Origin of the sequence: Sodalis sp. RH16, from assembly GCF_047324245.1 — a bacterium.
In the GTDB taxonomy this organism is placed as follows: Bacteria; Pseudomonadota; Gammaproteobacteria; order Enterobacterales; family Enterobacteriaceae; genus Acerihabitans; species Acerihabitans ligni.
Genome location: NZ_CP178737.1, coordinates 4,539,726 through 4,655,068, shown reverse-complemented (window position 1 = coordinate 4,655,068; position 115,343 = coordinate 4,539,726). Strand labels below are relative to the sequence as shown.

Annotated in this window: 90 protein-coding genes and 1 tRNA gene (2 of these 91 cut by a window edge); 31 read left to right on the top strand and 60 right to left on the bottom strand. The window is 57.4% G+C overall.

What is annotated here, in order from left to right:
* Positions 1-405, bottom strand: partial view of a TetR/AcrR family transcriptional regulator gene (locus ACL2XJ_RS21210; protein WP_132921674.1) — the 5' portion only. It extends 165 nt beyond the left edge of the window; 405 of the gene's 570 nt are visible here — the first part of the coding sequence; the start codon lies at positions 403-405; its stop codon lies off the left edge, out of view.
* A 79-nt stretch (positions 406-484) separates the two neighbouring features.
* Positions 485-1,492: a zinc-binding alcohol dehydrogenase family protein gene (locus tag ACL2XJ_RS21205; RefSeq protein ID WP_413724410.1), complete on the bottom strand. Its 1,008-nt coding sequence runs from the start codon at positions 1,490-1,492 to the stop codon at positions 485-487.
* Between the two features lie 290 nt (positions 1,493-1,782).
* On the opposite strand from ACL2XJ_RS21205, the gene ACL2XJ_RS21200 reads away from it, so the two are divergent.
* Entirely contained in the window at positions 1,783-2,457 is a 675-nt protein-coding gene (locus ACL2XJ_RS21200) for a GntR family transcriptional regulator (RefSeq protein WP_132921676.1), read from the top strand.
* Between the two features lie 7 nt (positions 2,458-2,464).
* Here the strand turns inward: ACL2XJ_RS21200 and ACL2XJ_RS21195 are convergent, their stop codons facing one another.
* The 8 genes from ACL2XJ_RS21195 to ACL2XJ_RS21160 all read right to left on the bottom strand — a co-directional run bounded on the left by ACL2XJ_RS21195 (position 2,465) and on the right by ACL2XJ_RS21160 (position 11,853).
* Positions 2,465-3,742 (bottom strand): aspartate aminotransferase family protein, encoded by a 1,278-nt coding sequence (locus ACL2XJ_RS21195; RefSeq protein WP_413724409.1) that lies wholly within the window; start codon positions 3,740-3,742, stop codon positions 2,465-2,467.
* 12 nt (positions 3,743-3,754) lie between these two features.
* Entirely contained in the window at positions 3,755-4,798 is a 1,044-nt protein-coding gene (locus tag ACL2XJ_RS21190) for a phosphotransferase (RefSeq protein ID WP_413724408.1), read from the bottom strand.
* Positions 4,799-4,851: 53 nt separating this feature from the next.
* Complete coding sequence (locus ACL2XJ_RS21185) at positions 4,852-5,583, bottom strand: SDR family NAD(P)-dependent oxidoreductase (protein WP_132921679.1); 732 nt, start codon at positions 5,581-5,583, stop codon at positions 4,852-4,854.
* A 40-nt stretch (positions 5,584-5,623) separates the two neighbouring features.
* Positions 5,624-6,448, bottom strand: a complete 825-nt coding sequence (locus tag ACL2XJ_RS21180; protein ID WP_132921680.1) for an ABC transporter permease — start codon at positions 6,446-6,448, stop codon at positions 5,624-5,626.
* Between the two features lie 14 nt (positions 6,449-6,462).
* Positions 6,463-7,737: an ABC transporter permease gene (locus tag ACL2XJ_RS21175; RefSeq protein WP_413726933.1), complete on the bottom strand. Its 1,275-nt coding sequence runs from the start codon at positions 7,735-7,737 to the stop codon at positions 6,463-6,465.
* A gap of 34 nt (positions 7,738-7,771) precedes the next feature.
* Positions 7,772-8,800 (bottom strand): ABC transporter substrate-binding protein, encoded by a 1,029-nt coding sequence (locus ACL2XJ_RS21170; RefSeq protein ID WP_413724407.1) that lies wholly within the window; start codon positions 8,798-8,800, stop codon positions 7,772-7,774.
* A gap of 300 nt (positions 8,801-9,100) precedes the next feature.
* Positions 9,101-10,561 carry an NAD-dependent succinate-semialdehyde dehydrogenase gene (locus ACL2XJ_RS21165; RefSeq protein ID WP_413724406.1) on the bottom strand — a complete coding sequence of 487 codons (1,461 nt, stop codon included), beginning with the start codon at positions 10,559-10,561 and terminating at the stop codon, positions 9,101-9,103.
* A 23-nt stretch (positions 10,562-10,584) separates the two neighbouring features.
* Positions 10,585-11,853, bottom strand: a complete 1,269-nt coding sequence (locus ACL2XJ_RS21160) for a 4-aminobutyrate--2-oxoglutarate transaminase (RefSeq protein ID WP_203521497.1) — start codon at positions 11,851-11,853, stop codon at positions 10,585-10,587.
* Between the two features lie 129 nt (positions 11,854-11,982).
* Between ACL2XJ_RS21160 and ACL2XJ_RS21155 the strand changes: the two genes are divergently transcribed.
* Complete coding sequence (locus tag ACL2XJ_RS21155) at positions 11,983-13,473, top strand: PLP-dependent aminotransferase family protein (protein ID WP_413724405.1); 1,491 nt, start codon at positions 11,983-11,985, stop codon at positions 13,471-13,473.
* A gap of 1,101 nt (positions 13,474-14,574) precedes the next feature.
* Positions 14,575-15,729, top strand: coding sequence for an ABC transporter ATP-binding protein (locus tag ACL2XJ_RS21150; RefSeq protein ID WP_413724404.1), 1,155 nt, complete (start codon positions 14,575-14,577; stop codon positions 15,727-15,729).
* A 255-nt stretch (positions 15,730-15,984) separates the two neighbouring features.
* Here ACL2XJ_RS21150 and ACL2XJ_RS21145 read toward each other — a convergent pair whose 3' ends face one another.
* Positions 15,985-16,239 (bottom strand): GlsB/YeaQ/YmgE family stress response membrane protein, encoded by a 255-nt coding sequence (locus ACL2XJ_RS21145; protein WP_413724403.1) that lies wholly within the window; start codon positions 16,237-16,239, stop codon positions 15,985-15,987.
* Positions 16,240-16,411: 172 nt separating this feature from the next.
* Positions 16,412-17,092: a metallophosphoesterase gene (locus ACL2XJ_RS21140; protein WP_413724402.1), complete on the bottom strand. Its 681-nt coding sequence runs from the start codon at positions 17,090-17,092 to the stop codon at positions 16,412-16,414.
* Between the two features lie 215 nt (positions 17,093-17,307).
* On the opposite strand from ACL2XJ_RS21140, the gene ACL2XJ_RS21135 reads away from it, so the two are divergent.
* Positions 17,308-18,165, top strand: coding sequence for a DMT family transporter (locus ACL2XJ_RS21135; protein WP_413724401.1), 858 nt, complete (start codon positions 17,308-17,310; stop codon positions 18,163-18,165).
* Positions 18,166-18,224: 59 nt separating this feature from the next.
* Here ACL2XJ_RS21135 and ACL2XJ_RS21130 read toward each other — a convergent pair whose 3' ends face one another.
* The 7 genes from ACL2XJ_RS21130 to ACL2XJ_RS21100 form a co-directional block, all read right to left on the bottom strand.
* Complete coding sequence (locus tag ACL2XJ_RS21130) at positions 18,225-19,310, bottom strand: iron-containing alcohol dehydrogenase family protein (RefSeq protein ID WP_413724400.1); 1,086 nt, start codon at positions 19,308-19,310, stop codon at positions 18,225-18,227.
* Positions 19,311-19,347: 37 nt separating this feature from the next.
* Positions 19,348-21,033 (bottom strand): urocanate hydratase, encoded by a 1,686-nt coding sequence (gene hutU, locus ACL2XJ_RS21125; protein ID WP_413724399.1) that lies wholly within the window; start codon positions 21,031-21,033, stop codon positions 19,348-19,350.
* Positions 21,034-21,274: 241 nt separating this feature from the next.
* Complete coding sequence (locus ACL2XJ_RS21120; protein ID WP_203521503.1) at positions 21,275-22,060, bottom strand: ABC transporter ATP-binding protein; 786 nt, start codon at positions 22,058-22,060, stop codon at positions 21,275-21,277.
* Positions 22,057-22,920 (bottom strand): ABC transporter permease, encoded by an 864-nt coding sequence (locus ACL2XJ_RS21115; protein ID WP_132921689.1) that lies wholly within the window; start codon positions 22,918-22,920, stop codon positions 22,057-22,059. The genes ACL2XJ_RS21120 and ACL2XJ_RS21115 overlap by 4 nt, the downstream gene beginning before the upstream one ends.
* 11 nt (positions 22,921-22,931) lie before the next feature.
* Entirely contained in the window at positions 22,932-23,909 is a 978-nt protein-coding gene (locus ACL2XJ_RS21110; RefSeq protein ID WP_413724398.1) for an ABC transporter substrate-binding protein, read from the bottom strand.
* A gap of 321 nt (positions 23,910-24,230) precedes the next feature.
* Complete coding sequence (locus ACL2XJ_RS21105; RefSeq protein WP_132921691.1) at positions 24,231-24,851, bottom strand: HutD family protein; 621 nt, start codon at positions 24,849-24,851, stop codon at positions 24,231-24,233.
* On the bottom strand, positions 24,848-26,221 hold the full coding sequence (locus ACL2XJ_RS21100; protein WP_413724397.1) for a formimidoylglutamate deiminase: 1,374 nt from the start codon (positions 26,219-26,221) through the stop codon (positions 24,848-24,850). Before ACL2XJ_RS21100 ends, ACL2XJ_RS21105 begins: the two co-directional genes overlap by 4 nt.
* 143 nt (positions 26,222-26,364) lie before the next feature.
* Here ACL2XJ_RS21100 and hutC point away from each other — a divergent pair, with 143 nt between their 5' ends.
* From hutC to hutG, 3 genes are read left to right on the top strand one after another with little or no spacing between them, the layout of a single operon-like run.
* Entirely contained in the window at positions 26,365-27,114 is a 750-nt protein-coding gene (hutC, locus tag ACL2XJ_RS21095) for a histidine utilization repressor (protein WP_132921693.1), read from the top strand.
* 30 nt (positions 27,115-27,144) lie between these two features.
* Positions 27,145-28,365 (top strand): imidazolonepropionase, encoded by a 1,221-nt coding sequence (hutI, locus tag ACL2XJ_RS21090; protein WP_413724396.1) that lies wholly within the window; start codon positions 27,145-27,147, stop codon positions 28,363-28,365.
* 44 nt (positions 28,366-28,409) lie between these two features.
* Complete coding sequence (gene hutG, locus ACL2XJ_RS21085; protein WP_132921695.1) at positions 28,410-29,210, top strand: N-formylglutamate deformylase; 801 nt, start codon at positions 28,410-28,412, stop codon at positions 29,208-29,210.
* Between the two features lie 424 nt (positions 29,211-29,634).
* Here hutG and ACL2XJ_RS21080 read toward each other — a convergent pair whose 3' ends face one another.
* The 5 genes from ACL2XJ_RS21080 to nifL all read right to left on the bottom strand — a co-directional run bounded on the left by ACL2XJ_RS21080 (position 29,635) and on the right by nifL (position 37,351).
* Positions 29,635-30,180 (bottom strand): nitrogen fixation protein NifQ, encoded by a 546-nt coding sequence (locus ACL2XJ_RS21080; RefSeq protein WP_413724395.1) that lies wholly within the window; start codon positions 30,178-30,180, stop codon positions 29,635-29,637.
* On the bottom strand, positions 30,180-31,589 hold the full coding sequence (gene nifB, locus ACL2XJ_RS21075; RefSeq protein WP_413724394.1) for a nitrogenase cofactor biosynthesis protein NifB: 1,410 nt from the start codon (positions 31,587-31,589) through the stop codon (positions 30,180-30,182). Before nifB ends, ACL2XJ_RS21080 begins: the two co-directional genes overlap by 1 nt.
* A gap of 274 nt (positions 31,590-31,863) precedes the next feature.
* Positions 31,864-33,819: an ArnT family glycosyltransferase gene (locus ACL2XJ_RS21070; protein WP_413724393.1), complete on the bottom strand. Its 1,956-nt coding sequence runs from the start codon at positions 33,817-33,819 to the stop codon at positions 31,864-31,866.
* A gap of 437 nt (positions 33,820-34,256) precedes the next feature.
* A complete protein-coding gene (nifA, locus tag ACL2XJ_RS21065; RefSeq protein ID WP_413724392.1) occupies positions 34,257-35,843 on the bottom strand; it encodes a nif-specific transcriptional activator NifA in 1,587 nt (528 codons plus the stop codon).
* A complete protein-coding gene (gene nifL / locus ACL2XJ_RS21060; protein WP_413724391.1) occupies positions 35,843-37,351 on the bottom strand; it encodes a nitrogen fixation negative regulator NifL in 1,509 nt (502 codons plus the stop codon). Before nifL ends, nifA begins: the two co-directional genes overlap by 1 nt.
* A 342-nt stretch (positions 37,352-37,693) precedes the next feature.
* Between nifL and rsxA the strand changes: the two genes are divergently transcribed.
* From rsxA to ACL2XJ_RS21000, 12 genes are all read left to right on the top strand, one after another.
* A complete protein-coding gene (rsxA, locus tag ACL2XJ_RS21055) occupies positions 37,694-38,272 on the top strand; it encodes an electron transport complex subunit RsxA (protein ID WP_413724390.1) in 579 nt (192 codons plus the stop codon).
* Positions 38,273-38,279: 7 nt separating this feature from the next.
* Positions 38,280-38,825, top strand: a complete 546-nt coding sequence (locus ACL2XJ_RS21050; RefSeq protein ID WP_132921702.1) for an RnfABCDGE type electron transport complex subunit B — start codon at positions 38,280-38,282, stop codon at positions 38,823-38,825.
* Positions 38,818-40,266: an electron transport complex subunit RsxC gene (gene rsxC / locus ACL2XJ_RS21045; protein ID WP_413724389.1), complete on the top strand. Its 1,449-nt coding sequence runs from the start codon at positions 38,818-38,820 to the stop codon at positions 40,264-40,266. Before ACL2XJ_RS21050 ends, rsxC begins: the two co-directional genes overlap by 8 nt.
* Entirely contained in the window at positions 40,260-41,237 is a 978-nt protein-coding gene (locus ACL2XJ_RS21040) for an RnfABCDGE type electron transport complex subunit D (RefSeq protein WP_132921704.1), read from the top strand. Before rsxC ends, ACL2XJ_RS21040 begins: the two co-directional genes overlap by 7 nt.
* Positions 41,234-41,890 carry an electron transport complex subunit RsxG gene (rsxG, locus tag ACL2XJ_RS21035; protein ID WP_243701405.1) on the top strand — a complete coding sequence of 219 codons (657 nt, stop codon included), beginning with the start codon at positions 41,234-41,236 and terminating at the stop codon, positions 41,888-41,890. The genes ACL2XJ_RS21040 and rsxG overlap by 4 nt, the downstream gene beginning before the upstream one ends.
* Positions 41,887-42,660 carry an electron transport complex subunit E gene (locus ACL2XJ_RS21030; RefSeq protein ID WP_413724388.1) on the top strand — a complete coding sequence of 258 codons (774 nt, stop codon included), beginning with the start codon at positions 41,887-41,889 and terminating at the stop codon, positions 42,658-42,660. The genes rsxG and ACL2XJ_RS21030 overlap by 4 nt, the downstream gene beginning before the upstream one ends.
* Complete coding sequence (locus tag ACL2XJ_RS21025; RefSeq protein WP_413724387.1) at positions 42,660-42,920, top strand: RnfH family protein; 261 nt, start codon at positions 42,660-42,662, stop codon at positions 42,918-42,920. Before ACL2XJ_RS21030 ends, ACL2XJ_RS21025 begins: the two co-directional genes overlap by 1 nt.
* A 115-nt stretch (positions 42,921-43,035) precedes the next feature.
* Positions 43,036-43,566 carry a flavodoxin gene (locus tag ACL2XJ_RS21020; RefSeq protein ID WP_132921706.1) on the top strand — a complete coding sequence of 177 codons (531 nt, stop codon included), beginning with the start codon at positions 43,036-43,038 and terminating at the stop codon, positions 43,564-43,566.
* Between the two features lie 403 nt (positions 43,567-43,969).
* Positions 43,970-44,578 (top strand): DUF1062 domain-containing protein, encoded by a 609-nt coding sequence (locus tag ACL2XJ_RS21015; RefSeq protein ID WP_413726932.1) that lies wholly within the window; start codon positions 43,970-43,972, stop codon positions 44,576-44,578.
* Positions 44,568-45,314, top strand: coding sequence for a thioesterase II family protein (locus ACL2XJ_RS21010; protein ID WP_413726931.1), 747 nt, complete (start codon positions 44,568-44,570; stop codon positions 45,312-45,314). The genes ACL2XJ_RS21015 and ACL2XJ_RS21010 overlap by 11 nt, the downstream gene beginning before the upstream one ends.
* 91 nt (positions 45,315-45,405) lie before the next feature.
* Positions 45,406-46,290, top strand: coding sequence for a tRNA-dihydrouridine synthase (locus ACL2XJ_RS21005; RefSeq protein WP_132921708.1), 885 nt, complete (start codon positions 45,406-45,408; stop codon positions 46,288-46,290).
* A 1-nt stretch (position 46,291) separates the two neighbouring features.
* Complete coding sequence (locus tag ACL2XJ_RS21000; RefSeq protein WP_132921709.1) at positions 46,292-47,056, top strand: creatininase family protein; 765 nt, start codon at positions 46,292-46,294, stop codon at positions 47,054-47,056.
* Between the two features lie 72 nt (positions 47,057-47,128).
* Here ACL2XJ_RS21000 and ACL2XJ_RS20995 read toward each other — a convergent pair whose 3' ends face one another.
* From ACL2XJ_RS20995 to ACL2XJ_RS20960, 8 genes are all read right to left on the bottom strand, one after another.
* Positions 47,129-48,646, bottom strand: a complete 1,518-nt coding sequence (locus ACL2XJ_RS20995) for an MFS transporter (protein WP_413724386.1) — start codon at positions 48,644-48,646, stop codon at positions 47,129-47,131.
* Positions 48,647-48,888: 242 nt separating this feature from the next.
* Entirely contained in the window at positions 48,889-50,742 is a 1,854-nt protein-coding gene (locus ACL2XJ_RS20990) for an aminotransferase class III-fold pyridoxal phosphate-dependent enzyme (protein WP_413724385.1), read from the bottom strand.
* A gap of 30 nt (positions 50,743-50,772) precedes the next feature.
* Positions 50,773-52,500, bottom strand: a complete 1,728-nt coding sequence (locus ACL2XJ_RS20985; RefSeq protein WP_413724384.1) for a beta-ketoacyl synthase N-terminal-like domain-containing protein — start codon at positions 52,498-52,500, stop codon at positions 50,773-50,775.
* Positions 52,497-56,660 (bottom strand): SDR family NAD(P)-dependent oxidoreductase, encoded by a 4,164-nt coding sequence (locus ACL2XJ_RS20980; protein WP_413724383.1) that lies wholly within the window; start codon positions 56,658-56,660, stop codon positions 52,497-52,499. Before ACL2XJ_RS20980 ends, ACL2XJ_RS20985 begins: the two co-directional genes overlap by 4 nt.
* Positions 56,661-56,673: 13 nt before the next feature.
* Positions 56,674-60,024: a non-ribosomal peptide synthetase gene (locus ACL2XJ_RS20975; RefSeq protein ID WP_413724382.1), complete on the bottom strand. Its 3,351-nt coding sequence runs from the start codon at positions 60,022-60,024 to the stop codon at positions 56,674-56,676.
* Positions 60,025-60,123: 99 nt separating this feature from the next.
* Positions 60,124-65,442, bottom strand: coding sequence for a type I polyketide synthase (locus tag ACL2XJ_RS20970; protein WP_413724381.1), 5,319 nt, complete (start codon positions 65,440-65,442; stop codon positions 60,124-60,126).
* Positions 65,435-71,053 (bottom strand): SDR family NAD(P)-dependent oxidoreductase, encoded by a 5,619-nt coding sequence (locus ACL2XJ_RS20965; protein ID WP_413724380.1) that lies wholly within the window; start codon positions 71,051-71,053, stop codon positions 65,435-65,437. Before ACL2XJ_RS20965 ends, ACL2XJ_RS20970 begins: the two co-directional genes overlap by 8 nt.
* A gap of 461 nt (positions 71,054-71,514) precedes the next feature.
* Entirely contained in the window at positions 71,515-72,813 is a 1,299-nt protein-coding gene (locus tag ACL2XJ_RS20960; protein WP_413724379.1) for a condensation domain-containing protein, read from the bottom strand.
* A 558-nt stretch (positions 72,814-73,371) separates the two neighbouring features.
* Here ACL2XJ_RS20960 and ACL2XJ_RS20955 point away from each other — a divergent pair.
* A complete protein-coding gene (locus tag ACL2XJ_RS20955) occupies positions 73,372-73,707 on the top strand; it encodes a hypothetical protein (RefSeq protein ID WP_132921717.1) in 336 nt (111 codons plus the stop codon).
* A 36-nt stretch (positions 73,708-73,743) separates the two neighbouring features.
* Here ACL2XJ_RS20955 and nifM read toward each other — a convergent pair whose 3' ends face one another.
* From nifM to nifE, 10 genes are all read right to left on the bottom strand, one after another.
* Positions 73,744-74,574, bottom strand: a complete 831-nt coding sequence (nifM, locus tag ACL2XJ_RS20950) for a nitrogen fixation protein NifM (RefSeq protein ID WP_413724378.1) — start codon at positions 74,572-74,574, stop codon at positions 73,744-73,746.
* A gap of 16 nt (positions 74,575-74,590) precedes the next feature.
* Positions 74,591-75,034 carry a nitrogen fixation protein NifZ gene (locus ACL2XJ_RS20945; RefSeq protein ID WP_132921719.1) on the bottom strand — a complete coding sequence of 148 codons (444 nt, stop codon included), beginning with the start codon at positions 75,032-75,034 and terminating at the stop codon, positions 74,591-74,593.
* Entirely contained in the window at positions 75,031-75,396 is a 366-nt protein-coding gene (locus tag ACL2XJ_RS20940) for a nitrogenase-stabilizing/protective protein NifW (RefSeq protein ID WP_413724377.1), read from the bottom strand. The genes ACL2XJ_RS20945 and ACL2XJ_RS20940 overlap by 4 nt, the downstream gene beginning before the upstream one ends.
* Position 75,397: 1 nt before the next feature.
* Positions 75,398-76,558, bottom strand: coding sequence for a homocitrate synthase (nifV, locus tag ACL2XJ_RS20935; RefSeq protein ID WP_413724376.1), 1,161 nt, complete (start codon positions 76,556-76,558; stop codon positions 75,398-75,400).
* 16 nt (positions 76,559-76,574) lie between these two features.
* Positions 76,575-77,786 (bottom strand): cysteine desulfurase NifS, encoded by a 1,212-nt coding sequence (nifS, locus tag ACL2XJ_RS20930; protein ID WP_413724375.1) that lies wholly within the window; start codon positions 77,784-77,786, stop codon positions 76,575-76,577.
* A gap of 9 nt (positions 77,787-77,795) precedes the next feature.
* Positions 77,796-78,647, bottom strand: coding sequence for a Fe-S cluster assembly protein NifU (gene nifU, locus ACL2XJ_RS20925; RefSeq protein ID WP_413724374.1), 852 nt, complete (start codon positions 78,645-78,647; stop codon positions 77,796-77,798).
* 15 nt (positions 78,648-78,662) lie between these two features.
* Complete coding sequence (locus ACL2XJ_RS20920) at positions 78,663-79,004, bottom strand: hypothetical protein (protein WP_413724373.1); 342 nt, start codon at positions 79,002-79,004, stop codon at positions 78,663-78,665.
* A 151-nt stretch (positions 79,005-79,155) separates the two neighbouring features.
* Positions 79,156-79,623: a NifB/NifX family molybdenum-iron cluster-binding protein gene (locus ACL2XJ_RS20915; RefSeq protein ID WP_132921725.1), complete on the bottom strand. Its 468-nt coding sequence runs from the start codon at positions 79,621-79,623 to the stop codon at positions 79,156-79,158.
* Entirely contained in the window at positions 79,620-80,999 is a 1,380-nt protein-coding gene (gene nifN, locus ACL2XJ_RS20910; RefSeq protein WP_413724372.1) for a nitrogenase iron-molybdenum cofactor biosynthesis protein NifN, read from the bottom strand. The genes ACL2XJ_RS20915 and nifN overlap by 4 nt, the downstream gene beginning before the upstream one ends.
* Before the next feature lie 18 nt (positions 81,000-81,017).
* Positions 81,018-82,391, bottom strand: a complete 1,374-nt coding sequence (gene nifE, locus ACL2XJ_RS20905) for a nitrogenase iron-molybdenum cofactor biosynthesis protein NifE (protein WP_132927749.1) — start codon at positions 82,389-82,391, stop codon at positions 81,018-81,020.
* Positions 82,392-82,704: 313 nt separating this feature from the next.
* Here nifE and ACL2XJ_RS20900 point away from each other — a divergent pair, with 313 nt between their 5' ends.
* Positions 82,705-84,834 (top strand): ankyrin repeat domain-containing protein, encoded by a 2,130-nt coding sequence (locus ACL2XJ_RS20900; RefSeq protein WP_413724371.1) that lies wholly within the window; start codon positions 82,705-82,707, stop codon positions 84,832-84,834.
* Positions 84,835-84,901: 67 nt separating this feature from the next.
* On the opposite strand, the gene ACL2XJ_RS20895 is transcribed toward ACL2XJ_RS20900, so the two are convergent.
* The 5 genes from ACL2XJ_RS20895 to nifH all read right to left on the bottom strand — a co-directional run bounded on the left by ACL2XJ_RS20895 (position 84,902) and on the right by nifH (position 89,911).
* Positions 84,902-85,579: a NifB/NifX family molybdenum-iron cluster-binding protein gene (locus ACL2XJ_RS20895; protein WP_413724370.1), complete on the bottom strand. Its 678-nt coding sequence runs from the start codon at positions 85,577-85,579 to the stop codon at positions 84,902-84,904.
* A 2-nt stretch (positions 85,580-85,581) separates the two neighbouring features.
* On the bottom strand, positions 85,582-85,818 hold the full coding sequence (gene nifT / locus ACL2XJ_RS20890) for a putative nitrogen fixation protein NifT (protein WP_132921728.1): 237 nt from the start codon (positions 85,816-85,818) through the stop codon (positions 85,582-85,584).
* A gap of 49 nt (positions 85,819-85,867) precedes the next feature.
* Positions 85,868-87,439: a nitrogenase molybdenum-iron protein subunit beta gene (gene nifK / locus ACL2XJ_RS20885; protein WP_413724369.1), complete on the bottom strand. Its 1,572-nt coding sequence runs from the start codon at positions 87,437-87,439 to the stop codon at positions 85,868-85,870.
* 58 nt (positions 87,440-87,497) lie between these two features.
* Positions 87,498-88,946 (bottom strand): nitrogenase molybdenum-iron protein alpha chain, encoded by a 1,449-nt coding sequence (gene nifD / locus ACL2XJ_RS20880; RefSeq protein ID WP_132921730.1) that lies wholly within the window; start codon positions 88,944-88,946, stop codon positions 87,498-87,500.
* 80 nt (positions 88,947-89,026) lie between these two features.
* The gene (gene nifH / locus ACL2XJ_RS20875) at positions 89,027-89,911 is read right to left on the bottom strand and encodes a nitrogenase iron protein (RefSeq protein ID WP_132921731.1); all 885 of its coding nucleotides are present in this window, start codon (positions 89,909-89,911) and stop codon (positions 89,027-89,029) included.
* Between the two features lie 440 nt (positions 89,912-90,351).
* On the opposite strand from nifH, the gene ACL2XJ_RS20870 reads away from it, so the two are divergent.
* Positions 90,352-90,427: transfer RNA gene (locus ACL2XJ_RS20870), tRNA-Asn, on the top strand.
* Positions 90,428-90,745: 318 nt separating this feature from the next.
* Complete coding sequence (locus tag ACL2XJ_RS20865) at positions 90,746-91,483, top strand: metallophosphoesterase (RefSeq protein WP_413724368.1); 738 nt, start codon at positions 90,746-90,748, stop codon at positions 91,481-91,483.
* A 336-nt stretch (positions 91,484-91,819) separates the two neighbouring features.
* Here ACL2XJ_RS20865 and ACL2XJ_RS20860 read toward each other — a convergent pair whose 3' ends face one another.
* From ACL2XJ_RS20860 to ACL2XJ_RS20845, 4 genes are all read right to left on the bottom strand, one after another.
* Positions 91,820-92,353, bottom strand: a complete 534-nt coding sequence (locus tag ACL2XJ_RS20860; protein ID WP_413724367.1) for an RES family NAD+ phosphorylase — start codon at positions 92,351-92,353, stop codon at positions 91,820-91,822.
* Positions 92,350-92,721 carry a hypothetical protein gene (locus ACL2XJ_RS20855; protein WP_413724366.1) on the bottom strand — a complete coding sequence of 124 codons (372 nt, stop codon included), beginning with the start codon at positions 92,719-92,721 and terminating at the stop codon, positions 92,350-92,352. Before ACL2XJ_RS20855 ends, ACL2XJ_RS20860 begins: the two co-directional genes overlap by 4 nt.
* A 232-nt stretch (positions 92,722-92,953) precedes the next feature.
* Complete coding sequence (locus ACL2XJ_RS20850) at positions 92,954-93,595, bottom strand: NADPH-dependent F420 reductase (RefSeq protein ID WP_413724365.1); 642 nt, start codon at positions 93,593-93,595, stop codon at positions 92,954-92,956.
* A gap of 72 nt (positions 93,596-93,667) precedes the next feature.
* On the bottom strand, positions 93,668-94,606 hold the full coding sequence (locus tag ACL2XJ_RS20845; protein ID WP_413724364.1) for an SDR family oxidoreductase: 939 nt from the start codon (positions 94,604-94,606) through the stop codon (positions 93,668-93,670).
* A 262-nt stretch (positions 94,607-94,868) separates the two neighbouring features.
* On the opposite strand from ACL2XJ_RS20845, the gene ACL2XJ_RS20840 reads away from it, so the two are divergent.
* Positions 94,869-95,342, top strand: a complete 474-nt coding sequence (locus ACL2XJ_RS20840) for a winged helix-turn-helix transcriptional regulator (RefSeq protein WP_203521542.1) — start codon at positions 94,869-94,871, stop codon at positions 95,340-95,342.
* 53 nt (positions 95,343-95,395) lie between these two features.
* Here the strand turns inward: ACL2XJ_RS20840 and ACL2XJ_RS20835 are convergent, their stop codons facing one another.
* A complete protein-coding gene (locus ACL2XJ_RS20835; RefSeq protein WP_413724363.1) occupies positions 95,396-96,289 on the bottom strand; it encodes a LysR family transcriptional regulator in 894 nt (297 codons plus the stop codon).
* 128 nt (positions 96,290-96,417) lie between these two features.
* On the opposite strand from ACL2XJ_RS20835, the gene ACL2XJ_RS20830 reads away from it, so the two are divergent.
* The 4 genes from ACL2XJ_RS20830 to ACL2XJ_RS20815 all read left to right on the top strand — a co-directional run bounded on the left by ACL2XJ_RS20830 (position 96,418) and on the right by ACL2XJ_RS20815 (position 99,470).
* Positions 96,418-96,957: a nuclear transport factor 2 family protein gene (locus tag ACL2XJ_RS20830; protein ID WP_413724362.1), complete on the top strand. Its 540-nt coding sequence runs from the start codon at positions 96,418-96,420 to the stop codon at positions 96,955-96,957.
* 24 nt (positions 96,958-96,981) lie between these two features.
* A complete protein-coding gene (locus tag ACL2XJ_RS20825; RefSeq protein ID WP_413724361.1) occupies positions 96,982-97,386 on the top strand; it encodes a nuclear transport factor 2 family protein in 405 nt (134 codons plus the stop codon).
* Between the two features lie 245 nt (positions 97,387-97,631).
* Positions 97,632-98,399, top strand: a complete 768-nt coding sequence (locus ACL2XJ_RS20820; protein WP_413724360.1) for a phytanoyl-CoA dioxygenase family protein — start codon at positions 97,632-97,634, stop codon at positions 98,397-98,399.
* A gap of 204 nt (positions 98,400-98,603) precedes the next feature.
* Entirely contained in the window at positions 98,604-99,470 is an 867-nt protein-coding gene (locus ACL2XJ_RS20815; RefSeq protein WP_413724359.1) for a helix-turn-helix transcriptional regulator, read from the top strand.
* Between the two features lie 50 nt (positions 99,471-99,520).
* On the opposite strand, the gene ACL2XJ_RS20810 is transcribed toward ACL2XJ_RS20815, so the two are convergent.
* Genes ACL2XJ_RS20810 through ACL2XJ_RS20800 form a run of 3 tightly spaced genes read right to left on the bottom strand, consistent with a single transcriptional unit; the run spans position 99,521 to position 103,035 of the window.
* Positions 99,521-99,865: a PTS fructose-like transporter subunit IIB gene (locus ACL2XJ_RS20810; RefSeq protein ID WP_203521556.1), complete on the bottom strand. Its 345-nt coding sequence runs from the start codon at positions 99,863-99,865 to the stop codon at positions 99,521-99,523.
* Between the two features lie 28 nt (positions 99,866-99,893).
* A complete protein-coding gene (locus tag ACL2XJ_RS20805; protein WP_413724358.1) occupies positions 99,894-100,772 on the bottom strand; it encodes a [formate-C-acetyltransferase]-activating enzyme in 879 nt (292 codons plus the stop codon).
* Entirely contained in the window at positions 100,738-103,035 is a 2,298-nt protein-coding gene (locus ACL2XJ_RS20800) for a formate C-acetyltransferase (protein ID WP_413724357.1), read from the bottom strand. The genes ACL2XJ_RS20805 and ACL2XJ_RS20800 overlap by 35 nt, the downstream gene beginning before the upstream one ends.
* 355 nt (positions 103,036-103,390) lie before the next feature.
* Here ACL2XJ_RS20800 and fsa point away from each other — a divergent pair, with 355 nt between their 5' ends.
* The gene (gene fsa, locus ACL2XJ_RS20795) at positions 103,391-104,053 is read left to right on the top strand and encodes a fructose-6-phosphate aldolase (protein ID WP_413724356.1); all 663 of its coding nucleotides are present in this window, start codon (positions 103,391-103,393) and stop codon (positions 104,051-104,053) included.
* Positions 104,054-104,076: 23 nt separating this feature from the next.
* Here fsa and ACL2XJ_RS20790 read toward each other — a convergent pair whose 3' ends face one another.
* Complete coding sequence (locus ACL2XJ_RS20790; RefSeq protein WP_132921745.1) at positions 104,077-104,928, bottom strand: PA4780 family RIO1-like protein kinase; 852 nt, start codon at positions 104,926-104,928, stop codon at positions 104,077-104,079.
* Positions 104,929-105,319: 391 nt separating this feature from the next.
* On the opposite strand from ACL2XJ_RS20790, the gene ACL2XJ_RS20785 reads away from it, so the two are divergent.
* A complete protein-coding gene (locus ACL2XJ_RS20785; RefSeq protein WP_413724355.1) occupies positions 105,320-106,228 on the top strand; it encodes an SDR family oxidoreductase in 909 nt (302 codons plus the stop codon).
* Positions 106,229-106,239: 11 nt separating this feature from the next.
* Here ACL2XJ_RS20785 and ACL2XJ_RS20780 read toward each other — a convergent pair whose 3' ends face one another.
* The gene (locus ACL2XJ_RS20780; RefSeq protein WP_132921747.1) at positions 106,240-107,694 is read right to left on the bottom strand and encodes a DASS family sodium-coupled anion symporter; all 1,455 of its coding nucleotides are present in this window, start codon (positions 107,692-107,694) and stop codon (positions 106,240-106,242) included.
* A gap of 567 nt (positions 107,695-108,261) precedes the next feature.
* Between ACL2XJ_RS20780 and ACL2XJ_RS20775 the strand changes: the two genes are divergently transcribed.
* Complete coding sequence (locus ACL2XJ_RS20775; RefSeq protein ID WP_413724354.1) at positions 108,262-109,416, top strand: cobalamin-independent methionine synthase II family protein; 1,155 nt, start codon at positions 108,262-108,264, stop codon at positions 109,414-109,416.
* Between the two features lie 388 nt (positions 109,417-109,804).
* On the opposite strand, the gene ACL2XJ_RS20770 is transcribed toward ACL2XJ_RS20775, so the two are convergent.
* The 3 genes from ACL2XJ_RS20770 to ACL2XJ_RS20760 form a co-directional block, all read right to left on the bottom strand.
* Complete coding sequence (locus ACL2XJ_RS20770; protein ID WP_132921749.1) at positions 109,805-110,827, bottom strand: LLM class flavin-dependent oxidoreductase; 1,023 nt, start codon at positions 110,825-110,827, stop codon at positions 109,805-109,807.
* A gap of 146 nt (positions 110,828-110,973) precedes the next feature.
* On the bottom strand, positions 110,974-111,540 hold the full coding sequence (locus ACL2XJ_RS20765) for a hypothetical protein (RefSeq protein WP_413724353.1): 567 nt from the start codon (positions 111,538-111,540) through the stop codon (positions 110,974-110,976).
* A gap of 193 nt (positions 111,541-111,733) precedes the next feature.
* Positions 111,734-115,343 carry the 3' portion of a hypothetical protein gene (locus ACL2XJ_RS20760; RefSeq protein ID WP_413724352.1) on the bottom strand. The gene runs 119 nt beyond the window's last position, so the window shows 3,610 of its 3,729 coding nt (coding positions 120-3,729); its start codon lies beyond the right edge, outside the window; the stop codon is at positions 111,734-111,736.

The following is a 115,343-nucleotide window of genomic DNA, read 5'->3' as shown; positions in this document are numbered from 1 at the left end:
GTGATGAATCACCAGGTTGATCTCGGCGAATCCCTCCATCGCCCGCTCGCGCGTCTTTTCGCCGACCCGATCGGATAAAGTCAGCAGCGCCATGCATTTGCGCTTATCCGGATGGTCTACCCCCCAGCCGATATAACGCCGCCATATATGAAGCGCCTTACTCCTGAGATCCTGACTATCCGGATACCCCGGCAACATGACCTCGCTTAATTCCGCTTTCAGCAGCAGATATAACGCATTAAGCAATTCATCTTTATTGCTGAAGTAATTGAACAGCGTACCTTCCGACACCCCGGCCCGGCGGGCGATTTTCGCCGTGGGCGCCCCCAGCCCTTGGGCGGCGAAAATGGCTATGGCAGACGCCAGGATGGCCTGGCGTTTGTCTTCACTTTTGGGTCTGGCCATGGAAATAATGCATCGGAGCTGTTAAATGAGTATTCACTCAATCATAACGCCCCCAGGCATTATGCGCAAGAACGGCGGGTTAAAAACCTTCCAGCACCAGTTTACCGCGGGATTTGCCGCTTTCGATCAGCGCATGGGCCCGCCGCAGGTTGGCGGCGTTAATCACGCCGAAGTGCTGGCCCAGGGTGGTTTTCAGCGTACCGTTATCCACCAGGGAGGAGATGCGCTCCAGCAAATGGTGTTGCTCTATCATATCGGCGGTCTGGAACGTGGAGCGGGTAAACATCAATTCCCAATGCAGCGACAGGCTTTTGGCCTTCAGCGGCATGGCGTCAAGGGTGGCGGGATCGTCTATCAGCGCCAGGCGTCCCTGGGGTGCGAGCGCCTCGATAAGCTGCGGGTAATAGCTGTCGGTGTGGGTCAGGCTGGCGACATGAGTCACGTTTTTTATACCCAGGGCATGTAATTGCTCAACCAGATTCCGGCTGTGATCGATAACATGATGGGCTCCCAAAGATGAGACCCATTCGCGGGTTTCCGGCCGGGATGCCGTACCGACGATGGTCATGGCGGTTAACTGCCGGGCCAGCTGCGTGAGGATGGAGCCTACCCCGCCGCCGGCGCCGATAATCAGCAGAATATCATTCTCGCCGCCCTTTTCCTTGACGCCCAGGCGTTCGAACAGCAGTTCCCCGGCGGTGACGGAAGTCAGCGGCAGCGCGGCGGCATCGGCAAACCCCAGGCTGGCGGGTTTATGCCCGGCAATGCGTTCGTCCACCAGGTGAAATTCGCTGTAGCACCCCGGACGGGTGATGGCGCCGGCATAGAAGACCTCGTCGCCCGGTTTGAACAAGGTGACCTGCGGGCCGACCTCAGTGACGACGCCGGCCACATCCCAGCCCAGCACCCGTGGTTCGGTCACCGCTGCCCTGGCCCTGACCTTGGTGTCCACCGGATTGACGGATATGGCTTTAACCGCCACCAGCAAATCCCGCGGACCCGGCGCGGGCTTCGGCAGGTCGGTGTCGAACAGGGAGCGCGGATCTTCAATCGGTAACCCTTTTTGGGTATAAACAATGGCTTTCATCGATGGTAATTCCCCGTATTATGGTGATTTAACCCGCCGCGGCGCAGGGATGAAACGCTCCGTTGCCAGAATGCCTTCGGGCACCGCGGCGGACTGATATTGGCATCCTAAGCCCTTTGAAGATAAATGAATATGGTTGTAACAGAGTAGCACTTGCTCTGTAAGAGTTAAAATCATCAGGCCGGATCCGGCGGCATGCAGGGGTATCCGGCTGTCTTTTGACGCATCATGTTGTATATTCGATGCACTGAAATTCTTTTGCCGTCCGCGGCGTTGATACAGGTGAGCAGGTGAGTTACCAACCAGGTCCTATTGAGCATTCCTATTTGGGTTCCAGCGTCTATGCCACGTTGCGTCAGGCATTGATCACCGGCCAGCTTAAGCCCGATGAACGTCTGCGCATCCGGGAATTGGCGTCCCAGGTGGGAACCAGCGTCACGCCGGTGCGGGATGCGATTTTGCAACTGGCAAAGGAGCAGGCGCTGGAGATGCGCACGCCTAAGGATATCCGGGTCCCTTCCCTGACCCAGGAGCAATATATGGAAATTCGCACCCTGCGGCTGGACCTGGAGGGATTAGGCGCCCAACGGGCGGCACAGCATATCTCTCCCGCCGTTTTGCAGCAATTGACCGTTAATATCCGCCGCAATATCCGCGCCATTACCGAAGAGGATCTGGCGAACGCGCTGCGTCTGAACAGCGAATTTCATTTACTGGTGGCCCACAGCGCCCAGATGCCGTTATTGAGCAGCTTTATCGATCGGCTGTGGATGCGCATCGGTCCGCTGATAGCCCAAGCCTATATGCAGATTTCGCCGCAGATGGCGGTGGGGCATCATCAGGAACTGCTGGCGGCGCTGCGCCGCCATGACTGCGCCGCCGCGGCGTCGGCCATCCGGCAGGATATTATGGACAGCCACGATACCCTGCTGGCGTTTATCGCCAGGGACCGTCCCGCGCTCTGAACGGCCATCAGGCATGGCACTGCGCCAGTACCCGATCCAACTGTTCAAGGAGCAGATCGGCATGCTCCGTTTGAAACACCAGCGGCGGCCGGATTTTGAGGATATTGGCCCGGGGACCGGTGGTGCTGGTCAAAATTCGGCGTCCGCGCAATAGGTTCACGACCTGGAAAGCCAGCTCCGACGCCGGTTCCCTGGTCTGCCGGTCGAGCACCAGCTCAACGCCGATAAACAATCCGTAGGCGCGAATGTCGCCGATGGCGGTATAGCGGGCCGCCAGCCGGCGAAGTCCCGCCGCCAGATAGTCTCCCACCCGGGCGGCGTTTTGCGCCAGCTTTTCCTCTCGAATAATCTTTAGCACCGCATGAGCGGCGCGGGCGGAGACCGGATTGCCGCCGAAGGTATTAAAATAGCGCTGGCTGCGTCCAAAGACATCGAACAGCGCCGGCCGTCCCACCAGCCCCGCCACCGGGTGGCCGTTGCCCATCGGCTTGCCCACGGTAACCATGTCCGGCGTGACGCCGTGGCGGGTAAAGCCCCACATGTCGTTACCGGTGCGGCCGAAGCCCGCTTGTACTTCATCGGCGATAAACAGGCCGCCGGCCTGGCGCACCAGCTCCGCCGCCTGGCGCAACTCTCCGGGAGGCGCGCAGAATATCCCGTCGCTGGAGAAAATGGTGTCCGCCAGCAAGGCCGCCGGCTTGATGCCCCGCTGCCGCATATCCCGCAGGGCTCCCGCCACGCTCTCGGCAAGGGAAATTCCCCGGCGATAGCTGTCCGGCGCATCGATCAGCACCGTCGACGGGCCGCGTATCGCGCCGTCCCCCAGCGCCGGAGAGACTTCCGCCACCGCGGCGGTCACGCCGTGATAAGCCCAGCGGGTCACCAGTACGCCGCTGCCGCCGGTGGCGAAGCGGGCGATGCGCAGGGCCAGGTCATTAGCCTCGCTGCCGCTGCAGGTCAGGGTGATATTCCCCAGCTCCGCGGGAAACTCCTGCAGAAAATCCTCGGCAAAGTCCACGATGGCGTCATTAAGATAGCGGGTGTGGGTATTCAGGCGGGCGCTTTGTTCGGCGATAGCCGCCACCACCGCCGGATGGCAATGACCTACCGACGCCACGTTATTATAAACATCCAGATAAGGCCGGTCCTGTTCGTCGTAAAGCCACATGCCCTCTGCCCGCACCACATGCAGCGGCTCCTGATAAAACAGGCGATAACCCGCCCCCAGCACCCTCTTTCGCCGGGCCAGCAGTTTTTGTGACGTTGTCACACTATCATTTTGCATCGCTTTACCTTTCTAAATAAAACGCGCCGCGCCCAGCCGGTCCGCAATCTCATCGGGGCCTAACAGCCATAATTTTTGCACACCGTCCCAAGCCCGCGCCCTATGTCGCAGGATATACGCGCGGTTTGCGGGATAGCGCCGCGCCCGCCACTGGGTGATGATAACCGACAGCGCCAAGCGGGAAGCGATAAGCATCGGCAGCAGTTGGATTTCTTCATCGGTCAGCGGCAAAACCTGGTGGTAACCGGCGACAAACGGCGGCATGCGGGCCAGGACATCGTCCGTATCGCTTACCTGATAGGCCAGGGCCGTGGCCAGTTCATTGACCAAGGGCGCATACAGCGCGTCGCCGAAATCGATAATCCCCGCCAGAACGGATGCGCTGGCGTCCAATAGGACATTGTGGGGATTAAAATCATTATGAATGACCTGATGGCGCACCATCCCCAGGCGTTGGGGCATCCGCTCCTCGAATTGATCCAGTATCTCCCCCAGCAGCCGGCGTTGCGCCGGTTCCTGTATTTCCGCCCAATAAGGCCGAACCCGGCCCGGCTCGCTGCTGTTCCATAACAGCGTCCGCCTGGCCGCCGGATGATGAAATCCCGCCAAGGCCAGATCGAGCGCGGCCAGACCCCGGCCAAGGGAACCCAGCGCCACAGGTGACGCCGTCACTTGATGCAGCGGCGTTCCCGGCAGCCAGGTCACCAGCCGGACCCGCAGCGGCCTTCCCTTCACCGAGCAGAACGGACCCTTTCCCCCGTGGGAGCGCTCTATCAGGTCCGGCACCGGCAGATGGGGATCGCGACCGGCCACATGCCGTAGTAGGGCTTCCTGAAAATCGCTCTCCGCCGGGCTTTCCGCCGGATTGATAAACTTCATCATCCAGCGCGGCCGATTTTCCGCCGTCAACAGAAAATTGGCGTCCCGCTCCCCCGCCAGCGGCGTGGCAACGGCGTCAAGCCCGTACAGCTCCCGCGCCGCCCGGCGCGCATCCCCGGGGTTAACCACCGGCGCATCGCTGGATAACAGGCCGGCATCGGCGGCCGGTTCAGACATGCCGTCCACCATTTTTCATTGCATCGACATCAGCGGCACCGGATGCACAGGATTCAGACATGCTGGCCGCCGTTCACCGGTATCTCCGCACCGTTGACATACGAGGCGGCCTGCGTGCACAGGAAATAGATAAGGGAAGCCACTTCATCGGGTTTGCCCAGACGCTGCAGCGGCACCTGGCGTTCAATAATATCCTGCGTGCCGGGGGAGAGAATGGAGGTATCGATTTCCCCCGGCGCAATGGCGTTGACGCGGATGCCGTGCCGGCCGAAATCGTAGGCCATCTCGCGGGTCAGGGCGGACAAGGCCGCCTTGGACGTGGCGTAGGCCACGCCGGCGAACGGATGGACCCGGGTGCCGGCAATGGAGGTCACGTTGATAATGCTGCCACGGGCGGCCTTCAGCTCGTCGAACAGTCCGTTGGCCAGCAGGGCGGTGGAAAAAAGATTCACGTTGAATACCTGCAGCCAGGTGGCGTAGGAGGTCTCGCGCACGCCGAGGCGCCCGCCGTCTTCCGCCTTGGGAGAAATGCCGGCATTATTCACCAGCGCGTCCAGGCGCCCTTCCAGCTTCTCCTTGAGCAGCGGCAGCGCCCCGTCGACGCCGGCGATGTCCTCCAGGTCCAGGTGGATGTGATTGAGCATTTTCTCCGCCCAGGGACACTCCTCCACCCAGCTTTGGCGGGATGCGGTAAAAATACGCCACCCCGCCGCGTGGAAATATTTGACGGTGGCGTGGCCTATTCCGCGGCTGGCCCCGGTCAATAACAATGTTTTCTGCTCCATTTACTCACCTCCACACGATACTTGATGCATCGATCTTACACTAACCGGCATTCCCACGGATACGGGACGACCGGCGGCGCAGCATTTCCATCACCAGCAGCAGTATCAGCGCGGCCCCCACCATTAATGACGCGGCAGCGGCAATGGTGGGATCGAGGTTTTCCCGGATACCGGCGAACATCTGAATAGGCAATGTCCGCTGGGAGGGGCTGGCCAGGAAGAGCGTGACCACCACTTCGTCAAACGAGGCGGCAAAGGCGAACAGCGCGCCGGAGAAGACCCCTGGGGCAATCAACGGCAAAGTCACGCGCCTGAACGCCTGCCAGGGCGGCGCGCCGAGGCTGGCGGCCGCACGGGTTAGATTAAGGTCATAGTTTTTCAGCACTGCCGTCACGGTAATCACCACAAACGGCACCCCCAGCATGGCGTGGGCCAGCACCAGGCCGAGATAACTGTTAAGCAGGTTTATGCGGGCGAAAAAGAAAAACATGCCCACCGCCACAATCACCACCGGGGCAATCATCGGCGAAATAATGATGGCCAGCACCAGCGACTTGCCGCGGAACTCGCCGCGCACCAGCCCCACCGAGGCCAGAACCCCCAGCACGGTAGCCAGCAAGGTGGCCAGCGGCGCAATCAGCAGACTGTTGCCCAAGGCCCCCAGCCATTCGCGGGAGTGAAAAAACGCCTGGTACCAGCGCAGCGAAAAGCCGTTCAGCGGATAGCTTAAAAAAGAGCCGCCGTTAAATGACAGCGGTACGATAATCAGCACCGGCACCACCAGAAAAAGCAGCACCGCCGCGCCGTACAAATTAAACAGCCCGTCCCATAACCGCATTAACAGCATGCCCTGTTGCCTGACCATGGTGGCCTCCTGATTCAGTGGGTGGCAAGTTCAGCCTGGGTCCGGGTGACCCGGATATAGACGATATACAGCAGCAATACGATAACCAGCAACTGGCTGCCCAGCGCCGCCGCCATCCCCCAGTTCATGGTGGTATTGGTGAAGAACGCCACGAAATAGCTCAGCATCTGGTCCCCCGGCCCCCCCAGCAGCGCGGGGGTAATGTAATAGCCGATGGCCATAATGAATACCAGCAGTCCCCCCGCCGCCAGTCCGGCGTAGGTTTGCGGCACATAGACCCGCCAGAAGGCGATAAAGGGATGCGCGCCCAAAGAGATGGCCGCCCGCAGATAATTCGGCGAGATGCCCTTCATCACCGCGTACAGCGGCAATACGATGAACGGTAATAGAATATGGGTCATGGCGATATACACGCCGATACGGTTGAATACCAATACCAGCGGTTTATCGATGATGCCGGTATGCAATAAAGCGCCGTTGATAAGGCCGCCGGATTGCAGCAGGACAATCCAACTGGCGGTACGGACTATCAGGGAGGTCCAAAACGGCAGCAGCACCATGATCATCAGCAGATTGGCGCGGCCGGCCGGCTGCTTGGCCAGCCAATACGCCAGCGGATAGCCCAGGCCCACGCACAGCAGGGTCACTACCGCCGCCATCAGCAGCGTGCGCAGCAGTACGTTGACGAACAGCGCGTCCCCGTCGGGCAATTTAACGATATTCCCGGTTTGAGGATCTACTTTGCGGTCGAATACCGCGAGCAGATAATAGCTGGTAAAGGGCCGCGAGGCCCGTTGCAGCGACCGCCATGTGGTATTTTCCCCCCACAGCGGCAGGGCGCCTACCAGCGCTTCGCGAGTGTCCGGGGCCGCGTCGTTTTCCGGCGCCGCCCGCAGGGTGCGCATGATCAGTCCCCGATAGGCCGGATCCTCATAACTCATGCGTTTGGCCACGGACGCTATCTGCCCTTCGGCCCGCGCCTTGCGCAAATCGGCGACTACCGCCCGGAAGGTATTCTCATTGGGTATGCCGGCGCCGTCCCATTGTTTCAGCGCCGCCGTTACCTTGGGCATGCCGTCGCGGATTTCAGGGTTCGCCACGCTGTTTATCAGGATCGAGGCAATGGGCACCACAAAGATAATGAGGATGAACGCCAGTAAAGGCGCCACCAGCAACCAGGTGCGCCGCTTGTAAATCCGCTGCGACCGATGCAACTGCTGTTTGAGCGTATCGGTGCCTTCAGCGCCGGCGGGAGGTTGGCCCGCCGCGATAATGTCAGTGGCTATCATTGCTTTTTCTCCGGTTTGCATGGCGAAATTCCGGTTATTGCGCCGCCCAGGCGTTGAACCGCTGTTCGAGCTCTTCGCCATGATCGATCCAGAACTGGGTATCCACCGGCAGGGCGTTCACCAAATTATCCGGCGCGGTGGGCAAACCCTTGGCGATGGCCGGATCAATCAGGCTGATGGTCTTTTTATTGGTGGGGCCGTAAGGGATATTTTCCGCGAACACCTTTTGATTTTCCGGCAGGTTGGCAAACGCGATGAACTGTTCCGCCAGGGCTTTGTGCTTGGAACCCTTCACCACCGCCCAACTGTCGAGATCGTACAGGCTGTCGTCCCAGACCATCCGGAAGTCATGCCCTTCTTTATCCGCCGCCGCGACGCGGCCGTTATAGGCGGATGTCATGACCACATCGCCGGAAACCAGCCACTGCAGGGGCTGCGCGCCGGATTCCCACCACTGGATTTGCGGTTTGATTTCATCAAGTTTTCTAAAGGCCCGATCCACCCCGACCTTGGTGGCCAATTGGGAGTAGACGTCTTCCCGTCTTACGCCGTCAGCCAACAAGGCGATTTCCAAAGTGAATTTGGCGCTTTTGCGCAAGGCGCGTTTACCGGGGAAGTCTTTGACATTCCAGAAGTCGGCCCAGCTGGTGGGGGCTTTTTTCAGCTTTTGCGCGTCATAGGTCAGCACGGTGGACCAGAGAAAAATGCCGGCGCCGCATTCGCTGGCGGCACCGTTAACGTATTCGCTTTTATCCCCCAGCTTGGACCAGTCCAGCGGTTCGAACAGACCTTCGTCGCAGCCCCGGCGCAGCTCCGGCCCTTCCACTTCCACCACATCCCAGCCCACCTGGCCGGTTTCCACCATGGCGCGGATCTTGGCCATTTCGCCGTTGTATTCCCCCGCCTCGATAGTGCCCTTGCCCGCCGCGCTGAACGGCTTATAGAACGCCTTGTCCTGGGCGTCCTTGTTCTGTCCGCCAAACGAAATAACCGTCAGGGATTCAGCCTGCGCCTGGCAAGCCAAGCCCACGAGAAGTGCGGAGACCGCTAATTTTTTCAACATACCCTACCCCTATAATGTCAGCCAACAAAGTGAGCAAAATGGTTTATGTGTTTAATGATTCGTCATCATTGGCCGGGCGCTATCGCCAGGTTAAATGATGCATCATACATCAAGCATCTTTCGTGCCACTTTGGCAAATTCCAGCGGAAGGCTACGGAGGCGGGCTGACGGGAAGGAAAAGCGGAATAACCCTACAATTTGTGCGTTAAATATGTGCAGTGCGGGCAGCGGTTGCACCTTTGGGATGCAGCCCGATCCGGGCCGGGCGCCGCGAGGAAACCCCGCGGGCCGGGCCATGTTTCACCGGGCCGGGGAAAGATCCAGGCACAGGTATTTCATTTCCAGGTATTCATCGATGCCGAAGCGGGATCCCTCCCGTCCGAGACCGGATTGTTTCACCCCGCCGAACGGCGCCACCTCATTGGAAATCAGACCGGTGTTGATGCCCACCATGCCGTACTCCAACGCTTCCGGCACCCGCCATTGACGAGCCGCGTCGCGGGTGAAGACATAGGCCGCCAGGCCGAATTCAGTGTCGTTGGCCATGGCCACGGCCTGCGCCTCATCGTCAAAAGGAAACAGCGGCGCCACCGGGCCGAACGTCTCTTCCCGGGCGAAACGCATGGAGGCCGTCACATCGCCGATAACGGTAGGCTGGAAAAAGGTGCCCCCCAATGCGTGCGGCCGCCCGCCGGTGAGCAGGGTCGCTCCCTGGCTCAGGGCGTCGTCGATATGAGCGCGCACCTTGGCGACGGCGTCATCGTCGATAAGCGGCCCCTGGGTCACGCCCTGCTCCATGCCGTTGCCCACTCTCAGGGCCTCGACGCTTGCCACCAGCCGGGCGGCCAGCGCCGGGTAGATACCCCGCTGCACGTAGATACGGTTGGCGCACACGCAGGTCTGCCCGCTGTTACGGAATTTCGACGCCATAATGCCGGCCACCGCGCTGTCCAAATCGGCATCGTCGAACACAATGACCGGCGCGTTGCCCCCCAGCTCCAGGGAGAGCTTTTTGATGGTGGGGGCGCATTGGGCCATCAGCAAACGGCCCACTTCCGTGGAGCCGGTAAAGCTGAGCTTGCGCACAACGGGGCTGTCGCACAGCACTTTGCCCGCCGCCGCCGCCGGCCCGGTCACTACCTGCAGAACGCCGGCGGGAATGCCGGCCCGCTGCGCCAGCTCCGCCAGCGCCAGGGCGGTGAGGGGCGTTTGCTCGGCGGGTTTGACAATCATGGTGCAACCGGCCGCCAGCGCGGGCGCAACCTTGCGCGTGATCATCGCCGCCGGAAAATTCCACGGCGTGATGGCGGCGGTGACGCCGATGGCCTGTTTAATCACCAGCAACCGCTGATGGGCCTGGGGGGATTGTAATACCGTCCCTTCCACCCGTTTGGCCTCTTCGGCAAACCAGATGATGAAGCTGTTGGCATAGGCGATTTCGCCGCGGGCTTCCGCCAGGGATTTGCCCTGTTCCGCCGTCAGGATAACCGCCAGATCCTCTTGATGTTGCTCAATGAGGGCAGCCCATTTTTGCAGAACCACTCCCCGCTGCTTACCGGTCAGCGCGCGCCATGAGACCAGCGCATCGGCGGCGGCGCCAATAGCGGCGCCGGTCTGGGCAGCGCTCAATTGCGCCACCTCCGCCAGCACTTCACCGGTGGCCGGATTGGTCACCGCTTCAACGGCGCCATGGTCGCCGTCGCGCCATTCGCCGTTGATCAGAGCCTGATGGCGAAACAATGTCGGGTCATTAAGCTGCATAGTCTTGATCTTCCTCGGTCTTGTTATGATTTAAGCAACCGGCTCAGCAGGTCCAGCGCCGCGGTGAACTGGTCATCGGGGATGGTGAGCGGGTACAGGAAACGAATGACGTTGTAATGAACGCCGCAGGTCAGCAGCAGCAGCCCCTGCTCCAGGGCCTGGCGCTGGATCTTCTTGGTAAAGACCGGATCGGGCTTGCCGGTGGCCGGATCGGCGAATTCCACCGCCACCATGGATCCCTGTCCGCGCACCGCGGAGATTGCCGGGCAGGATGACCGGGCCTTGTTCAGGGTTTCCGTCAGATGGGCCCCCAGGCGCCGGGCGCGGGCGCAAAGCTGTTCTTCCTCAATCACCTCCAGCACCGCCAGGGCGGAGGCCACCGCCAGCGGGTTACCGGCATAGGTGCCTCCCAGTCCGCCCGGCGCGGGCGCATCCATCACCTCGGCGCGGCCGGCCACGGCGGAAATGGGGATGCCGCCGCCCAGGCTCTTGGCCATGGTGATCAGATCCACCTTCACCTGCGGGCAATACTCCATGGCAAACATCTTGCCGGTGCGGGCAAAACCGCTTTGCACTTCGTCGGCTATCAGCAAGATGCCGTGCTGGTCGCACAGCTTGCGCAACGCGATGATAAATTCGGGGGGCGCGACGTTGAATCCGCCTTCCCCCTGGATAGGCTCAAACAGAATGGCCGCCACCTGATCCGCCGGGATATCGGTATGAAACAGCGAGTCAATGCTGTCAATGGCCTGTTCAACGGACACGCCGTGCAGGGCATTGGGATAGCGGGCATGGAAAATTTGTCCCGGCAGCGGGCCGAATCCCAATTTATAGGGGGCCACTTTGCCGGTGAGGGCCAGCGTCAGCAGCGTACGGCCGTGAAAGGCGCCGCCGAAGGTAATGATGCCGGGCCGTTTGGTATAGGCGCGGGCGATCTTCACCGCATTTTCCACCGCTTCGGCGCCGGTGCTGAACAGAGTGCTTTTTACCGGTCCGGCCACCGGCACGATGGCGTTAAGCTTTTCCGCCAGGGTCACGTAGTTGCCGTAAGGGACGATCTGATAGGCGGTATGGGTGAAGAGATCCAGCTGCGCCTTGATGGCGGCGATGATTTTCGGATGGCGGTGACCGGTATTGAGTACCGCGATGCCGGCGGCGAAGTCAGTGAAGGGTCGGTCTTCAATGTCCCACAGGGTGGCGTTTTCCGCCCGGGCGGCATAAAAATCACACATTACCCCCACGCCGCGCGGCGTGGCTGACAGACGACGTTGATTCATTTCACTATTGTTCATGCTGCGATGACTCCCGATATGATGCGGCATAAAATACCCAACACAGACCCTGGCCTAACTCCCGATTGCTATTTATCCCCGTTGTGGCTCTATAATCCAGAGCCAGTTCTGAAAAAATGAAGGTGCCAATTGAGATCGCTTCTTACCGATATGCTGCTGCAGCGCTTGTCCGCCCATACCCAGGGCCCGTTGCACCGCCGCTTATACGACTGTATCCGCCTGGCTATCCTGGAGGGCGTCATCGGCGCCGGCAGCCGTCTGCCCCCCACCCGCGACCTGGCGGGGGCGCTGTCGCTGTCGCGCAATACCGTCAGTACCGCCTATGAACAATTATTGGCGGAGGGCTATACCTTTACCCGCGCCGGCAGCGGAACCTTTGTCACCGACCATATGCCCGACGGCGCCATGGCGCCGGTTAACGAGCAGCCGCCGGCCTCCCGGCGGCTGGCGGAAAACGAATTTTCCCAAAGAGGGGCCCATCTGCTGGCTAAAACCGGCGCGTCGCCGCACCAGTGGGGCGCGTTTATGCCTGGGGTGCCGGACGTGTCCAATTTTCCGCACGGCCTGTGGCGGCGCATTCATTCCCGGCTGATAAGGCGTATCAAGCCGGACTATCTGACCTACTCGCGCATGGGGGGTAGCCCGGACCTGCAGCAGGCGCTGGTGGATTATCTGCGGGTGGCGCGCTCGGTGAACTGCGAGGCGCAGCAGATTATTATTACCGAAGGCACCCATCAGGCCGTTGATTTGCTGGCGAAGATGCTGTGCAATCCCGGCGATCGCGCCTGGATTGAGGAACCCTGCTATTGGGGGCTGCGCAACGTGCTCACCGTCAATAGCGTGGAAGTGGTTCCCGTGACGGTGGATAATCAAGGGATCAGCCTGCCGGATGTGCCGGCGGAGGGGGATGCGCCTCGGCTGATATGCGTGACACCGTCACATCAATATCCCACCGGGGCGGTGATGAGCCTTACCCGGCGCCAGCGTCTGCTGGCCCTGGCGCAGGAGTGCGGGGCCTGGGTGGTGGAGGATGATTATGACAGTGAATTCCGCTATTCCGGCAACCCTATTCCCGCCCTGCAAAGCCTGACGCCGCAGGCGCCGGTGATCTATATCGGCACCTTCAGTAAAACCCTCTATCCGGGACTGAGAATCAGCTATATGGTGCTGCCCCTGGCGCTGGCCGAGCAGATGCGTGTGGCCCATGCGGAGCTGTACCGCGGCGGCCACTGGATTACCCAGCTGGTATTGGCGCAGTTTATCGCCGAGGGGCATTATGCCTCCCATATCCGCCGTATGCGGCTGCTGTACGGTAAACGGCGTACTGTGCTGAGCCGTCTGATCCTGCACTATCTGGGGGAGGATGCGCTGCGGGACGATAGCAACGCCGGTCTGCATTTGGTGATGTCGCTGCCGGAGGAGGTGGATGACGAGCGCCTGGCGCGGGACGCGGGACGGCAAGGTATTTACGTCCGGCCGCTCTCCACCTATTATCTGACGTCTCAGCGTAAAAAAGGATTGTTGCTGGGCTATGCCTGTGTGGATGAAGCCGCTATCGAACCGGCGTTCAGCGTGTTGATGGCCTGTCTGGCGCGGCAAACCGGCGCGGGTGCTTCTTAGGCTCGAGGCGGGTAGAAACGGTGGCTGGCTGCGGCGGGCTCGACCCGGCCTTGTGGCGGTCTCCCTTTAACACCCGCTCGTGGCGCGTTCAGCGATCGCGGGCCTACCGCGCTGTGGGGCGCTCCGGCGGGCGGTAAAACCACGCCCGCTTCGACCCCATCAGCACGGTCTCCCTTTAACACCCGCTCGTGGCGCGTTCAGCGATCGCGGGCCTACCGCGCTGTGGGGCGCTCCGGCGGGCGGTAAAACCACGCCCGCGTCGACCCCATCAGCACGGTCTCCCTTTAACACCCGCTCGTTGCACGTTCGGCGATCGCGGGCCTACCGCGCTGTGGGGCGCTCCGGCGGGCGGTAAGACCACGCCCGCGTCGACCCCATCAGCACGGTCTCCCTTTAACACCCGCTCGTTGCACGTTCGGCGATCGCGGGCCTACCGCGCTGTGGGGCGCTCCGGCGGGCGGTAAGACCACGCCCGCGTCGACCCCATCAGCACGGTCTCCCTTTAACACCCGCTCGTTGCACGTTCGGCGATCGCGGGCCTACCGCGCTGTGGGGCGCTCCGGCGGGCGGTAAGACCACGCCCGCTTCGACCCCATCAGCACGGTCTCCCTTTAACACCTTTATGCCAGCTTCGGTGTGCGCTGTGAACTTCCGCCTGCCTTATTTTGGTGCCCGGCGCTCCGGAACGGGCGATCGTCCCGCCGCTTTGCGCCCATCAGAGCGCGATGATAGAAATCGTTGGCTTATGATTTTAAAAAAGCAATAATAATCATAGAGTTGGCACCTTCGCATCAACCCGTAAGAATTTTTGTTTTTGCCCCTGAATTTCCTTGTCGTCGCTGAAAAGCAGTGGTAAAGATAGGGGCATCGGGCGGAGAAGCCGCCGCCCCCATGGGTTAAGCATAACCCGTGCCACATCCTCGTCGGCAAACCGATCGCCCTGCTTAACTCCCATTAACAGGTTGTCGTTTCCGTAACGGTCTATCTATTTACGATGGCGGGAAAACCCGCTTTGTTGCATTTTTATCGCGTTATCCAATGCACGATTCAATGCAGTAAGGCCGCCCGTCGGGATACCGCTAAGAGGGGTAGAGTTCTGCCATGAAAAGCTATGTAAGCTTCAAAAATATCCAAAAAACCTACGACGGCGACAAGCTGGTGGTTAAAAACCTGAACCTGGATATTGCCGAAGGTGAATTTCTCACGCTGTTGGGCCCGTCAGGTTCTGGAAAAACCACCAGCCTGATGATGCTGGCGGGATTTGAAAACCCGACCCAGGGGGAAATTTTCCTGCGGGACCAGCCGCTGCACCATCTGCCGCCCCACCAGCGGGATATCGGCATGGTGTTCCAGAACTATGCGTTATTTCCCCATATGACCGTGGCGGAGAACCTGGCGTTTCCGTTGTCCATACGTCGGCTGAACCGCAGCGATATCAAGGAAAAAGTGGACCGGGTGCTGGATCGCGTCAAACTCACCGATCTTGCCAACCGCTATCCGGCGCAGATGTCCGGGGGGCAGCAGCAGCGCGTGGCCCTCGCGCGGGCGCTGGTATTCGAACCCAAGCTGGTGTTGATGGATGAACCTTTGGGCGCGCTGGATAAGCAGTTGCGCGAACATATGCAGATGGAAATCAAGGCGCTGCACCAGGCGCTGGAGCTGACTATTGTCTATGTCACGCATGATCAAAGCGAAGCCATGACCATGTCGGACCGGGTGGCGGTATTCAACGACGGCATCATCCAGCAGATCGACAGGCCCAGCAAGCTGTATGAAGAGCCGCAGAATACCTTCGTGGCGCAGTTTATCGGCGAAAACAACGGCCTTTTGGCCACCCAGGCCGGCAGCGAAGGCGACTATTATCGCGCCGCCCTGGATGACGGCACCATGCTGCGGGCGCTCAAGGTCCGCCCCAGTTCGCCGGGGCGTAAAATCATGCTGTGCATCCGCCCCGAACGGGTGCGGGTCAATGTGCCGCAACACCAGCTTCCCGACGGCAGCCAGCAAATCAGCGCCCGGATACAGCAATATATCTATCTGGGTGATCATGTGCGGATGTTAACCGAAGTGGCCGGCCAGCCCGGTTTCATGGTGAAGCTCAGCGCCGCCGAAGTCGACCCCGGCTGGGTCGCCGGCAATGAGGTGATGCTGTCCTGGCAGGAGCGGCATCTGCGGGCCCTGGATGCGGTGTTAAGCCCCGTGCCTGAGCAGATGACGAAAAATACGGATGTCCCTGACAACAGCCAGGCCGCCTGAAGGCGTTGAAATTCCATGGTATGGCGATATGCGGGGTCGTACAAATAAATATCATTGTCTCTTCGGCGATGATATTTATTTCAGGCGTGAGGTTTTCATGACATGTATGACGCAGATGACAAACGCGCCTCTAACCCATAAGGCTGGAAATGGCGGGAGTATATAAGCAAGGGAGATTCAGGAACCGGTCGCCGTTATTGATTATTCGCATTAACGGCGCCGGGGATCAGAAGAAAAATTTACATCCTCTGACCATTAATCATTACGGGCCACCAGCCGATAGATCAACAACACTACAATAGCGCCCACCACCGCCACCGCAAAGCTTCCGATGTTAAATCCGTCTACCCGGCCGTAACCAAAGAAGGTGCTGATATATCCCCCCACCACCGCACCGATAATCCCTAATATCACGGTAAGAATAAAACCGCCGCCGTCTCTGCCCGGCATGATGAATTTGGCGATAATACCGGCAATAAGACCAAAAATAATCCAGGATAAAATGCCCATTGTTAAACTCCTTCGTCGTTGGCTAATCCTCTAGCCGTTATATACCCTCACTATTTCAACCTGCCGGAGGACGGCAAGTTGAAGTATGGCGAGTATAGCCCGTTACCTTTAGCCTCGGTTCACATTATCCCAACAGTCGGATAAAACGAGAAACCTGGTTTATTATAGTCAATCATACCGGTAGGGTATTGATTTCCACCAAGGTCAACGACCCGCCGTACACCGCGCCGGTGTCAATATAGTACTGATTGAAGAAATGCCTGACCCGGTTAAGCGGCGTGTGGCCGAAAAAAAAGTGCGTGGCGCCGGTAATGGGGGCGCCCCGCCCCTGCTGATTTCGGTGAATACGGCGCCGGCTCCATACCAGCTCTTCACTGTCCACCGGCTGATCAAAATAGTAGTTATCCGCGGGATAATCCGCATGGGCCACCACCACGTGCCGTTGGTCCATGGGGATATCAATCACCAGCGGCAGCGCGGCACACTCGGCAATCAACGCTTTCGCCTGCTGTTGCCGTGCTGAATCAAGACGGGCAAACCAGTCGCCGCCGTTGGCCAGCCACAGTCCGGGATCGTTGTCCGCCAACGAATCCATGGCCATTTGCTCGTGATTGCCACGCACCGCGCAGAACCATTTTTCCCTGAGCAGCGACAGACATTCCAGGTTTTGGCGGCCGCGGTCAATCAAATCCCCCACCGACACCAGGAGATCCTGTTCGGTGTCGAATCCCTGCCGTTCCAATTTTTCCAAAAGCAGATCAAAACAGCCGTGCAGATCCCCTAGGATAAAAATCCGGCGCCATTTCTGTGCATCGATTTTTCGGTACACCGCGCCAGGAACATACTGATACATCGCCTCTCCCCGTCAATGGATAAACAGAGCGCCCAATGATGGCGACCTTCTGAATTAAAGCATAGCAGCCTATTAAATTAATGAAAAAAGACTATTAAAACAGTTCGCTGGCAGGCAGCATGGAACCTTCCCTTTGCATTGTCGGCAAACCAACGTGCCGCACAGTTCCGCCGGTAAGCTGCGGCCGGGATGGATAACAGGGCCCGCTGAATTCTATGGATAAACGTCACGCCTATATCGCACTGAATATTTCCGCGTTTTTTTTCGGTTTGTCCGGCATTCTGGGCAAGGCGGTGAATGCGTCTCCCGCCGCCATCGTCTTCGGCCGGGCGTGGTTTGCCTGGCTGGTGCTGGCGGTCCTGATGCTGTGCGTCAGGGGGTTTCGCTGGCAGCGGATCGGTCAGCGGGGGCTGCTGCTGATCCTGGGGTCCAGCATTGTGCTGGCCGGCCATTGGCTGACCTTTTTTATCTCGGTAAAGGCGGCGGGAGTGGCCGTCGCCACGTTGGGTTTCGCCAGTTTTCCGGCCTTTACCACCCTGTTTGAAGGCCTGGCGTTCCGCGAACGCATTACCCGGCGTGAAGCGCTGCTCATCGGCGTCATCTGCCTTGGCCTTGTCATGGTATGCCCGGCGTTCAGCTTCAGCAGCCAAAGCACGCTGGGCTTTTTGTGGGGCATTCTATCCGGCGCGCTGCTGGCCGGCCTGATCCTGTGCAATCGCATCACCGCCGCCAACGTTCGTCCGGTACAGGCCGCGCTGTGCCAGAACGTCGTAATATCCCTGCTGATGCTGCCGTTCGCCTTTCGGGCGCTGCCCCAGGCAGCGGCGATGGATTGGTTTTACCTGGCCTTGCTGGGGGTGTTTTGTACCGGCGCGGCGCACAGTTTAATGGTGACCAGCCTGCGTTTCGTCAAGGCGCGTTCGGCCTCGGTGTTTTTTGCCCTGGAGCCGGTGTATGCCATTTTGTTCGCCTGGTGGTTGTTCAATGAGCGGCCGACGGCGAAAATGGTCGCCGGCGCCGCGTTGATTATTGTGTCGGTGGTACTGTTTTCCCGTAAAGGGAAAAATGGCTGATTCCTTACAGGCTATATCAGCCGGGGTTTATGCCGCTTCAGTGTCAAAAAAGAGTATCGTCAGTCTCTGGCCGCCAGTGCGTCCACCCGATTCATGGCCGACCGGACATCGTCGGCGCTGACGGTATGGGGCATATTGGCCATATCCGGCGCCTCGGCACAAGAGCGGCAAATGGCGCCGAGCTCGGCGGCAGTCAAATCAGCGCAAATCTCCTCCAGCCGGGTCGGCACGGCGCAGGCCTTCGCCAGGCGGATGGCCGCCAGCAGCTCTTCATCGCTGCGCTGCTCCAGCGCCAGTAAACACAGGTTACCGTAACCCACCAGCAGCCCATGGCCGAACTGGCGGGTTTTGTCGTTAACGGTAAATCCTTCATAAATGGCATGAGCCGCCGAGGCGTGGGCGCCGCTGCCCATGATGGACGTCAGGCCGGCGAAGATAAAAATGGCGTCCGCCGCCTGTTCCAGAGCCGGCGCGGGCTTCCCTTCGGTCAATGCGCCGCAGGCCCCCTGGCCGTACCGCAGGATAAGATCATAACAGATCCGGCTGTTGGCGCTGGCTGACGCCGACAGCCCGTTTAGATCGGCGGGATGGGCGATGGAACGATATTCATACCATTTAGCCAGGGTGTCCCCCAGCCCCGCCGCCAGCCAGCGCAACGGAGATAAAGCCAATAGCTGCGTATCGATGACCACCGCCGCCGGCGCCTGCGGCAGCGGGTAGAGATCCCGGAAATGACCGTCGTCGAAATAGCGAATGGTCAAGGGCGTCACGGCGGCGCAGGTGGCGGCGATGGTGGGCAGCGTCACCACCGGCGCCCCCAGGGACGCGCCCACCGCCTTGGCGGTATCGATGGCCTTGCCGCCTCCGGCGCCGATGATGACATCGATCCCCTCTGCCTTCGCTTCCAGGACCAGGCGGTTGATATGGGTTTCGCTGCATTCGCCGCCATACCACTGCATCGCCGCCGCCGTCACGCCGGCGGTGACCAACTGGCTGAACACCGACTGTTCGATTGACGCCAGCGCGCGGCGGCCGCCGATGACCATGGCACGCCGGCCCAGGCCGGCGCACAGTTCCCCCAGTTTATTGATGGCGCCGGCGCCGCGGACGACGCGGGCCGGGAAACTTAGCTGATGAACATCCACAGTGGCTTTCCTGTTTTGCTGTGTTCCCATGGATTTACTATCCAATCATCGGCAATTTAAGTCCATACTTTTTAGCGCAGGCAATGGCTTCGGGATAACCGGCATCCGCGTGGCGCATAACGCCGGTGGCGGGATCGTTCCACAGCACCCGCGCCAGGCGTTCATCGGCCTTTTCGCTGCCGTCGCAGACGATAACCATGCCGGCATGCTGGGAAAAGCCCATACCGACGCCGCCGCCATGATGCAGGCTGACCCAGGTCGCGCCGCCGGCGGTGCTGAGCATGACGTTCAATAACGGCCAGTCGGAGACCGCATCGGAGCCGTCGCGCATCGCTTCGGTTTCCCGGTTGGGCGACGCCACCGACCCGCAGTCGAGGTGATCGCGGCCGATGACGATGGGGGCTTTCAGTTCGCCGGTGCGCACCATTTCGTTAAAGGCCAGCCCGGCGAGATGACGTTCCCCCAGGCCCAGCCAGCAGATCCGTGCCGGCAAGCCCTGGAACGCGATGCGATCGCGGGCCATGTCCAGCCAGTTATGCAATAACGCGTTGTCCGGGAACAGCTCTTTGAGCTTGGCGTCGGTTTTGTAGATATCTTCCGGATCGCCGGACAGCGCCACCCAGCGGAAGGGGCCTTTGCCTTCGCAAAACAGCGGACGGATATAGGCCGGCACGAAACCGGGGAAGTCGAACGCGTTTTCCACGCCCTCCTCCAGGGCCACCTGGCGGATATTGTTGCCGTAGTCCACCGTCGGCACGCCCATTTTATGGAACTCCAGCATAGCCTTAACGTGCACCGCCATGGATTGGCGCGCGGCTTTGATGACTTTTTCCGGAGCGCTCTTTTTGGCGTCGTTCCACAGCTCCAGGCTCCAGCCCGCCGGCAGATAGCCGTTCAACGGATCGTGGGCCGAGGTCTGGTCGGTGACGATATGGGGACGGGGTCCGCCGGCGGCGGCGCGTTTCGCCAGCTCCGGCATAATTTCGGCCGCATTGCCCAGCAGGCCGACGGAAATAACTTCTCCCTGGCGGCAGGCGGTTTCGATCATGTTCAGCGCTTCGTCGATATTATAGGCTTTTTTATCCAGATAACGGGTGCGCAGGCGAAAATCGATGCGGGATTCCTGGCATTCAATGGCCAGTACGCAGGCCCCCGCCAGCACGCCGGCCAAAGGCTGCGCCCCGCCCATGCCGCCGAGTCCGGCGGTGAGGATCCATTTACCTGACAAATCGCTGCCATAATGCTGGCGGCCGGCTTCGGCAAAGGTTTCGAAGGTGCCCTGCACGATGCCCTGGGCGCCGATATAAATCCAGGAACCTGCGGTCATCTGGCCGTACATCATCAGCCCGGCCCGATCCAGTTCATGAAAATGCTCCCAGGTCGCCCAGTGCGGTACCAGGTTGGAGTTGGCGATCATTACCCGCGGCGCGTCCACATGGGTGCGAAATACCCCCACCGGCTTGCCAGACTGCACCAGCAGGGTTTCGTCTTCGTTCAGGTCCCGCAGGCTCTGGAGAATCGCTTCGAAACAGGGCCAGTTGCGAGCCGCTTTACCGATACCGCCGTATACCACCAGATCGTCCGGGCGCTCCGCCACATCCGGATCCAGGTTATTTTGGATCATGCGGTACGGGGCCTCGATAAGCCAGTTTTTGCAGGTCAGTTCAGTGCCGCGGGGGGCGCTGACCGGACGGGCGACGGCTTGGCTAAAATCTTTTTTCATTACGGGTTCCTTCATTGTTCATGGCTTGATATTAATGACGAAGTACAAATACCGGGCTGGCGGCGGTTGATATCCGCCCCCTTGTCATCACGGTTGCTGCGACGAAATTTGCATAATCTATTCCTGTCTATACAAGTAAAGCCGATTTAAAAAAATAATCGATACCGCTTTGCCGCCGCCGTTTACCAGCGGGGTCTATCGTGGCCGCCGGGGCACGGCCTTCCGCCCCGGCCAGCCCGGCTCAGCCGGCCATGCTTTGCAGCGTTTCACTGCGGATTTCCTCGGTGACCCGCGCTTTCAACGCCATAAATTCCGGCGTGGTCTTCAAGGTATAATCCCGCGGATGCGGAAAGTTAACCGGCACTTCGGTTTTGATTCTTCCGGGCCGTGCGCTGAAAATCGCCACTTTATTGGCCATGAAAATTGCTTCATCAATATCATGGGTGACAAATAACACCGTTTTGCGCGACGACTCCCAGATACTGAGCAACAGCTCCTGCATCAGCACCCGGGTCTGGTTATCCAGGGCGCCGAAGGGCTCGTCCATCAGCAGGACCTTGGGATCGTTGGCCAGGGCGCGGGCAATGGCGGTGCGCTGCTGCATGCCGCCGGACAGCTGGCGCGGATAGTGCTGCTCAAATCCCCGCAGTCCGACCTTGGCGATAAAATAGTCGCAGCGCTCCCGCTGCAGCGCGCTGCCAAGGCCCCGCTCCCGCAGGCCGAAGCAGATGTTTTGCTCAACCGTCAGCCAGGGAAACAGCGTATAGCTTTGGAAGACCATGCCGCGATCGGCGCCGGGCCCGTCTATCAGGCCGCCGTCCAGCCACACTTCCCCTTCGCTGGGCCGATCCAGTCCGGCAATGATGCGCAACAGGGTGGATTTACCGCAGCCGGATGGGCCGAGAATGGTGATGAAATCATTTTCCTCCACGCGATAATCGATAGGCAGCAACGCCTGGGTCTGCTGGCCCTTCGGCCCGGTAAAGGTCCTGGAAACCTGACGAACGGTTAGCTTGCTGTAGTTCATGGCGCTACGCTCCAGGCGAACAGGCGGCGATTAAGCGCCTTGAATAAATAATCCGACAGCAGGCCGATACAGCCGATGGTAATGATGCCGAAAATGATCTGCCCGGTATTGAGCAATGCCTGGCTGTCCACAATCATATGGCCGATGCCGCTGGATGACCCGATAAGCTCAGCAACGATGACATAGGTCCAGGCCCAGCCCAGCACCAGACGCAGCAGCTCGGCAATTTCCGGCGCGGCCCCCGGTATCAGCACCCGGCGCACAATGCTGCGGCTGGAGGCGCCGAGGGTATAGGCCGCCTCCACCAGATCCCGCCGCGCCCCGCCGACGGTCACCGCGATCATCAGTACGATCTGGAAAAACGAGCCGATGAAAATCACCAATATTTTCTGCGTTTCGCCGATGCCGGCCCACAGGATCAACAGGGGAATAAACGCCGAGGCCGGCAGATAGCGGCAAAAGGAGACAAAGGGTTCCACAAAGGCTTCCACCAGTTTGTAGGAGCCCATCATGATACCCAGGGGCACCGCCAGCACCGCCGCCAGGATAAAGCCCCCCAGCACCCGCATGACCGTCATGCCGATATCCAGGGAAAAATTATATTCCGTGAACAGCAGATAACCTTCATGCACCATGGTGAGCGGGTCGGCCAAGAAGGTCGGCGACACCCAGCCGCCGAAGGTGGCAATGGCCCAAAAGGCGAAAAAAAGCACAAAAAAACCGATACCGAGGAACCAGCGCTGGCCGGAAGAGACCGGCCGCAGCGGCACCAGCAGCGGATTGTGGCGAATCTGCCTGGCCGTCGGCAACGGCGCCGGCTCTTTGGCCGCCAGAGCGGCGACATCCTTATCCACGGACATAACTTACCCCTTTATTGATTAACGTAGCTGGCATCATAGAGGGTGTTGAGATCCGGTTTTTTGCGAATGACTTTCATCTGCAGCAGCAGGTTGGCCGCCTCTTCTTCAAAGCTTTTAATCTCGCCGTTGAAGAAGGCCTTGTTTTGTTCCCGATCCTGCCAGCGCAGGTAGCTGGATTCTTCGGCAAAGGCCTTGCCGGATTCTTTTACCGCCGCGCCCATGATGTCATTGGATTTATCCGGTTCTTTGCGGATCATGTCCAGCGCATCGAAATAGCTTTCCACCAGGGCTTTGGCGGCCTGGGGATTCTTTTTCAGGAAGGCGGGGGTACAGCCCAAGGTATCCATCACCATAGGGTAATCCAGGGTAGTGGCGAGAATTTTTCCTTTGGCCGGGTTCTGCCGCACCGATGAGAGATAAGGTTCGTAGGTCATCGCGGCGTCGTTGCTGCCGGCGATAAAGGATTGGGCCGCCGCGTCAGGGGCCAGGGTGGTTATCTTGACGTCTTTGAGGCTCATGCCGTTTTTATCCAGCATCCAGGCCAAGGTAAAATAGGGCGAGGTGCCGGGAGCGTCGACGCTGATGGTTTTCCCCTTCAGGTCCTTGATGCTGTTGATATTGTTGCGCACCACCAGGCCATCGGCGCCGAATGATTTATCCAGCTGGACAATCTGGGTGATGGGTACGCCGTTGGCGTTCCAGGAGATATAGGTTTCCACGGTAGTGCCCGCACATTGAACGTCACCGGAGGCAATAGCCAGGTGCCGGTCTTTTTGCGGGATCATTTTCAACGTGACGTCCAGGCCGTGGCGCTTGAATATTCCCGCTTTATCCGCCAGGGTCAGCGGCGCGAAGCCGGTCCAGCCGGAGACGCCGATGGCCACCGGGGTATCGGCCGCCATGGCCGGGGCGGCACAGATAAGGCCCAGGGCCAGGGCAAGGAGATTAACGCGACCTAAGAACGATTTTCCGGTACCGACATTGTTCATATCCCACTCCTGAGTTGACAGACGGCCAAGATGGCCGGCTAAAAGCCGGGCCATGCGACTGTATCGACTTGTCTATACAAGACCCGGTACTTTAACCAAAGCAAAGCCTATGCCAGAATAGCGCCCCGCCATGCCGCCTAACCATCCATGGCCCCCAAGGGTAATGCCGGCCTTCTTGCCCGCCTTCATGGGTGGCTCGATGCCGACGGCCGCCAACGGATTGAACCATAATGACGCGCCGCGCACTGAAATCATGCAGCGTTTTGCCATCTATTGGTGAAGGGGCGGCATGAAATACCGCAAACCTGGCGCCGGTAGCCGTTACAACGCGCTGATATCCGCCCACAGCAGCAGGCTCTCCGGCGCCAGCGGCCGCAGGCGCAGGGGCGACGGCAGATGATGCCACCAACAGCCGTCCCGCGCCGCCAGCGGCTTATCGTCTTTCGCCTGATCATCGTTCCCCAGGCGCCACGTCCCCGCCAGCACATACAGCACCCCGCTGTGAACGGCGGGCAGAATGAATTCATGGTCCATCCGCACCACGCTTGCCCGCCAATCGAGGCGCCGGGTCATGATATTGAAATCCCGGCTGGCCCCGCCCGCCAGCACCGCGGTCACGGACTCTTCGCCGGCGAAGGCATAGGGTTCCCCCGTCCGGGTCAAGGAATGGGCGACGCCATTTGCGCCGTGCAAGACCACGCCGTTCCCTTCCAGCAACGTGATGACGCGGTCAACGCCGGGGAAAGATGAAAATCCGCCGTCCCGATCGATGGTGGCGATACTGGCGCGCCAGGCAAAATCATCCAGGGCCGGCAGCGGCCCGCTGTGGGCGGGCAATAGCTCGTCCGCGGGCCAGCTGACGATTTCGCGGGTCTCGCCGCCGCCGTTTCGCCAGCGGCTGACCGGCAGGCTATCGAAAGAGAAGCGTACCGGCGGGCTCATAGCGCCTCCCGGCTCAGGTCGCGCAGTACCTCGGCAAAAGCCCGGGCGCTTTCCTGCTCGAGCCGGTGATGCCCGTCGCTTATCAACTGCTGTCCGCCCACATACACATGCCGGATTTGTCCCGGCCCGCCGGCGAACAGCCAGCGATTGATGAGCGCCGGGTCGGCAGCGGTGCCGAGATAGGGATCCTGGTCATCCAGCACCAGCCAGTCGGCGCGATATCCCGGCGCCAACTGGCCTAACGGCTCGCCGCAGGCCTTGGCGCCCCCTTGCAGGGCGCCGAGATAAAGCGTATCTCCCACTGCTTTATGCCGCGCGCCGGCGATGCGGTTACGCCGTTGATCGCGCAAGCGCTGTCCGTACTCCAGCCAGCGAAGCTCTTCCACCACATTCAGGGAGACATGGCTGTCGGAGCCGATGCCCCAGCGTCCGTTCAGAGCGAGATAATCCGTGGCGGGAAAAATGCCGTCCCCCAGATTTGCTTCGGTGGTGGGACACAATCCCGCCGTGGCGCCGCTTTGGGCCAGGGCTGTTAATTCCGCCCTGTCGATATGGGTGGCGTGAATCAGGCACCAGCGATCGTCCACCGGGAAATGATCCAGCAGCCACTGGATCGGCCGCTGTCCCGACCAGCTCAGGCAGTCGCTAACCTCCTTTTCCTGCTCAGCCACATGGATATGTACCGGTAAATCCTGTCCCGACGCCTGCAACACCTCGGCGATTTGCCGCTCATCCACCGCGCGCAGCGAATGAAAGCACACGCCGAGGTTTTGCCTATCGCGGCCCGCCAGATGTTTTATCAGCGCCTGCTGCTGGCGCAGATAGCCTTCGGTTTGCTGGATAAACCGCCGCTGCCCTTCCTGGGCCGGCCGGGCGCCGAAGCCGCCATAGCTATAGAGCACCGGCAGCAGGGTCAGGCCGATGCCGCTTTCCGTCGCCGCGCGACTGATATGCAACGCCATTTCCGCCGGGTTTTCATAAGGTTGTCCCTGGGGATCGTGGTGAAGATAATGAAATTCCGCCACCTGGGTATAACCGCCCTTCAGCATTTCGATATAGAGCTGGCGGGCGATGATCCCCACCTGCTCCGGCGTCAGTTGCCGCACCATGCGATACATCACGTCGCGCCAGGTCCAGAAACTGTCCTGGGGATCGCCCGCCACTTCCGTCAATCCGGCCATGGCGCGCTGGAAGGCATGGGAATGCAGGTTAGGCATGGACGGCAGCACGGGGCCGTTAAGCAGGACAGCGTCCGCGGACGGGGCGTCGGCTTCGACGGTTTTTATGATGCCTTGGGGATCGACGGTAAGACGGACGTTTCGGGTCCATCCCTGCGCCAACAGCGCTCGGGAAGCAAAAAAAACGGGCATGGCGGTTTCCGGTTCAGGTTGAAAACAAGGGTTGTTATTGCGGTCATCCAGACGAAATGCTTATCCACTTGTCTATACATATACATACGCTTAATCTAACAGTAAACTGTTTTATTATGTTCCCTGCGAGCCGAGGTTGGAAAGTGGCTGAATTACAGTCCGCAGCACAATTGTCCGCCATAATGAGCGATACCCCCGCGCCGATTTACCAGCGGGTCAAACAAGCCATCATCCAGCAGATTCGCTCCGGCACCTGGACGCCCCATCAGCGCATTCCCTCGGAGAGCGAGCTGGTGGCGGAGCTGAACGTCAGCCGCATGACCATCAACCGGGCCCTGCGGGAGCTCACCAGCGAAGGCTATTTGCTGCGTATGCAGGGTGTCGGCACCTTTGTCGCCGAGCTCAAGCCCCAGACCGCCATGCTGGAAGTGCGCAATATCGCCGATGAAATCGCCGCCCGCGGCCATCGCCACAGCAGCCGGCTGTTGGAGCTCAATGCCCGCCCCGCCACCGGCGAAGAGGCGCTGTCGCTGGGTATCCAGCCCGGCCAGCGGTTGTTCCATTCGATGATTGTGCATTATGAAAATGATATCGCGGTGCAGTTGGAGGACCGTTGCGTCAATCCCCTCACCGCTCCCGATTATCTTCAGCAGGATTTTAACCATATCACGCCCTATTTTTATCTGACGCAAGCCGCCCCGCTCACCGCCGGCGAGCATCGGGTGGAGGCGGTCTGCGCCAGCGCCCTGGAGCGGGAGCTGTTGCAACTGGCGGACAACGAGCCCTGTCTGCTTATTCATCGCCGCACCTGGTTCGGCAAATTGGTGGTGACGTCGGCCCGCCTGCTCTATCCCGGATCGCGATATCAACTTTTTGGCAGCTTTATTGCTTAACTGAATGGACTGTTTAAGGGGGAACCGGTAATGCCTGCAACGCAAAGATTCGACAGTATCTGGCTGGGCGCCGATGTGGCGACGCTACGCCAAGGCCAGTACGGCATGATAAAAGACGGCGCCGTTGCCGTGGCAAAAGGCCGCATTGCCTGGGTCGGCCCCCGGGCTGACCTGCCCGCGTCCCCCGGAGCGGCGCGGCATGATTTCGGCGGGGGGGTGATTACCCCCGGTTTTATCGATTGCCATACCCATCTGGTGTTCGGCGGTAACCGCAGCCTGGAATTCGAACAGCGGCTCCAGGGCGTCAGCTATGCCGACATCGCCGCCGCCGGCGGCGGGATTCTCTCTACGGTGAACGCCACCCGCGGGGCCGGGGAGGAAGAACTGCTGGCGACGGCGGAAGCCCGGCTGGCCATGCTGATGGCCGAAGGCGTGACCTGCATCGAAATCAAATCCGGTTATGGGCTGACCCTGGATGACGAAATAAAAATGCTGCGGGTGGCCCGGCGAATCGGACAAAAATATCCCATCCAGGTTCGTACCACCTTTCTGGCCGCCCACGCGCTGCCGCCGGAATACCGGGGCCGGGCGGATGAGTATATCGATGTGGTATGCGAACGCTGGATTCCTGAGGTGGCGGCCCTGGGGCTGGCGGACGCGGTGGATGGCTTTTGCGAGCATCTGGCGTTTTCGCCGGCGCAAATCGCCCGGGTGTTTGCCGCCGCCCGCCAGGCGGGATTGCCGGTGAAACTCCATGCCGAGCAGCTATCGTCTCTGGGGGGCAGCGCGCTGGCGGCCCGCTGGCAGGCGCTGTCGGCGGATCATCTGGAGTACGCCACCGAGGATGATGCCCGCGCTATGGCATCATCCGGGACAGTGGCGGTGCTGCTGCCGGGGGCCTGTTATATGTTGCGCGAAACGCAGCTGCCGCCGGTGGCGCTGTTTCGGCGGCACGGCGTACCGATGGCCCTGGCCAGCGATATCAATCCCGGCACCTCCCCCGCCTGCTCGTTGCGTTTGATGATCAATATGGGCTGTACCCTGTTTCGCCTGACGCCGGAAGAAGCCCTGGCGGGCGTGACCCTCAATGCCGCCCGCGCGCTGGGGCTGGGGGATACCCTGGGCTCGCTGGAAACGGGGAAATTGGCTGATTTCGTGCATTGGCCGGTGAAGCATCCGGCGGAACTGGCCTACTGGCTCGGGGGGCAAATGCCGGTAACAGTAGTGTATCGGGGCGAACGTCGCCGATAATAACCTTACTCGATGGTAACGTCTTAATCAGGAGGAATTGAGGAATGCAAATTCAAGATGCTTTCAGTTATGAACCCGGGACAATACCGTTGCTGGTGAGCATACCCCATGCCGGCACCAAACTGACGCCGGCGGTGGAAGCGGGTCTTAGCGAGGCGGCCCGGCCGCTATCCGATACGGATTGGCATATCCCCCGGCTGTATGATTTCGCCCGCGAGATGGGCGCCCATATTCTGGTGGGGAATTATTCGCGGATGGTTATCGATCTGAACCGGCCGCCGGACGACAAGCCACTTTACGCAACCGCCACCACCGGCCTGTATCCCGATACGCTGTTTGACGGTACCCCGACCTTTGTGGAGGGTAAAGTCCCTTCGGCGCAGGAACGCAAACGTTATCTGGATGAAATCTGGCATCCTTATCATCAGAAAATCCAGGACTGTTTGAGTGAAATAAAGGCGCGCCATGACTATGCGCTGCTTTTTGATGCGCATTCCATTGCTTCGGTGATCCCACGTCTGTTTGACGGCACATTGCCGGATTTGAATCTGGGCACCAATCAGGGTGCGAGCTGCGCCCCGTCCCTGGGAGAAAAATTGAGCGCGTTTTGCCAGGGGCAGCCTTTTAGCTATGTTATCAACGGGCGTTTCAAGGGGGGATATATCACGCGGGCCTATGGCCAGCCCCATGCTCGGCAGCATGCGGTGCAGTTGGAATTGGCGCAGTGTAATTATATGCAAGAGGAGATCCCTTTTGATTATCTGCCGGAGCGGGCGGAGTCGTTGCAGCCGGTGCTTAAGGCGCTGTTGACCATGATGGTTGCGTGGGGTAAGACGCAAGGATAGCGGTTTGGCCCGTTGCGGCGGGCCGGCCGCTTTCGTCGCTCGTCGGCGCTGGCGCCCTTTAACACGCTCGGTGCACGATCGGCGAACGCGGGCTTACCGCGCTGTGGGGCGCTCGGTCGGGCGGGAAAACCACGCCCGATTCGACCCCATCAGCACGGTTTCCCTTTAACACATTCGTTGCACGATCGGCGAACACGGGCTTACCGCGCGTGGGGCACTCGGTCGGGCGGGAAAACCACGCCCGATTCGACCCCATCAGCACGGTTTCCCTTTAACACGCTCGGTGCACGATCGGCGAATGCGGGCTTACCGCGCTGTGGGGCGCTCGGTCGGGCGGGAAAACCACGCCCGATTCGACCCCATCAGCACGGTTTCCCTTTAACACGTTCGTTGCACGATCGGCGATCGCTGGGATAGCCGGCGCTCAGTCTTCCGGGGCGAAGCAGCTTTCCTGTTCAATGCATTGTTCGCAGCTTGGCGAGCGGCAGTTGATTTCCCCTGAGTCGGCCAGGCACAGCTGGCGGTAGAAAAATTTTTTCCACCGCATGTTGCGATGGTTCATTCGCACCAGCTCGGGGAAGCAGTCGGTCATCAATTCCCGCAGCTCCTCTCGCGAGGATAGCCCCAGGTCTTGCCAGAGATGGTTAAAACCCAGGGAGCCGCGGGCGATGAGCTGATTTAACGGCGCGCCGCGGGGTACCATATATTGCTGCAGCCACTCAGCCAGTCCCTGGCGTTCCTGTCGGCGGGAGCGTTGCAGCATGGCGATCAACTCGTCCTGCTGGCGCAGGTTGTGCGGCCGGGGGGTGGGAGCGAGCAGTACCCGCTGCGCCAGTTGGCGGTAAGCGGCGGGGGACAGCCCCATATCCGCAGGGAATCGCGCCCGGCCTTGCAAATGGTTTAGCATTAACCGCCGCAGCCAGATTTCCGCCGGTGCGTGCAGCAGATTATCGGTGGGCCGGTTAACCATCAGGCCGCCCCCATGCGATTTTTTCCGGCCGACGGCACCAGCCGGTGTTGTTGCCACCATAGCGCGATCACTTCGGTGACCGATTGCCAGGCCCCGGAGACGCAAGGCTCGATGCCGGCCTGTTCCAGACGCTGCCAGGGGCTTAAGCCGATGCGGGCGCAAAAAACCGCCGAGACATCCGCCAGCAGCGCCACCACCGCGTCAAGCCGCTGTTCATGCCGGTTGACTTCATCATCGCATTCGGACTTATCGGTGCAAAAAGGCGGGGTGAACCGCTCTCCGATGAGTGTTACGCCGGCCGCGGACGCGCTGTAAATCTGGAACCGCTGTACGTGGCCGAAATGTTCGTCAATCAGCACCCCTTCCCGCGTGGCCACAGCCACCAGGCAGGCGTCCGCGGATTCGGATTCTCCGGCGGTGGCGATGCCGGCCTGGATTTGCGCGCGCCGGTACATGACCGGGAGATAGGGTTCGGCGGTTTGGGGTATCGCCGACAGGGGGAAACTCTGGCTGCGATCTTCACCCAGCATACCGATGGCATCCGCCCGGCACTGGTGGCAATGGGCCATTTGCGGCATGGACATTCCGCAGTTGGCGCGTACCTCGGCGACTTCCCGCGCGCTCGGTTCCCGCTGTCCTTGCAAACCGAAGACGGTGCCATGCTCCGGCCGGGAGATAAGGGGCATGACATTGTGCAACATGGCGCCCCATTCCCGCGCTTTCTCGCTAACCGCCGGCAAGTGGCGATCGTTGATACCCGGAATCAGCACCGAATTGATTTTTACCATGATGCCCCGGGCAGTCAGTTTACGTATCCCCTCCTCCTGACGCGCCAGCAGCAGCGCCGCCGCTTCCAGTCCTTCCAGGCGCTCGCCTTCGAACCACAGCCAGGGGTAGATTTGCGCCGCGATGTCTGCGTCCAGTGCGTTGACCGTGACAGTCACATGATCCACCCCGACATCCGCCAGCCGGTCCACCACCTCCGGCAGAGCGAGGCCATTGGTGGACAGGCAGAGTTTGATATCCGGCAGAGCCGAGCGCAGCCCTTCCAGGGTGTTGAAGGTGCGGGCGATATTGGCCAGCGGATCCCCCGGGCCGGCGATGCCGATAACCGCCAGCTGCGGCAGTGCGGCGGCCACATGGCGGGCTTTGGCAATCGCCTGTGCGGGGGACAGGACTTCCGATACCACCCCCGGCCGGGATTCATTGCTGCAATCGTATTTACGGTTGCAGTAGTGGCATTGCAGATTACAGGCCGGGGCCACCGCCAGATGCATGCGTGCGTAGCGATGATGGGCGGAACGGGAGTAACAGGGGTGCTGCGCTATTTTATCCGCCTGGAGCGGGGTTAATTCCGCTCCGCCGGAAGCGCCGCAGCCCGGATTAGCTGAGGAGTGACAGGATGCCATGTAAACCGCCTTATGCATTACGACATATGGCTGTCATGGTGCAAATGCCATGCCTGGAAATTCTGGCGTTTAATAGCTTATATTTCTTATAGTTGGATCACGCTGCCCGTTGGAGGCCCTGTGTTGTACAATCCGCTTTGCCGACATTGTCTTGAATACGACAAAACCATTCGGCCCCTTAGGTCTCGCTCATTCTGCGATTAAACGTCAGCCCGTTGCCATGCCAAGGAGAACGCGTCCCCTGTTAAACATGCAATGTCGCCCCGGCCCGCGGTTAGTCGTCAGAGCCGTTGCGACGGTAGAGAATAAAGCCGTTGCCGTCGGCCGGGCGGTGCCCGCGCCAGATTTCATGCCAGTCAGCGGGGAGCTTTTTACCTGGATTTTTCAATGAATCCTGTACCAGCCGCAGGTTGCAGCGCAACGAGGCCCGGTTCAATGTGACACCGTCACCTTCACCGGACCAGCCGGCGTAGATCCGCGTCCCGGCCCGTCCGGTGACGTAATGCAACAGCCCCAGTTCCGATTCGCCGAGTCCGTCGGTGGCCAGACAATGCTCCTGGCTAACCAGGGGGGTTAGGGAGTGAAAGGTGTCGCGATAGCTGCGTGCCGCATCAAACCACGGCATCAGCAGTAAAAACGCGGTTCCCCACAGCATTGCCAGCCCGGCGGACCAGGACATCAGCACCCGGTTCCCGTTGCCGGCGCGGATAACCCGCCGCCACAGAACAATCAATCCCGCCGCCGCCCCCTGCATCAACCAGGAAGTCTGCAGCGTGAAGGACATGGGAAACACCCCGCTTACCCTTGGCCACAGCAGCCGCAGGAGGCGGGGTTCGCCATACCGGCTCAGCTGGAACCAGGTAATAAGGATAAGCGCCAGCAGCGCCGCGCAGAGGGCATTGATGACTCCGCGCATTATCCTGAGATGCCGGTCTGTCCCGTTCCGCTTGGGGTTTTGCGCCTTTGGTGCCCGCAGCGCCCCGTATCTCTGTATATCCGCGTTGCGCGCCTCGGATTTCTGCGCTTTAGGGCAGTGCCGGTTCAGTATGGGCAGCGCCGCCAGCGCCATGGCGGGATACAAGGGCAGCAGGTAGATATCCCGCATGGAGGCCGAGGACAGCAAGGTGACCAGCCCTACCGCCAGAAAGATCGTTACCGAGCCATAAGCCGGGCGGCGGCGCAACAGGCGGTACAACCGCCGCCGGCAGCGGCCGGCCTTCCCGCGGACCGCGGCTGCCGCCAGACCGGCCAGCAGCAAAAATGACAGCGGCGCTCCGCCCGCCATCAGCGACAGCAGGCGGTTGGACAGAGGATTATGGTGGCCCCCCAATTCGGTAAAACCGGCGAATCGGCCGACATTATTCACCCAGAACCACTGCATAAACAGCTCCGGCTCCCGCAGATACAGCGCCAGCGGCCAAGGCACCGCGAATGGCAGCGCCGCCAGCAGGGCGGCCAGGGAGAACCCCGCCCCGCCGCGGCGACGGAAAGCCGGCAATACCGCCAGGCAGCACAGCAGGGACAGGCCCGCGATACCCGCCACCAACAATCCCTTGGACAGAAAAGCGATACCCGTGCCGGCGCCAAACAGGATCCCCGGCAGCAGCGGCGCTGATTGGATTTCTCTTGGCGCGGCGCGAGGGGCGGTGCCGGCCGCCAATGCCGCCAGCGCCAGGGTGGCGCCGGCCATCTGGCCCAGGTCAGCGGTAAATTTATGCACATGCTCCGCCAAACCGAGCGTGCCCACCAGCAAGGCCAGCGCGTTCAATCGCCATGCCGCCGGCGTCGGCGGCGCCGAGACCCGGTATTGCCGCTCCTGCGCCAGTTCCCGATGCAGATGCGCGGCCGCCCATAAGAGCGAACCCACCGTCACCGCGATACACAGCACCACCGCCAGGCGGGACGATTCGTATGCCGCCGCAGCCGGCAACGCCTTGGCGAACAGCGCCCCGAGCCAAAACATCAGCGGCGGCTTTTCCAAAAAAGGATCGCCGGCCACATAAGGCACCAGCCATTCGCCCTGCAGGATGATATTCCAGACGATGCTGAACGAATAAGGTTCGTCCGCCTTCCAGGGAAACCGGCCGAATATGCCGATAAGAAAATAGGCGGCAAACAGCAGATAGGCGGCCATGGGAGTAAACAAACCTTCGCCGGGCTGGTGGGCGTTAGAATCATAACGGTTCAGCTTATTTTTCGGCAGCAGTAATCTATTGAATGCATATTTCAACTTATTAGTGACCTGGTTCAATTTTAATAGCCTATACCCGTCATGCTTCACGTTGCAGGAAGGCGGCGACTCGAATTATTTAGGGTGTCGCCTTATTTAATTATAAAAAATAGACCTGGCCCTTTATCTTTCGGGGTGTCTGGAGAAATTTTTATTTAAGGAAGAATAACAGCATTTATCGCCATTAGACACTTTTGAACGGGCATTTTTAAAAAAATAACCGAATAAAAAATACAATTAATATAAATAAATCTTAACTTAATTAATATAATTTTGCAGAATATAAGATAATATATTCACACTTTATTTTATCCGTATCGAGCTATGCCGGCGAATAGCAAACCTGGCGGGACGGAATACACCACAGAACGCAATACGTGTAAAATAGCATTTTCCCCGCTCCCGGCCCAAACCGAAAGCGGGAAAACGCTTTTTACCTACAATCGATGCATATTGATATTGAGGATTTGGATGCGGTAGGCGACCTGACGCGGCGTCATGCCCAGCAGGCGGGCGGCCTTGGCCTGCACCCAGCCGGATTTTTCCAGCGCGGCGATAAGCCGTTGCCGGTCGTCCATATCGCCGTCCCCCTGGGACTGCGAATGGGGCGAAGACTGAGACAGGCCGTGGAGCGCCGCCGGCGGGGACATGGCGGCGGATTCACTGTGGTTGAATAAAATGATATCGCGGTCGATCAGGCCCTCCTCCGACATCACCGACGCCCGTTCCAGACAGTTCTCCAGCTCACGCACGTTGCCGGGCCAGCTGTAGCTCATCAGCAGACGCAGCGCGCCGTCGCTGATTCGCAGCTCACGTCCCTGCTTGGCCGCGAGTTTGGCGATCAGGAATTGCGCCAGTTCGACGATATCCTCCTGCCGTTCCCGTAGCGGCGGCAGGCTGATGGGCATCACGTTCAGGCGATAATAGAGATCCTCGCGAAAATGACCGGCGCGCACCTCCTCTTCCAGGTTGCGGTTGGTGGCGGCGATAATCCGCACGTTGACTTTAAGGGTGGTATCGCCGCCGACGCGTTCCATCTCCCCCTCTTGCAGAATACGCAGCAATTTCGCCTGGAAAGAAGCGCTGCTTTCACCGATTTCATCGAGAAACAGCGTGCCGCCGTCGGCCAGTTCAAAACGCCCTTTACGCTGGCGCACCGCACCGGTAAACGCGCCTTTCTCGTGGCCGAACAATTCGCTTTCCAACAGGGTATCCGGCAGCGCCGCGCAGTTGAATTTCACGAACGGCTCAAGGGTACGCGGCGAGTTATAATGGATCGCGTTGGCGATGAGCTCTTTACCGGTGCCGCTCTCGCCGCGCACTAATACCGTGGTATCCCATTTCGCCACCTGACGGATGACATCGAAAATTTGCCGCATGGACTGGCTTTTACCCACCATATTGTCAAAGCCGTACTGATGCTTGACCTTACGGCGCAGGGTATCCCGTTCCTGGCGCAGGGCTTCGGTTTCGATACTCATGTGCCCCACCATCCGGACGGTTTGGCAAATCAGATTGGCCACCATTTCCAGAAACCGGGTGCTGGCCGGCAGCCTGTCTTCGTGTAGCTCCATCGGCTGCGCCGCCAACACCCCGAGGGGGATGCCGTCGGGACCGGGAATCGGCACACAGATAAACGGCAGGTTGTAATCATAAAGATTAAGCCGGTCGAGAAAGCGCGGATCGTCCGAAACCCGTGGCAAAACCAGCGAACGCTGCTGGCTCATGACCGTTCCCAGAATGCCCTCGCCGATACGGTAGCGCACATTTTTGAATCCCTTCACCACTTCACTATCGGCGCCGTAGATCGCTTCGATAAATAAAGCGCTGCGGGTTTTGTCAAACAGGCAGACCATGCCGTACTGCATAAAGGCGTGTTCATACAAAGCCTGGATCATCGACTGGAGCGTTTGCCCCATATCCAATGAACGGCTCAAGGCCACGCTGATTTTATGTAGCGCGGTAAACTGCTGAGAAAGATCAAAACGCCGCGAAACGTGCTCGGAGGTGGGGAGATGATTCATTAGGATTCTCCTGCTATGACCGGATGCCTGAACAACTTGGCAGGCAAAGGCAGACGAAGGGTCAAATGCGTACCGCCCTCCGCCTGGGTATGGATATCAATCATGCCCTGATGATTACCGATCAGGGTTTGTATCAACCGCAGCTCCATGCCGTGCCCCGGCGTGGTGAAGGTTTGCGGCTGGGCCGCGGTCTGCACCGGATGCATCGACAGGTTATCCTGCAGGGTGAAAAAGAACGCATTGTCCTGGGCGTAAGCGCTGATGGCAATATTAAGCGGCGTGGAGGGATGCTCTCCCGCCAGTGTCAGGCAGCGGTCCAGCCACAGGCTCAGGGATGCCAGCACCTGGTGGCGCTGTCCCCAGCCCAGCAGGATTTCCGGACGGCAATGCCAGCTAAGCTTGCCCAGCCCGCGGATGCGCGGCTGATAAAGATCCGACAGATCCTGCAAAACGTCCCCCACCGACCAGAAATCATGCTCTTCCTGTTCCAGCGACGGACGGCAAGCCTGCAGCCGGGCCAGCGCCTGTTGTCCCTCCTGCCAGGCTGCATCGAGTCCGGGATGCGTATCGCCATTGGGATTTAAACGCCGGGCGGCGGCCAGCATATTCAGCGGACCGCTTAGCTGGACCATGGCCGCATCCAGCGATTCGCGGATCGCCGCCAGCAGTTTCCCGGACGCCAGGCGGTGTTTAAGCTGCTCCAGACGCTGCTGCGCGCGCTGTCGCTGTCGCTCGCTGTCATCGATAAGGGTTATCAGGGTACGGGGCGGCGCGACATTGGTAAAAAAGCGGCTGACTTCTTCGTTCACTTCCGACAGCGGCCAGATGCTCATGCCGAACGTGCGGGTGACGCCGCAATGATTCAGCGAAACGCGCTCCCCCTCCGCCAACTGCGTTTTATTGGCGGGATAGCCGAGCTCCGCCAGCAGCTCCCCGCCGCCGCAATCTGCGCACAGGGTTTTATAGGCCAGATTATCCATCACGATGTTGTCATGCTCATCCAGCACGATAACCGGCGCCGGCACATTGTTCAGCACCGCCGCGATAAGGGTCATCTGATTGCGCAAACGCTGCATCAGGGCATAGCTGTCGCTGATATCTTTGTGCATGCCGAGGTAATGCTCGATCTGGCCGTCCGGACTGAAGATGGGGGAGATGCTGACCTCAGCCAGATAAAGACTGCCGTCCTTGCGTTTATTGATCAGTTGCCCGACCCAGGACAGGCCCTGGGTGATGGAATTCCACATTTCCCTATAGTTTCTTTTCGGCGTCTGGCGGCTGGCCAGCAGGTTATGATTTATCCCGGTCAGCTCTGCTTCGCTGTAACCGGTCAACTGACGGAAAGCCAGGTTGGTGTAGACAATGTTCGCCTGGGGGTCGGTAATAGAGATAGCCACCGATGATTGCTCCACCGCCGTATAAAACAAACCCGGACGCAGTGCCGACAACGTCGGTGCGTGGGCGGTTTTTTCCAGCAGCGATGTCTCATCAAATAAAGGTAGACGCATAAAAACTCCTGCCTGATCTGGCTCAAAAACGTACTGTGCGTTTCACGACAATTTGTCAGGTATCGCGACAGGATGACATGAAGCACAATTAACAATGTAAATTGTGCAAGTTTGATACCTACCGACAAAAAACCGCGACAAACATTGATCTGAACACAGGTTTTTAGCCCAAAAACCGCCTTTCGCACCCGTCCCGCGCGTCTTATGCCCCCGGCCTGCGCCCGCCGCGCGCCAGCGTGAAGCACGTTCCTGCACTATCATTGAACATTTTTTGCTCTATGCGATATGGCACAGCTTTCGCAATACTCTCCCGGAAAGACGTCAAAGGCTGTCGGGGAAGGTATGAAAGAAATTTTGCTGATTGTTTTGGCCAATGGCCTGGTGAATAACATCGTTCTGTCGCGCTTTCTTGGCCTGTGCTCATTTATGGGCGTGACCAATAAAGTGGATTCGGCGCTGGGGATGTCCATGGCAACCACCTTTGTCATCACCCTGTCCGCCGGCCTGGGCTGGATGATTTATCACTGGATCCTGGTGCCGCTGGGTATGGAATATCTGCGCCTGATCTCGCTGATTATGGTGATAGCGTCTCTGGTGCAGCTATTGGAGCTGTTTCTGGCCAAACAGAGTCCGGCCCTGTACCGCACCCTGGGAATTTTCCTGCCGCTTATCACCACCAACTGCGCGGTGCTCGGCGTGGCGCTGCTGGTATTGGACGACAATCTGAGCTTTTTGCACAGCGTGGTGTTCGGCTTCAGTTCCTCCCTGGGTTACTCCCTGGTAATGGTGATTTTTTCCGGTCTGCGGGAGCGGCAAAGCAACGCCTCCTCGCCGCTGCTGTTTCGCGGCGCGCCGATAAATTTTATCACCGCGGGCATCCTGGCGCTGGCCTTTACCGGTTTCGCCGGGCTGGCGGGATAAGGAGATAATGATGAATGGGATATTACCGGTTCTGGCGGTTCCCGCCATTGGCATGGTCATCGGTTATTTGCTGGGTTTCGCCGCCCTCTATTTCAAGGTGGATAAAGACCCGCGCATCGAATCGGTAGCGGCGCTGCTGCCCAACGGCCAGTGCGGACAGTGCGGATTCCCCGGCTGCGTACAGGCGGCGGCGGCCATGGTGCGCGGCGAGGCGCCGGTGAGCGCCTGCACGCCAGGGGGCGCGGCCCTGGCGAAACGCATCGCCGTTTTGCTGGATGTGCCTGTGGATGGCGGCGATGACGACGGGCCGATGGTGGCCCTTATCAGCGCCGAGATGTGCGACGGCTGCGGCCGTTGCCAGAAGAAGTGTAATTTCGATGCCATTATCGGCGCCCCCCGCCAGCGGCACGGTATTTTAGCCGAGGATTGCACCGGCTGCGCCGCCTGCCTCAGCGTTTGTCCGCAACAAGCGATACAGCTGCGGGCCGATCCCCTGCTGACGCCTACGGCGACCAAACCCCGCCTTCCTATCCGCGAGGCTTCGTATGTTTAACGCCAGAATGAAACCCCATGGCGGTATTCGTCCTTACAGCCATAAATCCTTGACCCGCGAAATCGCCATTCGTCCGCTGGCGACGCCGCGCCGGCTGATTATTCCCTTACGCCAGCATACCGGCCCCGCCGCGGTGCCCATCGTGTCGGAGGGGGAGAGCGTAGCCGCCGGACAATTGATAGCCGAAGCGCGCGAGCGTATGTCGGCGCCGGTTCACAGCGCCCTGTCCGGCGTCGTGACCTCGGTGACCACCGGCGATCAGGGCTGTATCACCATCAAGGTCTCCGACCAGCAATCGCCGGCACCCCGGTTAACCGCCGCCGAGGGACTCAGCGAAACACAAACCATGCTGTCGCTTATTGAACAGGCGGGCATTGTCGGCATGGGCGGCGCCATGTTCCCCGCCGCCGATAAAATCAGGATGAGCCTGCGTTATCCCATTGAAACCCTCATCGTTAACGGCGGAGAGTGCGAGCCCTATCTCACCACCGACGACCGGCTGATGCGCGAGCAGGCGGAGTTTATCATCGGCGGTATCCGCTATCTGCAGACCATTACCCAGGCCAGGCAGGTCTATATCGGCATCGAAGATAACAAAACCGAAGCCATCGCCCGGCTTGACGAGCTCTGCCGGCAGGAAGATCACATCGAGGTGGTGATACTGCCCTCCCTCTATCCCATCGGCTCGGCCAAACAGATGATTGAGGCGGTGACCGGCCGGCAAATCCCGCAAAATCGCCGCTCCACGGAAATGGGCGTTCTGGTGCAAAACGTCGGCACCTGTATCGCGATTTTCCATGCCATACGCTTCGGCAAGCCGGTGACCCACCGGGTGATTACCGTCAGCGGCCGGGCCATTGAGCAGCCGGGCAATCTCCTGGTGCCCATCGGCACGCCGATCAAGGAAATTATCGGCCAATGCGGCGGTCTGAAAACCCAGCCGGCCCGCATGGTGCTGGGTGGACCGATGATGGGCCGCGCCGTGGACGACCTGGATGTTCCCATCAATAAAGGCACCAGCGGGCTGCTGCTGCTGACCGGGGACGAACTACCGCAAACCAAGCCCAGCGCCTGCCTGCGCTGCGGCCGTTGTCTGGATGCCTGTCCCATGAGCCTCGCACCCCTGTCTCTCTTCGCGGAACTGAAAAACGACGGTTTCGCCAAGGCGCAACAGCAGGGATTGAATGCCTGCCTGCTGTGCGGATCCTGTGCCTACGTCTGTCCGGCGGCGCTGCCCTTGACCCAGTTCTTTGACTGGGGACAGCAGCAGCTGCGGCTGTTGAAACGCCAAGAAGACAAAATGGAACGTACCCGGCAAAACAGCGCCAACCGGCAGGCGCGGCTGGCAAAAGAAGCGGCCGCGAAAGCGGCGGCGCTGGCCGCCAAACCGGCACGGCGCTCCCGCCGGGCCGCCACGACACCAGAGGATCCCTCATGCTGACCGCTCCGCACGCCCATCAGGGTCTCAGCGTCGATACGCTGATGTACCGGGTGAATCTCTCCCTGTTGCCGGCAGTGATACTGGCGTTTTTGCAGTATGGTCCACAGTCGGTGCTGTTGATTTTTTGCTGCCTGCTGACGGCGCTTGTTTGTGAAGCCCTGTGCCTGAAGCTCAATCCCAACGCCCAGGGCCATACGCTGGACGGCGCGGCGATTTTAACCGCCCTGATCCTGGCCCTGAGCCTGCCGCCCCATGCTCCTTTATGGCTGGGCGCCCTGGGCAGCTTCATCGCCATTGCGTTCGGCAAACATATCTATGGCGGACTGGGACAGAACCTGTTTAATCCGGCGATGCTGGCCCGGGTGGTGTTATTGATTGCCTTTCCGGTGGAAATGACCCGCTGGGTAGATCCCGCCGCCTTTTACGACGGCGCCTTTTACCGCCTGGGGGTGGACGGCGTCACCGGCGCCACCCTGTTGGGCGGCTTCAAGGAGAGCGGCCGTCAGCACCTCGACCTCTTGGCCAACCTGCTGGGCAACCGCAACGGCAGCCTGGGGGAAAGCTCCTTTTTGCTGCTGCTGGCCGGCGGCCTGTGGCTGATGTGGCAGCGGGTGTTCAGCTGGCACATCCCGGTGGCGACGCTGCTCGGCTGCCTGGTGCCCGGCACCCTGCATTGGCTTATCTCCCCCGCCGGCATCGTCCCGCCATTGGCCCAGCTCACCAGCGGCGGACTGATACTGGGGGCGTTCTATATCCTCACCGATCCGGTTACCGGCCCCGGCAGCGTGCGCGGCCGGCTGATTTTCGGCGCGCTGGCGGGCTTTATTACCTATTGCATCCGCGCCTTCGGCAATTTCCCTGAGGGGATGGCCTTCGCCGTGCTGCTGGTGAACGCGGTGACCCCGCTGATTGACAACTATACCCAGCCAAAAGCCTACGGCCACGTGAGCGGCAAGGAGAAATCATTATGAATGCCGCCGCCATGGTAAGCCGCGGGTTAACGTTATTGCTACCGAAACGGGAAAGTCCCCTGACCCAGGCCTTTTTACTGGGTGCGTTTACCCTGATTGTCTGTTTGCTGGTGGCCGGCTGCTGGTGGCTGACCCACGGGCAGATTATCCAGCGTGAAAAAGAGGACACCCAGAGCATGCTGTCGCAAGTCTTCCCCGCCGCCGGCTACGACAATGCGCTGGCGGATGCGGAACAGTCCCTGATTATGGGCGGCCAATCGGTTCATTTTTACCGCGCCAGCCTGCAAGGCCGGCCCAGCGGAATCATTCTCACCAGCGTCACCCAGGGCTATGGCGGGCCGATAGAGCTGCTTACCGGCATCGCCGCCGACGGGACCATCACCGGCGTGCGGGTCATCAGCCATAAAGAGACACCGGGGCTGGGGGATGCCATCGAACTGGGCCGCAGCCCGTGGATTTTAAGCTTTAACGGCAAATCCCTGGCCAATCTCACCGAACAGCAATGGCATGTGAAAAAAGACGGCGGTCAGTTCGATGCCTTCACCGGCGCCACCATTACGCCAAGGGCGGTGGTCAAAGGGGTGCATGAAAATCTGCTGCAATATCGCCAGTACCGGGCGCAATTTCTGGGTAAACAGGAGCCGGGGCAATGAGTGAAAAAGCCATGAGTGAAAAGAACCTGAGTGACATGAGTGATGAAAACGGCCGGCCGCCGTCGCCGGACATAAGCGTAAGCACTGAGCCGCTATTGCGGGACATTATGCTCAGCGGCGTTTTTACCAATAACGTCACCTTCGTGCAGATTCTCGGCCTGTGTCCGCTGATGGCCATCACCACCACCGCCACCAACGGACTGGGGTTGGGACTGATGACCGCCATGGTGCTGGCCTGTTCGAATTTTATCGTGTCGGCGCTGCGCAAAATCACCCCCAGCCAGATTCGCATTCCGGTCTATATCTCCATCATCGCCTCGCTGGTGACGATTCTTGATTTGACCATGAACGCCTGGATGCACGATCTGCATAAGGTCATGGGGCTGTTTATTCCCCTTATCGTCGCCAACTGCGCCCTGTTGGGTCGGGCCGAGGCCTTTGCCGCCCACAACAAGGTTATTCCGGCGGCGCTGGACGGGCTTTCCACCGGTCTGGGCTTTACCCTGGGCCTCACCAGCGTCGGCGCGGTGCGGGAAATTATCGGCAGCGGGACGTTATTCAGCGGTGCGTCTCTGTTGCTGGGCAGTCATTTCCGCTTTCTCGAAATGCACCTGCTGCCTGGGTATCGCGGCTTTTTATTGATGCTGCTGCCGCCGGGGGGATTTGTGGTGATGGGCATGCTGCTCAGCGGCATCAGGCTGGTGAAACGTTTGACCCTGCGCGCCAGCGCGGTTGAGCTGGCCCGTGAAAGCGCCGGGGGATGTCATTGATGAAATTCTCCGTAGCCCATGTTAACGGCGACCAGGGCCGCTGCATCCAGATGAAGCTGGACGGGCCGGTAACGGTGCGGGAAGCCATTCTGGCCTCGCCGCTGCCGCAACTGTTTCCTTACCTGGACCTCGATAGCCACCGTACCGGAATATACGGCCGTTTATGTTCGCCCGATACGCCGGTAAACGAAGGGGATCGGGTGGAAATTTATCTGCCGGCCGCCAGGAAAGGCAGCGAGGACGACGACGACGGGGAGTAACGCCGTCTGAACCCGCCAAACGTAATTTTAAATTATACCCGATAGATCTCGAGTTGCGGCTTGAAAGATGATGGGTATTACCCTGTAGCGATTAGCGAACTTTATGGAGCGTATCATGGCTAAAATCGGCATTTTTTTCGGCACCGACACCGGTAAAACCCGCAAGATCGCCAAGCTGATTCACCAGCATTTCGACGGCGAGGCGGCGGAACCGGTTAATATCAACCGGGCGACAATTGATGACTTGCTGGCCTATGAAATACTTATTCTGGGGACGCCCACCTTGGGCGAAGGGCAACTGCCCGGTCTGGAGGCGGAGTGCCAGAGCGAGTCCTGGGCGGAGTTCGCCGATACCCTGGCGCAGGCGGATTTAAGCGGCAAAACCGTGGCGCTGTTCGGTCTGGGGGATCAGGAGGCGTATCCGGATAATTTCGTCAGTGCCATGGGCGAGCTGTACGATATCGTGGCGGATGCCGGCGCGACGGTTATCGGTGAATGGCCCCGTGACGGCTATGTTTTTACCGCCTCCGCCGCGCTGGAGGATGATGTGTTTGTCGGGCTGGCGTTGGATCAGGACAATCAGTCGGATCTGAGCGCCGGGCGGGTGGAAAGCTGGGTTAAGCAGCTTAAAAGCGCTATAAATTAGGGCGTTGCCCGGGCCGGCGGGCCTGGGCTGCTGTGGGTGATCTCCCTTTAACAGGTTCGTTGCACGCTTGGTGATCGCGTGCCTACCGCGCTGTGGCGCACATTCCCGTAAATTCATGACATAATTCCATTAGCGTTTATTTTTCGCTTTCATTTTCGTTAATGATATATTGTCATTGAACAACGACATAAATATAAACGTTATTTAAATTATCCCGGCCTGATGATTAATAGCTTAACCCGTTATCGAAACATCTATAAATAATACATTTAATCTACCTATTCCCGTCTTAAAAAGTAATTTTATTGTATTTGCCGATTCGGTTGTGTAACATCGATTTTGTTAATTTAATTTAAAATCGAGGTGCGGGTTGATTCCGACACAAGGATGTGTCCAGTGGCTGGTGCGGCCTATTGGATTTCAGGCACTCATCAGACGTTGTCCGAGATGTGCCCTAAAACGTCATTTTTTCCCCGGTGGTACGTTTCGCGTGAATGCGCAAAAGAAAATCCTGGATATATGGAGTATTTATAAATGCGAAATATGTGAATATACATGGAATATTGATATTGTTTCCAGGGTAAATATTAGCAAAATAGATCAAGCATTATATGAACGTTTCCTGTCTAACGATCAAGAGGAGATATGCCGCCGGGCATTTGATTACAACGCCTTGCTGCGTGCAAACAATGTCCTGGGACCGCCACCGGATTTTGATGTGGACGGCGATGATCTCACCGCTTTTGCCGGCACGCCGCAGCTCAGCGTCGATATAAAGCTCCAGTACCCTATCCCGGTACGTTTGGTGACTATTTTAGCGAAAAAGCTCAATCTTTCCCGCAGCCACATCGTTAACCTGATGGAGGCCGGCATGATAACGGGCGTCTCCGGGCGGGACCTTAACCGCAAAGCCAGGCCCGTTCAGATGATTGCCCTGGATGTGGGTGGGGTGATGGCCGCCGGGGGACCCCGCTGTTTGCCGGAACCGGGAGGTAGCCGTGATGCTCCATGACCCCCCCGATCCCGCGAAGCTTAATCTCATCTGCTTGCCGTATGCCGGCGCAAGCGCGGATTTTTATCGACGATGGCAAACCGCTTTACCCGGCGTCAAGCTGCATCCGGTGCGGCTGCCGGGACGAGGCAGAGACATAGGCCTCCCGCCGATTGACGATATGGAGAGATTAACCGACCTTATCCTGTCTCAGCTGAGCGGTCTGTTTCATACCCGCTTTGCTCTGCTCGGCACCAGTATGGGCGGTTGGATTGCCTTTCGGCTGGCCCAGAAACTGTGCCTCGCCTCCGGACGGCATCCGGCATCATTATTTGTCTGTTCAGCGGCCTGTCCGGCGGACCGCGCCCTTATCCCGCGCCTCGCGGGCTTGAGCGATGCGCAAACCCTGGCGGTCATGGCTACGTTTAACCCAGCGTCACGGAATATATTACAACACCCGGAACTGGCGTCGCTGTTTTTGCCGATCCTCCGGGCAGATTTCGAATTATGCCTGAACTGGATGCCGGACGAGTCATACAAACTGCCTATTCCTATTTATGGTTTTCGCGGTCAACGGGATAATATCGCCCTGGAAGCCTCTATGCAGCAATGGCAAACGTTGACGACCGGCATTTTTCGTCTGGCCACCGTGCCGGGAGACCATTTTTTTATTGAAAATCCCGACCCCGGTTTTTTCAACCATCTCCTTGAGCTTATTTCATTTGGCAAGGGTGATACGCACCCTCGCCGTGAGTAAAAAACACATTCGCGCAAATACATTTTTTAAACGCTAAGGTCTCATTCGCTATTGAATTAAATTTTTTCATCACCTAAGGAGCGAATAAAACATGGAGCAGTCAACAACGAGATCCCTGTTGAATCTACGCTTGAGTAATCCTGTGATCGTGGGCTCAGGCCTGCTGACGGATCGTGTAAAGCTTATTCGGCAGTTTGCCGACATCGGCGCCGGGGCGGTTGTCACCAAAACCCTTTACCCTTCTCACATCGATAGTCAAGATGAGAATATTTATCCTCTGGAGTCCGGCATGCTGAATAATACCACCTATTCAAAACGCCCTATTCAGCAATGGCTGCTCATGCTGAAGTTATTTGCCGAGGAACAATTACCCATTATCGTTTCAGTACATGCCAATACCCCGGAGGTGCTGGCGGCGATGGCCGGACAAATCGCCACGGTTACCGATGCCCCGTTGGAACTGGGTATCTCCTGTCCCCATGATCTTACCGCCGGCGAAGACACCCCCGATCGAGTTTACCGATATACAGATGCTGTCCGCCGCCACACCGATGCGCCCTTTTCGGTAAAACTTGCGCTCGGGGATGAGTTGGTGAATCGGGTAGAGGCCGCCGTGTCCGGCGGCGCACAGGCCCTTACCCTGAGCGATACCATTTCTGGCCTGGCCTTTGATCCCGTCACCGAGCTGCCGGCCTTGGGCGGTCCCTGCGGTTATTCCGGAGCCGGCATCAAACCGTTGGTCTTGGCGGCGATATACCATCTGCGAAAAAAGGGGATCACATTACCTATTATCGGCTCCGGCGGCGTACAAAGCGGCCGCGATGTGCGGGACTATCTGCTCGCGGGCGCCGATGCCGTCCAGGTTTATACCGCGTTGCATTATAAATGCGGCAAGACGCTGAAACGCATCATTGATGAATATCAGGGGATCGCCGGCATCATGCCGGCGGCCCCTGGTCAAAAGAAGGAAATTTGATATGGAATCCTTGGCGGCAAAAGCGTTGGCGGAACTGACCAGCGCAGAAATCGAACGGGCGGTGGCGGGTAAGACCCTGATCTGGCCTATCGGCGGAATTGAACAACACGGTCCTCATTTGCCCTTAAATGTCGATAGCCTCATTCCCAAGGCGTTATCCCACCGCCTGGCAGCGATAATTGATGGGTTTTATCTGCCGGTACAGCCCCTCTCCGTGCGTTCATTGCCGCAAAGCGGCGGCGGTCTGATCTTTCCCGGCACGATATATATCGACGGCGGCACGTTTACCCGTTACCTGCAACGCACCCTAGCCAGCCTGTGCCGTCTGCCGTTCAAGCAGTTGGTGATTATCAACGGGCATTACGAAAACGAAGCGTTTATTTTCGAGGCGATAGACGAACTCAGCGGGAACGGCGCCTTTGGCGAAAGAGCGGTAACCGCATTCAGTTGGTGGAGTTTGGTGCCCGATGCCTGGATAGCGGCCAACCTGCCTGACTTCCCCGGCTGGCACGCCGAACATGCCGGTATCACCGAAACCAGTTTGATGCTGCATTTGCATCCCGACCTGGTCAGGTCGGAACGACCGGATCACCCGTCGCCTCCCATGGCGGGAATTTATCGGCTGCCGCTTGATGGCGACTCGGCGTCCACACGGGGCGTATTGTCGCGGACCTCCGGTTCATCGGCGACGTTGGGCAAGCAGCTTTTTGATCTGGTGACGGAGCAAATGATTGCCCTGGTTGAACGCCGTCAAAACGATAAATAACGCGCTTAGGGCCATGGCGACAATTTCTGTCCCTTAAGCCATTGCTCCTATGGAAGCCTTTTCGCCTTCCGCTCAATGGCTTTCGGCATCATAGGGGCTTTGCGCCACAAGCGGGCGGCGGGTCGACCGGACGCGGGCACTGAGCCAGAACAGCACGGCAGTCATCAGCAAGACGGCCATCGCCGTGGCCATGACGGCTGAAAATGACTGGTCGAAGGCGGATCTGGCCAGCAATGTGACTGCCGCCGCCGTTTCCGGCGGCAGGCTTTCGGCCACCATCAGCGCCTGATCCAGGCTGTCCCGAATATCCGCCCCATGGGACGGCCCCACCGTATCGCTGTAGACCGCCGACATGATACTGCCCATTACCGTGATCCCCAATGCCGCGCCCAGCTCATAGGATGTTTCTTCCAGCGAGGCCGCCATGCCGGCGCGATGGGGCGGCGCGTTCAGCATAATGAAATTCGACACGCTGGTGGTGGTAGCCCCCACCGCCGCACCCAGCAGCAGCAGGCATAACAGCTGGCTTGCCATGGGTGCGTCGTAGCAGAAAAGAAAACCGGCCGCCCCGAGGCTATATAACAACAGCGCCGCCACCAGCAAACGCAATGGCCGCTTCATTCGAGTCAACAACCATCCGGCCAGCAGGCTGCCGACAATCGCCGCTGATGAAAGCGGCAGGAAGAAGAGCCCCGTTTGCAGCGGGGTCAATCCCATCACCAGCTGCAGCCGTTGACTAAGGGCCAGATCGATACCCATCAAACAGGCGGATGAAATCATCGCCGCTATGATGGCCGCAGTGAAGAGCGGTGTGCTGAAAATGGCGAAATCGATAAGGGGATGCCGGCTGCGCCGCTGCCGGAGAATGAAAATGGCCAGCAAACCGATGCCCGTCGCCAGCGCCGCCAGGAGATATCCGTAGGAAGGCACGGGTTTGGCAAATTCTTTAATGGCGTAAGCCAGTGAAACCAATGCCGTCGTCACCTGCAATGATCCCGGCAGATCCCATGGCCGGCTCCGATCCGCCGAGTCGGCGGGAACACCCCAGCATGTCAGGAGCAGCGCCAGCACCACGATAGGAATATTGATCAGGAAGACCGATCCCCACCAGAAATACTCCAGCAGCGCCCCGCCCACCAGCGGACCCGCCGCCGCCCCGCCGGAGGCCACCGCGGACCAGATGCCTATGGCCATCGCCCGTTCCTTCTCATCGGGAAAGGTCAGTCTGATAATGGCCAGGGTGGCGGGCATCATCATGGCCGCCCCCACCCCCAGCAGCGCCCTGGCGGCAATAAGCCGCTGAGGCGAGCCGGAATAGGCCGCCAGGAAAGAAGCCAGGCCAAATACCGTCAGTCCCAGCAAAAAGAGCTTTTTGTGGCCGAGTCGGTCCCCCAGCGTGCCGGCGCCCAGCAGCAGACCGGAGACTATCAGCGGGTAGATATTCACTATCCAGAGTTTGGCGGACGCGGAGGCGGCAAGGTCGCGGGTCAGCTGCGGCAGCGCGATATAAAGAACCGTCATGTCTACCGTAACAAGCACCAAGGCGACTGAAACAACCGACAATACCAGCCACCGTTTGGAAGATTGCATTAAATTCACCCAAAGTAATAGATACAGTTATTGCGTTCGCAAGATTATTGCCGGCGCATTTGACATCGCTTTATTCCGGCTCAATGAAAAAAGAAGAGAATAATATGCATCAATCCTGCAAAGCAATATCTATTAAATAAATCAGACGGCAAATAAGTCATATACTAAATGCCTTTATATGCCATGCAATATATACCTCCCTAATTAGTCTTAGAATATCTGGACTGAGAACTCCATAACAATCAACGGCCGGTCATTTGCGGCAACAGTCGGTGTTCCGCCAGCTCATCCAGACTGTCGCTAAAAGCCTTAACGACCCGATCCAGATGGATTTGCTCATGGGCGACGGAGAGAAACCAGCAGCGCCACTCCCAAATATAAACGCCTCGTAATAAAAGATTATAATAAAGCAGGTCGAAGTTCTCACGATGGATTAATCGAAAGAAAGAACTGAATGAACACGCCGTTATAGGCACTCGGCGTTCATGGAATAATTGATTCAACCTTGCCACCAGTCCGTCGGTTTTTTTCGCCAGCGCCTGAGATAATGCAACGCCCTGACCCTTGATCTCGGTTAAGGTGGCTTGCGCGGCCGCCATGGAGAGGGGATGCTGAAAATAGGTGCCGCCGAAGAAGGTCGCTTCCGTCGCCGGGTAGCTGTGGTCGCCAAACGACCAGCCGCCGCCGTCAATGGCATCAAGGGTATTACCCCGGCCGGCAATGACGCCGAGCGGCATTCCCCCGCCGATGGTTTTGCCGTAGGTGACGATATCTGCCTTTATGCCGTAGAGTCCTTGAATGCCGGCGGGATGAACCCGGAATCCCGTCACGATTTCATCGAAAATCAGCATGATTCCGTGATTGGCCGTTAACGTTCGCAACTGGCGCAAATAGTCAGGCAATGCCAGCCTGGGATCGCGGGTCGGCACCGGTTCCACCATCACCGCGGCGATGCGGTGGCGATGTTTTTCAATAAATTCAAGCGCGGCTTCGCTGCCAAACGCCAATACCGACACATCGGCCACCATATTTTGGGGTATTCCCACCGAGAGAGCGCGCGCGCCGTAGGCGCCCGGAAAATCACCCGGGGTCGCCAGCACGGCATCCCAATGGCCGTGATAACTGGTGGCGAAGATCACCACATGATCCCGTCGGGTATAGGCCCTGGCGGCGCGTACGGCGTTCATTACGGCTTCGGTGCCGCTGTTGACAAACGCTACCCGATCCATACCGGTGAGTTCGGTAATCAGTCCGGCGACGGTAAGCGCCGCTTCGCTGCGGGTACCCAATCCGAAGCTGTGCGCTAGGCGTTCTTGCAGGGCGCCGATGATAAAGTCCGGCTGATGGCCGAACAGGTGCGAGCCAAAGCCCATGGTCATGTCGACGTAGCCATTACCGTCGATATCCCCTACCTCCGCGCCGCTGAAGGTGTCGCATACCAGGGGATAAAGCAGCTCTTTGACCGAGGGTTTGAATCCAATACCTGAACGGCTGTCGGCAATGATCCGGCGAACATCGGCGGCGTGCTGTTTGGAACGGGACGTTTTTCCGGCATAGCGCGGAATAAAACGCGCCAGATAATCATGCCGGGCCGTGGTCTCGTCCGGCAACGCGCCGCGCGACAGCCAGCGAAAAGGGACGGGAACGGCGACGGGAGTCGGCGCCGATGAAAGCTTGCGCGACGCATCAGCCCTCTCCCCGGCCGGCAAAATTCCCTCATCTGCAGAATGTTTCGTTACGTCAGGCGATAAAGCGGCATGATGAATGGAGCGCGCGCCGGATTCAGGGGCTGGCTCCGCATCTGTGCCGGCATTTATCCCCACGGGCTCTTCGGGGGTGTCGCACCCAGATTCGGCGCCGAAACGTGAAAGATACTCCGCCACCTTGCCGATGGTGGGGATATCGGCAAAGAATTGCCGGACCGTCAGCCTTACGCCGTAACGTCGCCGCAATGCGTCGGCAACGTCAAACAGCAGCAGGGAATCCGCGCCCATTTCCACCAGCGGCGTAGCGATATTCATTTCATTTTCGGCCAGGCCGAACGCGGCGGCGAATAGTGTGACCAGTTCCCGTTCAATTGAAATTGCGCTTGCCATAGAGGCTCCTTATGTTTAGCGGGTAGAGACTTATGCAGCCGGCTCGTCCATGTCGTTACCGAGGCGGCTGCGAACAAACGGATAGGTGGGAAGGGGCAGCCTGCGACGCCGTTCAAGGGCGTAAAAACGCGACCAGTCCGCCTCCCCTCCCTGCTGCCAGGCGGTGGCCATCGCCAGACGCTGTTCATCAATGAGGCCATCGCATGCGACAGCCACCCCGCGCTCCTGCGTGAGTCCGTAAAGCATCCCCGGAACATCCCGGGCGAGGACAATGCGCCGCACCGGGAGAGGGTATCTTCCCCGCTGGAGGGTATAGGCCACATCGTCCGCAAAGGTCCCGGGATGGGCGAGAAGGTAGGCACTCAGGTTTTCGGTTATCTGCCGTAATGTCTCGGGACTGCGGGCGCTGAGGGGGATGAGATGTACGGATTCATGGCCGGTGTTGTCCGCCGCATAGGGCGGGGGCTGGGCCACCACCACATGGGCGTTGGTGCCGCCGATGCCGAAGGAGCTGACGCCGGCAAGACGGGGCGAACCGGCGGTATTCCACTGCCGCGCGGCATGAGGCAGGTAAAAAGGCGTGTGCGGAGCGGTCAACGCATTCATTGGTCGGGAGCAATACAGCGTCGGCGGGATAATACCCTGTTGAACCGCCAGAATGGTCTTGATCAATCCGGTTATGCCGGAGGCGCAATCAGCGTGTCCGAGGTTGGTTTTAAGGGAACCGAGCGCGCAGGCGCGGGGTTGCGCGAGAGCGAAAACCCGAAGCAGCGAGCTGAGCTCGATAGCATCGCCAATGGAGGTGCCGGTGCCATGGGCTTCAATCATGCCGACCCGGTCCGGGGCTATCCCCGCGCGATCCCACGCACGCTGGATGACCGCTGCTTGCCCGTCCACCGCCGGCGCGCTGTACCCGGCCCGCCGTGCGCCGTCATTATTCACCGCCGAGCCTTTAATCACCGCCAGTATCGGCTCGCCGGCGGCTTGGGCGTCCTCCAGCCGGCGCATCAGCACGGCGGCCACGCTATCGGAGAACAGCGTGCCGTCGGCGGTTTGATCGAAAGCGCGCACCCGACCGGTGGCGGATAAAATGCCGCCGCGATGACAGAAATACCCCTGGTGGGCGGGAAAACGGACACAGGCGCCGCCGGCAATGGCGAGATCGCTTTCTCCCGCCAGCAGACTTTGACAGGCCAAATGAACCGACACCAGCGACCCGGAACAGAACGTCGCCACGCTCACCGCCGGACCGGTGCAGTTTAACTTGTAGGCAGTGCGCGAAGCCAATGCATCCGGGCTATTTCCTCCTAACGCCAGCATGGCATCGGTGGCATCGGCGGCGGCGGGCAGATAGGGTTCCCAACCGCTTTTACGGGTGCCGGCAAACACCGAGGCGATACCCGCGTCGCTGCCACGGCCATAACCGCCGGATTCCAGCGCCTCATGACACACTTCAAGAAAAATCCGCTGCTGCGGATCCATCCGCACCGCTTCCCTGGGGGTGATATGAAAAAATCCATAATCAAACGCATCGGTATCGTCAAGGAACGCGCCGCGCGGCACATAACACGCCCCGGCGACAGGGGAAAAAGGGACGCCGCCGGGCAACCGGTGGGCCGGATAATCGCGAATAAGCTCCCGGCCATCCAATAATGACCGCCAAAACGTCTGGGGGGACGGCGCGCCGGGGAAACGGCCGGCGACGGCGGTGATGGCGATATCGCGCTGGGCGTAAGCGTGATCGTTGCCCCTTGTCATGCCCCTGCTCCTCTGCCGCTTTCGCTCGACCCGATGCCCCGTGGCGGCGCCGATAAAGTCCGGGCCACTTTCTGCGCGAGAGTCTCCACCGCGGCGGACTCAAACAGATCGGCCATGGTCAGCATGATGTTGAAATGGGCGTTAATCCGGCGCACCAGCTCGGCGCCCACCAGTGAGTCGCCGCCCAAATCAAAAAAGTTCGCGCGCTTATCCACCTCGCAGTGCAGCAGGTTGCGCCAAATCACCATCAGGGCTTCGCTAACGTCAGCCGTGTCAATGGAAGACGATCCGGTAGCGTCCGCCAATGCGGCGGGGGCCGCGCTGACGACAGCCTCCGAACCGATGGGATAAGGACCGCTGTCGTCCGCGGGGATATGCCGTCGCGCCGGCGCGGAGATAACGTTATTGAAAATCCCGTCCGGCGATCCGATGGACACCGCCAATCGGCCCTGATGCAGATTATTCAGGGCGATGCCGAAGGCGGCGGAAGCTTCGCGGTCGGTTAACGGACGGGCGCGGTTCGCGCTGTATTTGAAGCTGCCGCCGCTATCCCATCCCTGCCAACCGGCCCAATCAATGCACAGGTAGGGGTGACGGCGTCCGTGACGCAGGGCGAAAGATGCGCAGGCTTCGTTGGCCGCCGCATAGGCCGACAGTCCCAATCCGCCGACGTAGGCCGCCAGCGATGAAGTAAAACAGCCGAATCTGAGCGATCGGCGGCCCAATAGGGCATGGAGCACCGACGCACCGATAAAGCCCGGTCCCATGAGCCTTTGCCATTGCTCGCGGGTGGACTTTTGCACCCAATGCAGCGTCCCCGGGCCGGAAACGCCGGCGGCATGGATAAAGCAGGTGATCTCGCCGATCCGCCGTTCCGCTCGTTCGACGGCCTCCGTGACCTGCCCGAGATCGGCAATATCAGCATGCACGACCTCCACCGCCACCGCCACGGCCCGCAGCGCCTGAAGCCGTTCCCTGCGCCGATCGTTCTGCGGTAAGGTGTGTAAAGGCGTACGGGTCAGGATAACCAGCTTGGCGTGAAGGTGAGTCGCCATAAACCGCGCCAGTTGATACCCCACCTGCCCCAGGCCGCCTGTCACCAGGCAGGTGGGATTTCCCCAGTCCGGCGGCGCGGCGGCGCTTTTGAGCGTCTCGAAATAACGTTCCCATCGCCAGCCGTTACGCAAGGCGACGAGGGAGGGGCGATGTGTGCCGGTTAACTCCGCCATGACGTCATGGGCGGCAAGGGGGTCTTGTTCGTCGACATCCACGCAGCGGCATGAAACAAAGGGGATTTCTTGCATCAGGGACTGGCATGCCGCCCAGGCGGCGGCACGTTGAGGGCAAAGGGTTCCGCTGCCCGGCCCATCGACAAAACCCGGTCCGATGACATCGATGAACAGCGGCGTCCGACGGTGTAATGAAAGGGCTTTGGCCAGTTCCAATAGGATGAAAACGACATCAAACGTCGCTACGGTCAACTCCGCCTTTCGCACGTCGCCAAACAGCAGCATCAGGTGATCGGGCATCAGATGGTCATTGCGCAGAGTGTCGGCGAGCCGGTCGGCGGCCAGGGGATCATGTGGGTCCAGGCAATATCCGCCGGCACCCGCAACCCTGGCGGAACCCAGGATCGCAGTGGTGATATGCCCGCTCCGCTTTTTCAGCGCGTTCTTAAGCGACGGGGCATAACGGCAGGCCGGTTCGGCTATCACCAGCCTTCGGCACGAGCCGGTCATACCGGTCTCCACGGCGCAACGCCCGGCGCGGCGCCATCTTTCAACATACAGTTGCGGCCGGTCATTTGCGTTCACGGGGAAACGCCCATCGGCAGCAGGCATCGCGGGCGATGTAAGACCGCTTTCTTCCACCGATTCCGGTTGATACCAGCATCTGCGACGCCGCAGCGGCTGGACCGGCAATGGTATACGCCCGGCATTGGGATAAGGGCAAAGGTACTGCCAATCAATATTTACTCCCCGGCACCACAGCGCGCCCGCACAGCGTAGCAAGGCCGGCATATCATCGGCCTTGGAACCGAGCACGGCCTCCACCCCCCGATCCCGGCAGGTCTGGCGGGCCAGGCGATCAAAACCTCCCCGGTGCGCCGGTATGAATACCCGATCGCCGGGATTGATTGACCGCGCCGAAAAATAACCGGCCACGGGGGGTATTCCGCTGTGGTTCGCGGGGGCCGACTGCGCCAGATAATCGCCGATTAAGGAGTACACCTTGGCCATTGGCGGTTCAGGTAGAGCTGTTTGGGCATCCGATCCCCGCCGCGGACCGGCAAGGGCGCGGACCACATCGGCGACGGAAAATATCCCCTCCGCCCTTACGTTAATCTCCTCCGGCGTCAAGATAAGCAACGGCGTGTTAATGACATACCGCCACATCAGCAGATAAGACAGGTAACCCACAGTTTGCGCCAGGCCCCATGCCTCCCCCTCGGTGTTGCACGTGCCCAACACGTCTTGCCGGGTAATAAGCGCCGGATGATGTTCATTTAGCCACGCCAGCAGGGCGGTTAATTCCCGGTTGAAAATCGGATGATTGGCCGCGGCGGCGTAAGACAGGCCGCCGCCGATGATAAGGATCAGATGCGGGGCCGCAATGTCCGTAGCGATATCAAAGGCGCCCTCGTTGAGCTGCGCTATCAATTCGTGCCGATCATGGGCATACACCATTGTTTTACAGGAGTCGGCCCGCCGTCCCTGTGACAGCGTAACGGCAATGTCGTCAAGCCTGGTATCCGGCTGTTCGCCAAGCTGCTTCGCCATGCCGGCGGCGAGCTCTTTGAGCCTGACGGGATCCCGCCCGCTGAGCGGAATGGCGTGCAGCCCGACGCTGCCGCGTTTTGCTACGGCGGACGGCCCTTCAGCGAGAACCATATGAACATTGGTGCCCCCGGCGCCGAAAGAGCTGACGCCGGCGCGCCGTGTCCCGCTCAGGGGCCATGGCACGGCCGTCCGGTTGATGATAAACGGACTCTCCTCCAGTGCGAGGGCGGGATTTGCCTGGCTGAAGGTGGGGTGCGGCGGGACAACGCCGTGTTTCAGCGCCAGGACCGCCCGGGCCAGTCCGGCTATGCCCGCCGCCGCCGCCAAATGCCCGACGTTCGCTTTAATCGAACCCAGCGCGCAGCGTTCCGTTCGATGCCCGATGGGGCGAAAAACTTCACGCAGCGCGGCAAACTCCACCGGATCGCCTAACGCCGTGCCGGTGCCATGGGCTTCTATCATGCCGATTTCATCCGGGGCAACTCCCGCCACTCCTTGGGCTTCAGCAATTAACCGGCATTGACCTTCAACCCCTGGAGCCGTGAAACCAAGCCTGCCATCGCCTTCATTGTTCATCGCCGAGCCCAGGATCACCGCCAGAATAGTGTCGCCGGCCGCCTTCGCGTCGCGTAAGGGGCGCAACGCCACCAGGCCGGCGCCATCGCCGAAAACGGTACCCGAAGCGGCATGGTCAAAGGGTCGGCACATGCCGTCCGGCGAGAACATCAGGTTAGGCTCGTACAGATAACCCGGCCGCAAGACGGCCTGAATCGAGACGCCGCCGGCTATGGCTATATCGCACTCACCGCCCAGCAGACTTTGCACCGCACAATGCATGCTGCTCAACGCCGTGGAACAGCCGGTTTGAACGGACACGCTGGGACCCGTGAGACCGAGTTTGTAGGAAATCCTGCCGCACAGATAATCTTTATCGTTGGTGAGCATTAATTCCGTACCCGCCAGAGACATCAAATCACAGCGAGACCTGATGACATTCGGCAGGTAAGTGTTCATGGACGCGCCGGCATAGACGCCAATGCGCGGACGCCGCAGCGGATTACCATAACCGGCGGTTTCCAACAGCTCCCAGGCGCACTCCAGCAAAATCCGCTGCTGGGGATCGAGCAACGCCGCCTCTCGCTGGCTGAAGGCAAAAAAATCCGCGTCGAACAGGTCGATGCCCGGTAGTGCGGCGTCGGCAAAAACGTAGCGGGGATCTTCAAATAACGGGCTGTCTATGCCCTGCGCGACACAGTGCTCCCGCTGAAAATGCCGGATAGCGACCCGTCCGTTGACAATATTTGACCAAAGCACGGGCAGGCTGTCCGCCCCGGGCAGCCGAAAGGTCATGCCGATGATGGCGATGGCGTGATCATCCATGATATGTCGTCCTTTATGTTGGGTTGTGTCGTGCCCGTTTGCGCAAGGCCGCCATGGCATCCAACGACGTGGGTCCGCCGCAGTCTGCGTCCCGGCCGGCGCCGCGATCCGCCACGGACGCCGTGACCCGTTGCGCCGCCAGCGATCTGATGGTGGGAAAGCGAAAAAGATCCGCTGGGGTCAGGGCACCGCATCCCGGCAAGGTCAGCAGCCGTGAAAAGACCTGCATCAATGTCAGCGAATTACCGCCGACGTCGAAAAAAACATCGTCAAGGCCCACTTCCCTCCGGCCCAATACCGCGCACCAGATATCCTGTAGCGCGGAGAGCAGCGGCATCGCGTCTCCCCCTGTCCCGGCGGCGTCCTCCGTCGAGGCATTAAAACGGCCTTGGTCCACCTCCTCACGCAGTTTATTTCGGTCGAGTTTATTATGGCCGTTGCGGGGCAGCGCTTGAGCCCGCAGAAGTCGCCCCGGCAACATATAGAACGGCAGCCGGCCGGCAAGGAATCGGCGCAAATCCTCCTCCATAGCCTCGGTGAAGGGTGAATCAAGCACCATGACGGCGGTCAGTTGGCCGCCGCCGGCAGCCTGTTCCAGCAGCACCGCCGCCTCGGCCACCGCCGGATAGCCGCCGATAGCATGTTCAACCTCGCCGAGTTCAATACGATAGCCATTGAGTTTGATCTGCTGGTCCATGCGGCCCAGATAGTGAAGCCGTTGCCCGTCCCACAAGCCGCGGTCGCCGCTGCGGTACATCCTGGCGCCGCTGGCAAAAGGATCGGGGACAAAACGTTCAGCGGTCAGTTCAGGCAGTCCGACATATCCCGGGCTGACGCCCAGACCGCCGATACAGATCTCTCCGGCCTCACCTGCCGGCACCGGCCGGAGCCGTTCATCCAACACCGCCACCGTGGCAAACCGCAGGGGGCGGCCAAGAGGCACGGTTTCGCGCCGGGTCAAATCAGCGGTGACCTGTTCGATCATGGCGAATACCGTGGTCTCAGAGGGGCCGTAAAGGTTCCACATTTTTGTCTCGCCGGTAAGGAAAGGAGCCGCAATCCGGCCGGGCAGCGCTTCGCCGGAAATCATAAAATGACGTACCGGCAGCACGATTTGCCGTCGGAGCAGCTCGGGCAATAACCCCTTCAGTCCCGATGGCGTTTGAGACACCACCTGCGCTTTTGACCGTTGAAGAAAGGTCAATAACGCATCGGGACGGGATCGCAGTTCGGCCGGGATGACCAAAAGCTCGCCGCCGGAACATAGGCAGCCCCAGATTTCCCACACCGACAGGTCGAAGCTGGCGGCATGACACCAGGTCCATTTTTGCCCGGCGGGCAAAACAATTTCCTCCGCCATGGCATCGAGAAAGGCGGTGACGTTACGGTGGAGCACGTCTATTCCCTTGGGACAGCCGGTGGACCCCGACGTAAACAGGGTATAGGCCGTCAAGCACGGGGCGGCGTGATTCGGCGCTTCATCGCTCCCCCAGGCAGGGTCCGGACCATGGGCCGGCCCCGGGCAGCCGTCCGACGCGTCAGTCTTCTCATGGATGTCCAGCACTTCGCAGCCCAGACCGCCGAATACCGCCCGGTGCCGTTGACCGGCGATCACTATCACCCGCACACCGGCGTTGAGCGCCATTTTTTGCAGTCTCGCCGGCGGATTCATCGGCTCCAGGGGCAGATAAGCGGCGCCGGTGCGCATAATGGCCAGCATAGCGGCCAGAGCATCGGCACCGGGGGCCATGCCCAGCCCGACGCGGTAGCCCGGGCCGACGCCCGCGCGGACAAGCCGCCGCGCAATGGCAATAGAGGCTCGCCACAATTGCTCATAGGTGGTCGCCCCTGACGCATCGGTTACCGCGACGGTATCCCCCGCATCCCGCGCCCAGCGACCGACACGACTGACAATGTCGTCGTCGGCGCAGGCGACCAGGCGCCTTGTGTTGATAGTCGCAAAAACCCCTGGGTTTCCCGGCTTGCGGTCCTCCGCCGCCACATTTTCATCCGGGGCGGCGATAAGCCGTTGAACCGTAGCCAGGTAATCTTCGCAAGCCCGCTCAAGATCCGACCGGGAAAACAGCGCGCTTCGTCCTTTGATAACGCCGGTCAGTCCCGAGGGCCCTTCGGCGAATTCCAGCGCCAAATCCATCTGCCCTTCCTGTTGGCGTAAACGGTAGGGTCGTAACGTCATATTCCCCCAGGAGAGGCTCAGCGCCTCATCCCCCAGCATCAATCCTCCGCTCTTGGACATCCGCGGCGAGCCGGGCATATTGACCGTCGTCTGCAAGAGCGGGTTCCGCGCCGCGGAGCGCGGGATGCGCAGGTCTTTGATGATATTGCCAAACGGATAATGACGATGCTCCAGGGCCGCGCCCAATGACTTGCGTACCCGGACGGTTAGCGTCCTGAAGGTCGTGGCCGCCATGGACAGACGCAGCGGCAACATATTGAAGAAACAGCCGAGGGCATCATCGAAATCACCGTCGCGCCGTGAAATCGGTACGCCGATAATGATGTCCGTGGAATGGGTGCGATCCCCGACAAAAACTGCCCATGCCGTCAGCATCAGGGCAAATAGCGATACGCCGTACTCTTGAGAACACAATCCGAGCCGCCGGCCAAGTTCATCGGGGAGAGTGAAAAACACCGATTCTCCGCCACGCGCTCCGCCCTCTTCAACCCCGCGCCAGTGAAGCGGCGGCGGCGGCGAAGCCAAAAGCGCCGACCAGTAATTTTGCGCGCACAATGCGCCGCCGCCGTTAAGAAAACGTCGTTCCTCGGCGATAAAATGATCAAAGGTACGCTTCTTCGTAACGGCGGTATCGGCGTCACCCCCGATTTCGGCGATATACAAGACCTCCAGTTCATCCATGACCAGAGCCAGAGTGGAGAAGTCGGCGATAATGTGATGTATGCCCAGCAGCCAAAGATATTCACGCTCGCCGCATTGGAACAGTCCCAGCCTGATGCAGGGCCCCCGCGCCAGATCAAACGGTTGTTGATGATAACCGTGCACGGCGGCATCCCGCTCATCAGCCGTTTGGCCACGCAGATCGAAGAAATTTACCTGCGGTGGGAGATCGTCCCTGCTTACCGCCTTCGGCAACCCCTGCTCATCGGTAAAGACGCTGCGCAGGACATCATGCCGGCCCGCCAGGCGATGCATGGCGTCGCGCAGGGCGGGAAAATCCAGCTTCCCGGTCGCGCGGCAGGCGCAAGCGATATTGTAGGCGGCGTCATCCGGCGCGAGGCGGTAAAGGAACCATAACGCGGCCTGTTGTTCACTTAACGGGCGTTCACGGCGACATGTTGCGTCAACCGGCCCCGGCTGTTTTTGATTAAAGAAGCGTTCTGTCATAAGTTTGCTCAATCCTTTGTGCTATATCCAAATAGATCCAGGGGCGGGAAAGCCCAGCAACTGCACCTGCAACCGGAACCATGACGGATTTAAGCCTGTTCACTCAACGTCCGGGCATAAAATGCGGCCAAGCTTTACGGCGGCCTCATGCAAATCATCACTGTCGAAGAGCAGGGCGATGGGAATGGGCAAGCCGGTTTGGCCGCGAATATTTTGCACAATGGCGACGGCGGTCAGGGAATCCAGCCTCAGAGAATGCAACGGCATATCCCCCCGCAGGGGCCCCAAGTTGACCATCTTGCCGATCTCCCTCAGCAAATAGTGCAGGACGGCGGCCTGTCGCGCTTCGGATGAGGGGAGCGCGGTCACACTGCTGACGATATCCGGCGTGTCCGGCGCCTGGCGTGCATCCCCGCAAGGGAACTCATGGAAAGTCGTGCCGCGGCCAAGCCATTTTTCCAAATCAGGCGCATTAATATCAGCCACAATAGGATGAACCACTGTCTGTGGCTGGCACCGACCGCTCCAGGCCATGACCTCGCCGGGGTCAAGCAAACCCAGGCCGGCCTCGGTGAACCTCCGCTGCTGCGCCGGATCAAGTCGTGCGGTCATTCCGCCCCCCCAGGGTCCCCAGGAAATGGCCGTCGCCGGCAGTCCTTTGACAATCCTATAGCGGGCCAACGCCTCCATAAAAGCATTGGCCGCGGCATAAGCGCCCTGTCCAGGGATGCCTATAATCGCCGACACAGAGGAGAAGAGCGTGAAGATTTCCAGCTTTCTGTTAATCGTGGCGCGATGCAGATTCCATGCGCCGCAGATCTTTGGCCGAAAAACCCGCCGGACCTTTTCCTCGGTCGTCTTCGCCAGCGGGGCGTCGGCCAACACGCCGGCCAGATGGAAAACGCCGACCAGCGGCGGCATAAAACGATCCATCGCGCGCAACGCGGCGTCGATATCTTCTGGACGGGCGACATCCCCCTGGAACAGGCGCAAATGAAGGGCCCGCTGCTTATAGTCCCGCGCCAGCCTTATCAATTCCGGCGTCAGGGCGGATCGGCCCAGCAGCATAACGCCGCCCGCGCCTTGGGAAAACAGCCGCTCGGCCAGCATACGTCCGGTTTCGCCGCAGCCGCCGGTAATAAGATAGCTGCCGTCACGGCGCAGCGGCAGTGGCGCCGGATCCTGCTTCAGGGGGATCATCCTGCGGCCATAGACTTGGCCGGCCCGCAGCCGGTACTCCGGCACGCGAGCCACCGAGGCCAGCAATGCCGGTAACGGCTCAATTCCCCCCTCGCCCGCCAGCGCCCGGACCGGCAACGCCAGCAGACCGCCCCAAATAGACGGGTACTCTTTGGCTATGGTTCGCCCAAGGCCCCACACAACGGAGCCTCCCAAGTCACAACAGTGATCTTCGGACCGCGTCAGCGTGACGGCCCATACTCGCAGTTGGCGATGGGTCGCGGTTTGGGCGCTGATATCGGCTATCCGTTTCAGGTCGCCGAAAGCCTGTATCTGGTGGTCTAGCCACTCCCGTGCCGTGAAGGTCTCGCACTCATCCCCACAGCCGGCAAGATAAATCACCGTCCCCGCCAGGTCGGTAAAATGGGCGGCCGACAGTTCATCCTCCTTAGGAGTGATAATGGCCGAGCTGACCCCCGCCGCCGTCATGGCTTGCGCAAACGCCCGTGCATCATCGCCGTCGCGGGCAATTACCGTACAGTTTGTCAGCCGCGGCGCCGCGGCCGGCGGCGGTAGGGGAAGCCCATCCCATTCAAAACGGTAAAGGGCGCTGGACGGGCCGGTAGACAGCGGCGTCAATGACGCCGCCCTCACCCGTTTCAGGGTGACTCGCTGGAAACACGCGACGCAAGCGCCGTCGTCGCTATACAACCGGATGTCGCCGCACAGGGTTTCCACATCGGCCTTAAGAGATGAGGTGAGGATGGCTTCTCCCCACAGGGGGGCGGTCAGCTGTTGCTTGACGCGCAGATGGTCCACGCTCAGGGGAATAAAAAGGTCGCTCTGGGGGAAGAGTCGCCAGAACGCCGCGAACATGGCCTGGAAGCAGGCGTCCATCAATCCGGGAGAGAGTGCCAGAGGAGGGTCGGCCGGGTCGTCCCCTTCATTGCCCAGGGTGAAACAGGAGCGGCCCGCGACGGCATCGCACCAGAGTTCGTTCAACCAACGGAACGACGTCCCCAGTTCTAGCCCGGCGGCATGCGCCCGCTGATAAAAGGCGTTAACGTTTTGACGCTCAAGTAATATGACGCGTTCGTTGAGCCGCTGTGGCGGCGAGTCCGGATTGTCGCCGTCGGCCCGCAGATTTATTGTCCCCCGGGAGAGAGGCAATCGCCCTTGCCCTTGCCCGCGCCCATCGGCGGCATCAAGGGTGAAATCCACCGCGTCGACGTTTTTATGGCGCGGCCCAAAGGCCAGAGTGGCCATGGCGCTGTCATCGGATTTCAGGATAAGCGGCCGGATGAACACCAGGTTGGCAAGGGTAAAATCATAGGTTTGCAGATAGCGGTTAAGATGTGTGGCAATGACCGCGATATGAACCGCCCCCGGCACCACCAGGTTGCCGAACATGCAGTGATCCGCCAGCAGCGGCTGCGCCTTCCCTCCCCATTCGGCCCGAAAAGAGAGATGTTCCAGCGCCGGCGCTTGCGCCTCCCCCGCCAGTGAAGCGGCCGGACCGGCTATCGTCGTCAACGGCAGCCAGCATGGGGTGTGTCGCCAGGGCGGCGGCGGAAGGGAGACAAGCTTGCCGCGCCCTTTCATCAGGCCCCGCCAGTGGAGTTCATGGCCGGAGGAATAGAGCCGCGCGGCGCAATCAAGCAGCGCCGGATACTGCGTTCTGCCCCGTGGCAACAAACCCGCGGCCCGGGCCGTACGTCCGGCTTTTATGGCACAATGATTGATATGCGGCGTCAGGGTAGCGCCGGGCCCGATTTCCAAAAAATCATCCATACCGGCGTCGAGCAGGCAGGCGATTGCCGTCGCGAATCGTACCGGCCGCCGGGCATTGGCGACCCAGTAATGGGCATCCATGCGGCTACCCTCGATGATCTCTCCCCTGGTCGTGGAGGCCACGATCATAGGGCTATCGGCGGGTTGCAAATACTTGAACGCCGCCAACAGCGGGTCGCTGAGCGGTTCAATCTGCGGGCCATGGAAAGCGTAATGGGGATTGACGGGAAAAACCGCCAATCCGGCGCCGTCCAGCAGCGTTTTTATTTTGTCTGCCTGTGCCGCATCCAGCGAGAGTACCGTCGACTTCGGGCTGTTCTGAGCCGCCACCGTGACTCCCGCGCACTCTTTTAACAGCGAAAGGAGCTGTTCTTCGGTGGCGGCGACCGCGATCATTTGGCCGTCCGAACGGATGGCCTCCATAATCCGGCCGCGGGCGATCACCGCCGCCAGCGTTTGCTCCAGGGTAAGAACCCCTCCACAGCAGGCGGCCGAGAATTCGCCCACGCTGTGGCCGGCTACCGCCGCCGGCTGGATGCCCCAGCCGGCGAGCAGTGAAAAAAGCGAGGTTTGAATGGACACAATGCAGGGTTGTGCGATGGCGGTGGCGCTTAAATCAACGCTGCTCCCCGCCCGTATCGCCTCCAGCACCGACCATCCGGCCAATCGACGGACTTCATCATCACAGCGCAGCATCCCCTCGCGAAAAACCGGTTCACAGGCCATCAATTCGTCCACCATGCCGGGCCATTGTTCTCCCTGCCCGCTAAAAATCACGGCAAGCCCGCGGGAAGCACCCTTCGCCAATGGCTGCCCGGTCTCAAGCCAGCGGGTGATGGCGCAGGCGAGCCCGGCCGCGTCGTCGGCGACAAACGCCCGACGATAGGGATGATGAGTTCGACCGGTAGCCGCGGTGAAGCAGAGATCGGCGGATGTCCTTGCCTGCGTTGAGTCTTGTTGGGCCAGTAAATCGGCAAACCGCCGGGCCTGCTGTTGCAGCGCCGGTGCGCTGGCGGCGGACAGCGGCAGGATGAGGGCCGTTGGCCGCGGCTTTTCTTCGGCAATGCACGCTGGGGCCGGTGCGACGATGACATGGGCATTGGTGCCGGACCAACCGAATGAACTGACCCCCGCGCATTGTGGTAAACCGTTCGCCACCGGCCAGGGGGTCAATGTTGTCGGAAAAATTACCCGCCGCCGGGACAAATCAATATGCGGGTTAACGTCTTTCAGGTGTACCTGCGGCGGGATAGCGCCGTATTGCAGGGAGAGCGCCACTTTGATGAAAGACAAAATTCCCGCCGCCGCCTCGCAATGGCCCACATTGCCCTTGAGCGAGCCGACATAACAAGGATGCCGTTCGGCTTGCTCACCCAGCGCGTCGGAGATGGAGGCGATTTCAATGGGATCCCCCAGCCGCGTCCCGGTACCGTGCGCTTCGATATAACCGATATCCTCCGGCGCCGTCTGCGCCCGGGACAAGGCCTGTTTTATCAGCGCGGTCTGGGCATGGCCGCTGGGCGCGGTGAGCCCGTTGGTCCTGCCGTCCTGGTTAATCGCCGAACCACGAATGACCGCCAGTATGCGATCCTCCGCCCGTTGCGCGTCGGACAGCCGTTTCAGCACCACCGCGCCGCAGCCGTCGCTCCTGACGATACCGTCGGCGGCGGCGTCAAAGGGTTTGCAACGTCCGTCGGCCGCCATAAGATTCATGCGCGAGGTGGCCAGGGTAAATTCCGGCGCGGTAATCACATTAACGCCGCCGGCGATCGCCCGGTCGCACTCCCGCTGCCGCAGGCTTTGGCAGGCCAGGTGCAGCGCCACCAGCGAAGAGGAGCAGGCTGTATCGATGGTAATATTCGGCCCTTTCAGGTCGTACAAATAGGCCAGCCTGCCGGACAGGACGCTGTTCGCCACCCCCGGTCCGCTAAAGGCGTTGATTCGATGGATATCCGAAAAGACGCGCCGCGCGTAATCGCCATTATAATTCACAGCGCCGACGAAGACCCCGGTCTGGCTCCCCGCCAAATCCTGTTGGGTCAGACCGGCATCTTCCAGCGCTTCCCAGGCCACCTCCAGAAATATTCGCTGTTGCGGGTCCATCTGCCGCGCTTCTTCCAGGGATATACCGAAAAAATCATGGTCGAATGCCTCGGCGGCAATCACGCCGCCCCAGCGGGTGGCAAGCTTTCCGGGCATCTGCGGATCGGGATGATACCAAGCGGCGTTATCCCACCGGTCTGAAGGAATTTCTCCCACGGCATCCCGTTGCGCCGCCAGCAGTCGCCAGAACCCGTCGGCGGTATCGGCGCCGGGCACCCGGCAGGCCAACCCGATGACCGCTATGGGTTCAGCTCGGCGGTCCGCCCGCGCCGCGCTCTGGGAGCACAGGGTAAAAACCGCTTTTTTCAATGACGATGAGGGCCTGGGGGCGGAAGGTTTAATCATGGTGGTTTTCCCCTTGAGAAAGAGTCATCTGGACGCGGTTAAGGATGAGCGCCGTTAATTCAGCCAGGGTCGGATAATCCCATAGCAGCGTCACCGGCAGCGGGATGCCGAATTTCCGTTGTAGCCGATTGCGCAGCTCTACTCCGGTCAATGAATCGATACCCACGTCACGTAAGGGCCGCCGGTGGGAGAAGCCCTCGCCGTCACCGCCCGCTAGCTCGGCGACCTGGCGCCGGATATATTGCACGATTTGAGCGGCCCGCTGGCCGGGAGTGAAAGAAGATAATGACGAGGGTGACCGGGCACCCTTTGCCGCGAGGTGGGGGCCGGCCACGTCCAGGGTGGCTCGGTCCGTCGCTCCCACAGCCTTGGCGACGGTATGGGACGGGTCCATGGCCCCGTGGGCCTTGTCAATCCCATGGGCCGGATCCGGGGCGTCATACGCCATGGCAATCACATGAGCCGACCCTGAGCACAGCGCGCGGGACAACCAGTGGATGCCTTGGGACATGGTTAACGCCGGTAAGCGGGATGAGTGCATCAGCGCCGGCTCTGATAACGCCAGGCCCGCGTCTAAGAAAGGTCCGAAGCCGATGCTGAGAGCGGGCAGTCCCGAGCCGCGGCGCCTCCAGGCTAATGCATCCAGAAAGGCGTTGGCGGCGGCGTAACCGGCGTAGCGTGACAACCCCAACACCGACGATGCGGACGAGATAAGGATGAATTCCGCGACTTGCCGCCGTTGGGTAATATGGTGAAGATTCATGGCGCCCTCCACTTTAGGACGCATGACCTGGTAGTGGGTAGCGGCGCTATCCTGCTGCAGAAAGCCGCCGCTTAAAATCCCCGCCCCGTGGATAATGCCGATTAACGGGCCGAAAGCGTCTTCAGCGTGGGAGACGGCATTTTCCAACGCCGTGAGATCCGCCACATCGGCGGCATAGACGCTTATTCTGGCACCGCGCTGTTCAAGCCCGGCGATGGCCTGTCGCGTCGTTTCCCCGGCGCCCCCGCGGCCCATGAGGGCAATGTTTGTCATACCGCGATCGATGAGCCAATGCGCCAGACGCAGGCCGAATGCCCCCAGTCCGCCGCTGATCAGATAGAATCCCGTAACATTGCCGGCACAGGTTGATTGCCGCCCCTCAAGGGGAAACACCGGGCAAACGGAGAGCGCCGGCACATAGCATTGATTGCCGCGCCAGGCGCTTTCATGGAGGCATTGTTCGCTGATGCCCCGCATAAGAGCGGTAAAGGCAAGCCCGGACAGCGGGGCGGGGCCATCGCCCGGATCGATATCGATAATGCGGCAATTCATCTCAGGGTGTTCCAGCCGCAGCGTGCGGGCCACTCCCCATAATAATGCCTGTTCCGGCCGGTTTACGGGGATGTTCCCCACCGGCTGACAGCCGGTCGTGACGAGATAAAGTTCGGTATTACCGGTTTTTTTTGTCGCAATGGCGCGAACGAGGGTGAGAAGAGGCTCCAGCAGGTAACGCGTCGCCACGTCTTGACCGGCGGGCGGGGACAGTCCAAGGAGATAGAGGATTTTGGCGGCGGGACAGGCAGCAAGCACTCTGGAAAAGTGGTCTGGATCGGCGGGATCAACCGTCACGTTATGCCGATGGACGTGGTAGCGGTCGCCGCACGCCACCCAAAACGCCTGCCTGCCAAAACCCCGGGCCTTCAGCTGTTTTTCAAGGTCGGGCTCGGCAAAAATCACCATCCCCGCCCCGGCAGAACCGGGGATGCCCTCCCCGTTGTCTTCGTCCTTATCGTCGCAGGCACGGCTCCGGCCAGGTAAAGCGCAAGCGTGCGGCGTTGCAATCCATTGCGGCTCATACAGCTTTATCGGCGTCTTACCGGGCGGGCCGTTGACATCATCGGCTGCCGCGCTGTCCGGATAGTCTGACTTATCATGCCTCCAGGGCTGTTCCGGCAATATGATGTTATGGCCCGGTCCGCCCAGCCGGCGCGGATCTTCTATCGAACCCAGCGAATATAACGTGCCCAACAGCCTCAATAAACGTTCATGGGCCGCGCCGGGTACGGGTTGGAAACCTTGTGCGCCATAACCTGCGGTAAGCGCGTCCCCCCTCTCAGGCGACACGTTGTTATCCACGCAAAGCGTCAGGGGTATTACTGCCTGGAAATGATTTTCCCGCGCCGCCGGCAGTGTTTTCCCTTGTTCATCCGGGTCTCCTGGCGCCGGCGCCAGGTTTATTTCCCCCCCATCGGCCGGACGGTCATATGACGACGGCTGCACCGGTCGTTCCGCGCTTTGGCGCAATTGCGCCACGGCGTCGGAAAACGTCAGGTTCCCATTCAAATGGGCGGCGATCACCCCACCCTCGTCGAGGCCGATAAATTCAGCCCGTTCGACGCCATACCAAGATAGCAGCGCAGCCAGGGAAATTTGCTGAAGGAAAGCGGCGCCGATACCGCTTTTGTCAGATACCGAAAGCGTTTGCAGAGCCTGCCTGCCGCGATGATAGGTCAAACGAAAAGCCGGCTGCTCAATCAATGCCGCCACATCCCCGGACGACATCCAGTGGCGTGCGGAGCACAGCAATGCGACCCGTTTGACAGCCGTGTGCTCCAATTTGGCCATTGCGGGCCTTGCCGTGTTACCGGCGAAAGCCGTCAATGCCCGAATGGCATCCTTCTTATCGGCAACGACAAACGCCGCCCTATGGGCATAATGTACCGGTCGGGTCGCCAGGGTGAAGCTGAGATCGGATAACGACACGGCCGGATCATCGAGCAATGCCGCCAGTTGGCAACATCGCGCGCCAAGAACATCCGGGGAGCGCGCCGACACCGGCAGCAGCCTAAGGGCATGTTCCCTCTGAAGGGCTCGCCGCTTCGGGCCGTCGCCGGCGGAAGCGCCGAAGGTCATGGGTTGAGAAAGCTCAACACCGTGACGTATCAGCATGGCCATCGCCTCATCCATAATCTGTGGGGCGAATTGATCTTTGCGGGCGCTGGCGACTGCGACCCTTTTCCCGTCACTCTCCGGCGGCAGCGTCGACAGCACCACGGGATGAGGTGAAATTTCGATAAATACCGAGCGTTCTTCGGCCATGACGATGTTCAAATGATCACGCCAATAAAGCGGCTTTACCAGCAGATCGCGCCAATGCGTCCATGGCAGACCGTCTGTCGCCGCTGCCTCCCCGGCCAGGGCTGAAAAAAACCTCATTGCCGGCGGCGCGGCGGTTATTTTTGGCAGTACCGCCTCCAGCCCTTCGAGCTCAGCATCCGTCACCGGCCGATGAACCGCGGCCGCCGTATTTACCGGCGTAAAATCAATACGATGGGCGATACAAGCCGATTTGAGAAAGGCCATTGTTTCCACATTGCCCGACACCACGGTGGCGTTCTCTTGGTGTTGAATCGCGCGATGGATTGGCAAGCCGATTTGTTTTAACAATGCGCCGGTCCGAGTCCAGTCCAGGCCGATTAACGCCATCACGCCAGATTGGCCGGCGGCCCACTTCGCCTGGGCCAGAGAGATGGCGAAGGCCTCTTCGAGAGACAGCATGCCCGCCCAATGAGCCGCGGCCAGTTCGCCGATGCTGTGCCCCGCCACGGCGGTCACCGACACTCCCCGGCTGCGCCAGACATCGGCAATAGCCAATTGAATGGCCAGATGGCACGGCCAGGCGATACGGATGTCGGTAAAGTCCTCATTGGGCGAGTACAGCCGTTGGGCCGGGGACCAACCGGCGATTTGACGTACCACGCCATCACAGGTTTTTATCCTGAACCGAAAAACCGGATCGACGGCGGCCAGCGCTAACCCCATACCGGTCCAATGCGATCCCTGCCCGGAGAATAACAGCGTCGCGCCACGGCTATTATCGGCAACCATATCAACACTGGAGTGAATACCCGCCGCACCGCCTTTGTTCGATGCCATCGTTTCCTGGCCCATCGCAAGGGCGATGTTCGATGCCATTGTCTCCTTGACCGGCGCGCCTGTTTTCTCACTCATGCTGCGGCGGTCGTCCTTGGCATCGCCGGTCTTCAGCGCGGGCCGGCTAAAACGGCGTTGACTCTGCCAGATATCGGCAATAATGGCATGGGCATTGGTCCCGCCGAACCCAAAAGAACTCAGCGCCGCCAGGCGCCTGCCGTTGCCCGCTGGCCAGGGAACCGGTTGCCGGGGAAGGGTTATGCCCAATGCCGACAGGTCGATATGGGGGTTGGGATGCTGAAAATTAGCCTGCGGCGGTATCTCGCCGTCATGCATGGCGAGCAGAATCTTAATCAAGCCGGCCACGCCGGACGCGGCCTCGCAATGGCCGATATTGGCCTTCACCGAACCGACAATCAAGGGTCGGGTCCTGTTTTGCCCCCGGCAATACACCTCGGCGGCCGCGGCGGCCTCAATGGGATCCCCCAGCAGTGTTCCCGTGCCATGAGCCTCGAGGTAGTCCACATCACCGGGCGTAATTTCCCCCTGACGGCAGACTTCCCGCATCAGGGCCGCCTGAGCCCGCGCCGATGGAGCGGTCAGGGAAGTACTGTAACCGTTGTTATTGACCCCGCTGGCACATACCGTTCCATAGATTGGATTGCCGTCCCCGAGAGCCGCGTACAGGGGCTTCAACAGCAGGATGCCGCAGCCTTCGGCACGGGCGTAGCCGTCGGCCGGTGCCGCGAAGGCATGACAGGCGCCCGTCGGCGATAACACGCCGAGCGCGTGCATGGCCGCGTTGCTGTGCTCGGACAGGATCACATTCACCCCACCCGCCAAGGCGAATTCGCACTCTCCCGCCCGCAGACTTTGGCAGGCCAAATGGACGGCCGCCAACGATGAAGAACATGCCGTATTTATCGTCAGGGAGGGCCCCGATAACCCGAGCAGAAACGATAGGCGAGCCGAAATGATACTGGGATCCATTCCGGTGGCGGAGTGTGCGGACATCTCCCCCGACACGGCATAATGGGCAAAATCATTCCACATGGCGCCGATAAATACTCCGCCTCGCCCCCCTTTGAGGCCTACCGGATCAAGCCCTGCGTCTTCGATAGCGGACCAGCCCGCCTCGAGCACCAATTTCTGTTGCGGATCCATCTTGGAAGACTCATGACGGGAGATGCCGAAAATCCGCCGATCAAAGCCCGCCACATCAGGCAAAAAGCCTCCTCGGTATGATGGATTGCTCCACCGCTGCTGCAACGCGCCGGCAATGAAACGGCCCTCGGGTACCGGTCCCACTGCGCAACGCCCCGCCCTGAGCAAGCGCCGAAACGCCGCCGCGTCGCCGGCGCCCGGCATGCGGCAGGCCAACCCGACAATGGCAATGGGTTCAAGGGAGGTCGCCCGCGCGCTCTTGATTCCATCCGGGGGGAAACTCGCCGGCGCCGGAGAGGGTTCGGCGAGATATCCGGCCAGTTCAGCGGCAGTGGGATAGTCCCAAAACACCCTCAGCGGTACGGCTCGATCAAGCCGTCGTGACAGGCGGCCGATAAAAGCGGCAGCGGCAACGGAATCCGTTATCCGCGATCCCATGCGGTCGTGCGGGGAAATAGAGTCAGTACAGCCCGGATCCAGTTCTTGAAGAATAATATTTTGTATATGGATGAAGCCAGACTGTATATTCATGCAACGTTCCCTTTGCGTAATAGTCCCATCAGTTTAATATTGTATATTTAATATAATTTTGCCATCCTATGAAAGAGGATGATTTTTCATGCTGAAATTTAATGGCACCCAAGAAATACCATTATCGCAGAAAGATAGCAATCCGGTTTTGATAAAATCAACCGATTTAGGCAAGCAGAAAATCATCCTAATAGATATTAACACCCGATGTAGATCTTAAAATACCTTGTTTTATTCACTTTTTTATCAAAAAAAATTTCACTAAAATTTCGAGTTGCCACATTATATAATCACACTCATTATTGGCATTATTGATGCCGTTGAGACTCACTATTTTTTATAATATATATATAGCATAAAGTCTGGTAATGGCACTCGTAACTTCACCAAAAGGAGAAAACGGTTAAGTTAATTACTGGTAATATGAAGTTCCCAACAATCACAAGCTTATAATGGCTTTTTTATTTTTTAGCGGCCAGCAGCGGAAATAATTCCTTTTCTATATTGAATAAAAGCAAGGAAGGGAGAGAGGCCAGCCCCCCATCGGGATACGCCGCCAAAGTGAGTTCAAGCATATCGCCGTAGGTCTCAATTTCACAACTGAGAGGGGACTCGGCAAGTTCATTATCGGCCCGGCCGATGCGCACCTCTTCAGGGGCCAGCCGGTAAGCAAGAATATCCGGCGAGAACCGGGGATCGCCGACGAAATTAAAGCTGATGGACGGCATTGTCGGTCTTTGTACCATGGCGACCGGCGCATAAAACCAGGCGGCATAATCTGCGGCGCACGCCATGGCGGCATATAACCCCTGTTTCAGGGCAACGGTGGCGTCCGCTGTCTCCTGATGAACTTGCGTTGAGAACCATGCGGGCATTGGAAATGCCGCCGAGCCCACCAGGTCATATACCGGCGTTCGCCACTCACCGATAAAATGCGGCGCGAACCAGAGCGTGACGGCGACGAAACCTTCGCCATAGACTGAGGCAAGCGCTCGCAGCAGAAGAATCAGAAAAAACTCCGATAAACTCAATCCTTGGCCGCGAGCCGCAAAATGCAGTTGCGCAAGGGATTCGCCATGAAAGCGCCGGGTTTCGGTACGCCGGTTCTTCATTAAGCAGACCGGGCGATCCCTCGATAGCGCGCTCGCCATTATATCGATTCGTTTACCCGCCGTGGGCGTTAAACACATGCGTTCCTGCCCCATCAGCGAATAGTGCCGGTTAATCAATTCCTGCCCAAGTCGGCGGTAATGCCGGTTGCACTGCCGTGGAATGACGCCCCCTGTTGCCGCGCACTGGTAGGCCCGGGAAAATTCTCGCCAGAGGATCCTGCTGGAAATGCCGTCACATATCAAATGGCTGATGATAAATATCACGCGCTGATGTTGGGGGTTATGGCTGGTGAAAAGACAATACCGGAATAAAGGCGGTATCCCGACGGACATTTTCTTTCTGGTTTCATTCACATACTCCGTAAGATCTGCCTGTCGCGTATCCGCGCAGACGGATGATGGACGGCATTCGAACGCTTGGTTGAAGCAGGGATCATCGGCGGAAAGGATATTTGTCCGGCTGTCGATACCGTTAAAAATGAAACAGGCCCTCAGCATTTCGAATGTAGCCGCCAGATGCCGTACGGCCTCTTCGGCATAGGCTGGATTCAGCCTCTCTAACGGCAGCAGAACTTCGCCGAAAAAAAGATTCATCGGATTTAAAGAATATTCAATATCATAGAGCTGGCCAAGTTGTAGACGCATCATGGGATTACTCCGTCCGTGGAAGGTCGATGAATAAATACGAAAAAGCTTAGGGGGACATTATGCATTCTTGCCTTTTTATCGGTCTACAGGCTAGCAAAAAAAAAGATCATATAACCAGAGAGAGGACCGAAAACGTCTGCTCATAATATGATGTCTTTTCATTTTCTTTGAAACAGTAGTACTCCCTGGGAAGTATCAAACGACTATGAATAAAATCTGCTTCATAGGTTTATTATATAATTTCTCAAAAACCAGTCTATTCATGGGTTCACGCTTGATTATTAAAAAAGTGATTGACACGCCTTCCTATGTCCTTTCCAGCCCTGTCGCATACTCTTTTTTAACATTCTCTCTTAGGCATCTCACAACGTGATCACTATCAAATTTTAATCGATAAAATACTTAGATAATTTTCGTATAAAAAAAGTGACCTTTGTCTCCGGCCGTGCCGATTAAAAAAACATCCAGGGATACCTTTTTATCATTGGTGCACTAACCGGGCATGTCATTAGAAAGGTAGATAAAATAAATACATCTTGATGGCGAGGAGATAACGTTATGTTGCACCTTATGTATCTTTATAAACCTACCCTGCGTGCCCGCCGGGATCTTACGGCATTTTGGCAATGGGTTTCAGATCGTGATAAATGGTTCTATGGGCGACTGTCCATGGCACAAAACAAACGCTGGTATATAAGGACCGTGGGTGAAGATGATTATTGTCTGGAACATTATGTCTCGTTCGCCGATAGCGAAGCCTTGGGAGAATATTGCAAATCGGTAGTTGAGCTGTGTGAAGGCCCGGAATGGAGCAACCGCTATATTGAACAACAGGACTGGTGGGACATTATGGATTATCGTTTATTAACCGATGCGCCGCTTCCGGTTAATTAACATTGTAGACTGCCGCGCCTGATATCATTAGCGCTATCAGGGGCGAAGCCCCTTCAGCCATACCCGCTGGTGCTGCTTTTGCAGTTTTTCCCGGAACTGCCGGCGAATCGACGCTATGGCCTCGTCAGGGGGCAGCGTGGAGGCGGGGCGGATGTCGCGGTAATGGAGGATATGCAGCCCGATGGGGCTATCCACCACCCCGCTGATGCCCGGCGCCGACATTCCGAATAACGTTTTATCCAGGGATTCAAACAGCAAGCCGCGGCTGACCCAGCCCAGATTGCCGCCGTCCAGCGCGGTGGGACATTGGGAGTGGCGCTGGGCCAGCAGGGGAAACTGTCCGAAGTCCTCCGCCAGGCGAGCATGTATCTCGTCTATGCGTTGGCGCACCTCGCGAGGCTGGCAATCCGGCTGATCTTCGTCCACCGTCAACAGGATATGGCTGCACTGGCGCTGCTCAGGCCGGATAAACTGCCCCTGGTGCGCTTTGTACCACTCAACCACCCGCTGCTCGTCCGGCCCTGGGGCCTGTTCGGCTACCTGTGCCAGAACTTTTTCCAGCAGGACCTGATGAGCCATGGCCCGATAGAGGCCGTTGCGATCCAAACCGCTGCGCGCCAGCTGCGCCGGCCACTCCTCCTGAGCGGCCACCCGCAGATTCAATGCGTCCAGGGCGGCCTGAACCTCACCTTCAGAAGCGAACATGTCCCATGCGGCGGCCTGTTCCTCTATCCGGCTTTCGAGGCTGACCTGGCGGTGATATTGCCGCTCGAATTCGTCGGACTGCTCCGCGCTCAATAACCACGGCGGATTGCGGTATAGAGACAGTGATAATGTCAAACGGGTATAAACCTGCCATTGCTGCATTGCGGTCCGCCTCCCCTTAGCTTTCGCAAACCTGTGGCGCCAGCGCCGCTTCAGGCACCTGGAATAACCGGCCGTCGAACAGCACTACATAGGACATGGGCTGCCGATCGCGGATTTCATCCATGATCTGCCCCACCTGCCCCGCCACCACCACCGGCTGGCCGGCAATGGCCAGGGGCAGCGCGGCGCTGACCCAATCGCCGTACTGGAATTCGCCGGCAATCCAGGGCGCGCTGCCGGAAATCAGTTCCTGCTCCCGGCAACCGACGATACAGTCATCTTCCACAAAATGGACCTGGTAGATCAGATTATCCTGGAGAAAGCTGCCCCATTCCCGCACATAACCAATGCTGCCCTTACGCACCAGCAGCGCCCCGCGGGGTTTGCCTGGGAAAGTGCCGTCATTGCGCAACGAACGGATAACCCTGACCCTGGAGCCGAAATCATAGCTGGGTTTCATGGCCGCACCTCGCTCAAGGCGTTCAACGGTATGAAATAGCGCTTGTCGTTATTGCGCTGGTACACCGCCAGACCGGACTGTGCGGCCAGCGTGCCCTGCAAAAAGTGGTCGTAACTCAACCCCAGCAGATGCCGGGCCAGGGACCAGTACGCCTTGTTACGCGCCGCCGCCCCGTCTTCCCCCTCCGGTATATCCCGCAGCGGCACGGTGATGATGGCGGCCAGCCGCTGGTGAAAATCCCCCATGATATGCATGCGCTTGGCGACGATAACCGACGGATCGTAGGGCAAGTCAAAAAAGTCGAAAAAGCCCTCGGCGGTATCAATCTCATCAATGCCCGGTATTGCGTTAAACCATTCCATATCACCCCCCTGAGCAGAGCGCCAGCCCCATGTCCGGTCCCGGTACGCCGAATAATTCGTTATATAATTGCTGCAACTGCGCCTCCGACGGGCTGTGTTTCCACACCTCGGCGCGGCTGCGCAGCACCAGCAGCAATTGCTCTGCCTGGCTCGCCGCCAGCGTATAGCCTAAATCGGCAAAAATGCGCGTCACGGCGTGACGACCGGAATGCTTGCCCAGCACCAGGGTATGATGGCGGCCGAAACGGGCCGGATCGATGCTCTGGTAGCAGGCGGCATTCTTCAACAAACCGGCGACATGAATACCCGATTCATGTGTAAACACCTGTTCCCCCACCAGGGGCTGCTGCGGGTCGATGGGGCGGCGGGCCGCCGCGGACACCTGACGGCAAAGGGCGGGCAATTGTTCGAAACGGATGCCGGTGTCCCTATGCAGACAGGTCTCCAGCGCCATGGACACGCTTTCCAGCGACGCGTTTCCGGCCCTTTCGCCCAGGCCGTTTACCGTGGTATTGACGTGGGTGGCGCCGGCCCGCACCGCCGCCAGGGTATTGGCGGTGGCCAGGCCCAGGTCGTTATGGGCGTGCATTTCGATGTCGCCATCCCAGTGACAACGTAACGCCTTAATGCGGTCGTAGGTGGCGAAAGGATCCAGTACTCCCAGGGTATCGGCAAAACGCAGCCGCAGCGCGCCGGCATCGCCGGCCGCTCGCGCTATCTGTCCCAACTCTTCGTCGCTGGCGCGGGAGGCATCTTCACAGCCCACGCTCACCCGCAGCCCGCACCGGCGGGCGTAAAGAATATGGCTTGCCAGTTCCCGCGCCATTTGCGGCCAGTTCAAGCGCAATTTATAATCGCGCATCTGGGCCGAGGCCGGCAGCGATACATCCACCCAATCCAGTCCCAGATCCGCCGCCAGCCCGATCTCCTTGCGATTGAGGCGGCACCAGGCCATCAGCGTCTGGCCCGGCAACGCCTGCCTCACCAGGGCGATGCGCCGGCACTCCTCATCACCCATCGCCGGCGTCCCCACCTCCAGCTCGCCCACCCCGATGTCGGTCAGCGCGACGGCGATGGCCAGCTTTTCCACGGCGCTGAAGGCCACGCCGGGGCTTTGTTCACCATCGCGCAGCGTGGTGTCGTTAATCACGATAGCGGTCATTGGTCTGTTCCTGTGCTTAACCGTAAGTGGGGACAAAACCGCCGGCATCCGCCGCCATCATGGGGTGATCTCCCTGCCAGTAGGGTGAAAGCGCCCGCAGGCGGCCAATCATCGGCGGCAGCTGCTCAATGACATACTCGATCTCTTTTTCGCGGGTATAGCGGGATAAGGAGAAACGGATAGTGCCGTGGGCGGCGGTATAAGGAATGCCCATGGCGCGCATGACGTGGGAAGGTTCCAGCGAACCGGACGTGCAGGCGCTGCCGCTGGAGGCGGCGATCCGGCAGTGATTGAGCAACAGCAAAATCGCCTCCCCCTCGATATATTCAAAGGCGATATTCACCGTATTCGGCGTTCTCGGCTGGGTGCCGCCCATTACCAGGGTATAAGGAATGGCGCTGGTGATGCTGTGCTGCAGCCGGTCCCGCAGGACGGCAATCTGGGCCGCCATCAGCGGCAGATGAATATCCGCCAGCTCGGCCGCCGTCCCCATGCCGACGATGCCGGCGATATTTTCGGTACCCGCGCGCCGGCCCCGTTCCTGATGCCCGCCGCGCAATAGGGGCCTAAAGCGGGTGCCGCGCCTGACATAGAGCGCGCCGACGCCCTTGGGGCCGTGAAACTTATGACCGGAACAGGACAGCATATCGATTTCAGTATCCGCCAGCGAGACCGGAATCTTCCCCACCGCCTGCACCCCATCGCAATGGAACAGGACGCCCGCCTGATGGGCCAGCTCCGCCATCTCCCGTACCGGATTGATGACCCCGGTTTCGTTATTGGCCCACATCACGGTGGCCAGCGCCACTTTATCGCTCAAGGCCGCCCGGTAAATGCCTAAGTCCAGCGCCCCTTCGCCGTTTACCGGCACGCGGTGAATAACGTAGCCCTGGCGCTCCAAACGTTCGCACACCTGCAGCGTCGCGGGGTGCTCTACGACGGTGGTGATGATTTCCCGGCGTTCCGGGTAGGCTTCCGCCGCCGACAAGATAGCCGTGGAGGTGGCCTCGGTGGCGCACGAGGTAAAAATGATTTCACTGTCGTGGCGGGCGCCCAGCAGGCTGGCTACCTGCTCCCGCGCCCGCTCCAGCGCGATGCCGGCGGGCCGGCCGAAATCATGGATGGAAGAAGGATTACCGTAATGTTCGCTCAGGAACGGCATCATCGCTTCCAGCACCATGGGATCGATACGGGTGGTGGCGTTATTATCCAGATAAACAGGTTTCATCGGTTTGCCTCACACTGCGCTGGTGGAAAGGGTGGCTGTATCCGACACCACATGCATAAAACGGCCCAGGCGTTCGATTAATTTCTGCTGTAGCCAGGCCAGGGTCATATCGGTCATCATGCAGCCGCTGCAACTGCCGGAGAGGGATACCGTCACCTGCTTTTCAGTGACATCCAGCAGCCGCATATCGCCGCCGTCGGCCTGGATATGCGGACGCAGCCCGGCGATCACCTCCTCCACCGCCAGCCAGTTCTTGTCGCGGGGTTTTTCCGGCGCCTTGGCCACCACCGGCTGTTGGCTCAGGATTTCGCTCAGGGTTTGTTCGATTTTTTCATGGCAGGAGGTGCAGCCGCCGCCGGCCTTGGTGTAATTAATCACATCCTCAAGCGTCGTGAGGTTGTTTTGCAACACCGCCCGGCGGATATGGCCTTCGTCAACGCCGAAGCATTTACAGATCAGCGCCCCTTCCTCATGATCCGCTTCCGGCGCTTCGCCGCGAAATTGCGCGATAGCGGCCCGCAGCGCCTCCTGACCCATCACCGAACAATGCATTTTTTCCGGCGGCAAACCGTCGAGATAGTCGGCTATCTGTTTATTGGTCAGCTGCGAGGCTTCGGTGAGGGTGCGGCCGATAATCAGTTCGGTCAGGGCGGACGACGACGCAATGGCGCTGCCGCAGCCAAAGGTCTGGAATCCTGCCTCTTCGATGATTTCAGTGGCCGGATCCACACGCAGCATCAGCCGGAGCGCATCGCCGCAGCTGATGGAGCCGACATCCCCGATAGCGTTCGCCTGTTCGACGACTTTGGCATTACGCGGATGAAAAAAATGATCTTTAACTTTTTCTGAATAATTCCACATAAATTTTTCTCCTACTCACAGCATTGTCTGTGGTGTTGCGCATACCTGATTGTCGCAGTGACAGGCTGTCCCCTGCAGTTGTAGTTCAATCCATATTCCCGGCTCCTGCCCCTGGGCGCCCGCCTGGATCACCGCCCGGTGCAGATAGGGCCAGTGCGTGATGGCGGCTATCAAGACCAGCCCCTGATAGCTGACGGGGTAATCCTCTTCCCGTAGCCGTCGCGTCCACTCCAGGGTCACCTGCCCGCCCTGGCAACCGTCGCCTTGCAGCCTGATGCGTAAACCGGCGCAGGGTTCGGTGAGTTGCTGCTGCAAGGCCAGGAGCTGTTGCAAGGCTTCCGCTTCGATCTGAATCATGTTGTCGCTCCGCAAGAGGGTCATAGATAAGGAGCAAATGTGATGCCAGTCACATCTTTAGCGATTTTTCAATAAGATAGCCGCACCCTGCCGATAAAAAACCCCGAACATGTCGGGGTGGGTTGTCGGTTTTGTCAGAGAAATGACACAATTAATACTCGTCCTCTTCCCAATGGGTTTCCTGTTGATAATGCTCGAAACGGTGCGGATCCCGTTTGGCCTGATGGCGTTGCAGACAGGGAGCATTCCAGTTTTCCTGTATCTCCGTCAGCAGGAGGGCGATGGACGTAGCGGCGGGGACGCTTACCGCCCTGACGCCCACCCGCAGCAGTTGCCGGAATACGCTCTCCCCCACCGCCACGCAATACAGCGACAGACAGCCGTCCAGCGCAGCGATGCGGCCGGCCAATTTATCCAAATCGTGTCCCGGCTGAATCATGAAATCCGTTACTTGCAACAGATTGACCCGATCCGGCTTCACGCCGTAAATCGCCAGCCGGGGCGTCGAACCGAAATGCTGATTGACATGATGTAAATCGGAGCTGGCGAAGGCGACGCGCAGGGTATAATCCGAGTCCGAATCGGTGGTCACCCGCAAATTGCGCTGGAAGTTAATCATAATCCGCTGTCCTGTTCGGCGGGAATCCGGGAAAAATCCTGCTTAAGGGGAGAGTGATAAACCGGCTGGTGATGCCGGCGATGTTCCATGACATTGCCCAATTCGAACAGCGTATCGCGCATACCGGCATATCCCTGGCGTGTACGGCGAAATTCTCCCAGCCGATCATAAATGGGAAAGCCGGTGCGTATAAGCGGAATATCCAGCCGCTCCGCCAGGCCGGCGGCATGGGAGTTGGCAAAAATCATATCCGCCGGGTTAGCCGCCAGCAAATCCGACAAATCCTCCAAATCCCCCAGGACGACGGTTTCCACCGGCAGCGCCGCCAGGCCCGGCTGGTTCACCGGCGCCACCACGCTGCCCACATCCATTCCCTGACTCCGGGCGAAATCCACCCATGCCCGCAGCAGGTCCGCCTCCGCGGCCATCGCCAGTCGGCTGCCTTGCAGCGCGCCGTGACAATCAATCATGGCATCCAGCAATTGCCCGCGCTGGCGCTCGATCCAGGCCGGCACCTCCCGCCCGGAAATACGGTGCAATTGCAGGATAAATTCATCCATTTGTTGTAACGTCATCAAATGCGGCAGACGAAAGCATTCTCCCCGGCTACGGGGCTCCAGCAGCGCGGCCACCCGCTGCAGCGAGACGCCGATAATGAAACTCGCGGCGCTTTGTCCCAGCTGCTCCATCAGACGAAACGGCGTTCCTCCCTGGGTCAGAGAGTGGTAATCCCCGCAGGCCAGATAGCCGTCCAGGGATTGGGTCAAATCCGGCACCATGACGGGCTGCAAGCCGAACGCTTCCACATAGCTGCGAATCAGCTCCTGATCGCCGGGGGTCATCATATGGCTGAGAAACACATTCACCCGTTTATTGCGGATACCCGCCGGAGGTACGGCGGGTATCCATTGCTGTACCAAGCTTTCCAGCAGCGCGGCATAACCGTTTTCCATCGAACCGTAAAAATCCGGCGTACTGACGGTTAATATCCCCACCTGCCGGTGCTTGGGATGGCTTTCGCGGAATAATGCCACCGCCCGGCTTAAATCGCTGCCCTGGGCTTCCGACAGGCCGGTGCTTAACAGCACGATAATGCGCGGCGCGTTACGTTCGCATAAGGTTTGCAGCGCGGCGGAAATATTATTGTCAGCCCCCATAATGGTGGTAATCGGCTCCATGGCGGTGGATTGCAGGGGGATGGGCTCATGGAAATGCTGGATAAAAAATACTTTGGCGAAAGCGCTGCACCCCTGCGCGCCATGAACCAGCGGGATGCAATTTTCCAGCCCCATAGCGGCCAGGATGGCCCCAAGGGGCTGTCCGCTTTTGATCGGACTGGCGGCTAGCGGTTTAACGGAACGGACGACCTGTGTCATTTTCTTCTCCTCAGCCTTTCAGTGCCAGGGCGCGGGACGGTTGACCTGCGGCCAGACCGGACTTTCCAATGTACGGCATACCGCCGCCGCCAGATTTACCATGCCTTGGTAACCGGCGAATGCCTCTTCGCGCTCCTGGTTGATATCAAGAAACGGCAGCCGGGCCTTATAAGCGGTATACATGTTCCTGCCGCCGGCAATCATCATATCGGCGCCGTAGCGATAGGCTGTGTCCAGCAGCAGGCGGGGATTGCCCTCATCCATCATCAGAGCGTCCTCGCCCATCAGCGCGCGGATGCGGGCCTTATCCTCTTCGGTTGATTTGCGGGTGCCGGTGGCCACCACGTCCATCCCCAGATCCTGCAGCGCCGACACTACCGACCAGGATTTAACCCCGCCGGTATAGAGCAGAACCCGTTTCCCCCGCAGCCGATCGCGCCAGGGCGCCAATTTCGATTGGACGAAGGCTTCTTCGCGGGCGATAAGGGTCTCGGTACGGGCGATTAAATCCTCATCCCCCAGCAATCCCGCCAGTTGGCGCAAGGAGGAAGACATTTCGCGCAGACCATAAAAACTTCCCTCGAACCAGGGAGTGCCGTACTGTTCTTTCAACTGGCGGGCCACATTGATCAAGGCGCGGGAACATACCAGCATATTGGCTTCGGAACGATGCAGGGTTTGGATTTCGGCAAAGCGCGCATCGCCGGAAAGGGTGCACAACACCCTCACTCCCAATTCATCCAACAGCGGCAGCACCTGCCAGAACTCACCGGCAATGTTGTATTCGCCGATAAGGCCGATACTATGCCCCAGGCTTTCCGCTACCGGATAATCGCTGGGCCAGGGCGCCGGCTCGCGTTGCCCCACCACTTGACGCAGCATGACGTCGCCGGCAATACGGTTACCGAGGTTTTTACTGCCGTAAAAACCGGCGGCGTCCACCGCAATCACCGGAATGCCGGCGGCGGCGGATGCCGAGCGGCACACTGACTCGATATCATCCCCTTCCATGGCGGGTACGCAGGTATTGTAAATAAAGATTGCCGCCGGCCGGTAGCGTTCGGCAATGTGGCGGACCGCATGAAACAGTCGGCGCTCTCCCCGCCCCATGATGACATCCTGCTCGCTGAGATCGGTAGTGAAACCCAGCCGGTTCAACTCCGGTCCCGAGCTGCGGCTGCCGCGATTGTCCCAGGAACTCCCCGCGCAGCCGATGGGACCATGCACCAGATGGGCCACATCCGCCACCGGCAGCAGCGTGATCTGCGCGCCGTCGAAAGCGCAGCCGCCTGCGGTGGAGCCGGGCTTGGGCGGTTTACAACCGGTTTTGTGTTTGCCATTGTGTTCACAGGCGGGTTCCACAAACAGGGCGGCAATGTCGTTATTATTCATCATGAACTCTCAGCCAAGCGGCGTTATTTTACCCATTGCACATCCAATGCAATTCAGAGGCCAGCCTTTACCTGCTGATTTATAAGCTATTTTTATTGTCACGAATACGACAAACCAGACAATGGATAAAACAGATTGCCGAAGATGCGGGTATCGGCAAGCAGCGCGCCGCCAATGGACAAATCTCTTTTAGAAAAAATAAATTGGAAGCTGGGAAGATTGACTTATGATTGAATGTTAATACATTAAGCTCCGGGCACGGTCATAAACAACGTTCTACTCTTACTATAAAATATTATTGCAGCGAGTAACTATGCCAATAGAAAACAATATAAATGGCAATATAACTGTGCCATTCAATTTACAACAGACTCCAGCCTCTTCTTTAACAAGAACATTCTTCTCTCATGCTGATTCCCCTGATGCGCAGATGTATCACATTCTTCAGCGCAATGATAATATTTCCGAAGACAATCCAGATAAACCGTATCAATTCTATTTATCCCAGATTGAAATTTTGTTGCATGAAATTTCACGCCAAGGGAATGCAGCAGGTAATGTTGACAAAATAATCAATCAATTTATTGAAGAACTTTCGTGCACGGACTGCATTCCCGAACCCTTAAAACTGAACCTTTATCATGATTCCTGGCGATATTTGCATAGCATCATGCTGCTGGTGGCAAAAAAAAACACTCCTGAGATTCAAGATGACCTGAGAAGGATGTACATTTATATTGAAAAAGGTCTTGGAATAGCATTGAATATCATCCCTGCATTTTTTGAAAAAATAAACAGTATAGTCACTAACGAAATCTACGAAAAAATCTGGATAATCAAAAAACAACTCATCGAAAAAAAAGTTTTTGAATATGCCATAAAAATGCATGGATTATCCCGCAATGATGAATATATCAATGCATATAAGTATCAGTTAAGAGACACCCCTTGGGGCATTGATTATGTGATTGGCGATAAAACCATTGATTTTGAAAAAATCGCCGAGACAGATGACACACTTTGTGATTTAATGCAGAATTTGACTAGGGATATTTCCCTTGGGAAAATCATTAGTTCCCTAGGGAACGAAGTTTATAACGGCGTTTTGACTATCTTAAAAAAACGCCACTGTAAAGCAAAAGAAAAAGTCCTGTCTTCAGAGAAAACAAGTAATATAAATAATTATTTGCGGAAAAACTATCCTTTTTTATGTTTTACGGATTGTGTTAAATTTGACAAAGGCATCAATGAGTTTGTTTTGGAATATCCTGAAATGATTTATAGCGCTATTGCTACTGCTTTAGCGAAACATGATATCAGCCAGCGTTATTTCCAGATTCAGTTGGCAATGGAGACAATAAAAATAAGAATCAGATACATTGAAGGTTTTTATTGGATTGAGAACAAGTCAAACTGTATCCAATTTCCTCTTACTTTGAACATTCTGAAAAGAGAAAAAATAAGCGGCGTTCTCGATGAAGATTTACTTAAATTTTCTATTATCAATTCTGATATTAATCAAATCACAAATAATTTAAATGTAGAATGGCTTGATAATCCAGAAAATGTCTTTTATGAAATAGAACATCCTGCGATTTTTATAGCCGCCACGCATTTCTTTACAGAGAATAGACTTCCTATAAATAATACTTACAAAAATGGCACCACGCTACTGATGGCGGCAATTATTTTTAGAAATAGGATATTAATAGATTACATTCTTACTCGTTCAGATCTCGACATCAACGTCAAAGATAATAGTGGATTAACAGCGTTGGCTTTGGCCGTGAAGTTAGACTCAAGGGAAATACTTCTTGACTTGCTTTCATATAAAAAAATTGACGTCAACCCTCAAGACAACAAAGGAAAAACACCCTTGATGATGGCGATACAAACGGGCATATTTGCGATAAGCAATAAATTACTCAAACATGGTGATATCAATATCAATATTCAAGATTGCAAAGGGAATACCGCTTTAATTTATGCCATATTCAGTGGCAAAAAAATCATTATCAGGCAACTTATAGATGACAAACGCACCGACATCAACATCATCAACAATGATGGGCACTCGGCCTTGTTTTTATCTTTGACGAAAGATCTTTCCATCACGAAAAAAATCATAAACCATAAGTCCATAAACATTAACGGTGATAACCCTCGTACTACTCCCTTGATAAAAGCAGTAACAGAGAATCGATTGAGTATCGTTAAACTGTTACTGCCTTTTCCCAATCTTGATATCAACCGGTGCAATACGGCGGGCAGCACAGCATTGCATATCGCCGTCGCCATGGGCAGTGAAGATATTGTCGAGGCACTTTTGGAAAATCGTCATATCAATATGGATATCAAGGATGGTGATAATTTGACGCCATTGGAGTTAGCTATAAAACACGGGAATGAAAATATCAAAAAAATATTGCTTATTACAAAATGAACCCATAACAAAGCCAGCCCGCGGATACCGGCTGGCAAATGATTCCAAGTCCTCTAAATCAATTCGCTTACAAAGAAAAGTCATGTTGGATATAAGGGGATGCCTTACCCAGCCGTTTCGCCAGCCAGGGCGGAATCCGGCCGCCGAGCATGGTTTGCAGCGCTTGCAGCTGTTGGCCGATATCCATGGGCGGCTTAATTTTAATCGGATGGATATTATTTCTGATGACCCTGGCCGCGGCCGGGCCGCCGATGGCCTCGCAAAACAGCAAATGGCAATCGCTTAACAGCCTGGCCCGCGCTTCATTGCCCTCTTCCGGCCCGTCAGGCAAGTCGCGATAGCGGCGTACCTGATACAGGAAAGGCTCGAGTCCGTCAAAGGCATAGACAAAGAACAACGTACTTTGGCCAAAGTGGCCGTCCACCATCAGGCCGTTGCTGGAGGCAAAGGCGGCGCGCAGCTGCAAAGGTTGCCCGCGCTCAGGGTCCGTAATGAGATGGCTTGGCAAATCACCTTTCAGGCAGGCCGCCGCCTGCTGCCATTGCGCCGCCGACGGCGGCGGGACATCGGCGGGAAAGTCCCGTGCCAGCGCGGCGGGATCGAGCCGCGCCAGCAGGACCGGCGACAAGGGCTGCCGGCATTCCCGCTCCAGCCAGAGGATCAAGGCCTGCGGCGCAAACTGCGGCAGTAATTGCGCAAGGGCGAATAAGCGCCAGAATAAGGGATCGTCTGTTGGCACATTCATTTTTATACTCCTGTTCCCGAAGCATCCCCGCCGCTTTTGCTGGCGCGCAGACGCACCGGAAGAGACGGTTTTCCCGGTTGCGGATAAATATAATAGGACTTGCCGCCCTCCAGTTCGACATTGCCGCCCCAGCACGACGCGTCGTCAAACTCAATGTGCAAAACCCGCGCTTCCAGGTCTTGTTTGGCAATATAGCAATACAAGCCATCTTTTTTTTCACTGAACAATACACTCGGCATCACAGTTCTCCAGCAAAAGCCGCCCCGGCACAGATCCGGGGCGGAGGGCTTAGCGAATCAGATCGTAGCTGTAATCGGTTTTGCCCAGTTTCATGGTGTCGCGATCCAGTTTTTCCAGCGAAGCGTTCACCAAGGTGGTCAATACCGTCATGGCGCCTTCATAGCCCCAGGTGGAAAGGCGGTGCAAATGGTGGCGGTCAAAGATCGGGAAACCGATGCGAATCAGCGGGACCTCAAACTGCTCACCCTTCGCCAGCGTATCGCGCTGAATAAATTTGCCGTAGGAGTTGCCGATCATGAAATCCGGTTTACGGGTAAACATCAGTGAACGGAAGTGCCACAGGTCGCAGTTGATGTAGACTTCGCTCTCCTGGCCGTAAGGGGAATCCGCCAGGATTTTTTTCATGGCTTTCTGCCAGCGCTTGTTGGCGTTATGGCACAGGATAACCGTCGGTTCACACCCCAGTTCAAGCAGCATTTGGGTCATGCCCATGACAAAGTCCGGATCGCCGTACAGGCCATAGCTTTTGCCGTGCAGCCAGGTATGGGAATCGAGCATCATATCCACCAGCCGCCCCCGCTCCAGCGTAAGGGCAGCGGGAATGGGTTTGCCGGTGAGTTCGCTGACGGTCATCAAAAACCGGTCGGTGGCGTTCAATCCCATGGGGATGCTGACCGGGGTCGCCGGCTGCTGCCACTCTTCCTGCACCACTTTTTTGGTTTTGAGCAGATGCCAGGGCTGCAGCAGCAAGGTATCGATGGCGTTGGGGGCGTCGCGCATCTCTTCCTGCGTGGTGCCGCCGGCGTACATGCGGTATTCTCCGTCCGCCGGGGTATCCAGTACCTCGGAGGGATCGGACAGCAGGCTGTAGCCGACCCCCATCTGTTCCATCATGCGCTTGATAACCCGGTAATTACCCAGGTAGGTTTCAAAGCCGGTCACCAGATTGATCTTGCCGTTGCGGCCCGGCTGGTAATCCCGGCCCGCGCTCTTGTCGGTGAATTCACGGGCGAATCCTTCGAACATATTATCCCAGCCGGTAATGTGGCTGCCGATAAAGCTCGGGGTATGGGCAAAGGGCACCGCTATCTTGCTGTCCACAAAACCGTCTTTTTTGGCGTTGGCGACAAAGGCGCTGATATCGTCGCCTATGACTTCCGCCATACAGGTAGTGGAGACGGCGATAACCTCCGGTTTGTAGAGCGCGGAAGCGTTCTGCAGGCCATCATTCATATTCTTGTTGCCGCCGAACACCGCCGCGTCCTCGGTCATGGAATCGGAAACACAGGCCACCGGCTCCTTGAAATGCCGGTTGAAATAGGTGCGGAAATACGCCACGCAGCCTTGGGAACCGTGCACATACGGCAGCGTCTTGGCAAACCCCAGGGAACAGAGCACCGCCCCCAGCGGCTGACAGGCTTTGGCCGGATCGATGGTCAGGGCTTCCCGTTTAAAGTTCAGCTCCTGGTATTCCGGCGTGGTGGTCCACGCAAAGACCTCTTTAACCCGGGCCTCGCCGTGGGCTTCTTCCAGGTCGCGTTTGCTACTGAACAGCGCCTGATATTCCGCCTCTTCAAACAGCGGGTAACAGGCTTTGGTTTTTTCAACACTCTGACTCATGATTCTCTCCTCCCGCGCCACAAATCTGTGAACCGACGGGTTTAGCAAGCAGGCAATCTCAGGCGGTTTTTAGCCACGGCGCAGTCATTTGGGTCCAGCTCGGATTGTTCAACGTCATGTCCATATCCCGGGCGAAAACGGCAAAACCGTCGTAGCCGTGATAAGGACCGGAATAGTCCCAGGAGTGCATCTGCCGGAAAGGGAAGCCCATCTTCTGGAAGATGTATTTCTCTTTGATGCCGGAACCTATCAGGTCGGGTTTGAGGATTTTGATGATCTCTTCCAGCTCAAAGCTGCTGGCATCGTCAAACAATAAAGTACTCTTATGCAGATCCGGCAAGGTGCGGTCATAGTCGTCGTTATGGGCAAATTCATAGCCGCTGCCGACGATTTCCATTCCCAGATCCTCATAAGCGCCGATAACATGACGGGGACGCAGGCCGCCGAGATACAACAGCACCCGCTTGCCTTCCAGACGCGGACGGTACTTGGCAATCACGGCCTCGGTTTGCCCCTGGTAGCGGGCAATGACCTGTTCGGTTTGGGCTTGTATATGCTCATCGAACAGCGCGGCGATTTTGCGCAGGGATTCGGCTATTTTGGTCGGGCCGAAGAAGTTGTATTCCATCCAGGGAATGCCGTATTTTTCTTCCATATGACGGGAGATATAGTTCATTGAGCGGTAGCAGTGCACCAGGTTCAATTTCACCTTCGGCGTATTCTCCATTTCCACCAGGGTGCCGTCGCCGGACCACTGCGCCACTACGCGCAGGCCGATTTCCTGTAGCAGGATCCGTGAAGCCCAGGCATCGCCGCCGATATTGTAATCGCCGATAATGGCGACGTCATAAGGGGTGGTTTCGAACTCTTTTTCGTCACGATTGGACAGGATCCAGTCACGCACCACATCGTTGGCGATATGGTGGCCCAGAGACTGGGACACGCCGCGGAACCCCTCGCAACGCACCGGCACCACCGGTTTGTCGAGTTTTTTCTGCGCTTCCCGCGCCACCGCTTCGATATCGTCGCCGATAAGGCCCACCGGGCATTCCGATTGAACCGAAATCCCCTTGGTTAACGGAAACAGCGTTTCCATCTCTTCTATCAGCTTGGCCAGCTTTTTATCGCCGCCGAACACAATGTCCTTTTCCTGAAAATCAGAGGTGAAATTCAGCGTACCGAACGCATTTACGCCGCTGTAGCCGGTATAATAGTTACGGCGTCCGGCGCGGGAATATTGACCGCAGCCAATAGGGCCATGGGAAATATGGGCCATGTCTTTGATAGGTCCGAACACCACCCCCTTCGAGCCGGCATAGGCGCAGCCGCGCACCGTCATGACGCCAGGCTGCGATTTCCGGTTGGAGGTGATGCATTTACCGACGCTCTCCATTTCCGGGGAGCTCAGCATATAATGCTTGGCACGTTCTTTACGGGCTTTTTCAGGGAAAACTTCCAGCACTTCCTGAATCAGCGCCAGGGTTTGTTCGCCGGTAATATCGGTCATGGCGATATCCTTTACGAGAAATAGTGGGCTTGATGTCCTAAGCCAGCCGTAGCCGGCTCAGGGACTGACGCAGGTTGATATCAGACGGACTGCGCTTCTTCCGCGGCGGTTTTGCCGATGATGTTTTCGTCTTCCACATCCAAAATGCCGAATTCCATCAGCAGCGCCTCCAATTCGTCCATAGTCACCGGCGTCGGGATCACCATCAGTTTGTTATCAACGATTTTTTTCGCCAGGGTGCGGTATTCATTCGCCTGATCGCAGGTAGGATCGTATTCGATCACGGTCATGCGGCGGATTTCCGCCCGCTGCACGATATTGTGCCGGGGTACGAAATGAATCATTTGCGTGCCCAGTTTTTCCGCCAGGGCGATAATCAGTTCATCTTCGCGGTCGGTCTGGCGGGAATTGCAAATCAGCCCGCCTAAACGCACCTTGCCGGATTTGGCGTATTTCACGATGCCTTTACAGATATTATTGGCGGCATACATGGCCATCATCTCGCCGGAACAGACGATATAGATTTCCTGCGCCTTGTTTTCACGAATGGGCATGGCGAACCCGCCGCACACCACGTCCCCCAGTACGTCATAGAAAACAAAGTCCAGGGAGTCCTCATAGGCGCCCTCTTCCTCCAGGAAGTTAATGGCGGTAATGACGCCGCGGCCGGCACAGCCCACGCCCGGCTCCGGGCCGCCTGACTCCGCGCAGCGGATGCCCGCATAGCCCACCTGCAAGACATCTTCCAGTTCCAGATCTTCAACCGAGCCGACTTCGGCGGCCAGTTCCATAATGGTATTCTGTGCTTTGGCATGAAGGATCAGCCGGGTTGAGTCCGCTTTCGGATCGCAACCGATGATCATGACCTTCTTGCCTATCTCGGCCAGGGCGGCCACGAGGTTTTGGGTCGTAGTGGATTTACCTATGCCACCTTTGCCATAAATGGCGCATTGACGGATAGCCATGAACATTCTCCTGTGAGTGGATTGACCTTTTCTATCAAGCAGGGAATGTACCAAAAGCACGTCATATACAATTTATTGATTTTTATAAATTTATTTTAAAACGGTTATTATTTTAGGACCGGGTTATGAACAAACAGCAAACCATTTGTCGGGAACCGGACACAAGATGTGCCTAACGGGGCGGGAAAATGAACATTATGGACACAATGGACAATGGCGTGACGATGACTGGACAATCAGTCGCGAGCCCGACCCAACCCGGCCTGGGCAGACGTCCGGAAAGGAGATAGGCCATGTTAACCGCCTATGAACCTTGAGATAATGGAGTTTTGCTTGTAAAATCAGCATCCTGGCGAGAATTTGGCCAAACGCGCCCCTAAAAGAAAATGCGCTTTGACAAATCCGGCCGGCATCATTAGTATTCGCGGCGTTCCGACAATTCCTCTGTAGTTCAGTCGGTAGAACGGCGGACTGTTAATCCGTATGTCACTGGTTCAAGTCCAGTCAGAGGAGCCAAGATTATTGAAAAGCCCGCTCAGGGAACTGATGCGGGCTTTTTGTTTTTAGCGGTTTATGACAGTCGGCTAAGAGCGAGAAGCGGACCTTATGCATCCTTGCTAACATTGGCTCTGAGTAATCGGAATTGAGCTAAGCGATTCATTGTGAATTTCCGACCGCCTTTGCAGCAAGCCTGATTTACCGTAACTTTTGGATTACTGATCCTGATTAATCTGTCTATTTTTGTCATAGTGGTGAACAACATGAAGTTTAGAACCGGATTCATGGCCATGAATCACGCTCTTGTTCCCCCCACAACAATCGTATGAGGTCTTTATGCTGATAGCACAGGTTTCAGATATTCACGCCTCACCCGAAAATGATCACCTGCTTCGGTTCGACCAGGTACTTAATTGGCTTATGCATCTGCAACCGGACGTACTGGTACTTACAGGTGATCTAACGGATGGGCACTGGCAGGAAGGTTATAAACAAATAGCTGACCGCCTGAATCAGCAGAATTACCCTTCGTTGATCCTGCCGGGTAACTCAGACGACCGCAGTCTGATACGTTCGATTTGGGATGAGAACAGGTGGGAGCACGATGCCCAAGGAGAGGCCCTGCACTTAATCCATAACACAGGTGTCATTCGCCTGATTGGTCTGGATTCGACGATTGAATATAAGGAATACGGCAGTGTGACTGACCATCTGGAATGGTTGGATAATCAACTTAGCGACGCAGGCGGCCCTCCGTCATTGCTGTTTATGCACCATCATGTCTTTGCATCTGGCATACCAACGCTAGACAAAACGATGTGCAGAGGTCTGCCTGATATGGAAGATTTGATTAGACGCGCCCCGGCGAGACTGCTAGCCATTTCTACAGGGCATGTCCACAGACCGATAGCTGGTAAGTTTGCGGGCATACCTGCCTTCATTTGTGGCTCAGTCTGCCCGGCAAATCCTGTCTGGTTTGGAACAGTTAACGTTCCTCCTGCGAATGACCCGCCAGCGTTGATGATTCACCGCTACGTCTGTAACTATCTTACAAGTCATCACGTTTGCGTTTAACTGGCATTCTGAAAATGCATAGTTCTCATAGAAAACGCCTCGACCCCAAGTGATTAATACATAATGATGCGAGGGAGCAATGTCTGCTCCTGGCACAGCGCTGACCGCCAAATGTGATTGGACCCAGAGTAGCGAGGATGCCAGATTACGTCCGGGTTGACCTCCCCCCTACTAGTTAATCCGTCGCGAGCCTAACCAAGATTGTAATATTTATCATCGACACGAACCCGAATTAGCTTCGCCCTTATTGGGTATTACCACTTCGTTTAACCTGTCATTTTGGTTTGTACAACGGTTTTGGTGTTTTTCATCCATGCGCCATCGCTATGCTGCGCGCTACGTATGAGTATTTGGCGGAATACTCTTCAAGTTACTGGCAGGATCATATACGCACAGTTGTATGTCGCTCAGTTGGGAACTTCGATAGATCACCAGATTGATTCCGCCCGGCCGGGCTTGGGAGGGAAAAAGGATGCCATCCAGGCCAGCGGCAACCACGTCGTCGGCCATATACCAAGTGGGTGGTTCGACACCGTTGCCAAAACGTTCCGTGCGCCAATCGACGGCAAAGTCGGCCCACAGCTCGGCCCAGTGCTCAGGGTCGAATCCGGCGCTCAAATCAGCCACCCGCAGTTCTTTAGCGAAAAAAGTGCAGATCGTGCCAGGCTGCAGCCAGGGATTGTCCTGTTTGTATTCGGCCAATGCCGTGACTTCATCAGCCGACAGGTATAGCGCTTCTTGACGGGGACGATTGAAGCGTCCCCCCTGCCTGGCGGCCCCCATGCCGGAACGGGGCGTAGAGGCAAAGGCCGGTACAAGAACCCGATAGAACGCCGGGAACCGCCCGCCGTCAAGAACAACGTCAATCATCCAGAGGCACCGTTGGCGAGCGATTCCAGATAGGCGATGACGTCATCGGCCCTACCATCTCTGAGCAGGGCATCAGCCGTCTTATAGCCGAACGCGCGCAAGGGTTCGTTACGGATGAGAAATACGGCCTGCTGAGCATCTCCCGTCATCTCGGTGGCCACCGCGAGAACCCGCACCAAATCCACCAGATACTGCTGCAATTGCTGTGCTTGAGGCCGTGAAGAAGGAGTATTGCGATGTACATGCGCGCGCTCGGCCAGTTCCTGGATTCGGAAGCCAAAAAAATCCCCTACTCTGGCAGGTGATAGGTAGGCGGTGTTAGGCTCGCGAAACTGAACGCTCAGCGGGTTCGGAAGTGATGCACTCATAGTCACTCCTTTCAATGCAACCAACATGCACTTATTATGCACTAACATTGCAAATATTCCAATACCAAGGTAGATACATCTCATAAACGCGCAGTTGACATTTATCACTTAGATCGTAAACGGCGGCAATTGCATAAGCCATCAGTACTTCTTGTTTGTGAGATTTAAACCAGGCCGCCGCGGCCCAGTGCGGCAAATAGTGCCTTCACGATCTGCGCGTTCCCTTGCGTGCTCATCGCGCCAATCCGATATCGACGTGCATGGCAATATCGAACGTGCCGGCGCCGTTTTTTGCCAGGCCGATCATCAAGAGGCCAAGCGATTCGAGCGTCTGGGCCATGTGCAGGGCGCCAATATCCAAAGGCCGCAGGCCGAGGCTCCCGAGGAAAACCGCAACGCGGGCCTTGGCTTCTCCATCGTCGCCTGCGATGAACGCGTCGAGCCGGCCACCCTTGGCAAGCACAGGGCCGAAGAGAGTGTTGAACGCTTTCACGACATGCGCGCCGGCGGGGAGACCTTTGGCAGTCTCCTGCGCACCGGAACTGCCATTGGGGGACACAAGGCCCGAGAGGTCGGGGGCTATCGGGTTGGTGATGTCGATGATTACCTTGCCGCCCAGCGCCGCCCCGAAATCGGCCACCACCGACGCCGCACTGCCGTATGGCACGGCGAGGATGACGATGTCCCCCTTTGGTGCGGCGCCGTACGTGCCGGTGGTCGCGCCAGCGCCAAGCCTCTCGGCAAACGCCTGCGCCTTGGACTGGTCGCGGCCGATCACCTCGACTACGTGACCAGCCTTGACGCTACGGCCCGCGATTGCCGTGGCCATGCCGCCGGCGCCGATGATGCTGATGGTGCAGATGGGAGTGCTCATATTGTTTCCTCGTCAGTTAACAGGTTGCTCGTCATGTATTACCGGAACATCGCCCCGGTAATACAGCGCGCGTCAGGCAGCCGGAAAATAGTGGCCGTTATCCATATCGGCGAACAGGCCGGGCTGAGTGGGTTCCCAGCCCAGGGCCTGCCGGGTGATAAGGTTCGATGCTGGGAGATCGAGCGTGACCAGGTTTGCCAGGAAGCCAAAGTAGCCCGGCAGCATCAGCACGTCTGCGGGAATGCTCACGGCCGGCACGTTCAGGCGGCTGCCAATGGCCTCGGCGATGGCGCGGAACGGGATGCCCTCGCTCTCGACCCCATGCCAATATTTGCCTGCCCCACCCTTCTCCAGCGCCAGGCGGAACAAGATGGCGAGGTCACGGGCGTGTACGGCCGGCCACAGGTTCGCGCCTTCTCCCGGATAACCGATGACGCCCTTTTCCTTCGCCAGCCCGATCAACAATGGCAGGAAGGCGACGTCGGTCGTGCTGTGCGCGATGGTAGGGATCCGCACGATCGACGACCGCACGCCCCGCTCGGCGAGGCCGATGACGGCGAGATCGACGACGTTACGCACCCGCAGGGTCCCCTTGTACGCATCGCCGCCGGGAAGTGACGGGTCTTCCTCGGTGGCCGGCCGGCCCAGCTTTTCCCACCCGGGCGCGCCGATGCTCCCCGACACGACCAGCGGCTTGCCGCTTCCAGCCAGCGCCTCGCCGTACGCGAGCATGATCTGGAGTTCCGCGGCGGCCACGGCGTCGATCCCACCGGAGGGAAGCAGGTCTTGCCTGTGGGCGACGTGAATGACGCCGTCGGCGTCCGCCGCCGCCGCCTTGAGCCCCTCAAGGTCGGAAATATCCCCGCGCCGCGCCTTGGCGCCAAGTGCGGCCACCGCATCTGCGGCCTTGTCCGAGCGGGCCAGGCCGGTAACTTCGTGTCCGGCCGCGACCAGTTCAGGGATGATGTACGAACCGATATGGCCGGTTCCTCCAGTAACTAAAACGCGCATGTTGCTGTTCCTCGTAAGTGAGATGAAAAAATAGTGCTACGGGTGAGCTCAGCCGGGAAGGCTGGCCCCGATTGAAAAGTTGGTGTGCTTGATGGCGTGGGCGAGCAGGCCCAGCGACAGCAAGCAGACGTGTACCAGCGACCGCGCTCAACATACAAACCATGCTAGACATATCGCTTGCAATAAGCAAGTAAAGTTACTTGTAAAAAGAAAGTAATCACGGCATTTGCTTGCGATATGCAAGTAATGTTAAGATTTCGCCATGAAAACGACAGGTAAAGAAATCAGGTCACACTGCGCGGTGAACTACGGCGTGGAGATCTTTGGCGACCGGTGGTCGCTCTTGATCATTCGCGACATCGTTTTTGCCGGTAAGAAGACCTATGGCGAGTTCCTGAAATCGGAAGAGGGAATCGCGACCAATGTCCTTGCTTCCCGCCTTGCCTTTCTTGAGGCGCAAGGCATTCTCTCGAGGGTGCCCAGCCCCGATGACGGGCGCAAGGACTTCTACACGCTGACCGAGAAAGGCCTGGACCTCATTCCCATCATGCTGAGCATTGTCCTGTGGAGCGCGCAGCACGATGCGAAGTCGTACGTGCGGGGACAAAAGGAGTTCATTGCGAGAATCAGTCAGCATCCCGTGCAAGTGAGCGAAGAGGTAAAGGCGCTGGTTCGCAATGGCGGATATATATTCCCCAATGGAACGGGTGAACAAGACGGCAAGCATGCCTGTTAACTCCCGCAAACGATATGCGCACGCGAGCAGCGTTATTCTGAGCAAAAAATACGTTAATCCTGACGTAACCAGTCAATAAAGGCTCTCATCGCCGGAGACATGGATTTGCCGGCAGTCCAGCAAAGATGATAGCCGGCAAACTCCACATCCCATTCATTGAGAATAGGATGTAGCGCGCCGGATAAAAGATGCGCGCTCACTCTTTCCGCGGTCACCTGGGCAATACCGATTCCCGCGATGGCGGCTTGATATTGTCGCTCGCGATCGTCCACCACCAGATTCCCCGTTACCGGAATGTTTTTGATCTGGCCGTCATAAAAAAACTGCCATGGCTCCGGCGTTACCGTTCCCGGCCAGCGCCAGCCAATGCAATTGTGCTGCCTTACATCTTCGGGGTGTTTGATATCTTCATGAGTTTCAAGATAAGACGGCGCGGCCACCACTATCTGATGCAGCCGGCCGCCAACGGGTACCGCAATCAATCCGGGATCAAGCACTTCGCCCAGCCGTAGGGAAAGATCATACCCTCCCGCGATAAGGTCAGTAGGTGAATCATTAATGGTGATATCAATATGTACATCGGGAAAAGAGCTCAGAAAACCGGGTACCTTATGATCCAGGAACATCATCGCTGCCGAACGAAAGGCATGTATGCGAATATTTCCCCTTATGATATGACTTCTGGCGCGCGCCTGTGCGAGCGCCCCTGCCAGATTCTCCAGTAACGGCGCGGTTTGCAGATAAAGTGATTTTCCATCCTCAGTAAGGCCCACGGAGCGCGTTGTGCGGTTGAAAAGCCGCTGTCCCAAGCGTCCCTCAAGCCCATTAATCTGCTGGCTAACGGCAGACGCGGAAATGCCCAACATGGCAGCGACAGCCCTGAAGTTCAATTTCTCCGCGACCAAAATAAATGTTTTTAGCGCCAAAAAATCTGAACCTTCAATCATCAATCGCCCTTATTGTTAAGCATGGATAATCACTGCATTTAGTTTATGCGGGATTATGTAATTTGAAAGAATAATTATAATGTAGCTTCCGCTTCAGGCAAGCTTGTAAAAAACAGGAGAGAGAACCAATGACCGATGAAAATCAGCCTACCGTAGAGCAGCGGCTGCAGATGATAGAGGATACATTAGCTATTTATGAACTTATCGCTTCTCACCCTCCCAGCGCTGATACCGGCCTCGCCGAATATACCGCTGCTGTCTATATGGAGGATGGGGTTTTTAATCGCGGAGAGGGGTTGGATGGAGCTAAAGGCGTGGAGGCTATCGCGGCATTTATTCTCAGGCAGGCCCATGAGGAGGCAATCAAAGGCGGACTGGCACACTTTGCCGGGTTACCGCTAATCGACCTACGCGGCGATAAGGCAATCGTCACCTCCTACTTGCAACTTTTACAGCTGGATAAACAGGGTGAAATTCGCGAGATGGCTAATCATGGCTCGTCAACCGGGTACCGTATCCACCGGGTTGTGGTTAACCGTTGGGAGCTCGAACGCCATGCGGGGCGCTGGAAAATACGCAGCAGAACCCTTCTTCCGGTCGATGGGACCGATGCGCCACGCCAGTTATTAACACGCGGCCTCTCAGATATTCTCAAAGCCGCACGCTAATTATCATCTACAGTTACGAGGAAAATGATGAGCGAAAAAAATCGCCGGTTTCTGACGTCCCTATTCCAGACGATTGCAAGCCAGGGATGGGGAGATAATTTTATGTCTGCACTGCATGAAGATCTGGAGTTCAATGCAATGGGAACTTCGCCCTTATCCGGGACCTACCAAGGGAAAGAGGCTTACCGTAGTCAACTTATTAAACGACTTGATGACAAGCTGGAATCCTGGCCTGTCCCAATAATCGATACGATGATCGTCGATGGCAACCTTGCCTGCCTGCAATTCCATGCTACAGGTGGAAAGGGAAAAAACGGTGCGGATTTTAATATGAGCTATTGCTGGGTGCTACATATCGAGAATCAGCAGATTACAAAAATATGGGGGTATTACGATGCATTCAAGATGATTGAGCTTTTTAACATATAATCACTATCTCACTCTCGAATGCTACGGGCTTTTATTGATATGGCGAAGCGCAAAGGACTGGCGTTTTAGCCGCGATGTTCTGCGGATGTTGCCGCACTGTCCCATGAGTGGATTTCCAATATAAATCACATTTTTGCCGCCATGCCACATATGTCCAGATTTTCGTTGCATTAGCCTGCTTCTTTATTGCTCATGATCGCGTATTTTTTAATACGTTACAAAAACGTGAAAATGAAGGAGCTAATATGAAAACCCAATCTGAAAGCTATCTTGAGGCTCTTGGCGCCACTGCTGATTTATCCCGCGATATGATTGACCAGTTGGAGACCAAGGGCTACGTCGTTATCCGCGATGTTATTGACCCGGACTGGCTGGAAGATATGCGTGCGGCGTTTGACGGGCTGGTAAAAAAGGAGGGAGATAATCTCGCGATAGAGCATCACCAGGAAGAGACCGCCACCCGGATTGCCAACATGATCAACAAAGGCACGGTATGGGAGAAAGTCTGGGCACATCCGGTTGTTCTGTCGGTATGCCGCCATATTTTCCAGGGACCATTTAAGGTCTCCAGCCTGAATGGCAGAGAAGCGCTTCACCATGGCGGCCATCAGCCCCTGCATGCGGACTGGAAAAAACCCCGGCCCGATTTTCCAAAGGTCCATCTGGTCAACGCAATCTGGGCTATAGATGACCTGAGCGCGGCCAACGGCGCGCCGCGTATTATTCCCGGTACCCACCATCGGCCGGAATTGCCCGAAGATATCTTGCCCGACCCGGCCTTACCGCATCCTGATGAAGCCATTTTTGCGGCGCCGGCGGGCAGCGTGATGATTTATAACGCCCATGCCTGGCATGGCGGGACCACCAATACCGTGGGTACCCGGCGCAGAGTTTTACATGGCTTATATTGCGATCGCGAGGATGCGCAGCAGCAGGATCAACGCAAATGGTTGAGACCAGGAACCGCCTCCCGTCTGACGCCGGCGCAAAAGTGGCTCCTTGACGTTTTATGAAAAACAGGCGAATGGCCGCCGTGTTATGACCTAAGCCTGTTTTTAACAATGGCTGCGGCACCAAAGCTGAATGTTCGGTTTCATTGCACATGGGCTTGAAGGTTTTCTTCAGGCTCTTAATCATAATATGACCCATCCTGTCTCGCTTGAAAGACCTCATGAAACCTTTTAAGATCCCCGTTAACGTTTAAAAGAGATCTGGCTATGCAGCAAGACGTTATAGACATCATTGCTCGGTTGATTTCCCGTCATCATGCAATGACTTTAAAATACCCGAATAACTCGCTCCCTGCCCCGCCCTTGGCTAGCGTCGTAAGCTTTCCTCGTCTCGAAATTGTGATAGAAGGAGAAGTTCAAGATAAAAGTCTGCCGGAGGCCCAAGGAATTCTAAAAAAATACAATGCGCTTTATATACCCGCGGGTAAATGGAATTTGATAAGCTGGACCCGTCCTGCGACATTATTAAGCATTCTATTTAGCAAAAATAAATTAGGCTTTAGCATTCAGCAATGGGATGGCGATAACCTCATCTACGTTGATAAACAAAACGTCGCCCGCCTCGGCCCGCGGGTCGGTTCTTTTCTGCTGCAAGCGATGAATGAGATTGTTTCCAACCTGGACGATCAGCAAACCGCGCGATTGGTTCTCGCCGGCTTGCTGAGCCACTGCTCAGACCAACTCATCAACCAGGCGCAGAAATTAACCCCCAGCCGGGCGTTATTTGAGGTCATTCAGGAATATATTGACGATAACGCCTCGTTTCAACTCACCCGCGATGATGTTGCTAAACGTTTTCATATTTCTCCCAATTATCTTTCACATCTTTTTAGAAAAACCGGCAGCATTGGTTTCAACGAATACCTTAACCACGTTCGTCTGGAACGCGCTAAGTTATTACTTAAAGGTTATGATATGAAGGTTAAAGAAATCGCGAGCAGCTGTGGTTTCATCGACAGTAATTATTTTTGTCGTATTTTTCGTAAAAGTACGGCCCGATCCCCAACCGAATACAGAAGCCAGTGGCGAAGCCAATGTGACAATAAAGAGAGTAACGACATATCTACCCGATGAAGGGTATGGATACCGCGATTCGTATCACATCCCTTTATATTACCTATTCTTCAGCTCACTTTAAGATGTGTGCCATTGGGCAAATTAAACGCTTGTTCAACTACTGACATGACTTTATGGGGTTCTAACAAAAAAATGCGGGTGGTGGTCTGAACGCTTCTGCACGTTGCAAACCGTTCCGCGCCGTCAATGACAATGTCAGTGATAAGCACCGCCACATTTGCTCTCGCTATATCTTCCGCCGTTATGGCATTTTCCGTGCCTAATGCGCCTTGCGTTTCAACCTTCACGGACCATTTTTCCTGCTGGCATAATTTTTCGAAACGTTCCGCCGCCATATACGTATGGGCGACGCCGCTTATACAGGCAGTTACCGCAACAAGATAACGCGTCATTCTGTCACCTTCCTATCCTTTTCGCGGACTAGCCGCCGACCTTAATCCGATAGCCGGCGGATTCAGCCATTAATCGCAACGGAGCGATGTCGCTTTCATCCGGCGCAGGTACGCCTTTCATCTGCCATGGCCGGTCTAACAGAGAATACTTGGGCTCTCCGTAGGGATGGAAAGGCAATAAATGTAATTCATCTATTGCCAAAGGCGCCAACACATTCAGTACCCGGCACATATTCTCCCGCGTCATTGTATATCCCGGAATCAAAGGAATGCGCGGAATAACGTGGATACCGTTAGCCACCAGTAAGCGCATATTTTTCAGCACCCGCGGCAGATTGATATGAAGCACTTCTTTTGACTGTTTTACATCCATGATTTTCAGATCAAATAACACATCATCACATTGACGCGCAAGGGGCAGAAAACGAGCGGCAGGCGCATCGCCGGCTGTTTCAATCGCGGTATTGATTCCCAATCGCCGCAACCTGGCAAGAAAACGCGTGGCAAATTCAGCCTGCATTAATACTTCTCCCCCCGAAAGCGTCACCCCGCCGGACGATGAACGAAAGAAGATATCATCCTTCAGTACCTCTTTTTCCAAGCCATCCAGCGTCACGTCGCGGCCGATACGCGCCAATGCGCCGGAGGGACATTCATCCGCATCATAGAGACAGACAGCGCGATGGAGGCATTTTTTTTCACGGCGCACTGTTTCAATACTGCCGGAAATGGATTCAGGGTTGGCGCACCATGGACAGCGATGCGGGCATCCCTTGAAAAAAATCACCGTACGGATCCCTTGTCCATCGTTAAGGGAGTAGCGCTGGATATTGAAAATGCGGGCCGTTTCATCGGCCGGATAGTCAATGCATTTACAATTGATGCGCCGTGCGGCGGATAATGTCATCCTGAATCTCCCTCGACAACTCCACAAAGAAGGCGCTATAACCGGCAACGCGAACCACCAGGCAGGCAAAATCCTGCGGACGCTGCTGTGCTTCCCGCAGCGTTTGGGCATTCACCACGTTAAACTGGATATGCTGCAGTTTCAGTTTGGTAAAGGCGTGCAAAAAGTCACTGAGTTTATTAAGCCCGCCGTCACCCGCAAGCGTAGCCGGGGTAAATTTCACATTTAACAGCGTACCGTTCGACAGCAAATAGTTGTCCAGTTTACTGACTGATTTTAATACCGCCGTAGGTCCATTGCTGTCCTGCCCCAGCATCGGCGATAGCCCGCCGTCGGCCAGCTGTTCACCCGCAAGACGTCCGTCCGGCGTTGCCCCGACCACCGCACCCAAGGGTATATGGGCGGATACGGTATAAGACCCCGGCGAGAAATGCCCGCCGCGGGGGTTGGTCCAGGTTTCGACTTCTTTGCAATAGAAGCGCAGTAAATCAGCGCTGATATTATCCACCTCGTCAATATCATTGCCGTATTTCTCAAAGCGGTTAATCAGCCGGGCCCGGATATTTTTCCCGTCCGCAGTGGCAAAATTCGCTTTCAGCACCGCCAGAAGCTCATCAAAGCTCAGACGCTGTTGATCAAATACCATACCTTTCAAGGCGTGTAACGAATCGCTGAGATTAGCGATGCCAATGCCCTGGACACCCGAGAAATTATAGCGCGCGCCGCCTTCGGTTATATCCTTGCCCTTCGCCATGCAATCGCTGATAAACGAAGAAAGCAGCGGCACCGGCGCCCGGTCGCGGTGGCCGATATCGCAAATATTGCTGCCTTCCACCATCAGCTTGATATAGTGGCGAATCTTATCGCGTATCTGCCTTAGCAGGCTGTCCCAGGTGATAACCGCGCTGCCTTCATTTTCCAGCAAGACAATCTCCATGACTTTAAGCAGATTGAACATGGCAATATCATGCAAACCGTAGGTTCTGCCGGGAATAGAAAGCTCGACGCAGCCTACCACCGCATAATCGCGAGCATCCTCTAGTGAGACGCCCCGATTCAGGAACGCGGGCACCACCACTTCATCATTAAAGATCTGCGGAATGCCGGTTCCCAGCCGGATGGTTTCCGCCGTTTTCAGCAAGAACGGACGATCGATAAATTCATTTACCCGTACGCCGATATTCGGCTGAGGAAGCTGAACGGTTTGATAGGCGTCAAGACACAGGAATGAGAGCATATTCACCGCGCTGCGGCCATTTTCCGTCAAGCCGCCTAATATCACGGTATAACCCGTTGGGAATCCGGCAAAATAGCGGGCGCTGCCGGCTGAACGCAACAATACTACGTCATTACATTTTACCCACAGTGATTCCAGCAACTCTTTTAGCAACGCCGGACTGTGGCCACGGCTCAAAGAGGACTGGTAAAATGGCAGCATGTATTGGTCAAAACGCCCCAGTGATAAAGAGCTGGCGTTAGATTCATATTGCAATATTACGTTCATGTACCAAAACAACTGACAGGCCTGCCGGAAATCTTCCGGGCGATACTGGGCATTATGACGGGAAATATCCGCAATCGACCGCAACTCCTTACGGCGGGTATCGTTTGTGCACCGTTCCGCCAATTGGTCGGCCAAGGCGGCATAACGCAATATATGTCGCTGTGATGCTTCCAGTAATAGCAAGCCGGCCTGAAAGAAGACGTTATCCTGATGCTCGGCGCAGCGGCTTTTCATCTCGGCAATAAGCTTCGCCAGGCCGTTATTCAACAGGTGCGGATAATCAATAATAATATGGCCCTGGCCTTTATCGGTCTGGTTTATGCTGAAAATCTGCGTACTGACGGCAGCGTTAACCTCGTCGCTCATCTGACCATTAATAAAGTCTTTCATCGATCGCGTTACCCAATAAGGATAAAGCTGCTCGCGATAAATCTGTTTATCTTCGTCACTGATGTCAAAACGATCCTGAGGGCGAGAGGAAAATTGATCCAGCTCGGTAAGCAGCCAATAAGGATCCATTTCCGGAGAGATAATCCCGGACCGCGGTTTTACGGTGCGGTTGCCGGCAATCAATTCGCCATCACGAATTGCGATATCAACGTTATCAAGAATATAGGCGGTTGCCTTGGCGCGACGCATTAACACCGACTCCCCCGCCGTTTGTCGATGGCTGGCGGTATAGAGCAATGCCCTCTCCAGCGAAATTTCGCGGGGATGGGCCAGCATTGAGCTTTTCAGCTGTTGGACTCGATTCGTCATGAAGACCCCTCATTAAAAGAATGGCGTGAAAACACCCACCAGGCCGGCCGCTTTTTCAAGGTAGCCGGCGCTTTAAACAATAGGCATACGCCACGGAAGATGACAGACGAGAAAAAGGGCATTTACTGGACTTTTGTACTGTTAAAATAAAAATGCGAGCTTGCTCAACCCTCTTGCCCATAGGGACTCAAGTCAAATCCAATGCGAAGTGTGACTTGAAGCACGTTTTATTGCGTTGAATACATTTATCCAGTGTTTGACACTTTTGACGCATAGCTTAATAGCGCCATGTTTTTTAATCTGGCATCAGCGCGAACGTGAAAGTGACTATGACGATTGAATGAAAGGAAAACCGATGGAACTCTATCTGGATACCGCGAATGTCGCGGAAGTAGAACGACTGACGCGTATATTCCCCCTTGCCGGCGTTACCACCAATCCAAGCATTGTTGCCGCCAGTAAGGTCCCGTTATGGGAAGTCTTGCCACGCCTGCGGGAAGCCGTGGGAAAAGATGGCCGTTTGTTTGCTCAGGTATTGGGCCGCGACGCGGCAACAATGGTTGCTCAGGCGAAGCAATTGGTGGCGCGCATTCCGGGAATTGTGGTAAAAGTCCCGGTGACCTCAGAAGGACTCGCCGCCATCAAGCTTTTAACCGCCGGCGGGATTACAACCCTGGGCACCGCGGTTTACAGCCCGGCGCAGGGACTGCTGGCCGCACTGGCCGGCGCGGAATATATTGCCCCTTATGTCAACCGGGTAGATGCGCAAGGCGGCGACGGGATCAAAACCGTACAGGAATTGCAGGCGCTTCTCCACCTGCACGCGCCGCGCTGTAAAGTGCTGGCCGCCAGTTTCAAAACCCCGCGCCAGGCGCTGGATTGCCTGTTGGCAGGCTGTGAGGCCATTACCCTGCCTTTGGACGTGGCGCAACAATTAATCAGTTCTCCGGCGGTGGACGCCGCCATCGATAAATTCGAGCATGATTGGAGTGGTGCGTTTGGAAACCTGAACCTATAAACAAGGCGGCATCCCGGCGGGCTTTAAAGGTCGCGCTCCTTCTGTGCCCGCTGGCGATCGTAGTATTCATATTCAGCGGAAATGATTTCATCGAGCAATGAATCCACATCGGCTTTCTGGGTATTTTCAGCGAACCGCCCGGTGAGAATGGTTTCCGGTGTCAGCTTCCCGTCTTCATACAGCGCCCAGATTTCTTTCGCATAACGGGTTTCCAGCAGCCGCGGCGCGAACCGGCCGTAGTATTCGGTCATGTTGTTGACATCCCGTTCGAACATGGATTCGGCGTGGTTGTTCGCCGCGGCATCCACCGCCTGGGGCAGGTCGATAATGACCGGCCCTTTGGCGTCCATCAGCACGTTGAATTCTGATAAATCCCCATGCACGATACCGGCGCACAGCATTCGTACGATATTGCGGATCATGGTGTCGAAATCGGCTACCGCTTCATCTTCCGTCAGAATCACTTCGCTCAGACGCGGCGCGACCACGCCGTCGGCGTCGGTGATAAGCTCCATCAGCAGCACTCCGTCCAGACAGATATAGGGCTGCGGTACCCGCACCCCGGCATCCGCCAGCAGGAATAGCGCATTGACTTCCGCCGTCTGCCAGGACTCTTCCTGCTGCTTGCGGCCGAACTTTGTGCCTTTTTGCATAGCCCGCGCGTTGCGGCTGTTACGGACTTTACGGCCTTCCTGATACTGCACGGCCTGCTTGAAGCTACGCTGCGTGGCTTCTTTGTAAACTTTGGCGCAACGGATCTCTTCACCGCATAACACAGTGTAAACGTCGGCTTCTTTGCCGCTTTTCAATCGACGGACCACATCGTCTATCAGACCGTCAGCCACCAGCGGTTGGATTCTATTTGGTATTTTCATGCAGCCTTGTACCTTATTTCAGCGCATGAGGGAATGACCTGCGCACTATATTTGCCGCGAAGGATCTATCTTGTAGCACTGATGAGTCGCTTTATCTGTTATCTCGCATATGCCAGACTGCCTCCATTATGCCACACTATTTATTGTTACTGGGCAATATCCGCGTAGTGTATTCGGTGTCAATCAAGACGGTTATCGCTGCCAGGGTGGGAGCCGATGGGCTAACGCCCTGAAAATCGCCGGATTCCGGGCGTTTTTACGTTGATGGCCCGCCCCGTGGCAATCCCTCCGGCGACGCGATCCTGTTGCTATTTATACTACGATAAACTCACTACTTTTATAGCGGCCGCTTTCAGGCAACACTTCCTTCACACAACACTGGAGGTATTCTATGCGCGTATTTCTTACTGGTGCGACCGGTTTCATCGGATCACGCATCGTACCCGAACTGCTTGCCGCCGGGCATCACGTCCTCGGTCTGGCGAGATCGGATGCCGGCGCCCGGTCCCTGGAGGCCGCCGGCGCGCAAGCGCATCGCGGCGATCTGGAGGATCTGGACAGCCTTCGCGACGGCGCGGCCAAGGCCGATGCGGTTATTCATACCGCATTCGATCATGACTTTTCGCGCTTTGTGGCCAATTGCGAAAAGGACAGGCGGGTCATTAACGCCTTGGGTTCCGTTCTCAAAGGCTCCGCCCGGCCCCTCATCATAACATCCGGAACCGGCATGGGCGATGCCGGACTGGGCCGGCCGGCGACGGAAGACGTGTTCAACGCCAACAACCCCAATCCGCGCGTGGCCTCCGAGCTGGAGGGCAATACACTGCTGGCGGCCGGCGTCGACGTGCGCGTGGTGCGGCTTCCGCAGGTCCACGATACGTTCAAGCAGGGGCTTATCTCGCCCTTCATCGCGATCTGCCGGGAGAAAGGCGTGGCGGCCTATGTCGGCGAAGGAGCCAACCGCTGGCCGGCGGCCCATGTGCTGGATGTGGCGAAGCTCTATGCGCTGGTCCTGGACCAGGGGCGCCGGGGGGACAGGTATCATGCCGTTGCCGAGGAGGGCGTTTGCGCGCGCATCATAACGGAGGTGGTAGGAGCAGGACTCGGTGTGCCGGTGGTGTCCCTATCGCCCGAACAGGCGCCGCAGCATTTCGGCTGGTTCGCCATGTTCGCGGGCATGGACCTGCGGGCTTCCGGCGCATGGACCCGCGAACAGCTCGGCTGGGAGCCGACCGGCCCGGGGCTGCTGGACGATCTGAAGCGGATGGACTATTCGCTGCCGGCGGGCGGACATCAATAATCAATCGCCGGCTAAAACAGTCCTAGAATCCGCCACCAGGCCAGTCCCACCGCCATGAATATCGCCTGGTTGATTATGCTGATGATAAAACCGGTGCGCCACCAGACATTGGTGGGCACATAGCCGGCGCCAAACAGGATGGGACCGCGCGCATGGGTATATTGGGTCAGGGAGCAATACAGGCTGCTGGTAAATGCCAGCATAAAGGCCATCGGCAGCGCCGGAATGCCAAGCTCTATGCCGACGGCCAGAAACACCGCATACAGCGCGGCGATCTGCGCGTTGCCGCTGGCAAAGAAGTAATGGGTGTACATATAGGCGGCATTTAACAGCAGCAACACCCACACCCAATGCGTGCCGGACATCAGATGGCCGATATTCGAGCCTACCACATTGCCGAACCAGGTAGTGAATCCCAGATCCTTCAGCTTGTTGGCCATCATCAGCAATGCGGCGAACCATACCAGGGTGTCCCAGGCGCCCTTTTCGCTTTTGATATCTTCCCAGGTCAACACGCCGGTCAGCAAGAGAAACGACAGGCCGACAAACGAACCGGTGGTGGGATCCACCCCGAGGGTTGAGCCAAAAATCCACAGTATCAGCAGCAGTAATACCGTGACGACCATCAGCCACTCCGAACGGCCCAGCGGGCCCATTTTTTCCAGCTCGGCGGCGGCGAACTTAGGCGCATCCGGCGTCTTTTTAATCTCCGGGCGCACCAGGAAATAAACGCATGGCGGCACAATGACGAGCGACACCGCGCAGGGCACCACGGCGGCGAGAAACCATTCGAACCAAGAGATAGACACGCCGGCGTCGGCTGCCAGTTTCACCGCCAGCAGGTTGCCGGTATAGGCGGTCATAAACAGCGCGGAGGTGATATCGTTGACATTGCCGATGCAAACGATCAGGAACGTGCCGATTTTACTGCGCGATGCGTTATCGGGATGAGAATCAAAGCTGCGCGCCAGCGAATCGGCGATGGGATAAATTACCCCGCCGCAGCGCGCGGTATTGCTGGGCATTGCCGGCGCCAGCAGCAGATCGGCGAACGCCAGCCCGTAAGCCAGGCCGAGGGTACGTTTTCCCAGCAGCCGAATCAGCATCAGGGCCAGCCGTCGCCCGAGGCCGGTTTTGATAAACCCGCGCGCAATCATAAAGGCCACGACGATAAGCCAAATCAGAGAACTGTTAAGTTCGCTTAGCGCCGTAACGATGGCGCCTTCGGCGCTCTTGTCGCCGGCGGCATAGGTCAGCGCAAAAAGAGTGATGCTGATAATGCCTATGGCGCCGATGGGCAGGACGTTAGCCACAATGGCGATAATGGTGGCCACAAATATCACCGCTGAATGCCAGGCGTGGACACTGAGTCCGGTGGGGGGCACAACCCGCCACAGCGCCAGGCCGGCCACGACAATGACGGCCAGCGACAGCCAACTCAGACCATAGGATGTTTTGATTTTCAACGGACGATCCCTTTGTTTAACGTTAGGATTTCAGTCTATTCCCTTAGAACGGCGCCTGTATTGCGGATATTTACCATTATAAGACAGGATAAACCCTGAACATGACAATTATTCATTAATTAGAAAGCATTATTTTTTTATTTATTCATTAATCCTTTAATAATTTATTACAATATAAACTTATTGAAAGAGCAGAACATATCCTCCTGTTTACCGGCAACAAAAGCGAAAATGACGCATTAATTTTTTTATTGATCTTGATCAAGTCACTTATCAATAATTCATTTTGATGGGTGGACTTTCATCGCCTATTGTTGCGGCCGGCAACGTCTTATTTAAGGGAAAGATTATTTCCCCTACCCTCCTCCGCAATAAATGGCCGGCGGCGATTAATCATCCGTCATGATTAAATGCGATTGAATTCGTTCCGTGAATCTCTGTTATTAACATCACCGTGACGCTGTCCCAGTATTATTGGCGGTCGACAACTCACCCTTCCTCCCCTAGAATAACCGCGGTGGTTTCATCCACTCATAATAGAAAAAATTATCTCAGAGGAGTCTGCACGTGTCGCAACAAGAACCTCGCATTTTAACCACCCATGTCGGCAGCCTGCCGCGCCCGACTCGATTGCTGGATCTTATGAAGGCCAATATCGAAGGCACGGACAATCGGGCCGAACTTGAAAATTGCATCCGGGAATCGGTGATCGAGTCAGTTCAGCAGCAATTGGCTGATGGGATTGATATTGTCACGGACGGCGAAATGTCCAAAGTGGGTTTTTTCGCCTACGTCCGCGATCGTATCTCCGGTTTCGAGCCTCGTCCGGGAGCGGGTTATGCCGCTTTTGAAGCTGAAGTCGAAGCCTTTCCCGAGTATTACAGCGAATATTTCGGCAAAGCAATGCTGGGAGGAAACCTGGTGCCTTTTGTTCCGGTCGTCTGTACCGGGCCGGTGTCCTATCATGGCGTCGCGCAGCTCAAGCGCGATCTGGGCAATCTGGCGGAGGCGCTGAAAATCACTCCCGCTCATTCCGCCTTTGTTCCTTCGGTGGCGCCCACAGGCGTCGGCAGCAACGCTTTTTATGAAAATGAGGGGGACTATCTGTCAGCTATTGCCGAAGCCCTGCGAGTCGAATATAAAGCCATTATCGATGCCGGATTTACCCTGCAGATTGACGATCCCTTTTTACCCGATCTTTTTGCCGACCGGCATCTCACCAGCGTCCAGATCCGTCAGAAAGCCACTGATTATGTCACCATTTTGAATCATGCGCTGCGCGGAATTCCCCAGGAAAAAATACGCTATCATACCTGCTATAGCATCAATGAGGGGCCGCGTATCCATGACGTGCCTTTTATCGAATTTGTACGCTATATGCTGGATCTTAATGTCTCGGATTACTCCTTTGAAGCCGGGAATGTTCGCCATGAACATGAATACCATATATGGGAACAGGTGAAACTGCCGGAAGGGAAACGCCTCATCCCGGGGGTTATCTGCCACGCCAGTAATACCGTCGAACACCCTGAGCTCATCGCTGAACGCTTGATTCGTTTCGCTGAGCGCGTCGGAAGAGACAATGTGCTGGCAGGAGCTGATTGCGGCTTCTCTTCACAGGCAACCTATAAAACCGAGGTGCATCCCACTATCGTCCGGGAGAAGTTCAGGGCACTGCGGGCCGGGGCGGATATCGCCAGCAAGAAATTATGGCGGCGTTAAAATAAAAAATACCCAGATCGCCGCCGGCGGCACTGGCGGCGGCGGTAAATTTTATGGAACCTGAATTAAAATAAGGAATAGTCCGGCATACAAAAACGCATTACGATCTATAATCAACTTTCTTAACTATCTTCAACAGAGAACACCATGAAGAAAATTGCACTTTGCTTGGCTTTAGCCGTTTTTACGCTGCCGATAACCACCATAAGCTGGGCAGCTCCCGTCAGGCATGAAAAGGTCGTTGTGGTCCATAAGCATCGCCATCATGTGGTAAAACACCCGATTAAAAGACATCACCCCGTCGTTATCGAAAGACGCTAGACCAGGCCTGACGCCAGGCAACGCTTTCGCGGCTAACAGAGATCTGTTGGCCGCTTTTTTTTATCGTTCAGCGCCATCCCAGGCCGGGCGCCACATGGGTCAGGATTGACTCGATGGCGTGAACGTTATAGTCGACCCCCAATTGGTTAGGCACGGTCAACAGCAAGGTGTCGGCTTCGGCTATGGCTTCATCCTGTTTTAGCTCCGCGATCAGGACATCCGGTTCGGCGGCGTAGCCGCGGCCAAATATAGCCCGGGTCTTTTCATCAAGAAAACCGATTTGGTCGCCATCGCGGCTGCTATTGCCGAAATAGGCGCGATCCCGCTCATCCATCAGGGCGAAGATACTGCGGCTCACCGACACCCTGGGCTCGCGCGCGTGACCGGCTTCCCGCCACGCGGCACGGTAGGCCCGAATTTGCTTGGCCTGCTGAATGTGGAAAGGTTCCCCGGTTTCGTCGTCCTTAAGCGTTGAACTTTGCAGATTCATACCCAATTTGGCTGCCCAGACCGCGGTGGCATTGGAGCCGGCGCCCCACCAAATCCGGTCCCGCAGGCCGGCGGAAAAGGGCTCGAGGCGCAATAAGCCCGGTGGGTTCGGGAACATCGGCTGCGGGTTGGGCTTGGCGAAACCCTCCCCTCGCAGAAGGTCAAGCAAGACCTCGGTATGGCGTCGTCCCATGTCGGCGTCCGACTCGCCTTCGGCGGGCTGATAGCCAAAATGGCGCCAGCCGTCTATGACCTGTTCCGGGGAGCCGCGGCTGATGCCCAACTGCAGGCGTCCGCCGGAGATAAGATCGGCCGCGCCGGCGTCTTCGGCCATGTAATGGGGATTTTCATAGCGCATATCGATAACGCCGGTGCCAATCTCGATGCGGCTGGTTCGGGCGCCCACCGCCGCCAGCAGGGCAAAGGGGGAACTGAGCTGGCGGGCAAAGTGATGCACCCGGAAATAGGCGCCGTCCGCCCCCAACTCCTCCGCGGCCACGGCAAGTTCAATGGATTGCAGCAGCGCGTCAGCGGCGGAGCGGGTACCGGATTGCGGTGAAGGAGTCCAATGGCCGAACGACAAAAAACCGATTTTCTTCATGGAATTAAGGCCCTTATTATCATTGGCTTATTAATGTATGAGGCCCTACTGCTGAAACCGGGCCCACCTATAACCGCCAGTCCGGCGCAACATACCGGTTAAGCACTGTTGTCCCGATAATAAAGCCCCCCCCTCTGAAGCGCAAATCACGGTTGCCGCCATTGGCGGACGGTAACGTCAAGGCCGTCGGATTCAACCCACGGTTGACCAGAGCATGGCCCGGACAGCTTTTGTTCTGAAAAGCGGGACGTCTCGCACTCTAGGCCAAAAAGCTCAATGCCGGTGACGTTTCGCATTTTATAGATACCCCCTGCCCAAAAGGTGATAGCCATCGCTTCGGTATTCAGCACGATAATTTCTCCTTCAGCGTAGGGCATCATTCTGCCTCTGCCATAAACCTCAATAAACGGCGGGCGCGAGTTTTTTTCATACGAGATCATAAATGACGCGGTACTGGGCGTGAATTTTTTACAAAGATGTTTAACATGAAATTGCCTTAGGGCAAGATTCACCATACTTGCCCCGCTCTCATGGAAAAACCATTCTGTTTCGCCTAATCCTGGAGTGCTTGAGTATATTGCCTTGGTGGGATGAAAACAGACATCCGAGGCATTAACCCGCAATAACGTTGATAAAACGTTATCCTGCTGTCTATTTTCATTGATTTTCGTACTGTATTCGGATTTTGTTGATTTCACGTCTGATATGATCAAAATTACCATCCATTAAATAGCTGAAACTGTCGATTGCCGTCCACAGTGATTCTATAAAAACGTTCTTCCGGACATCATCCAGAGTGTTGTGATAACAGTTATTGAGGGCTGGTGTAATTTCAGCCCGTCAAGCCTTAATCTAAGTCAACTTAGCATCCTGCCGACCATCGCGGAGATTGACCACATCTGCTGCCTATATGAGCGACATATGGTATCGTTTCACCATGTTTGTCCAATCCTCGCTGGTCACCGGCACACTTTCGCCGGTATGAATATTTTTCGCCTCGTTTACCGGACCGGTAAGTTCTTCCAGCACCACGCCGATACGCTGCGCCGGGTGCATTTCTCCTTCAATCATATAAGCGGTAGCAATACTTTTGACGCGGAAAAATGTATTGGGCGGATATAAATATTCCCTAAGGTTGATATCGTAGCCATTGAGGGTCAATTCGCCGTCGGCGGTAACGGTATCGCTCAGCAGGGGAATACATTGCCGTCCATTCTCGATTTTAAAATAGAGCAAAGCCTGCCTGTGTTTCTTACCCGATAGTCCTTCACCATCGGTTAGGGCGGTAAATTTTTTTGCATAAAGATCTCGCGCGTGAACGGTTAAAAAGGTAGGGTAATTGGTGACGATATCACCAGGACCAATACTTTCGCCCCATGGAATAGTAAACCCTAAAGGATATTGCCCCATACCCAGATAATTTCCTGATTGCCGGGGGAGCGAACGTTTAATTAAGTTAACCATAGATAAATAACTGTGTTTGTCGGAAAATTGCCAATCGTTTACCGGGATGTCGTGCCAGAGATTTTCATTTATCCTTCTCTTGGAGGGCATATTCCCCGTCAGTTCAATCGTCATTGAACCCTCAATATAACTAATACTGTCTTCGTTGTGCCATGTCCAAAAACGCAATGCCATCCTCTCCCTCGCAGGCAATGCCTTCACCATTCGCACATAAGCGTCTATATCCAGCGATTCCTGAGCCAACGGAATACCCTGCTCGGGAAACAGCAAATGTTCGCCCCCCGGCTCGCCGTACCGCGATATATGCGCTGTGCATTCCACACCGTTCAGATGCACCTGGGACAGGGTGTCGATGCTTTTCTGCTGTTGCCAAACCCTGGCCGCCGCCGAGGCGCCCCGCCCGCTCAATCCATGAGATAAAATATTCCTCAAGCGCACTGCCGCCGGCGTGGGGATGGCCGCCAATTGATTATCTGCGGATAAAGTATACTTTCTGCCGATAACGTCGCCGGTATGGGGACTTATCCTGGCGTACACCGGCTGGTCAAGATACCGGTCACCCCCCAGCATCACGATGGGAATATCATCATTTAAGCCCGCCAGACGAGCGGTTGTATACCTCTCCGGACCGACAGGCAGCTTATCAGCCGGTGCGGCATGGTCCATTTTCAAAAAAAACTTTTCCATGGACGGGCTATGGTTACGCAATAGCCTGATAGCTTGTTGCGTCTGGCGGAACGCAGCCTGGCCCAGCATGCCTGCCGCCTCGATGCCGGGATCGAAGGCCCGGGCCAGATCCAGCAGCAAACCGGTCAGCATCTGGCGGTCCAGCTCTTCCGACGCCGATACCAGGGCAAGTTCAACAAACGTCCGGAAAACGGTGTTTAAGGCGCCGCCCACGGTATAACCTGCCTTCAGGCCCGCCGCGCCCGCCCGCAGGGAAGCCGCGCCGCCCAACCCGGTTTTCAACAGAATGCGCATGGACTGGCTGGCGACCTGACTGGCCAGCGGTACCAGAGTGAGGCCGTCCGTTACGCACGATATCAACGCCTGTTCCCGCCGGTGGGGGTCCCAGGCGGCACAGTGATAAAAAGGAATAAATGACAGCATGAAATGGTTGAAGGCTTCACGGGTGGTCTCTTCATAACCCCGGGTATAAAGCTGCGTTGACAGTTTTTTACCGTGCAGCGCGACAAGGGCTTCACAGAGAGCATCCACGTCTTTACCCGCGGTCTTATAAACACCCCCTGTTCCCTCGCTGGAATAAATGTTAAGTCGATAGAATCGATACTCTCCCGCCACATTCTTCTCCATCAGCGGAAAATAGTTTTCCAGCCGCCGATCGATACGTTTGAGCCAATAGCCCGACTCATCGCGACCGAGGGCAAAGATATGCTCCGCTTTCGCCGTGGAGGCCAAAAAGAGGTCGATGCCCGGCAAGAGCTGCACCGCCGGTTTCGCTCCGTTGATAAAATATTCCTCCGGCAACCCGGTCAGATAATTCAGCCGTGAGAAATCCGCTCCTGCCGTCCTGATCGTCGACATGATAAGAAATTGCTTCTCATCCTCGGAGAGCTGCGCCATGACATCCAGAATCATTAGCCGATCGATAACGACAAATTTCGCGGTAATAACTTCATTTTGTTGATCAAAGGCCTGATTGAGATTCGGCAGACAAGTTGAGGGGTGGTGCCCGTTGTGGTGTAACGCGGAGGGACAATGATAATCTTTCGCGTTGGTTTTATAATTTTCCACCAAGGTCGTAAATTCCTCCGGCTTCAGCTCGCCACAGAGCTTTGTCAATATCTCCTTGGCCAGTTCCGTGCGTGATTTATAGCCGCTGATAGCTTTGCCGAATTGCCTGAATGGATTAACCGCATACTCCCTGGTTTCCCCCGCGGAAAAAAAGTGCTGCAGCGCGATCTGCTTAATGTCTTCATCTCGCCAATCAATAAGCAGGTCGGCGATTTTATCTTTATCAAGACCTGATTTGAGATAATGCAGCACCGCCGGGAAGCCAAAAAGTTCTATTACTCCGGCCGGCAATGAACCCATCATTAGCATGGCCGATATTGAACAGCCGATTTCAATGACGTCCCGCAGGGCCATATCGCCGATGTCTACCGCGTTTTTGGCGGCAAAAGCGAGTCCGATATGCAGATAGCACCAGTCCAGAGTGCCCATTTCCATGCTATCGCCTCCGGCAAAAAACAGCGTGGGCAGCGACGGGGCAATAATCTTGTCGAGCACATATTGATAAGCCGGATTGCTCTTGCCATCCTCCTCTGCTCCAACGTCCTGTAACGGCAAGAGCTTTTTAAATACCGCGTCACGGCAGGTTTTGATATCAAAAGCGATGATGGTTTGCCGGTGGCCGTTAACTTGTGCGGCAATGACATCCGCCATTTGCCGCACCACAAATGTTTCAACGGAGGAGCCGAACAAATTATTCATGCTCCAATCATTAACGATTTTATGCATGACGTTTTGCGTCATTTTTTCGCCGGGAGAAGCGCCATATAGACCGGACCCCTGTAATAAGGTAAAGGCCATTTTGGCCAACCCTTCAGGTCTGCCCGCAAGCGATCCCGCCGCGCGTTTCACCAGTATATAAGGATTGTCCGGCTCGGAACGATTCTGTGCCTTGCCGTTGCCGGCCGCCGCCGTCAAATTCAGTAATCGGGCGATATGATTATTCTGCCGCGTCACATCCGGCGCGGGAAAGCGATGCCCTCGCGCCGTTTCGCGACGCTCCCGGTACGCCGCGGCTGCTGCAGGAGCCGCTATTACCGGGCCGGGACCATCAATGTCCTTGTGCAGGCCGCTCCAGGCGGTATAGGGGCCATGTTCCGCCATCGGCTCTGTCGTCGGGTTCATTAACCCGCCCGAACCGTTTTCTTTTCCGGCAATGGATGACCATGCCTCGGAAACCCGGCCCATCCGTCCCAGCAGGCCGCCGGCATAAAGCAAGCCCATAAAGATGCCCTTGCCACTGACGGCGGTATCAGGAGCCGAGGACGCGATTCGCCGCCGGGGCTCATTGCGCGCATGC

Excerpts from the sequence above, each read along its gene's own strand:
- ACL2XJ_RS21205 (WP_413724410.1), bottom strand. The coding sequence starts at position 1,492 with ATGAAAGCCATTGTTTATACCCAAAAAGGGTTACCGATTGAAGATCCG.
- ACL2XJ_RS21195 (WP_413724409.1), bottom strand. The coding sequence starts at position 3,742 with ATGCAAAATGATAGTGTGACAACGTCACAAAAACTGCTGGCCCGGCGA.
- ACL2XJ_RS21190 (WP_413724408.1), bottom strand. The coding sequence starts at position 4,798 with ATGTCTGAACCGGCCGCCGATGCCGGCCTGTTATCCAGCGATGCGCCG.
- ACL2XJ_RS21185 (WP_132921679.1), bottom strand. The coding sequence starts at position 5,583 with ATGGAGCAGAAAACATTGTTATTGACCGGGGCCAGCCGCGGAATAGGC.
- ACL2XJ_RS21180 (WP_132921680.1), bottom strand. The coding sequence starts at position 6,448 with ATGGTCAGGCAACAGGGCATGCTGTTAATGCGGTTATGGGACGGGCTG.
- ACL2XJ_RS21175 (WP_413726933.1), bottom strand. The coding sequence starts at position 7,737 with ATGATAGCCACTGACATTATCGCGGCGGGCCAACCTCCCGCCGGCGCT.
- ACL2XJ_RS21170 (WP_413724407.1), bottom strand. The coding sequence starts at position 8,800 with ATGTTGAAAAAATTAGCGGTCTCCGCACTTCTCGTGGGCTTGGCTTGC.
- ACL2XJ_RS21165 (WP_413724406.1), bottom strand. The coding sequence starts at position 10,561 with ATGCAGCTTAATGACCCGACATTGTTTCGCCATCAGGCTCTGATCAAC.
- ACL2XJ_RS21160 (WP_203521497.1), bottom strand. The coding sequence starts at position 11,853 with ATGAACAATAGTGAAATGAATCAACGTCGTCTGTCAGCCACGCCGCGC.
- ACL2XJ_RS21150 (WP_413724404.1), top strand. The coding sequence starts at position 14,575 with ATGAAAAGCTATGTAAGCTTCAAAAATATCCAAAAAACCTACGACGGC.
- ACL2XJ_RS21145 (WP_413724403.1), bottom strand. The coding sequence starts at position 16,239 with ATGGGCATTTTATCCTGGATTATTTTTGGTCTTATTGCCGGTATTATC.
- ACL2XJ_RS21140 (WP_413724402.1), bottom strand. The coding sequence starts at position 17,092 with ATGTATCAGTATGTTCCTGGCGCGGTGTACCGAAAAATCGATGCACAG.
- ACL2XJ_RS21135 (WP_413724401.1), top strand. The coding sequence starts at position 17,308 with ATGGATAAACGTCACGCCTATATCGCACTGAATATTTCCGCGTTTTTT.
- hutU (WP_413724399.1), bottom strand. The coding sequence starts at position 21,033 with ATGAAAAAAGATTTTAGCCAAGCCGTCGCCCGTCCGGTCAGCGCCCCC.
- ACL2XJ_RS21120 (WP_203521503.1), bottom strand. The coding sequence starts at position 22,060 with ATGAACTACAGCAAGCTAACCGTTCGTCAGGTTTCCAGGACCTTTACC.
- ACL2XJ_RS21115 (WP_132921689.1), bottom strand. The coding sequence starts at position 22,920 with ATGTCCGTGGATAAGGATGTCGCCGCTCTGGCGGCCAAAGAGCCGGCG.
- ACL2XJ_RS21110 (WP_413724398.1), bottom strand. The coding sequence starts at position 23,909 with ATGAACAATGTCGGTACCGGAAAATCGTTCTTAGGTCGCGTTAATCTC.
- ACL2XJ_RS21105 (WP_132921691.1), bottom strand. The coding sequence starts at position 24,851 with ATGAGCCCGCCGGTACGCTTCTCTTTCGATAGCCTGCCGGTCAGCCGC.
- ACL2XJ_RS21100 (WP_413724397.1), bottom strand. The coding sequence starts at position 26,221 with ATGCCCGTTTTTTTTGCTTCCCGAGCGCTGTTGGCGCAGGGATGGACC.
- hutI (WP_413724396.1), top strand. The coding sequence starts at position 27,145 with ATGCCTGCAACGCAAAGATTCGACAGTATCTGGCTGGGCGCCGATGTG.
- hutG (WP_132921695.1), top strand. The coding sequence starts at position 28,410 with ATGCAAATTCAAGATGCTTTCAGTTATGAACCCGGGACAATACCGTTG.
- ACL2XJ_RS21080 (WP_413724395.1), bottom strand. The coding sequence starts at position 30,180 with ATGGTTAACCGGCCCACCGATAATCTGCTGCACGCACCGGCGGAAATC.
- nifB (WP_413724394.1), bottom strand. The coding sequence starts at position 31,589 with ATGGCATCCTGTCACTCCTCAGCTAATCCGGGCTGCGGCGCTTCCGGC.
- nifA (WP_413724392.1), bottom strand. The coding sequence starts at position 35,843 with ATGAATCATCTCCCCACCTCCGAGCACGTTTCGCGGCGTTTTGATCTT.
- nifL (WP_413724391.1), bottom strand. The coding sequence starts at position 37,351 with ATGCGTCTACCTTTATTTGATGAGACATCGCTGCTGGAAAAAACCGCC.
- rsxA (WP_413724390.1), top strand. The coding sequence starts at position 37,694 with ATGAAAGAAATTTTGCTGATTGTTTTGGCCAATGGCCTGGTGAATAAC.
- ACL2XJ_RS21050 (WP_132921702.1), top strand. The coding sequence starts at position 38,280 with ATGATGAATGGGATATTACCGGTTCTGGCGGTTCCCGCCATTGGCATG.
- rsxC (WP_413724389.1), top strand. The coding sequence starts at position 38,818 with ATGTTTAACGCCAGAATGAAACCCCATGGCGGTATTCGTCCTTACAGC.
- ACL2XJ_RS21040 (WP_132921704.1), top strand. The coding sequence starts at position 40,260 with ATGCTGACCGCTCCGCACGCCCATCAGGGTCTCAGCGTCGATACGCTG.
- rsxG (WP_243701405.1), top strand. The coding sequence starts at position 41,234 with ATGAATGCCGCCGCCATGGTAAGCCGCGGGTTAACGTTATTGCTACCG.
- ACL2XJ_RS21030 (WP_413724388.1), top strand. The coding sequence starts at position 41,887 with ATGAGTGAAAAAGCCATGAGTGAAAAGAACCTGAGTGACATGAGTGAT.
- ACL2XJ_RS21025 (WP_413724387.1), top strand. The coding sequence starts at position 42,660 with ATGAAATTCTCCGTAGCCCATGTTAACGGCGACCAGGGCCGCTGCATC.
- ACL2XJ_RS21020 (WP_132921706.1), top strand. The coding sequence starts at position 43,036 with ATGGCTAAAATCGGCATTTTTTTCGGCACCGACACCGGTAAAACCCGC.
- ACL2XJ_RS21010 (WP_413726931.1), top strand. The coding sequence starts at position 44,568 with ATGCTCCATGACCCCCCCGATCCCGCGAAGCTTAATCTCATCTGCTTG.
- ACL2XJ_RS21005 (WP_132921708.1), top strand. The coding sequence starts at position 45,406 with ATGGAGCAGTCAACAACGAGATCCCTGTTGAATCTACGCTTGAGTAAT.
- ACL2XJ_RS21000 (WP_132921709.1), top strand. The coding sequence starts at position 46,292 with ATGGAATCCTTGGCGGCAAAAGCGTTGGCGGAACTGACCAGCGCAGAA.
- ACL2XJ_RS20995 (WP_413724386.1), bottom strand. The coding sequence starts at position 48,646 with ATGCAATCTTCCAAACGGTGGCTGGTATTGTCGGTTGTTTCAGTCGCC.
- ACL2XJ_RS20990 (WP_413724385.1), bottom strand. The coding sequence starts at position 50,742 with ATGGCAAGCGCAATTTCAATTGAACGGGAACTGGTCACACTATTCGCC.
- ACL2XJ_RS20985 (WP_413724384.1), bottom strand. The coding sequence starts at position 52,500 with ATGACAAGGGGCAACGATCACGCTTACGCCCAGCGCGATATCGCCATC.
- ACL2XJ_RS20980 (WP_413724383.1), bottom strand. The coding sequence starts at position 56,660 with ATGGATGATCACGCCATCGCCATCATCGGCATGACCTTTCGGCTGCCC.
- ACL2XJ_RS20975 (WP_413724382.1), bottom strand. The coding sequence starts at position 60,024 with ATGACAGAACGCTTCTTTAATCAAAAACAGCCGGGGCCGGTTGACGCA.
- ACL2XJ_RS20970 (WP_413724381.1), bottom strand. The coding sequence starts at position 65,442 with ATGATTAAACCTTCCGCCCCCAGGCCCTCATCGTCATTGAAAAAAGCG.
- ACL2XJ_RS20965 (WP_413724380.1), bottom strand. The coding sequence starts at position 71,053 with ATGAATATACAGTCTGGCTTCATCCATATACAAAATATTATTCTTCAA.
- ACL2XJ_RS20960 (WP_413724379.1), bottom strand. The coding sequence starts at position 72,813 with ATGATGCGTCTACAACTTGGCCAGCTCTATGATATTGAATATTCTTTA.
- ACL2XJ_RS20955 (WP_132921717.1), top strand. The coding sequence starts at position 73,372 with ATGTTGCACCTTATGTATCTTTATAAACCTACCCTGCGTGCCCGCCGG.
- nifM (WP_413724378.1), bottom strand. The coding sequence starts at position 74,574 with ATGCAGCAATGGCAGGTTTATACCCGTTTGACATTATCACTGTCTCTA.
- ACL2XJ_RS20945 (WP_132921719.1), bottom strand. The coding sequence starts at position 75,034 with ATGAAACCCAGCTATGATTTCGGCTCCAGGGTCAGGGTTATCCGTTCG.
- ACL2XJ_RS20940 (WP_413724377.1), bottom strand. The coding sequence starts at position 75,396 with ATGGAATGGTTTAACGCAATACCGGGCATTGATGAGATTGATACCGCC.
- nifV (WP_413724376.1), bottom strand. The coding sequence starts at position 76,558 with ATGACCGCTATCGTGATTAACGACACCACGCTGCGCGATGGTGAACAA.
- nifS (WP_413724375.1), bottom strand. The coding sequence starts at position 77,786 with ATGAAACCTGTTTATCTGGATAATAACGCCACCACCCGTATCGATCCC.
- nifU (WP_413724374.1), bottom strand. The coding sequence starts at position 78,647 with ATGTGGAATTATTCAGAAAAAGTTAAAGATCATTTTTTTCATCCGCGT.
- ACL2XJ_RS20920 (WP_413724373.1), bottom strand. The coding sequence starts at position 79,004 with ATGATTCAGATCGAAGCGGAAGCCTTGCAACAGCTCCTGGCCTTGCAG.
- ACL2XJ_RS20915 (WP_132921725.1), bottom strand. The coding sequence starts at position 79,623 with ATGATTAACTTCCAGCGCAATTTGCGGGTGACCACCGATTCGGACTCG.
- nifN (WP_413724372.1), bottom strand. The coding sequence starts at position 80,999 with ATGACACAGGTCGTCCGTTCCGTTAAACCGCTAGCCGCCAGTCCGATC.
- nifE (WP_132927749.1), bottom strand. The coding sequence starts at position 82,391 with ATGAATAATAACGACATTGCCGCCCTGTTTGTGGAACCCGCCTGTGAA.
- ACL2XJ_RS20900 (WP_413724371.1), top strand. The coding sequence starts at position 82,705 with ATGCCAATAGAAAACAATATAAATGGCAATATAACTGTGCCATTCAAT.
- ACL2XJ_RS20895 (WP_413724370.1), bottom strand. The coding sequence starts at position 85,579 with ATGAATGTGCCAACAGACGATCCCTTATTCTGGCGCTTATTCGCCCTT.
- nifT (WP_132921728.1), bottom strand. The coding sequence starts at position 85,818 with ATGCCGAGTGTATTGTTCAGTGAAAAAAAAGATGGCTTGTATTGCTAT.
- nifK (WP_413724369.1), bottom strand. The coding sequence starts at position 87,439 with ATGAGTCAGAGTGTTGAAAAAACCAAAGCCTGTTACCCGCTGTTTGAA.
- nifD (WP_132921730.1), bottom strand. The coding sequence starts at position 88,946 with ATGACCGATATTACCGGCGAACAAACCCTGGCGCTGATTCAGGAAGTG.
- nifH (WP_132921731.1), bottom strand. The coding sequence starts at position 89,911 with ATGGCTATCCGTCAATGCGCCATTTATGGCAAAGGTGGCATAGGTAAA.
- ACL2XJ_RS20865 (WP_413724368.1), top strand. The coding sequence starts at position 90,746 with ATGCTGATAGCACAGGTTTCAGATATTCACGCCTCACCCGAAAATGAT.
- ACL2XJ_RS20860 (WP_413724367.1), bottom strand. The coding sequence starts at position 92,353 with ATGATTGACGTTGTTCTTGACGGCGGGCGGTTCCCGGCGTTCTATCGG.
- ACL2XJ_RS20855 (WP_413724366.1), bottom strand. The coding sequence starts at position 92,721 with ATGAGTGCATCACTTCCGAACCCGCTGAGCGTTCAGTTTCGCGAGCCT.
- ACL2XJ_RS20850 (WP_413724365.1), bottom strand. The coding sequence starts at position 93,595 with ATGAGCACTCCCATCTGCACCATCAGCATCATCGGCGCCGGCGGCATG.
- ACL2XJ_RS20845 (WP_413724364.1), bottom strand. The coding sequence starts at position 94,606 with ATGCGCGTTTTAGTTACTGGAGGAACCGGCCATATCGGTTCGTACATC.
- ACL2XJ_RS20840 (WP_203521542.1), top strand. The coding sequence starts at position 94,869 with ATGAAAACGACAGGTAAAGAAATCAGGTCACACTGCGCGGTGAACTAC.
- ACL2XJ_RS20835 (WP_413724363.1), bottom strand. The coding sequence starts at position 96,289 with ATGATTGAAGGTTCAGATTTTTTGGCGCTAAAAACATTTATTTTGGTC.
- ACL2XJ_RS20830 (WP_413724362.1), top strand. The coding sequence starts at position 96,418 with ATGACCGATGAAAATCAGCCTACCGTAGAGCAGCGGCTGCAGATGATA.
- ACL2XJ_RS20825 (WP_413724361.1), top strand. The coding sequence starts at position 96,982 with ATGATGAGCGAAAAAAATCGCCGGTTTCTGACGTCCCTATTCCAGACG.
- ACL2XJ_RS20820 (WP_413724360.1), top strand. The coding sequence starts at position 97,632 with ATGAAAACCCAATCTGAAAGCTATCTTGAGGCTCTTGGCGCCACTGCT.
- ACL2XJ_RS20815 (WP_413724359.1), top strand. The coding sequence starts at position 98,604 with ATGCAGCAAGACGTTATAGACATCATTGCTCGGTTGATTTCCCGTCAT.
- ACL2XJ_RS20810 (WP_203521556.1), bottom strand. The coding sequence starts at position 99,865 with ATGACGCGTTATCTTGTTGCGGTAACTGCCTGTATAAGCGGCGTCGCC.
- ACL2XJ_RS20805 (WP_413724358.1), bottom strand. The coding sequence starts at position 100,772 with ATGACATTATCCGCCGCACGGCGCATCAATTGTAAATGCATTGACTAT.
- ACL2XJ_RS20800 (WP_413724357.1), bottom strand. The coding sequence starts at position 103,035 with ATGACGAATCGAGTCCAACAGCTGAAAAGCTCAATGCTGGCCCATCCC.
- fsa (WP_413724356.1), top strand. The coding sequence starts at position 103,391 with ATGGAACTCTATCTGGATACCGCGAATGTCGCGGAAGTAGAACGACTG.
- ACL2XJ_RS20790 (WP_132921745.1), bottom strand. The coding sequence starts at position 104,928 with ATGAAAATACCAAATAGAATCCAACCGCTGGTGGCTGACGGTCTGATA.
- ACL2XJ_RS20785 (WP_413724355.1), top strand. The coding sequence starts at position 105,320 with ATGCGCGTATTTCTTACTGGTGCGACCGGTTTCATCGGATCACGCATC.
- ACL2XJ_RS20770 (WP_132921749.1), bottom strand. The coding sequence starts at position 110,827 with ATGAAGAAAATCGGTTTTTTGTCGTTCGGCCATTGGACTCCTTCACCG.